Here is a 114,253-nt window from a genome sequence, read left to right on the forward strand (position 1 = left end):
CGCCGCCCGGCGGATCGTCGACGATCGTGTGGCGCGGGGGCCCTACGCCGATATCGCCGACCTGTCCCGCCGGACGGAATTGACTGCGCCGCAGCTGGAATCGCTGGCCACCGCCGGGGCCTTCGCATCGCTGGGCCATGACCGCCGGACCGCGCTGTGGGAGGCCGGAGCGGTGGCCGGTCTGCGCGAGGATCAGTTGCCGGTGGTCAGCCCCCGGGCGGCACCGACCCTGCCGGGGATGTCGGAGATCGAACTGGCCGCGGTGGATGCCGCCGCGACCGGGATCACCCCGCACAGCTATCCGACGCAGTATCTGCGGCCCCGGCTGGCGGCGATGGGGGTGGTTCCGGCCGACCGGTTGCTCTCGGTGCCGGACGGTTCGCGGGTGATGGTCGGCGGTGCGGTGACACACCGGCAACGGCCGGCCACCGCGTCGGGGGTGACCTTCCTGAACCTGGAGGACGAGACCGGGATGGTGAACGTGGTCTGCTCGGTCGGGCTGTGGACGCGGTACCGGAAACTGGCGCAGACCGCCTCGGCGCTGCTGGTCCGCGGTAAGGTGCGCAACGCCGAAGGGGCGGTGACCGTGGTCGCCGACCGCCTGCAGCAACTGGATCTGCGTGTGGGCACCCGCTCACGTGACTGGTGCTGAACCGTCCGGGGCCCGGAATCCGGGGGCAGCCGGCCTCGGCATGGGATCATCGAAGGATGGCCGCAGCTCCGCAGCAGATCGCCGTGACGGTGAAACCGAACAGTAAGAAGGGCCCGCTGGTGCAGACCGGCCCGGATGGCGCCTTGACGGTGTACGTGCGTGAGCCGGCGACCGAAGGCAAGGCCAACAAGGCCGTCGGTGTGCTGCTGGCCGAACACTTCGGTGTTCCCAAGAGTGCCGTTGTCTTGGTCGGCGGCGCCACCTCGCGGCTCAAGCGGTTCCGGATCCGGTGAGTGCGCACCGGTCGGCTACCCGCGAGTTCGTCGCCGCGATAGTGTCACGCCACAATGGTGGGGGGCGATCGCGCGTGGCGGTGGCCGAGAGTCGAAAGAGAGCTGGTGAGACATGGAGGTCGTGATCACTGATCACCCCGAACAGGTGCTGGCGGACATCATCACCGAGGTGGTCCGTGAGGGGGCGACGACCCTGGGTCTGGCGACCGGATCGTCACCGGTGCCCACCTACACCGAACTGATCCGGCGCCACCGCGAAGAAGGGCTGTCGTTCCGCGGGATGCAGGCGGTCCTGCTCGACGAATACGTCGGTCTGCCCCCGAACCATCCGGAAGCCTATGCGCGATTCATCCGCGACAACTTCACCGACCACGTCGACTTCGATGCGGTGCACTCACCGGACGGCATGGCCGCCGACGCCAAAGGGGCCGCTGCCGAATACGACGAGCTGATCGCCCGGCTGGGACCGGTCGACGTCCAGCTGCTCGGTATCGGCAGCAACGGTCACATCGGCTTCAACGAGCCCTCCTCCTCGCTCACCTCGCGCACCCGCATCAAGACGCTCACCGAGAAGACCCGCCGGGACAATGCGCGCTTCTTCGGTGGAGACCTGGAGCAGGTTCCCCTGCACGTGGTGACCCAGGGACTGGGCACCATCTGCGAAGCGACACATCTGGCGCTGGTGGCCACCGGCGAGACCAAGGCCGAGGCGATCGCCGCGGCGGTGGAGGGCCCGCTGTCGGCGTCGTGCCCGGCCTCGATCCTGCAGTGGCATCCGCGCGCCACCGTCGTGCTGGATCCGGCCGCCGCCTCCCGGCTCCGGGACATCGAGTACTACCGCTACGCGTACACCCACAAGCCGTGACCCCGCTGCCGTGACCCCGCTGCGGTGACCCGCGCCGTCCAGCCGCCCGGTCAGACGGCGCCGGGAAAGCCCTGCTGCCGCCAGGCCTCGTAGAGCGCGACGCTGGTCGCATTGGCCAGGTTCATCGAGCGACGATCGGGCAGCATCGGAATGCGCAGCTGATCGGTCACCTGCGGGTCGCGCAGCACATCCTCGGGCAGACCGGTCGGCTCGGGACCGAAGAGCAGGACGTCGCCGCGGCGGTACTCGACCTGCGTGTAGAAACGCCGGGCATGCGCGGTGAAGGCGAAGACCCGCTGCGGCGCCAGTGCCGCCCACGCCGTCGGCAAGTCCGGATGCACGCTCACATGCGCCATCTCGTGGTAGTCCAGTCCGGCCCGGCGCACCTGCTGATCGGTCATGGTGAAACCGAGCGGCTCGATCAGGTGCAACTGAACCCCGGTGTTGGCTGCGATCCGGATGGCATTGCCGGTGTTGGGCGGAATGCAGGGCTGGTAGTAGACGATTTTCAGGTCGAACGATGCGGGCTCGGGCACCCGGTCATTCTCCCAGGCTCAGCCCTCGGCGCGCGCGGGGGTCCACCCCGCCGGGGTCCGGCCGGTGACCAGGAATTCCCCGAGCTGCGCCTTGGCGGCGTCGCTGAGCTCGGGATCCACGTGTGGGTAGATCACCGGCTCCTCTTTGGAGTTGTGTGCCGACAGCAGCTCCAGCAGCTCGTTGCACGCCTGGATCGCTGCGGTCCGCTTGGGTTCGGTGTCGACGTCGTCGTGCTCGAGCAGCGCCTCCAGGGCATCCAGTCGCCGCCACATCTGTCCGTGCTCGTTCTCCATCACCATGATGGGCATGCGCAGCGCGCCCTGTTTGAGGGGCGGGAAGACCAGGTCTTCTTCGAGGTAGATGTGGCGGCGCAGGGCGTGCAGGCCGTCGACCAGCGGACGGGCCCACTCGCCGAGGGACTGCGCCGGCGGAGTCCGGGTGAAACGTTCGATGGCGGCGTCGATCTCGTGGTGTTCGGCGGTCAATGCCGTGGCGAGATCGGTCGGCTGGCTCATCGGTTGCTCCTGACTCTCGACTCAGATGGTGCCTTTCAGGCTACCCCCGCAGGTCAGCGCGTGCAGACCGCATAACGCCCGAGGCCGACCTTCTCCATGATCAGCGAGGCGGGGCACCAGCCGGCGTAGGCGTAGAACGCCAGGTTCAGGGCGATGAAACCGGTCAGGAACAGCCACCATGGGCCGAGGGTGGCCACCAGGATGATGCTGACGAAGAGCATCAGCGAGGCCAGGGCGGGCACCAGGCGGTCGACGGTGAGCTTGTTGTCGGCGTAGCGCGAGAGCGACATGAGGACTCCTCATAGGGGTGAGGCCGGGCCTGTCGGCCGGCCTCGTCGATGAACGGAAGGATGACCGAACTATACCCCAGGGGGTATGCATCGCACTAGATTGTGGCCTCGGTCGCGCGGGGCACGGTGGGGGATCGGCCTCGGTGATGGAACAATGGGGAGCCGTGACGGCGATTCGACTGGACGGCAAGACCACTCGCGACGAGATCTTCGAGGACCTGGCCCAACGCGTGGAGCGGCTGCGCGGCGCGGGCGTGCTGCCCGGCCTGGGCACCATCCTGGTGGGCGACGATCCGGGCTCGCACTCGTACGTCAAAGGCAAGCACGGCGACTGTGCCCGGATCGGTGTCGCCTCGATCCGCAAAGATCTGCCGGCCGATGCCAGCCAGGAAGAGCTGAACGCGGCGATCGACGAGCTCAACGCCGATCCGGCCTGCACCGGCTACATCGTGCAGCTGCCCCTGCCGCGGCATCTGGACGAGAACGCGGCGCTGGAGCGGATCGACCCGGCCAAGGACGCCGACGGTCTGCACCCGATCAACCTCGGCCGGCTGGTGCTCGGTGAAGAGGCCACCCTCCCGTGCACACCGCGCGGCGTGGTGCATCTGCTGCGGCGGTACGACATCCCGATCGACGGGGCGCACGTGGTCGTCGTCGGCCGCGGGATCACCATCGGCCGCCCGATCGGTCTGCTGCTGACCCGGCGCAGCGAGAACGCCACGGTGACCCTGTGCCACACCGGCACCCGGGATCTGGCGCAGGAGGTCCGCCGCGCCGACATCGTGGTGGCCGCGGCCGGCGTGGCGCACCTGATCACCGCGGACATGGTCAAGCCGGGGGCCGCGGTGATCGATGTCGGCGTCAGCCGCGGTGACGAGGGTCTGATGGGCGATGTCGCCCCGGACGTCTGGGAGGTCGCCGGTGCGGTCTCACCCAACCCCGGCGGCGTGGGTCCGCTGACCCGGGCCTTCCTGCTGGTCAACGTCGTCGAACGGGCCGAAGCCGAGTTGGCGGCCCGGGCGCAGTGACCGCTGCCGGGACCGCCGCCGACAAGACGGCCGCCGCTGCGGCGGCCGCGCGGCATCGTGCCGAGCTGCGCCAGCGGATCCTGCGGCAGATCCCGTTCCTGTTCGTGATGTCGATCGTGCTGCTGGCGGCGATCCTGGTGCTGTTCGACCGCTGGCGCCGCGGCAGCGTGGCGTTCGGGGCCGCACTGCTGGTCGGCGCCGTCTTCCGCGCCGTCCTGCCCAACGACCGGGCCGGACTGCTGCAGGTCCGCAGCCGCCCCTTCGATATCGGGGCGCTGACCTCACTGGGGGTGCTGGTGATCTGGCTGGCCGTCTCGATCGACTCGCTGGGCACCGGCGACCAGTTGTAAGACGTGGGCCCGGACCCCGGTCCGGGTATCGCCCGGCGTTGAGCTCAGCGGGCGGCGCGTTGCTGCCGTGCCAGTTCCAGAGTCTCGGCCAGCAGCTCGCCCACGGCCTGGCGCTCGGTGAGGAAGCCGTCGTGGCCGGCGGCCGAATGCACCACCCGCAGTTCTCCGACGCAGTTGCCCAGTTCGGCGGCCAGTTCGGCCTGCTGATACAGCGGATACAGGCGATCGGAGTCGATGCCGACCACCATCGTCGGCACCGGGCAGGAGTTGAGAGCGGCGGTGACTCCACCGCGCCCGCGGCCCACGTCGTGGGAGTTGAGTACCTCGGACAGGACGGCGTAGCTGCCCGGGTCGAAGCGCGATTTGAGTTTTTCGGCCTGGTATTCCAGATAGCTCTGCACCGCATAGCGACCACCGTGCAACGGTTCCTCGTCGCCCTGCGGAGCGTTCTGGAAGCGCTCGTCGAGTTCGACGTCGTACCGGTAGCTCAAGTGGGCCATCCGCCGTGCGATCCCCATCCCGGTCATCGGGGCACGGCCGGTGCCGTAGTAGTCGCCGCCCTGCCAGTCCGGGTCGGCGGTGATGGCGGCGATCTGGGTGGTCTGGGTGCCGATCTGATCGGCCGAGGCGCGCGCTCCGACCGCCAGGACCAGCCCGGTGTCGATCATCTCTGGGTGGGTCACCAGCCACTCCAGGGCTCGGGCACCGCCCATCGAACCGCCGGTCACCGCGGCGAACCGGGTGATCCCCAGATCGGTGAAGGCGCGGTATTCGGCGGCGACCAGATCGCGGACGGTCAACCGCGGGAACCGCGATCCCCACGGCTTGCCGTCGGGGGCCACACAGCACGGTCCGGTGGAGCCGAAGCAGCCGCCGATGGCGTTGGGGGCGATGACGCACCATTCGTCGGTGTCGACGGCGCAGCCGGGCCCCACCAGACCGTCCCACCAGCCGACCATCGAGAAACGCTCATCGGCAGGTCCGGTGACGTGCGAGTTGCCGGTCAGGGCGTGCAACGCGAGGACGATGTTGTCACGGGCCGCGTTGGGGGTGCCCCAGCGCTGGAAGGTGACGGTGGCGTCGTCGAGTTGCTGCCCCGACTCCAGCGGTAGATCTCCGATCGGAACGACGACCTGGACGCCGTCGGGGCCGGTGGCCCAGTCGGCGCCCAGGACCATCGTCGTCCGGTCGGAGGTCACAGACATCGTCGCTCAGGCCTTGGCGGCCGCGAAGCCCTTGTCCAGGTCGGCGAGGATGTCGTCGATGTTCTCGATGCCCGCGGCCAGGCGGATCAGGCCCGGGGTGACACCGGCGGCGGCCTGAGCGTCGGGGCTCAGCTGCGCATGGGTGGTGGATGCGGGGTGGATCACCAGCGAACGCACATCGCCGATGTTGGCGACATGGCTGTGCAGTTCCAGGCCGTCGACGAACTTCTTGCCCGACTCCAGGCCGCCGGAGATCTCGAAGCCGATCACCGCACCGGTGCCCTTCGGGAAGTGCTTGCGGCCCAGTTCGTAGTACGGGGACGACTCCAGGCCGGCGAAGGCGACCGATTCGACCTGTGGGTGGGCTTCCAGGTATTCGGCGACCTTCTGGGCGTTCTCGACATGGCGTTCCATCCGCAGACTCAGGGTCTCGATGCCCTGGGCGATGAGGAAGGCGTTGAACGGGGAGATGGCCGAACCGGTGTCGCGCAGCAGCTGCACGCGCGCCTTGAGGGCGAAGGCCGGGGCACCCAGATCGGCGTAGACCACACCGCCGTAGCTGGGGTCCGGGGTGGTGAAGCCGGGGAACAGGTCCTGGCCGTCACGCTGGACCCGCCAGTCGAAGGTGCCGCCGTCGACGATCACACCGCCGATGGACGTGCCGTGCCCGCCCAGGTACTTGGTGGCAGATTCGACGACGATATCGGCGCCGTGCTCGATCGGGCGGTACAGGTACGGGGTCGCCACGGTGTTGTCGATGATCAGCGGCAGCCCGTTCTCGTGGGCGACCGCGGCCACGGCGTCGACGTCGAGCAGCTGGTTGTGCGGGTTGGCGACGGTCTCGCCGAACAGCGCCCGGGTGTTGGGCTGGATGGCCGCGCGCCAGGACTCCGGATCGTCCGGGTCCTCGACGAAGATCACTTCGATCCCGAACTTGGGCAGGGTGTGGGCGAACAGGTTCTGGGTGCCGCCGTAGATCCGCGGGCTGGCGACCACGCTGCTGCCGGCATCCATCAGGTTCTGGATCGCGTAGGTGGTCGCGGCCTGACCCGAGGCGAGCAGGAGAGCGGCGACGCCGCCTTCCAGCGCGGCGATGCGCTGCTCGACGGTGTCCTGCGTCGGGTTCATGATCCGGGTGTAGATGTTGCCCGGCTCGGCCAGCGCGAACAGATTCGCGGCATGGTCGGTGTCGTTGAACACGTACGAGGTGGTCTGGTAGATCGGCAGAGCCCGGGCGTTGGTGTCGCCGACGGTCTGTCCGGCGTGCACCTGCAGGGTCTCAAAGCTCCAGTTGTTGGCGTCAGACATGGACGAGAGAATCTCTTTCTCTTCTCGACCGGGCGATACCCGGATGGGGGTCCGGCCCTCGGACCCGCGCTTGTCGCCCCGGCGTTATGGCGACCAGGTCATCACCCGGAGCACCCCACCGCGGTTGGAGGGTTGCCGATCAGCGAGCCGGGGCTTGGCGCTGATGCTCATGACCTGTGCTTCAGGATATAGCACCGTGGTCGGCCCGGAGAAACGACTGGGACCACCGTGAGTAAAACTCCCGGACGGGTCCCGGTGCTGTGCTAACACATCCGCCGCCGGTCCGTGTCCCCTATCCTGGGTCTACCGCCGAGCTGTGTTTAGGATCACAATGGCGAGGCTCGGTGTCCGCAGCCCGGCCACCGAACGTCTCGGCTCGGCCGAGAGTGCTGACACCTGGGGATGGATCGATGAAGTCGTTGTTTGCTGGACGGGCTCCACGGCGCTGGGCCGTGTCGGTGGCCGCCGTGGCCGTGGTGGGCGCGCTCGGTGCGGTGCCGGTCGGCAGCGGGGTGGCCCATGCCGATCCCTACGAGTGCGGCGGCGGCGCGGTGATTCTGGTCGCCGGGACCAATGATCCGGGTGCGGGTGCGCTGGTCGGGGTGCAGCAGCGGTATACCGGCCTGGGACCGGACGGAAAGCCCGATGGGAACAGCCCGTACAACGCAGAGCCGTACAAGGTGATCGTCGCCGAGTATCCGACGACGCTGTGGCCGCTGGGCTCGGTCGGGTACAACGACGACGTCGAACGGGGCAAGGCAGCCACCGAGGCGGCGATCGCCGAATACCGTGAGCACTGCGGCGTGGACAACGAGATCGTCGTTGCCGGATACTCCCAGGGCGCGCGGGTGGCCGGGGACGTGCTGTCCGATATCGCCAACGGGCGCACCGATCTGCCGAAAGAGAACCTGCGGGGGGAGCTGTACTCCGATCCGCGCCGCGACGGGCCCGAGAGCGCCCGCGGCATCGAACTGGGCATGATCGGGGTGCTCCCGGGACTGACGATGATGGGCCCGCGCAAGGACGGCTTCGGTGACATCCCGGTCACCAGCTACTGCATCCAGGGTGATGCGGTCTGCGATCTACCCGATCCGCTGCACGATCCGTTCGGGGCCATCGACGGTCTGGTCGGCTACTTCACCAAGCACGGCCTGTATCCGTTCCAGATGTACAAGCCGGTCGACGCGTGGGACTGCGACGAAGTGCAGACCGGTGCCTACATCGACTGCATGGTGAAGATGCCGTCGGCGATCTCGGGGCTCCGGCAGGATCTGGTCGACAAGGTGCGCGAGACCCTCGGTCTGGCACCGCGCCAGGTGGCCGACCTGTGGGGTCTGCTGCCGAACATCAACGGTATCTTCCCGCACGCCAACCTGTCGGATCTGCAGAAGTACATCGCGCCGGTGATGACGCTGCTGCCGCAACTGCCCAAACTCGGCTACGGCGGTTACCTGCCGGATCTGCTGATGCTCACCGACGTGCTCGAGGGCGTCGTCAAATTCGACGTCGACAAGATCAGCGCCGGTCTGAAGGGCCTCGCCGGCAGCGCCCTGTCGATCATCGCGATGCCGGTCAATTTCGCCGACTACTGGGTTCGCCAGGCGCTGGCCGTGGCCCGCCCGTCGACCACCGGACTGGTCCTCGACGACACCTCCGCACAGTCGCTGGGTCAGCGGCTGTCGCTGCTGCCGAGCCTGGACAGCGATGCGTCCGACCAAGACCCGGAAGCGAAGACCTCCGATGTCCGGCAGGAGCGGCTCCGGTCGCTGAAATCTGACCCGAAGGAGAGCCGGCCGGACGTGAAGATCACCGAGACGAAGCGTCCGCAGACTCCGACCGAGGAGGCCGTCCTCGAATCGCCCGGCACCAAGTCGCCCGGCACCAAGTCGCCCGGCACCAAGTCGTCGGCCACCGAATCGTCGACTGTCGAGTCGACCCCGACGACCAGTACTCGCCCGACCTCCACTCCGCCCGAGACGGGGCGGCCGGAGACGAAGCAACCGGAGTCTGGTCAACCGGAGTCTGGGCAACCGGAGTCTGGGCAACCGGAGTCTGGGCAGCCGGAGACCAAGCAGCCAGAACTGACCCAGCGGCAGATCCCGACCGACACCGACGGACTGTCGCAGCTGCCGGCAGCGAGTTGACGACGACCTGTTGTGCGGCGGCGCTCTCGGCGCGGCGTGATTGAGGCTGGCCGTCGCCGGGTACCCCGGGGTGGACCTGCCCGATTCGATCCAGAGGAGCACGCCATGCCGATGATGACCGCCAAGGGCAACCCGCGAAAGTCGGAGTTGCCGGCGCCCGTCGCTCGCTCGGAGGCCAAGGCCCAGCGGACCTTCGCCGAGACCTACGACAACGCGATGGAGGAGTACGACGGTGACTCCTCGCGTGCAGCCCGGGTCGCCTACTCGTCCCTCAAACACAGCTACGAAAAGGTCGGCGATCACTGGGAACGCAAGGATTCGCCGGGGCCCTCGGACAGTCGGGCCCGCAGTGGCGGGCCCAACCCCTCCGGGCGGTCGGCCGGGGGTGTCGATGCCGAGGCCAGCAAGGATCACCTGTACCGCATCGCCCAGCGCCTGGACATCGCCGGACGGTCGACGATGGCCAAGGCGGAGCTGGTCGAGGCCATCGACGAGGCGAACCAGAAGGCGACTGCAGACAGCCGTTCCGGCCGCAGCTGACAGGCCGGCGCCGTACGGACGCGCCAGCCCGCCGGATCAGGGTGAACGCGTGTGGGCCAGTGCGCCGGCGACATAGGTGGCGGCCACGGCGCGATCATCGCCCAGGACGGTCAGCGCGAACAGCACCTCTTCGGTGGTCTGCGCCCGGGACGTGCGGTAGGCCAGGAGCGGAGTGGCCGCCGGATCCAGCACCACCAGGTCGGCTTCCCCGCCCACCGCGATCGAGCCGATCTTGTCGGCCAGCCCCAGTCCCACCGCCGCGCCGCGCGTCGCCAGATAAAAGGACTTGAGCGCACTGAGCGGATGGCTCCGCAGAGCGGCGACCTTGTAGGCCTCGTTCATGGTGGCCAGCAGCGAGAAACTGGTGCCCGCACCGATATCGGTACCCAGGCCCACGTGCAGGGGCCGGGCAGCGTCTTTGGCCTGGTGAAGATCGAACAGCCCCGAACCCAGGAACAGGTTCGAGGTGGGGCAGTGCGCGATCAGGGCGCCGGCCTGGGCGATGCGGTCGCGTTCGGGCGCGGTCAGGTGGATCCCGTGCGCCAGCACGGTTCGCTCGCCGATCAATCCGTAGTGACCGTAGACATCCAGGTAGCCGGTGCGATCGGGGAACAGCTCCTTGACCAGGGCGAGCTCGGTGAGGGTTTCGGAGATGTGCGTGTGCACGAATGCCGTCGGATGTTCCTGCCGGAGCCGGCCGGCCATCGCCAGCTGCGCCGGGGACGAGGTGGGCGCGAAACGCGGGGTGATGGCGTAGTGATTGCGGCCGGTGCCGTCCCACCGCTCCAGCAGTTCCTTGCTCTGTGCGTACGCCGATTCCGGGGTGTCCAGCAACGGTGCGGGGGCATTGCGGTCCATCATGACCTTGCCGCCGATCATGCGGGTGTTCCGGCGGGCCGACTCCTGGAAGAAGGCCTCGGCGGACTGCGGGTACACCGCAGCGAAGGTGACCGCGGTGGTGGTGCCGTTGGCCAGGAGCTGGTCGAAGAACAGTGCGGCGGCCCGCGCGGCGTACTCGGCGCTGGAGAAGCGCTGTTCCTCGACGAACGAATAGTTGTTCAGCCACTCCAGCAGCCGGTCCCCGTAGGCGCCGATGATCCCGGTCTGCACGTAATGGACGTGGGTGTCGATGAAGCCGGCCGAGATCAGCGCGGGCCGGTAGTCGGTGACCGGCACCCCCTCCGGCAGCTGACCGGCGACGTCGTCGTATGCGCCGAAGGCCGTGATGATGCCGTCGGTGACGACGATCAGCGCGTCCGGAACGTCCACAAACGCCCCGGGGTCGATGAACGGGTCACCGGTGAAGGTGACGGCATGGCCACGCAGCACGGTGATCTCAGGCATATCCGGAGTATCCCACCGCCGGGGCCGGGAACGGGAGCACACCGGGCGGGTGGGCGATCGCCGGGAAGGCGCCGCCGATAGGGTGAGTCCACGTGAGCAGCAGAAGCATGTCCGTGGTCAGCCTGAATGTCAACGGGATCCGCGCCGCAGTGAAGCAGCGCAACGACAACAACCTCGGCATGCTGCCGTGGCTAGACGGGGCAGACCCGGATGTGGTGCTGCTGCAGGAGATCCGGGCCACGGAGAAGATCGCCCGCACGGCCCTGGCACCGGCCCTGGACGCCGGCTGGCATCTGGCGATGGCCGAATCGTCGGTGGCCGGTCGCTCCGGGGTCGGTGTGCTGTCCAAAACCGAGCCCACCGAGGTGCGGATCGGGTACGGCGACGACGAATTCGATCCGCTCGGCCGCTATGTGGAGGCCGACTTCACCGCCGGTGACGGTGTGGTGACCGCGGCCAGCGTGTACGTGCCCTCGGGAGCCGCCCTGACCGAGAACCCGAAGGACGCCGAGAAGTACCACGAGAAGCTGCGCTTCCTGAACACTTTCGGGCCGTACCTGGACGGCCTGCTGGCTTCGGGCCGGGACGTCGTGGTCGGCGGGGACTGGAACATCGCCCCCGACGAACGCGACATCAAGAACTGGAAGGGGAATCTGAAGAACTCCGGATTCCTGCCGCACGAGCGCCAGTGGGTGGCCGATCGGCTGGCCGGCGGCTGGGTGGATGTGGCCCGGCAGCATCACGGCGACGTCCCCGGACCCTATGCGTGGTGGTCGTGGCGCGGGAAGGCCTTCGACAACGACGCCGGCTGGCGCATCGACTACCACCTGGCCAGCCCCGGGCTGGCCGGACGCGTGCAGCGCAGCTGGGTCGACCGCGCCGATGCGTACGACCTGCGCTGGTCCGACCACGCGCCGGTGACCGTCGTCTTCTCTTGAGTGAACTTCTCCCACCGAAAGGGACTTTGCGACAATGGCAGCCATGACCAGCCCCACCCCCTCCGTGCGCCGGGTCCTGTCCGGGATCCAGCCGACCAGCGACTCCTTCCATCTGGGCAACTATCTGGGTGCGCTGCGCCAGTGGGTGGCGCTGCAGGACGACTTCGATGAGGCCTACTACTTCATCCCGGACATGCACGCGATCACCGTGCCGCAGGATCCGGAGGTGCTGCGCGAACGCACGCTGCGCAGTGTGGCCCAGCTGCTGGCCATCGGTGTGGATCCGGCCAGGTCGACGATCTACGTGCAGAGCCACATCCCGGAGATCGCACAGCTGACCTGGGTCCTGCAGTGCCTGACCGGTTTCGGTGAGGCCGGCCGGATGACCCAGTTCAAGGACAAGTCGGCCCGATCCGGGCAGGAGTCGGCCAGCGTCGGCCTGTTCACCTACCCGATCCTGCAGGCCGCCGACATCCTGGCCTTCGATGTGCACGAGGTGCCCGTCGGGGAGGATCAGCGCCAGCATCTGGAACTGACCCGCGACCTGGCCCAGCGCTTCAACAGCCGGTACGGGGAGACCTTCGTGGTACCCAAGGCGCGCATCGTCGGCGAGTACGCCAAGATCTACGATCTGCAGAACCCGACGGCCAAGATGAGCAAGTCCGCCGAGAGCGACGCCGGGCTGATCAATCTGCTCGACGATCCCAAGAAGTCGGCCAAGAAGATCCGTTCGGCGGTCACCGACTCGGGGAGCACGATCGTCTTCGACCGCGAGCAGCAGCCCGGAGTGGCCAACCTGCTGACCATCCAGGCCGCCCTGTCGGATCGGACCGTAGACGAGCTGGTGGCCGGCTACGAGGGCAAGCAGTACGGGCACCTGAAGGTGGACACCGCGCAGGTACTCAGCGACTTCGTCACTCCGCTGCGCGGACGGGTCGACGAGCTGCTCGACGACCGCGCCGCCCTGGAAGCGATCCTGGCCGACGGCGCCGACCGGGCGCGTGCGGTCGCAGCCGATACCCTGCGCAAGGTCTACGACAAGACCGGATTCCTGGCCCCGCGGCGGTAACGTGGCCGACATGGGTTCGGTCGTCGCGAAGGCAAAGGAGCTCGTGGAGCGTCTCAAGGCGTTGTGGGAGCAGGCGCAGGAAAAGTGGCCGTGGCTCACCCGACTGCTGGCCACCCTGGAACGCTACAACCAGCAGCGCGGCAACCTGTACGCCTCGTCCATCGCGTTCAGCGGGATCGTGGCGATGGTGCCGATCCTGATGGTCGCCTTCGCCATCGCCGGTTTCGTCCTGGCCAGCCGCCCCGAGCTGGTGACGCAGATCACCGATGCCGTGGTCGACGCGGTTCCCGGCGAGCTCGGTGAGACGCTGAGCGGCGTCATCGACTCGGCGATCGAATCGCGTGCCACCGTCGGAACGATCGGTCTGATCAGCGCGGCGCTGACCGGAATCGGCTGGATGGGGCTTGCCCGCAACGGTCTCACCGAGATGTGGGGTGGCCGGATCAAACGCAATCCGGTCAAGTCCAAAGTCCTGGACCTGGCGCACTTCATCGGTCTCGGCCTGACCTTCGCCCTGGTGATCGGCCTATCGGTGGTGGCCACCGGGCCGGTCGCCGACTGGGTCGTCGAGCACGTGCACGTGCTGCCGGAGAGTCTGGAGAGCACGGTGCTGCGCTGGGGGACGGTGATCGCGGCGGTGCTGGCGATGTGGGCGCTGTTCACCGTCGTGCTGGGCCGCCTGCCGATCCAGCACGTCCCGATCCGGGTCGTGGCGCCGACCGCACTGGTCATCGCCCTGATCTTCGAAGCGCTGTTCACCCTCGGCAGCGCCTATCTGCAGTCGATGTTCACCAGTCCGGCCGGGGCGGCGTTCGGTCCGGTCCTGGGCGTGATGGCCTTCGCCTATCTCGCCTCGCGGATCGTGCTGTACGGGGCGGCCTGGTCGGCGGCCGGTCCGCAGAACCAGGAGTACCGCGTCACCGATCAGATCCTGGCCGCCGACGACGAGCGTGACGGCGAGCGGCCGGTGGTTCTGGCCCCGGTGTACGAGACCTCCCCGGCGCCCAAGGCGGCCGGCCTGCTCACCGCGGCCGGGATCGGCGGGCTGATCGCCGGACTGTGGGCCTGGCTGCGCCGCGGATAGTATCGCCGGCCGTGCGGCCGAACAGCCGGCGCGGCGGGCACGCCGATCGGCCAGGGCAGGTCAGCGGCGCCGGTAGCGGCGACGCCGGCGCAGGAACAGCACCACCAGCGCGGCCATCGTCAGCAGTGTGGCGGCCAGCAGGATCAGCGGCAGCGCGCCCATCGCCAGTGAATCGGCACCGGAGGGCGCCAGGATGCCGGCGCCGGACCGGTCGGCGAGGCGGTTGTTCAGGCTGCCGATCGACGTCGATGCGGGGGCGGCGAAACCGTATTCGAACATGCGGACCGCCTGCTGGTGGTAGGTGTCGTTCTCCACGCCCAGCCCGTCGAGCTGAACGATCACCAGCTTGCGGCCGTCCTTCTCGGCCGCTCCGACGAAGGTCTTGCGTGCATCGTCGGTGTACCCGGTCTTACCGCCGAGCACCGTCATCCCGGGGACGCCGTCGCGCAGCAGCGTGTTCGAGGTGCCCATCAGATAGGCGGGATGGTCCTCATCGCCGGGGACGTCTTTGCGCGGCGGATAGCCGGGGAAGCGATAGTTCGGCAGGGCGATCATCCGCGCGAACTCGTCGTTGGCCATCGCGGCGCGGAAGATGACGGCCAGGTCGTAGGCGGAGGTGGACATGCCGGCCGCGTCCAGCCCGGAGGGTGTGGCCGCCCGGGTGTCCAGGGCCCCGAGCGACTGCGCCTTGTGGTTCATCTGTTCCAGCGTCTGGTCGTAACCGCCGAGCATGCGGGCCAGGGCGTTGGCGCAGTCGTTACCCGAGACCACCAGCAGCCCGGTGATCATGTCTTCGACGGTGTAGGTGCCGTCCGGACCCATCCCGCAGGCGTCGCCTTCCATCGACCAGTCGTTCACCGTCGCCACCACCGGCTCGGTCAGGTCCAGCTTTTCCAGGGCGACCAGTGCCAGCAGCACCTTGATGGTCGACGCCGGGCGGTAGCGGCCGTGCGGATCGCGGGCGGCGATGATGTCCCCGGACTCCAGATCGGCGATCAGCCAGGCCTTCGAGGTCAGGCCGGCCGGGGTGGGGCCGGCGTCGGGTTCGGCGATCACCCCGCAGGCGGCCAGGCGGTCGCCGCCCATCGGCGGTTCGGGTACCGGCAGGGGAGTGGGTGTGGGCCGGCCGGCCGGCACTACTTCGGATTCGTCGATCGGCGGCGGGGTGCCCACGCGCTGCGGACAGTCCGCCGGTGCAGGCGGCGCACTGGAGTGCGTCGGTACGACGGTGGGCTCGGCTGCCGCCTCACCGGCGGTCAGCGGTGCGACGGCGGGCGAAACCGAGGTGGCCAGAATCGCGGCGGCTGCGGCGACGGCCAGGGACCTGAACAGACGTGTAGTGCGCATTTGGCAGACCAGTCTACGTCCGGCAGGAACGACGACGGCGCCCCGGTCCGAAAGGGCCGGGGCGCCGTCTGGGCTGCAGAGAAGGTTCGTTAGCGCGAGAACATCAGCGCGCGCTTGACTTCCTGGATCGCCTGCGTCACCTGGATGCCGCGGGGGCAGGCGTCGGTGCAGTTGAAGGTGGTGCGGCAGCGCCACACCCCGTCGGCGTCGTTCAGGATGTCCAGGCGCTCGATGGTGCCCTTGTCACGGCTGTCGAAGATGAAGCGGTGCGCGTTCACGATCGCCGCCGGACCGTAGTAGGAACCCTCGGTCCAGAACACCGGGCAGCTGGTGGTGCAGCACGCACACAGGATGCACTTGGTGGTGTCGTCGAAGCGGGCCCGGTCGGCCTGCGACTGCAGGTATTCCTTGGACGGAGTATTGCCGTCGGTGATCAGGAACGGCTTGATCGCGCGGTAGGCGTCGAAGAAGGGCTCCATATCGACCACGAGATCCTTCTCCACCGGCAGGCCCTTGATGGGCTCGATGGTGATGGTGATCTCCTTGGACGAATCCTTGGGCAGCAGGTCCTTCATCAGGATCTTGCAGGCCAGCCGGTTGACGCCGTTGATCCGCATCGCGTCGCTGCCGCACACGCCGTGGGCGCAGCTGCGGCGGAACGTCAGGGTGCCGTCGAGGTAGCCCTTCACGTACAGCAGCAGGTTCAGCAGTCGGTCCGACGGGAGCGCCGGGACGCGGAAGCTCTCGAAGCCCTGCGCGTCCGGGTCTTCCGGATTGAAGCGGTAGATCTTCAGCGTGACCATCGTCGCCTCCGGCGGAACCGGGGGCAGGGGCGGCTGGTCGGCGACCGTGGTTTCCAGGGGGGCAGTCATCAGTACTTCCGCTCCATCGGCTCGTAACGGGTCTGGACCACGGGTTTGTAGCCGAGTTCGATGTCGGCGATGAGCCCGTCGCCCATCTTGTACGCCATGGTGTGAACCATGAAGTTCTCGTCGTCGCGATCGGGGTAGTCCTCGCGGGCATGCCCGCCGCGCGACTCCTTGCGGTTGAGGGCACTGACCACGGTGACCTCGGCAAGCTCGAGCAGGAAGCCCAGTTCGACGGCCTCGAGCAGGTCGGAGTTGAAACGCTTGCCCTTATCCTGCACGCGGATGTGGTTGTACCGCTCCTTGAGGGCGTGGATGTCGCCCAGAACCGTGGTCAGCGTCTCCTCGGTGCGGAACACCGCGGCGTTGTTGTCCATGGTCTGCTGCAGCTCGGTGCGGATGTCGGCGACGCGCTCGTTGCCGTGCTCGGAGAGCAGGCCGGCCAGCCACTCGTCGACCATCGCCGTCGGATTCTCCTCCAGCTCGGTGAAGTCGGTGCTGTTGGCGTAGGCGGCGGCGGCCAGCCCGGCGCGACGGCCGAAGACGTTGATGTCCAGCAGCGAGTTGGTGCCCAGTCGGTTGGCGCCGTGCACCGAGACGCAGGCGCATTCGCCGGCGGCATACAGTCCGTGGACCACCTGATCGTTGTTGGCCAGCACCTGTGCGTCGACGTTGGTCGGGATACCGCCCATGATGTAGTGGCAGGTCGGGTACACCGGGACCAGCTCGGTCACCGGATCCACACCCAGGTAGGTGCGGGAGAACTCGGTGATGTCGGGCAGCTTCTCGTTGAGGACGTCCTCGCCCAGGTGACGCACGTCGATGTAGACGTAGTCCTTGTTCGGGCCGGCACCGCGGCCCTCGAGGACCTCCAGGACCATCGACCGGGCCACGATGTCACGGGGCGCCAGGTCTTTGATGGTGGGGGCGTAGCGCTCCATGAAACGCTCGCCGTCGACGTTGCGCAGGATGCCGCCCTCGCCGCGGACCGCCTCGGAGATCAGGATGCCCAGCCCGGCCAGACCGGTCGGGTGGAACTGGTGGAACTCCATGTCCTCCAGCGGCAGCCCCTTGCGGAAGACGATGCCCATACCGTCACCGGTGAGGGTATGGGCGTTGGAGGTGGTCTTGTACATGCGGCCGGACCCGCCGGTGGCGAAGATGATCGCCTTGGCGTGGAAGACGTGGATCTCGCCGGTGGCCAGCTCGTAGGCGACGACACCGTTGGCGACGGGTTCGCCGTTCTCGTCGGTCGTCATGTTGAGGTCGAGGGCGTAGAACTCGTTGAAGAACTCGACGTTGTGCTTGACGCAGTTCTGGTACAGCGTCTGCAGGATCATGTGACCGGTGCGGTCGGCGGCGTAGCAGGCGCGGCGGACCGGGGCCTTACCGTGATCGCGGGTGTGGCCACCGAACCGGCGCTGGTCGATGCGGCCCTCGGGGGTGCGGTTGAAGGGCAGACCCATCTTCTCCAGGTCGAGCACCGCGTCGATGGCTTCCTTGGCCATCAGCTCGGCGGCGTCCTGGTCGACGATGTAGTCGCCGCCCTTGACCGTGTCGAAGGTGTGCCACTCCCAGTTGTCTTCCTCGACGTTGGCCAGCGCGGCGCACATGCCGCCCTGGGCCGCGCCGGTGTGGCTGCGGGTGGGGTAGAGCTTGGTCAGCACCGCGGTGCGAGCGCGCGGGGCGGCCTCGATGGCCGCGCGCATTCCGGCGCCCCCGGCGCCCACGATGACGACGTCATACCGATGTTCCTGCATGAGTTTTCAGTTCTCCTTAGGAGCCGCTGCCGAAGGTGAGGATGGCGTAGGTGCCGAGCACCAGCACGAGGATCATGGAGACCGCGAGCAGGAAGTTCAGCCAGAACCGGGTACGGTCCTTGCGCGAGTAGTCCGAGATCACGGTGCGCAGGCCGTTGGCGCCGTGCAGTTCGGCCAGCCAGAGCATGAGCAGGTCCCAGACCTGCCAGAACGGCTGCGACCAGCGGTCGGCCACGAAGGTGGCGTCGATCCGGTGCACACCGTCGTCCCAGGCCAGCATGATGAAGATGTGCCCGACCGCCAGGATGATCAGGAACATGCCCGAGAAGCGCATGAACAGCCATGCCCACTTCTCGAAGTTGCTGCGGCTCACGGCGCGCGGAGCGCGCGGAGCATCAAGACTGGCCGGACGGTCGTACTCCGTCGCGATGATCTTTGCTTCCGTAGTCATGTCTTACGACGCTCCCTAGAAGTTGACGTGAGTGAACAGGATCTGGAGCAGGCGCACGGCGCCGGCGATGAACAGCACGGCGAAGACGACCAGCACCGTCCAGAGCATCTGGCGCTGGTACTTCGGGCCGTTGCCCCAGAAGTCGATCAGGATGACGCGCAGCCCGTTGATCGCGTGCCAGAGCACGCAGAAGACCAGCCCGATCTCCATCAGGCCGATGTACCAGGTCTGATAGGTGGCGATGATCTCGGTGTAGGTGTTCTCGTTGACCCGGATCACCGCGGTGTCCAGGACGTGCACGAACAGGAAGAAGAAGATGGTGACGCCGGTGATGCGCTGCAGAACCCAGGCCCACATACCCGGATCGCCGCGATACAGGGAGCGTTTGCGCACCGGATCCGGTGCAACCTCGGTGGGGGTGCTCATGCGTTCTACGCCTCCATGATGTCGACTTTTTGCTCGGTTCCCGGGGGCGCGACGGCGGCATCCAAGGACCCAATGACCTTCGACTTTAAACCCATGCTGAGTGTTGTTCTAAATCTCCGTAACAATGTGACCGAGAACAGATCCGGGAATTAGGTTTGCCTTACCTTTTAAATACTCGGGAAAGTGAGAAGACATGTCTAGCGAAATCGACTTCGCGGCGCTGCGCCGTGCCGCGCGAGAGGTCATGGCCAGGGCGTATGCTCCGTACTCGGGCTTTCCGGTGGGCGCGGCGGCGGTCGGTGTGGAGGGTCACATCGTGCGCGGATGCAATGTGGAGAATGTCTCATACGGATTGGGTGTGTGCGCCGAAGTCGCCCTTGTGTCGGCAGCGGTTTCTTCCGGTGTTCGACAGTTACGGGCGATCTCGGTCTGCGATGCGCACGGGCGGATCCTGACTCCGTGCGGCCGCTGCCGGCAGGTGCTGCTCGAGTTCGGCGGGCCCGGCATGATCGTCGACACGGTCCACGGTCCCCGGGCGCTGGCCGAGTTGCTGCCCGATGCGTTCGGGCCGGCGGATCTGGACCGGGTCGGGGAGGCGCGATGACTGCGGCTCTGGACCCCGTCAGCATCATCGGGGTCAAACGTGACGGCGGCCAGCTGACCACGGCGCAGATCCGGGCGGTGGTGGACGGCTTCACCTCCGGTCAGGTGGCGCCCGAGCAGATGTCGGCGCTGGCGATGGCCATCTGCTGGCGCGGAATGGTGCGCCGGGAGATCGCCGACTGGACCGCGGCGATGATCGATTCGGGCGTCCGACTCGATCTGACCGAGCTGCGTCGCCACGGCCGGTCGCTGCCGACGGTCGACAAACATTCCACCGGCGGGGTCGGGGACAAGGTCACCCTGCCGCTGACCCCGCTGATCGCCTCCTACGGTGTCGCCGTCCCGCAGCTGTCGGGCCGCGGTCTGGGCCATACCGGGGGCACGCTGGACAAGCTGGACGCGGTGCCCGGCTTCTCGGCGCAGCTGTCACCGGAACGGATGCGATCGCAACTGGCGCAGGTGGGGGCGGTGATCGCCGCGGCCTCGGACGAACTGGCCCCGGCCGACCGCAAACTCTATGCCCTGCGCGATGTGACCGGCACCGTGGCGTCCATCCCGCTGATCGCCGCCTCGATCATGAGCAAGAAGATCGCCGAGGGCACCGGTGCGCTGGTGCTGGATGTGAAGGTGGGCTCCGGCGCCTTCATGCGTGAGTACGACGACGCGGCCGAGCTGGCGGCCACGATGGTGGAACTGGGGTCCGATGCGGGGGTGGTCACCAGTGCGCTGCTGACCGATATGTCCTCACCGCTGGGCCGCAGCGCCGGCAATGCGCTTGAGGTGGCCGAGGCGCTGGAGGTCCTCGCCGGCGGCGGGCCGGACGACGTGGTCGAGGTGACCCTGGCGCTGGCCCGGGAGATGCTGGCCGCTGTCGGACTCGACGGGGTCGATCCGGCCGCGCATCTGAGCGGCGGCCAGGCGATGGACACCTGGCGGGCGATGATCGCCGCGCAGGGCGGCGACCCGGCGGCCGCGTTGCCGGTCGCAGCCCATCGGGAGGTGATCACGGCCGCCGACTCGGGATGGCTCACCGAACTGGATGCGCTGTCGGTGGGGCTGGCGGCCTGGGAGCTGGGCGCCGGCCGCGCGGTACCGGGTGCAGCGGTCTCCGCCGGAGCCGGAGTGCAATGGCACGCCGCGATCGGTGACCGGATCGTCGCGGGGCAGCCGCTGTTCACCCTGCACGCCGACCAACCGCAGAGATTCGACGCGGCCGGCGCGCACCTGGCCGGGGCGGTGCGGATAGCACCGCAGCGACCTCCCGAGGCCGCCGGACGGATCCTCGGTGCGATCGGCGCGGCGACTTAGGCGGCGACCGGCCGTGCGGTGAGTCCGCGGAAGTAATAGACGGTCAGCAGTGACGCCAGCGGCACGGTGAACAGCAACCCGACCAGCAGGGCCAGCAGCCCGACGATCGCCAGCAGAATCGAGGCCACGAAGACCACCAGGGTGGCACCCAGGCGGGCCACCGCGAGGTTGAGGCCGTCGCTGAGGGCCGCGGCGGGAGACCGCCGCAGATCGGTGGCGAACAACCAGGTCCACATCACCAGCACGCTCAGCAGCAGGCCGGCGATCACCGCACCCCATTCCGTCGACAGCCCGAGGGCGAAGGTCAGGTCCACGGTCGTGGCGGTCACCTCGATGATGATCGCCAGAACCACGACCGACCGCAGGTTGAGCGGGGTGAAGAAGTCACCGACCCCGGGCCGGGCGCCGTCGGCGATCATGAGGGCGCCGTGGAACCAGCAGGCGGTCATCAGCGCGGTGAACAGGGCGACCGGCACGATCATAAGCAGGTCCATCACCACGGTGATCGCGGGACTGGGGGTGAGCCACTCGTCGGCACTGCTGCCGGCCGGTGCGGTCGCGGTCAGCACGATCAGCAGCACGGCGTAGAAGGCGATCGCGAAGGCCACCAGCATCAGTCCCCACAGCAGGGCGGCGCTGGCCAGCGGACCGACGTTCGCCGACAGCCGCCGGCCCGCCCAGCGCAGACCCGGCACGAGCCGCGGTGTCGGCACGACGAACTGCGGCAGGCCGGTGCCCGGTGAGCCGGAACCGAACTCGGGAGGAACCGGCTCCCAACCGTCGTTGAACGTCACGCGGCAATCATGCCCGATGCCCGTCGTACGGCTCGGTGCGGCGTGCGGGGCCCTACCGTGGAGCCATGGGACCTTCCGACACTCTCACCATCGACGATTGCCGACTGGCGCCGAAGGTGCTGTTGCACGATCATCTGGACGGCGGATTGCGACCGGGCACCGTGGCGGAGCTGGCACGCGAGTGCGGCTACCTCGATCTTCCCGCCGCCGGGGCCGGTGAACTGGGGGACTGGTTCGCCCGTGCCGCCGACTCGGGCTCGCTGGAGACCTATCTGCAGACCTTCCGTCACACCGTCGCGGTGATGCAGACCCCCGCGGCGCTCAGCCGTGTGGCCCGCGAAGCCGTGGAGGACCTGGCCGCCGACGGCGTGGTCTACGCCGAGATCCGGTTCGCGCCCGAACTGCACACCGAGCAGGGAATGACCCTCGATGAGGCGGTCGAGGCGGTCTTGACCGGTTTCGCCGACGGGGAGCAGCGCGTCGCCGCCACCGGCCGACCGATCGTGGTGCGGGCGCTGGTGACCGCCATGCGGCACGCGGCGCGTTCGCTGGAGATCGCCGACCTGGCGGTGCGCTTCCGGGACCGCGGCGTCGTGGGCTTCGATATCGCCGGTGCCGAAGCCGGCAACCCGCCGAGTCGCCATCAGGCGGCATTCGATCGGATGCGCGATGCCAATGCACACTTCACGATTCATGCCGGGGAGGCCTTCGGGCTCCCGTCGATCCACGAGGCGATCTCGTTCTGCGGGACCGACCGGCTCGGGCACGGGGTCCGGGTGATCGACGACATCGTGCTGCCACCGGGATCCCGGCCCGACCAGCGCAGCTATCCGGGGGCGATCCTGGGACCGATCGCGAACTATGTGCGCGATAAGCGTATTCCGCTGGAGTTGTGCCCGAGCAGCAACGTACAGACCGGCGCGGTCGACTCCCTCGCCGAGCACCCGTTCAACGTCCTCGCCCGGCTGCGCTTCCGGGTCACCGTGAACACCGACAACCGGTTGATGAGCGGGACCAGCATGAGCCGTGAGTTCTGGGAACTGCACCGGGCCTTCGGCTACGGCTGGGCCGATTTCGAGCGGTTCACCGTCAACGCGATGAAATCGGCGTTCCTGCATTTTCCGCAGCGGCTGGAGTTGATCGACGAGGTGATCAAACCCGGGTATGCGGTGCTGCTGGGCTGATCAGGCGAGGCTCTCGGCCTGCAGCCGGCTGTCTTCGGCCCGCACCCGCACCTGCCGAGACCGGGCACCGGCCAGGAGCGACAGGAACTTGCGCTCGATGTTGCGTTGCAGGTGGCGGGCACCGTAGGCGGGGTCGTAGCCGTCCTCGGCGAGTCGGTGGACGACGGCCTCGTCGTACTCGATCCGCCAGCCCTGGCCGGCGAGCCTGGTGGCAGTCCGCGCCAGTTCCAGTTCGGCGATCTGGCGCACGGCCGCCAGGTCCAGCGGAGCGAAGCAGATGATCTCGGTGAGGCGGCCGGCGAATTCCGGCGGGAACGTCGCGGCGATCGCCGCATGCTGACGTGCGGCCGAAAAGCCTTCGGGCGCACCGAAGCCCGCTGATCTGCGGGCACCCTCCCGCACCCCCAGATTGGTGGTGAGGATGATGATCGTCTCGCTGAACGAGGCGGTCTGCCCCCATCCGTCGGTCAGCCTGCCTTCGTCGAAGACCTGCAGGAACAGCGGCCACAGTTCGGGGGCGGACTTCTCGAACTCGTCGAGCAGGACGACACAGCGGGGCCGGCCGATCACCCGCGTGGTGAGCAGACCGGCCGTGGAACTGTTCCGCCACGAGCGGTGATGGCCGATCAGCTTGGCGCGGGCGTCGGCGGCCTCGGCGTACTCGGACATGTCCAGCCGGATCAGCGCATCGTCGGAGCCGTAGGCGGCCGCGGCCAGGCGGGTCGCCAGCTCGGTCTTCCCGACACCGGTGGGCCCGGCGAACAGCAGGACCGCATGCGGGCGCTCTGGCCGCAGTTTCAGTCCGCTCAGCGCCGGGGCCAGACAGTCGGCGACCGCGGCGACGGCCGGATCCTGCCCGCGCACACTCCGCGACAGTGCGGCGGCCAGGCCGGCGGCACCGGCCCCGCCGGACAACCCGCCGCACGAGAGTCCGAGGTGTTCGAGCAGGACGGCCGGGGCCCGCGTGGCCCGGGCCCGGCCGATCGCCGCGTCGATCCGGGCGATCGCCAGGCCCGGGTGACGGTAGCTCTCGGTCGGTCCGGCCGGACGCAGTGCTGCGGTGATCACCTCGTCGTCCAGGTCCAGACCGTTGCGCCGTACCAGGGCGGTGACGACCGGCCGGACGGCACCGGCGAGTGCGGTGGCCGGGAACTCCCCGAGGGCGACGGTGTGTTGCGTGCGGGCCAGTGCCGGCTCGAGTTCGGCCAGCCGGGAGAGCATCGACTCGTCCAGGACCAGCAGGAAACGCAGCCCGAAGGTCTGATTGCACAGCACCACCTGGGACAGCAGGCCGGTGCCCCTGTCGTCGGCGTGCAGCCGGGCCCGATGCTCGAAGTCGTCGAAGACTAGCACCTCGGCGCCTTCCCGGCCGCTGACGACGAGGTGGTTGGCCACGGCCACCGGATCGGCATCCTTATCGGGCTCGACCAGGCGAAGGACGGGTGCGTCCTCGGCGGCGGCCAGGGCGGCGGCCACCTCGGCGAGGAAGCCGGTCCGCCCGGATCCGGGGCTGCCGGTCACCACGACGATGCCCGCAGACGGCCGCAGGAGCGCGGCGGCCACGTCCCGGCTCTGGTCGAGCCGGTGCACCCTGGCCGCGGGCGCCACCGTGCGGGTGCCGCGCAGGGCCGTCGATTCGGGAGGATCGCAGATCGTCGTCAGGCCCAGGTCTGCGAAGAGTCCGGCGACGTCGGAGAGCTCCTGGCCGTCATCGTTCCGGTCGGTCGGATAGTCGTCTGCAGCGGTCATGGACGCCACGATAAGAACGGGATCGGCACCCGGCAACAGTGCAGAAAACGCAGGTCGACGATCTAAACTCAGGCATTCAAGGATACGGGTCCCCGGGGATGTTCACTTGAGATGCAGCTTTTGAGTTTAGCAGGCCGTGTCAAGCAGTTCCGAAAGTGGCGGAGATCACTTTCAGTGGCTTTCCGGGCGGCTCAGCCGCGACGGACCAGGCGCTCCTCGAAGTCGCTGACCAGTGCCCGCCAGGCCTCGGACTCATTGTCGAACGGCCCCGACGGAGCGAGTCGGTTCGGGTCCGGCTTCACCGCGTAGTCGACGAACCAGCCCAGCGGGGTGGTCGTGCCCAAGGCCTCGTCGACGGTGTCGACGCCGGCGAACTCGGCCGCATCGGAAAGCAGCTCGACGGCCAGATCGAGTTGCCGGCTGTCCACCTGTCGCGGGCCGTCGAGGATGTCCTCATCGATCCCGGGCAGCGCGTAGGTGTTCTCCCGCAGGACCTCGTAGCTCAGCTCGCCTGCGTTGGCCATCGACTGCACCTGGTCGTAGGTCGAGACGCGGGCCAGGGCGTGGTCGTTGTGCTCGGCCAGGAACCGGGTCAGGCTCCGTTCGGAGGCGAACCCGTAGATGGTGCCCTTGCTGCCGAGGAAGACCGGACGGCTGTCGGCGCCGACGTAACAGCGCAGCGACAGGAATTCCCCGGCGTCGGTGTAAATGCGGATCGGATCGATCCCCACCTCGCCCCAGAAACCCTCGTCTTCGTCGTCTTCGTCGTCCTCGTGGTCGTCGTCCTCGGAGGCGGAGTCGTCGAGCGGATCGACCGGATCGAATTCGGGTTCGTCCTCGTCTTCGGCGGAGGCGGCGGCATCGAGTTCGGCGATCGCGATGGCCAGGGTGGCCTCCTTGACCTTCGGGGTGGCCACCACGTCGTCGAGGGCATCGATGACATCGTCCCAGTGCTTGGCGATGAGTCGGCCGATGCGGACCCACAGGTCCACACCATCGCGACCGTGGAAGTTCTCGGTGCCGACGGTGACCGCACCCAGGATCGGGTTCGCGGTGAAGAATTTGGTGATCGGGGTCAGCTCGCAGACCTCGCCGATGATGCGGGTGATCTCGAGGGCGTCTTCGAGTTCGGCGACGACCTCGCCGCGCGGATCTTCGGCGGCCAGCTCGGGTACGCCGATCAGGTCGTAGCTGTGCTTGTCGTCGGGGACCAGTTCGCCGGCCGATAGCGCCTGGATGGTGGGCCACTGGGGGTGGTCGGCGAGATCGTTCTCGTCGTCGTCGCGGACGAACGCGGCCAGTTCGGCGACCGAGTCGAAACCGTAGAGGTCGTCGCCGAGACCCAGGAACGCCTCCCACTCGTCATCGCCCTCGCGCCAGCGAGGAGCCCACAGGGTGAACAGATTGCCATCGGTGAGTCCGAGCTCGATGGGGACGATGTCTCCAGCCATGGGCTAGAGCGTACCGGCACCGGGGCGGCCCTGTGCAGGTCGGGCCGGTGCCGAGAGTGTCTGCGGCGCCGATCCTCTACCGGGGCCGATAGAAACCCTCGAACGTCTGATCCAGATTGGTGGTGCGCACCGGTCCGACCTGGACCGGATCCCCGGCCTCCACCAACTGTCCATTGCCCACGTACATCGCCACGTGACCGCTCCAAACTGCCAGGTCACCGGGCATCAGCTGGGACTGGGACACCTGGAACCCGGCGGTGTCCTGATCCTGGGCCAGCCGCGGCAGTTCCAGTCCGGCCTGCCGGTAGGCCCATTGGGTGAAACCGCTGCAGTCGAACCCGGCCGGGGTGGTGCCGCCCCACACGTAGGGCACCCCGCGCTGACTGAGGGCCGCGCGCACGGCGGTGGCGGCCCGTTCGTTGGGGGCATAGGCGACCGATCCGTCCGGCAGCGTGATCGGGATACGGCCGGGTGTGGTCGAGGCGACCTCGGCCGGTGACGGGTGCCGGCCGAGCCCCTGCGCATCGCCGGCCAGTTCCGACTGGGTCCGGGTCACCACCGCCAGCCCCTGCCCGATGTGCTGGGCGGCCAGCGGGATCAGCACGGCCAGTGCGGCCGGGGACAGCGTCGGCGCGGCGACCGCGGCTGCGGCCACGAAGGAGTCGGCGAGCCGGTTCAGCTCGGTGTTGGCCTGCTTGACCCGGCCGGCGGCGGTCTGCACCAGGGCGCTGATGTCGGTGCCGGCGGCGGCCTCGACGGTGTCGCTGTGGGCGGTCCGGGTCGCCAGTGCCGCGGCCGCTGAACCGCCCGATCCGGTCCACGACGATGCGGCCTCGGCAGCGGCCCGGCCGGTCAGCGTCGCCGATTGGTTCAGCGCCGCCGCCGAGGCGGTCAGGGTGGAGGCCGGACCCGCCGGGGGCAGTTCGCCGGTGCCCAGTGCGGCGATGAGCAGGCGCAACGGGACGATCAGGAACTCGTACATCACGCCGACACCTCCGCCGCGTTGGCGGCCTCGGCGGCCCCGTAGGCGGTGGCCGCAGCGGCGGTGGCGGTCGTCTGCCCCCTGTGGGCAGCGGTCAGACCGTCGAGGCGGGCGGCCCGTGCGGCCATGGATGCGGCCAGGGCGGACAGGAACGGGGCCCCGATCAACCCGAAGGCCGGGGCCAGCAGGGCGGCGTCGAACCGTTCTGCCGCGGCTCGTTCGCCGACGGTTTCGGCGGCCGTCGCGTGCTGACCGGCGATGGTGGACAGGGACGGTGTGGAGACTGTGACGGGCTTCATACCGATTAGACGCACCGGATCCCGATCCGGTTCCCCGACGCGCCGGGCCCGTCGGCAGCTAAGGTCAACCGCCATGGACGACGGTTCGGTACAGGTGCAGGTGCTCAGCCATCCGATGGTCCGGGCTCGGCTGACCAGCCTGCGTGACGCCGAGACCGATACACCGGCGTTCCGCACTCTGCTGGCGCAACTGACCACGATGCTCATGTACGAGGCGCTGGCCGGGATCGACGTCGACGAGACCACGGTGCGCACGCCCATCGGTCCGTGCACCGGAGTCCGGATCGCCCAGCCGCCGCTGCTGGTGCCGGTCCTGCGGGCCGGACTGGGCATGCTCGATGCCGCCATGACGCTGCTGCCCGAAGCGCAGATCGGCTTCGTGGGGGTGGCTCGCGATGAGGCGACCGCTCGACCGAACGAATATCTGGTGTCGCTGCCGCGCGAGCTGGCCGGCCGGACGGTCTTCGTCCTTGATCCGATGCTGGCCACCGCCGGATCGATGTGTCACACCCTCGACGTCCTGGCCCGTCACGGTGCCGACGACGTCACCGCCGTCTGCGTGGTCGGCGCCCCGCAGGGGGTGGCCGCCCTCCAGGCGTCGCCGCACCGGCTGCGGTTGGTGATCGGCGGCATCGACGACGGTTTGAACGAGGACTCCTACATCGTGCCCGGCCTCGGTGATGCGGGCGACCGGCTCTTCGGTCCCCGGAACTTCTAGGACCGTCCGGCCGGGGCTGGTGCGGGTGTGCGGGGAACCCGGCGATGTCGGGGGTGCGCGGTACGGTACGGCGACGGTTCAGGACAGGGAGGTGACGATCATGGCCGCGAAGGGTGGCAACAGCGGGTGTCTGACCGCGATCGGAGTGGTCTTCCTGATCGGGCTGCTCGCCTCGATACCCGGTGAGGTGTGGATCGGGATCCTCGTGGCGGCGAGTGCCGGCGTGCTGATCTGGGGCCTGTCCCGGCTCAATCGGCAGCGCCAGGCCAAACGGCTGGCCGACGAGCAGGCCGCCGAAGCCAAGCGCAAGTGGGAGGCGCACCAGCAGCGACAGGCCTTCGTCAACGAGCTCGGTATCGAGAACGTCCGGCGACTCGATGCGGCTGTGGCGGCGGTGCACCGGGTCTCCGGTTCAGAGGCCGCACGGGAGGGCTGGCTCGGTGACACCGACTTCTCCGCCGACATCACCGGCATCACCGACCGCTACCGGCGGGCCCGTGCCTTGCGGGCCACGGCGATCAGGCTGTCAGGACTGGATGCGCCCAACCAGGACGACCGCCGGATCCTCGCCGAGGCGCAGGCCGCAGCAGAGGCGCTGGAAGAGGCGGCCAATCGCAATGTGGCGTTGATCGAGCAGTGTGCTGTTGAGGCCGCGAGCATCGACGAGTCCCTGCGGAAGGAGCGCGAGGATGCGCGCACCGCCGAGGAGCGGGCCACGCTGCACGGTCAGCTCAACGCCATGCTCTACGGCATCGAGGCGGCCCCGCAGACCGATCACGTCGATTCGGCTGCCGACCGGGTGATCGCACGGGTGCGCGGCTACCAGGAGATCAAGCGGCAGATCCAGCCGTTGCCGTGAGGGCCGCCGCAGCTGCGGAGAGCCCGCGGACTCAGTCGACCCACGCCTGGATCATCGGCTCGGTGCTCAGCGTCCGGCCGTTCTCGGTGATGACCAGCGATGAGGGGGACACCACGTACCGCACCGAACCGTTGACCGCGGTGAACGTCGACCCCGAACGGGACGGATAACCGATTTCGATCGCATTGCCGTTGGCCAGCCCCTTGTAGTAATTGCGGCCCACCTGGCTGCCGACCTGACAGATCACCACCCGCGAACGCGCGGTGTAGCCGATGAACACCAGCGGATCCTCGGGTGCATTGCAGCGCGGACCGGAGGCGAAACCGCGGGCATCGGCGCCGCTGACCGGCGGTGCCGACGGAGACGGGCTGGGTTCGGGGGACTGCGCCACCGATGGGGCGGGTGCCGGGATCTGTCCGGCCGCATCGGGCTCCTGGGGCGCCGGTGCCCCCGGCTCCACGACGGTGACCTCGGTCGGGGGCGGCGATGCCTCGTCGTTCTGCTGGTTGTTGTGGCGGATCACCACGACGCTGACCGCGACCAGGGTGGCGATCACGATGGGCACCAGGATGGCGGCCAGGATCTGTGGGGTCCGGTTCGGCGGCGGTGCGGGCGGATACCCGGGCGGCGGATATCCGGCCGGGGGATACCCGGGCGGGGCACCCCCGAACTGAGCGCTGTCGAACTGGGGAACCCCGAACTGAGTCGGCGCGAATCCGGTCGGTGCGTATTCCGGCGACGTCTGCGGGGCGGTGTCGGCGTGCGAGCCGGACTGCTCGGCGGTCTCGAAACCCGGTGGTCGGGCTTCGTCCGGTCGATGCTGATCGGGCTCGTGCGGCTTCGTCATAGTGCGTCCTCCCCTGCGCGGGCACCGACCGGCAGGGTCAGCGCCGATCCGCGCGGAAGTCAGCCTACCGGGGCCCGCGACCGCGGACCGCAGCGATAGAGTCTGTCCCATGCCGTATCTCTCTTTGACCGACGACGCCGCTGAGGTCTTCCTCGGTACGCAGGGCCTGGAACTCGACGAGACCAACCCGGAGAACAGGTTCGCACTGGACTGGCTCGACGCGGTGAACGTCGTGCTCGATGAGGCCGTCGCCGCGAAGAAGCCGATCGTGCTGACCGCGACCGGTAAATTCTTCTCCAACGGTCTGGACACCGACCACATCGCCGCCTCGTTCGCCGAACTGCCCGGGTACCTCGACCGGGTGCACCAGCTGTACGCGCGGGTGCTCACCCTGCCGGCGCCGACGATCGCCGCGATCAACGGCCACGCCTTCGGTGCCGGCGCGATGCTGGCGCTGTGCGCCGACCACCGCATCATGCGCACCGAACGCGGCTTCTGGTCGCTGCCCGAGGCCGCGCTCAACATGCCTTTCACCCGCGGGATGGCGGCGCTGGTGCGCACCCGGATCCCGGATGCCACCGCCACCGAGGCCATGCTGACCAGCCGGCGCTACAACGCCGATGACGCGCTGCGCGCAGGCATCGTCGACCAGACCGCCGACGAGCCGGAACTGATCGAGGCGGCCCGTGCCGTGGCTCGGGAGCGGACCGGCCTCGTCAACGACAACCAGACCGTCATCAAGCGGGGTCTGCGACTGCCGCTGCTGGAGGATCTGCGCACTCCGACTCCGCCGACGCTGCTCTGATGTCGACGGTCATCGACGACTGGCTCGCCGAGAACCTGGACCAGGTGATCGGCTGGCGTCGCGAGATCCATGCGTGGCCTGAGCTGTCGATGGAGGAGTTCGCCACCACCGCCAAGGTGGTCGAAGTCCTCACCGCGGCCGGTCTGAAGCCGGTGGTGCTGCCCAAAGGCACCGGTGTGGTCTGCGATCTCGGTCCGGTGGACCGGCCGCGTATCGGTTTGCGCGCCGACCTGGACGCGCTGCCGATCCCCGAACAGACCGGACTGCCGTTCACCTCGCGGGTCGAGGGGGTGGCGCACGCGTGCGGACACGATGCGCACACCGCGATCCTGATGGCCGTCGGGTCCCTGCTGGCCGGTGTCGTCGACGACGAGGCACCGGGTCCGCCCACACCGGGCTCGGGGCTTCCCTACGGCGTGCGGCTGATCTTCCAGGCGGCCGAAGAGGTGATGCCAGGCGGCGCCCTGGATGCGATCGAGGCCGGAGTCACCGACGGACTGGCCCGGATCTTCGCGCTGCACTGCGATCCGCACCTGCCGGTGGGTACCGTCGGACTGCGCGCCGGGGCACTGACCTCGGCGGCCGACCGCATCGACGTGCAGTTGCAGGGGCCGGGCGGACACACTTCGCGGCCCCATCTGACCGCCGATCTGATCTACGCGATGGGTGCGCTGATCACCGGCCTGCCCGGCGTCCTGGCCCGCCGGCTGGACCCGCGATCGGGCACGATCATGGGCTGGGGTGCCGCACACTCGGGTGACGCACCCAACGCCATCCCCCAGGAGGGCCGACTGCGCGGCACCGTCCGTACCGGAGATCACCAGGTGTGGGCGGAACTGGAGCCGCTGGTGCGCGGCATCGTCGGCGAACTCGTCTCACCACTGGGGGTGAGCTACCACCTCAACTATGTGCGGGGTGTGCCGCCGGTGATCAACGACGAGGACTCCATCGGCATGCTGCGGCGCAGCGTCTCAGCGATCGATCCGGCGGCCGAAGTGGACACTCCGCAGTCGCCCGGTGGCGAAGATTTCGCGTGGTACCTGGAGCAGGTGCCCGGGGCGATGGCGCGGTTGGGCGTCTGGTCGGGACTGGGACCGCAGTGCGATCTGCATCAGCCCAACTTCGATATCGACGAACGTGCCATCGGTGTGGGTGTGGCGACCCTGGCCGGCGTGGTGCTGCACGGTGAACTCGAGGCCGAACTCCTCTGACCGGATCGCGGCTGTCCGCGGCCGATCACCGAGCTCAGGGCTGGTTGTCCATCGGCTCGTCGGGTCCGGGGCCCACATTGCGGGCCTCGTGCAGCCGCAGTCGTTCGATGTAGTCGGCCGGGGCGCCGGCGACCTCGGCCGCATCGGCGATCACTCCGATGTACCGGGCCGACGGCAGGCCGCCCTCGTAACCGTCGACCACATACAGCCACACCAGTCGCGGCCCGTCGGGGGTATGGACCCGCGCCCGCACCTTCCGGTGCACACCCAGTTCGGTCCCTTCCCAGCGGTCCAGGTTCGCCTCGTCCTCGGTGGGCACGTCGTACAGCACGACGAAGACCTTGGAGTCGGGGTTCTCCCGATCCTCGGTGACGGTGGCCAGCGATCCCTCCCAGCCGATGTCGTCGCCGGCGAAGGTCAAGCGCCACCCGTGCAGCCAGCCGGTGGATTCCATCGGCGAGTGCGGAGCCCGCTCCAGCATCTGGGCGGGATCCATGTTCGACGCATAGGCGGCATAGAGGGGCACGGCGCAAAGCCTATGCGTTTGCCGCGACGGAGGGAACTGCACACGGCGGTCGAGATGCGGATAGGTTGGGGAGGACAACAGCCCTGTGGACGAGGAGTGGCGTGTGGCGCGGATCGTGATCATCGGTGGAGGACCGGCCGGATACGAGGCGGCGCTGGCGGGCGCGGCCTACGGTGCCGACATCACGCTGCTGGACTCCGACGGTATCGGCGGAGCCTGCGTCCTGTGGGACTGCGTGCCCAGCAAAGCCTTCATCGCCACCACCGGTGTGCGCACCGAGGTCGGCAAGGCCGCTGAATTGGGGATCGGTGTCGGCTCGGAGGCGTCGTCGGTCACGGTGACCGATATCAACCAGCGCGTCAAAGATCTGGCGTTCGCTCAGTCCGCCGACATCCGGGCGCGACTGAGCAGCGAAGGGGTGCGGATCGTCAACGCCCGCGGCTGCCTGGCCGGCACCGACGACACCGGTGCCCATGAGGTGACCGCGACCTTCCCCGACGGTGCCACCGAAACCGTGGTCGGCGACGTCGTGCTGATCGCCACCGGGGCCTCCCCGCGGGAGCTGCCCGACGCCACCCCCGACGGCGACCGCATCCTGACCTGGCGCCAGCTCTACGACCTGGAGGTTCTTCCCGACCACCTGGTGGTGGTCGGTTCGGGCGTCACCGGCGCCGAGTTCGTGCATGCCTACACTGAACTGGGTGTCCGGGTGACCCTGGTGTCCAGCCGCGACCGCGTGCTGCCGCACGAGGACGAGGACGCCGCCCGCGTGCTCGAGGAGGCCTTCGCCGAGCGCGGGGTGACCCTGATCAAACATGCCCGGGCCGATCGGGTCTCCCGCACCGACGAGGGAGTCGTGGTGGAACTGGCCGACGGCAAGACCGTCGAAGGCTCCCATGTGCTGATGACCGTGGGTTCGCTGCCCAACACCGGCGATCTGGGCCTGGAGGAGGCCGGGGTGGCCGTCGACCGGAACGGGTACATCACCGTCGACCGGGTGTCGCGGACCTCGGTCTCCGGGATCTACGCCGCCGGCGACTGCACCGGGGTGCTGCTGCTGGCTTCGGTGGCCGCCATGCAGGGCCGCATCGCGATGTACCATTCGCTCGGCGAGGGTGTCAGCCCGATCCGGCTCAAGACCGTCGCCGCGTCCATCTTCACCAGCCCCGAGATCGCCGCCGTCGGTGTCTCGCAGAGCGCGATCGACCGGGGCGAATACCCGGCGCGAACGGTGATGCTGCCGCTGTCGACCAATCCGCGCGCCAAGATGAGCGGGGTGCGCCGCGGTTTCGTCAAGATCTTCTGCCGGCCGGCCACCGGAGTGGTGATCGGCGGGGTCATCGTCTCCCCGAACGCCTCGGAGCTGATCCTGCCGATTGCGCTGGCGGTGGAGAACAAACTGCAGGTGTCGGATCTGGCGAACACCTTCTCGGTGTACCCGTCGCTGAGCGGCTCGATCACCGAAGCCGCCCGGCAGTTGGTGCGCCACGACGATCTCGACTGACCTCGTTGGTGGACTCTTCGGCGCCGGCTGAGCGCGTCGGTACCTGGCGGGAACTGTTCTCTCCCGGACATCGGTCGGCGGTGATCGTCCTGGCCGGTGGTGTCGGACTGTTCGCGACCAACACCTACGTGACCACCTCGCTGATGCCCAGCGCGATCGACGATATCGGTGGAGTTGAGCTGTACGCCTGGACCATGACGGTCTTCGTCGTCGCCGCGGTGGTGTCGTCGATGCTGGTGGCGCGGTCTCTGGCCCTTCTAGGGAGCCGAACCTCCTATGTGGGCGGTTTCGCCGTGTTCGCCGGCGGCACCGCCATCGCGGCGATCGCTCCGACGATGCCGGTGATGCTGGTCGGCCGCGGGATCCAGGGACTGGCCGCCGGGCTGCTGGCCGGGCTCGGGTTCGCGGTGGTGCGGCTGGTGCTGCCGCGCTCCCTGTGGCAGCGGGCGGTGGCCCTGATGTCGGCGATGTGGGGGGTGGGGAACCTCAGCGGTCCGCTGATCGGCGGTGTCTTCGCCCAGGTCGGGCTGTGGCGGGGCGCCTTCGTGATGCTGGCCGGCATCGCCGTACTGCTGGGGTGGTTGTCGGCGCGGGTGCTACCGCCTCGCGCCGGAGCCGCCGAAGCCGTCGAACCGATCCCGTGGACGGCGCTGGCCCTGCTGGCGGTGGCCGCCCTGGCGATCAGCGTGGCGTCGATCGAGACCGACCCGATCATGGTCGCAGTCATGATGGGCGGTGCCGTCGTCGCCGCGGGTGCCTTCGTTCTCCGCGAACGGACGGCGCAGGTCCGGGTCCTGCCGTCGCTGGTGTATCACGGCTCCTCGCCGCTGCGATGGATCTATCTGTCGATCCTGCTGCTGACCCTGGCGGTCACGATCGAGACCTTCATCCCCCTGTTCGGGCAGGAACTCGGCGGCATGTCGCCGTTGATGGCCGGCTTCTACGGAGCGGCGATCTCGTGGGGCTGGACGGTCTCGGCGGTCATCAGCTCGAATGTGGCGTCGGCCCGCGGCAAGCGGATCGTCCGGGTCCTCGGCCCGCTGTTCATCTCCGCCGGTTTCCTCAGTCTGGGTTTGCTGCAGACCGACTCGGCGCCCTGGCCGGTGATTCTGGGCTGGGTGGTGTCGCTGTTCGTGGCCGGTTGCGGGATCGGCATGGCGATGGCGCACTGGCTGACCGCCGGCCTGCAGGTGGCCTCCGGTCCGGGCACCGGCGAAGCGGCGCAGGTGTCGGCGGGGATGAACACCACCCAGCTGATCGCGACCGCGTTCGGCTCGGCGCTGGCGGGATTGCTGGTGGCCGTCGGCGGACCCTCCCTGCTGGGATCGGCCCGGGTACTCAGTTTCAGCTACGTACTGGTCGGCGTTCTCGCGGTCGGTGCCGCACTACGCGAATTCGCCGTGGTCCGCGCGATGGCGCGGGGATCCGGTGGTGCGGCTGGCATCACGCCAGATCGAACGAATGGATGACGGCGCGATTCCAGCCGGCATAGAGACGTTCGCGTTCACCCGATGCCATCGCCGGTGACCAGCGGCCGCCCTCGGCCCAGTTGGCCCGGATGTCGTCGGTGGACTCCCAGAAGCCGACGGCCAGACCGGCGGCGTAGGCGGCCCCCAGCGCGGTGGTCTCGTTGACCACCGGCCGCACCACCGGTACCCCGAGGATGTCGGACTGGAATTGCATCAGCAGATCGTTGACCACCATGCCGCCGTCCACTTTGAGGGTGGTCAGGGCGACACCGGAGTCGGCCTGCATCGCCTCGATCACCTCACGGGTCTGGTAGGCGCTGGCTTCCAGTACCGATCGGGCGAGATGACGCTTATCGGCGAAGCGGGTCAGGCCGACGATCACTCCGCGCGCATCCGGACGCCAGCGCGGGGCGAACAGGCCGGAGAAGGCGGGAACGAAATAGACTCCGCCGTTGTCGTCGGCCTGTGCGGCCAGTGTCTCCACATCCGCGGCGGTCGGGATCAGCCCGAGGTTGTCGCGCAGCCACTGCACCAACGAGCCGGTGACCGCGATCGATCCCTCCAGGGCATAGCGGGCGGGCTGATCACCCAGCCGGTAGCAGACCGTGGTGAGGAGGCCGTGGTCGGAGAAGACCGGTTCGGTACCGGTATTGAGCAGGAGGAAGTTCCCGGTGCCATAGGTGTTCTTCGCATCCCCGGGCTCCAGGCAGGCCTGACCGAAGGTGGCGGCCTGCTGGTCACCCAGGATGCCGGCGAGCGGTACATCAGCGAACGACCCGGCTGCGCGCAACGGACCGATGACCTCGGAGGAGGACCGGATCTGCGGCAGCATCGACATCGGGATGCCCACCTCGGCGCAGATCTGCTCATCCCACGCCAGGGTGCGCAGATCCATCAGCATGGTGCGCGAGGCGTTCGTGACATCGGTGATGTGCTGCCCGCCGTCCACGCCACCGGTCATATTCCAGGCCAGCCAGCTGTCGACGGTGCCGAAGCACAGTTCACCGCGCTGCGCCCGCTCGCGGGCCCCGTCGACGTTGTCCAGAATCCACCGGATCTTCGGACCGGCGAAATAGGAGGCCAGCGGTAGTCCCGTGCGGGATTTGTAGCGGTCCACCCCGGCATCGCCGGCGAAGTATTCGCAGAGCTCGTCGGTCCGGGTGTCCTGCCAGACGATGGCGTTGTACACCGGCAGGCCGGTGGTGCGGTCCCAGACGATGGTGGTCTCGCGCTGATTGGTGATCCCGCAGGCGACGACCTGATGCGGCTGCAATTCGCTGGCCGCCAGGACCGCACCGGCGACCCGGCGGGTGTTGCGCCAGATCTCCATCGGATCGTGTTCCACCCAGCCGGCCCGTGGAAAGATCTGCCGGTGTTCCAGCTGTTCGGAGGCCACCACCTGGCCGCTGTGGTCGAAGATCATCGCGCGGGTGGAGGTGGTGCCCTGGTCGATGGCGGCGACGTAGGTGCGGTCGTGGGTCACAGTGTCGTCGGTCACTCGAGACAGTCTGCCAGAGACGCGGTCGTACTCGGCTAAAGTCTAACTCGTGTCCAGTGTGAATGAGCAAGACCGGCCTGCGGATCTGTCTCCCGCACAGCGGAACGAGGCGTGGGAGCGACTGTCCACCGAGGAGTTCGATCTCGTCGTGATCGGCGGAGGCGTGGTCGGTGTCGGAACCGCGCTGGATGCCGCCACCCGGGGCCTGCGCGTGGCGCTGGTGGAGGCACGCGATATCGCTTCGGGTACCTCGAGTCGCTCGTCCAAGATGTTCCACGGTGGGCTGCGCTACCTGGAACAACTCGAGTTCGGACTGGTCCGCGAGGCGCTGCGGGAGCGAGAGCTGTCCCTGCGGCTGCTGGCGCCGCACCTGGTCCGGCCGCTGCCGTTCCTGTTCCCACTGACCAAGCGCGTGTGGGAGCGTCCCTACATCGCCGCGGGTCTGTTCCTCTACGATCAGATGGGCGGAGCGAAGTCGGTGCCCGGCCAGAAACACGTCTCCCGCCGCAAGGCATTGCGGATCGCACCGAGCCTCAAGCCGGATGCGCTCGTCGGAGGCATCCGGTACCACGACACCGTCGTCGACGACGCTCGGCACAGCCTGACCCTGGCGCGCACCGCGGCCCAATACGGCGCGGTGATCCGCACGTCGACGCAGGCCGTCGGCTTCGACAAGACCGGCGGCCGCATCACCGGAGTGCACCTGCGTGACAGCGAGACCGGGGCCACGACGACGGTGCGAGCGCAGTGCGTGGTCAACGCCGCCGGAGTCTGGACCGACGAGGTGCAGCAGCTCTCCGGCGAACGCGGCGCATTCACCGTGCGAGCCTCCAAGGGTGTGCATATCGTGGTGCCCCGCGACCGGATCGTCAGCGAGGTGGCGATCATCCTGCGGACGCCCAGCTCGGTCCTGTTCGTCATCCCGTGGGAAACGCACTGGATCATCGGCACCACCGACACCGACTGGAACCTGGATCTGGCCCATCCGGCGGCCACCCGCGCCGATATCGACTACATCCTCGAGCGCGTCAACGCCGAACTGGTCACCGAACTGACGCACGACGACATCGAAGGCGTCTACGCCGGACTGCGCCCGCTGCTGGCCGGCGAGGACGAGAGTACCTCGGCGCTTTCGCGCGAGCACGCCGTCGCCACCGTCGCCCCGGGCCTGATCTCCATCGCCGGCGGCAAATACACCACCTACCGGGTGATGGGCGCCGATGCCGTCGACGCGGCCGCCGAGTTCATCCCGGATCGCATCGGTGATTCAGTGACCGAGCGTGTACCGCTGCTGGGTGCGGACGGCTACTTCGCCCTGATCAATCAGTGCGATCACCTCGGTGAGCAGTACGGTCTGCACCCGTACCGGGTCCGCCGCCTGCTCAACCGCTACGGATCACTGCTTGACGAGGTCCTTTCGCCGGCCGCCGCAGATCCGTCGCTGCTGCAGCCACTGGAGGCCGCACCGCAGTATCTGCGGGCCGAAGTCGCCTACGCCGCACGTCGCGAAGGCGCCCTGCACCTGGACGATGTGATGGCGCGACGCACCCGCATCTCCATCGAGTACAGCCACCGCGGTGCGGACTGCGCTCGCGAAGCCGCCGAGCTGATGGCGCCGATCCTCGGCTGGTCCGCCGAAAAGACGGACTGGGAGGTCGAGAACTATCAGGCGCGGGTACGTGCGGAGATCGAATCGCAGCGGCAGCCGGACGACGAGGCCGCTGATGCGCTGCGCGTGGCCGCACCGGAAGCACGCCGGGAGATCCTCGAGCCACTGCCGCCCGCCGAGCCGACCGGCCGGTAGCCCGCGCCGGAGGGGGAGCGGACCGTCCGGTTCAGCTGCCGCCGATCCCCAGGTCCACCAGGAGCTCGGCGGCGATGGCCTCCAGTTCAGTGCGCACCGCCCCCAGATCGGCATCGGCAGGAACCAGGACCTCCATGGTCGCCTCGAACAGAGTGCCCCCGGCCATCGGTGCTTCCCGGGTCGCGGTGGTCATCTTCTCGATCGACACGCCGCTGCGATTCAACGCTGCCGAGATCTCCTGGACGATCCCGGGACGGTCGTTGCCCAGTAGACCGATGGTCAGGGCGGTGGCCGTCGCACGCTCGACGGGGCCGTCGGCCGAATGGACCGCGACTTCCAGGAGGCCGTCGAGGCTGGTGACCGCGTCGATCAACTGCTGGGCACCGTCGGCCGGGACGGCCACGGCCACGATGCCGGCGAACTTTCCCGCAAGGTGCGCCAGCTGACTCTGTTCCCAGTTCCCGCCGTGTCCGGCGACCGCATCGGCCAGCGCCGAGACCAGTCCCGGCCGGTCGTCACCGATCACCGACAGCACGAGATTCCGCATGAGGTCAGAGTATCGGCCAGAGGTCGGCTGCACGGGCGACTCGGCTCAGGTGGGCCGTCTCACCGGAGGACCAAGGTCCCTGGGGCACGATGAACCTGGGTTGGCGGCGCCGGTCGGCATAGGCTGGAAGGACATCGACATCGCAGACCCGGCGCGGTCGAGCATGGAGAGGAATGAGGAGAACATGGAAGCGATCACCGTTCTGGATGCAGACCAATGCTGGAACCTGCTGAGCGAGAGCGTCATGGGGCGGTTGGCGCTCAGTGCTGACGGTGAACCGGAGATCTTCCCGATCAACGCCTACGCGCACAACGGCAAGATCCTCTTCCGGACCGGCGAGGGCACCAAACTGTCCGAGCTCGCGGTGAACAGCCGGGTGGCGTTCGAGACCGACGGCTTCACCAGCAAGATCGGCTGGAGTGTGGTGGCCAAGGGGCATGCCCGGATCCTCACCGGCACCAAGGAGATCCAGGAAGCCGACCAGTTGCCGCTCAAGCCGTGGGTGCCGACGCTGAAGATGAACTACGTCGAGATCGACGTCACCGAGATCTCCGGCCGGCGGTTCGCGTTCGGTCCCGAACCCGACCGCTATCCGGTGTGACTCCACAGGCGCGACACGACACGGCCCCGTGAACCGCATCGCGTGCGGATCGCGGGGCCGTGTCGTCGCTCGGCCGGCGCAGAGCCTGCCGCCTTGCAGCCTGCCGCCTCGCAGTGGCAGACCTACCGGAGGATCTGCAGGTCCAGGCCCTTCATGGCCCGGTCGATCGTCTTGCCGTTGGACGTGGCCGCGTCCTGGCCGAAGTTGACCCAGCTGGTGACGGCGACCGCGTAGATCTTGGTTCTGCCGGTGTCGGCCGGGTCGAACGCCCAGATGACGCCCCCGGAGTCGCCCTGGTCGGTGATCCCGTCGAAGGAGACGTTGGTGCCGTGCTCGAGGTCCTGGAACTGGCCGCAGGTGATGCCGGAACGGTAGCCCAGGCGACACATGTACGGCTTGGCCTGAGCCAGCCATTCGGCGCTCTGCCAGCCCTGGAGGACAACGGACTGCTTCTGGTCGAACAGAGTCATATTCGGTGTGCCGGTCAAGTACTGCTTCATTTCGGGGAGCAGTTCGATCAGGGCGTAGTCGTCGCCGGTGGTGATCTTGGAGTCGCCGTCGTACTTGCTCCAGGCGAACCGGCCGATCTTGACCATGTCGGAGGGGTTCCCGGCGCCCTTCGGGTCGAGGTAGACATCATCGCCCTTGTTGCCGCAGTGGCCGGCGGTGAGGTTGAACAGCCGGTTCGGATCGGACTTCTGGCGCACCGTCCAGCCCAATGAACACGAGCTGGTGAGCTTGCCGTTGCGGGCGACATGGTATTTCGCACCGGGTTCCAGACGCTGCGGTGCAGACAGGTACTGGTAGCTGCTGCTGTCTCGCAGGATCTCCCGCTTCTTGACCTTGTTGCCGTCCTGCTCCACTTGGCCGGGCGCATCGCCGAATGGGGCGGCGTCGGCGACGCCTGCCATGCCGCCGGCCGCCAGCACTGCTGCTGCCAGGCCTGCGCCGAGAATGCCGAAGATTCGCTTGGTAGCCACTGAAGGCTCCTTTCGGTGGGCCGGTTGGTACCGGATGTGGACAACAGGTAGGAGTGCGGCCGCCCCGGGAAAGTTCCCAGGGGATCGGTTCACTGCTGCGCGCTTCGATTCGGCTGCGGCGACCATCCGTGTGCACCGGACTCCCGGCCCGGTGCCGAGGCAGGGCCGGTGGGCGGAACCGGGTACTGCGGGGGCGCCGGGTATTGCTGCGGCGCCGGGTATTGCTGCGGAGCCGGGTACTGCTGCGGAGCCGAGTATTGCTGCGGAGCCGGGTGCGGGGGCATCGCCTGCGCGGGCGTCGCGGCCGACAACTTCTCGTCGAACACGCTCAGACCGCGCATCTCCGCATCGTGAGTCTGTTTGGCGAGTGCGCTCATCGAGGTGGCTTCGCGCCACTCGCGGAAGACGACGGTGGCGAAGAAGAAGCACAGCACCACCGAGGTGACGTGGTAGCGGGCGAAGGCGCTCACCGCGATCTCGGCAGCCTGCATGTACGAGAACCACTTGTCCGAGTCGTCGCCGCCGCCCAGAATGCTGCGGCCGTAGGGTTCGGCGGTGAAAGCGTAGACCACGATGAGCAGGCCCCCGACACCGGACAGGATCACCGCCATCACCGAGGTTTTGAACAGGAATGGTGCCGCCTCGGCCGGAGTGCTCAGGCGGGTGTAGCCGCGCCGGTAGTACAGGTGAACCAACGGTGCCGATGCGAGGACGAAGACGCCGACCAGCAGAAGACCGTCACCCAGCGCAGGCGAGATCACCGCGAACATGGTGAGCATCACGATCGATGCGAACGGGGCGACCACGATGACGAACCACCCCGGAGCGACCGCCGCCGGATAGAGCCCCTTGATTCTTCTCGCACCCCGCAGAACGCCACCGGCCAGACCGATGATGACCGGGAGCAGCATCACGGCCAGGATCACCACGGCGTACATGCTGTACGAGTGGGTGAGGCTTTGGGTCAGCATCTCCATCTCGTTCCGGGTGACGCGAACACCTTCCGCATCGAGCACCGAACCGACGGCGGCCTCGAAGTCGAAGATCCAGGACAGCGGAAGCAAGGAGGTGACCAGGGGAACCGTCGTCGCCACCAGCCAGCTGCCGAACAGCACACGAGTCGACTGCCGGATCTGCGTCCAGCGGGCGATCGCCACGGCGATGCCGATCGGCAAGACCAGGAGCGAGAGCAGCGAAAGCCAGCGCACGAGCAGACCGAATCCGGTGAACTGCTCGGAGTCGGTGACGGTGTCCCGGATCGAGGTCGCCAGGGACAGTGTCAACGTCACCAGCGCCGCGGGCATGACGATGATCAATACGCTGCGGCGCCACACCAGGAGACGTTGCAGGGAGTCCTCGAAGATCCCGGCCTGCTGCAGGGCCAGCCGTTCGCGCGGGCTGGGCGGGTTGTCTCCCCAGCCGATGAGACGACGGACATGGTCGGCCGGAGCCGGCCCGGCTGCCTGCGGTATCGGCGGATTGTCGCCGGGAGTGGGGCTGTGCCCACCGAACCGGTGCGGTTGCGGCCCCTGGACATGTGGTCCCTGCGGATAGGTCATCGTTGCCTTTCGATCGAGGTGGACACCGGCATGTCGAAGCCGCCCGGACGCAGACGTGCGCGAACGAGCTCTGGCAGATGCGGTTACGAGGTAGGAGAGTGCAGAACCACAAAAGGTTCCCGCGCGTCAGAAACTCGGCGAGACAGTCCGTGCCGGCTGACAGGAGGGGCAGTAGAAGATCACTCGATCGGTGGTCACTGGGGGTATCGTGATCGCGCTGCGGCGAACGATGGTGCTACAACGGCGGCAGGGGCGATGCTCGCGCCCGTATACCCAGAGCTCCCGGCCCCGTCGGCGATCGCCGGTGGTCACCCGGACGGTGCGCAGTGCGTTCTGGGTGAGAAGTCGGTGGGCGATGTCGACCAACCGGTCCAGATCGCCGGCCGCGGAGACCGGCGTGGCCGGATGCACACCGGCGATGAAACAGAGTTCGTTGCTGTAGATGTTGCCGATCCCGGCCAGCAGCCGCTGATCCAGCAGCGCCGGCCCCAGCGGACACTCCGGTGCGGCCGCGAGATTCGCGGCGGCGACAGCGGGATCCCACTGCGCGCCGAGGAGATCCGGGCCCAGATGGGCGACGACGCCGGCCGGATCGGCGGTCAGCTGCAGAACCCCCAGATCGAAGCCGACGGCTTCGGTGTCGGCGGTGCGCAGGACCACCCGAGCCCGGTGTCCGGGGCGGCGCCACTTCTGTCCCGGCCGATAGACGTGCCACGCGCCGTCCATCATCAGGTGCGAGTGGATCGACAGAGCCCGGCCGCCGTCGCCGGTCAGGTCGACGAACAGATGCTTACCCGCGGCGCGTACTCGATCGATCCGCCCGCCGGAGAGGTCTTTGGTCGCCAGCGAGGGAATGCGGAAGTCGCTGCGGACCAAAGTCTTGTCCGCCAGTGCTGCGTGCAGTCGGTACGCAGCGCGGAACACGGTGTCACCCTCAGGCACGGCCGGTCCCGGGGGCGTAGTTCATCCGCAGGCCCCGCGGAGTGGAGGAGAAGCCCTGCGCGGTCAGGATCGTCCCCAACTCCGTGCGCAGAACAGGATCGCCGTCGACGAGGTCGATGTGTATTCGCGCTACTCGCCCGCGCTGGACCGCGCCGGCCAGGGCCGCGCCGGCCGACTCCAGGCGGACGGCGTCATCGGTGAAGGTGAGGATCCGTTTGCCGCCGCGTTCGATGAACAGGGTCAGATGCCCGTCCACCAGAACCACCAGGGCACCGGGTTTGCGTCCGGGACGGTGGCCGCCCCGGACGTCGTCGGCGGGCCAGGCCAGGGCGGCGCCGTACGGATTGGCCGGATCGGTGGCGGCCAACACGTGTGCGGTCAACGCCTGCCCGCGCGGCACCGTCGCCGACTCGCGCAGCGTGTCCACCGTGTGTCCGGCAGCGAACTGCGCACCACCCAGACCGTCGATGAAATACCCGCGGCGCGCCTGACCGGAATCCTCGAATACGTTCAGCGCCTTGTAGATCCGAGCGAAGCCGCCGGGCACCTCTTCTGCTGCGACGGCGCCCTTGGTGACCACCCCGTAGCGGTCCAGCAGGATCTCGCAGGTCGCTGCGGCAGCGGACGTGGGCTCCAGAGCGGTCCTCGCGAGCACGGCCCAGCGCCCGCCGACCAGCGGCGGCACCGGCAGACCGTCGGTGCCGGCCAGATACCGGCTCGACAACCGGGCGCTCCGCAGCCGCGGTGCCCGGGCAGGTCCGCCGCGGACGCGGTGCGACGGTGCCGAAGGGGAGCCTACGGATCGGGAACGGCCCGGCGACAGCAGTGCCCGCACGGGGGCGAAGGAGTCGTTGGTGACCGCGCCCGACCACACCAGATCCCACAGTGCGGTGTGGCGCTGGGTGTCGTCGCCGATCGCGCAGCCGGCCGCATCGAGGGCCTGCGCCAGACGCCCGTAGCGGACCGCGCCGCCCCCGAATTCATCGAGTAACAGCCGGTGCACCTGCGTGGTCTGCACCTCGTCGACCGGCCGCAGGGTCAGCGGTGCCGATTCGGCCGGATGCAGACTGATCCAGCCGTCGGAACTGCCGATCCGCCCGTGCCCGGACCAGAGGACGTCGCCGCTCGAGAGCAGTTCGTCGAGCATCGCCGGCCGGTAGTCGGCGACCCGGGACGGCAGCACCAGCGACTCCCAGGCCGAAGCCGGGATCGGCTGTCCGGCGAGTTGCTCGATCACCGACATCAGTCCGTGGACACCGCGCAGCCGCGGATCACGTTCGGCCTCCCCGGGTCCGCCGACGTGGTGCCAGGACATCAGGAACCGTGCGTAGGTTTCGTGGCTGACCGGTTCGACCTCGGCGCGGCCGGCCGCCAGCGAACCACGACGCAATTGGCCCAGCACATCGCTGTGGCACCACTGGGCGCGCTCGGCATCGTCGCGGACCACGAACTCGCCTTCGATCACCGTACGCCGCCCGGCCAGCCGGATCAGGGTGTCGGCGACCACCGCGACACCCATCCCCAGGTCGGCGGCTGCCTCGGCGACGGTGAACGGCCCGTGGGTGCGCGCATAGCGGTGCACCAGATCTCCCACGGGATCGTCCGGGCCGATCAGGTAGGCCGCTGGAACCCCCGGCGGAGGCGGGATCCCCAGGCCGTCGCGCAGTCGCGCGAGGTCGTCGACGGCGGCCAGCCGCTGGGCTCCACCCATCATCACGGTCACGACTCGGCCGGTGCGCTGCGTGTCCGCCAGGACGTCGCCCAGGGGGTCGGGGCCGCCGTATCTTTCGGCGAGTTGCTCGGTGGTCAGCGGGCCCAGCCAGCGCAGCAGATCGATGACGTCCTGACCGTCGCGGGCCCGTCGCTCCGGTGCAGTGCGCTGCAGCCGGGCGATGGTGTCGGCGATGACCACCGGATCCAGGAGTTCACGCAGGTCCACGCGGCCGAGAAGCTGCGCCAGCAGCGCGGTGTCCAGGGCCAGCGCGGTGGCCCGGCGTTCGGCCAGGGGCGCATCGTCGTCGTAGATGAACGAGCCGGTGTAGCCCAGCAGCATGCCGGCGGCGAACGGCGACGGCGAGGCGGTCTCCACCTCCACGGTGCGGATCCGGCGCCGGGCGATCCGGGTCAGGACGTCGGTGAGGGCGGGCAGGTCGTAGACGTCTTCCAGGCATTCGCGCGCCGCTTCCAGGATGATCGGGAAGTCGGGGAACTGCGCGGCCACCGCCAGCAGCTGTGCGGCGCGCTGACGCTGCTGCCACAGCGGTGCACGCCGGCCGGGATCGCGGCGGGGCAGCAGCAGTGCTCGGGCCGCACATTCGCGGAACCGTGCGGCGAACAGCGCCGAATCGGCCAGCGCCCGGGTGGCGAGGTCTTCGATGTGGTCGGGATCGACGTCGAAGACCTCCGCGCCGGGCGGGTCGTCGTCGGTATCGGGGAGCCGGACGATGATGCCGTCGTCGGTGGCCGTGGTGGCGCCGTCCAGACCCAGTCGCTGGCTCAACTGGGCGGCGATGGCGCTGGCCCACGGAGCGTGCACCCGCAACCCGTACGGGGAGTGCAGGATCAACCGCCAGTCGCCGAGCTCGTCGCGGAACCGCTCGATCACCAGGGTGCGATCGGTCGGCAGAACACCGGTGGCCTGGCGCTGGTCGGCGATCAGGGCGGCCAGATTCGCGCGTGCGTTCGGGCTGAGCCCGATCGCGTCGGCGGACTCCTCGAGTCGGGCCGGATCGCCGACCGCGCCGACGAACGCGCCCATCGCCGCACCGAGTTCGGCCGGGCGCCCGACCGCGTCACCGACCCAGAACGGCAGGCGGCCGGGCTGACCGAAAGCCGGGATCACCAGGACACGGTCGTGGGTGATCTCGACGATCCGCCAGCTGCTGGCGCCCAGGGCGAAGACATCGCCGACCCGCGACTCGTAGACCATCTCCTCGTCGAGTTCGCCGACCCGCTTCCCGCCGCTGGCCTCGTCGGCGGCCAGGAAGACGCCGAACAGTCCGCGATCGGGAATGGTGCCGCCGGAGGTGACCGCGATCCGCAGCGTGCCGCGCCGGGCGGTCAGGACCCCGGCGGCCCGGTCGTAGTCGACCCGGGCGGCCAGCCCGGCGAACTCGTCGGACGGGTACCGCCCGGAGATCAGGTCGAGGACGGCGTCGTAGACATCACGGGTCAGATCCCGGTACGGGGCTGCGCGCCGCACCGCGTCGAACCACTCGTCGACAGGCAGGTCCTCGACCGCGGTGGCGGCGACGGTCTGCTGCGCCAAGATGTCGAGCGGATTCCGCGGAACGCTCAACTCCTCGATCTGCCCGTCGAGCATCCGGGCCACGCTCACGGTCGCCCCGATCAGATCGGTGCGGTGTTTCGGAAAGACCACGCCGGTGCTGGTCTGGCCGACCTGATGACCGGCCCGTCCGATGCGCTGCAGCCCCGAGGCGACCGACGGAGGGGTCTCGACCTGGATCACCAGGTCCACCGCGCCCATATCGATCCCCAGTTCCAGGGAACTGGTCGCGACCACACAGCGCAGCAGCCCGGACTTCAGATCGTCCTCGATCTGCGCACGCTGCTCCTTACTGACCGAACCGTGATGTGCGCGGGCCAGCAGTGGAGGTGCACCGGCGGCGACGACCCCGACGTTGAACGAGGAAGGCATACCACCGGGGACGTCGGGGTTGGGCCCGGTCTCCAGGTCTACTCCGGCACGTTCGGCCGCGATCTGATTCAGCCGGGCGGTCAGTCGCTCAGCCAGGCGGCGTGAGTTGGCGAAGACGATCGTCGACCGGTTCTGTTCGATCAGGTCGACGATGGCCTCTTCGATGAACGGCCACAGCGAACCAGCGGTGGGGGAGAAGGCATCGTCGGACTCGGTTTCGGCGACGGTGGTCGGTACCGGAAGGTTGGTCATGTCTTCCACGGGCACGTCCACACGCAGATCGAAATTCTTGTCCGCCGGTGGAGCGACGATGCTGACCGGCGCCGTGCCGGACAGGAAGTGGGCGATCCGCTCGGGCGGGCGGACCGTCGCTGACAGGCCGATCCGTTGAGCCGGCGCCGCGGTGAGACGATCCAGCCGCTCCAGCGACAGAGCCAGATGGCTGCCGCGTTTAGTCGGGGCCAGCGCGTGGATCTCGTCGATGATGACCGTCTGCACGTCTCGCAGCGTCTCGCGCGCCGCCGAGGTCAGCATCAGATACAGCGATTCGGGGGTGGTGATCAAAATGTCGGGAGGGGTGCTGACCAGTGCGCGCCGCGCGGCCGCGGGTGTATCGCCCGAACGCACACCGACGCTGACCGCAGGAGCGGGACGGCCGAGATCGGCGGCGGCATGGCCGATGCCGACCAGCGGTGCCGACAGGTTGCGCTCCACGTCGACGGCCAGGGCTTTGAGTGGCGAGATGTACAGAACCTTCACGCCGGAGGATTCCTCCGGCGGAGATTCGGCCCGAGCAGCGAGCTCGTCGATGGCCCAGAGGAAGGCCGCCAGCGTCTTGCCCGATCCGGTCGGCGCGATCACCAGGGTGTTCGCACCCGCGGCGATCGACTTCCAGGCACCGATCTGAGCGGAAGTCGGTTCGGTGAAGGCACCGGTGAACCAGCGCCGGGTAGCCGGCCCGAACCGCTCGAGGACATCGGTGCCGTCGGCCATGACTCCATTGAACCGCAGGAGGGTGACACTTCAGTCGCTGGCAAGCAGGTGTTCGCGATAAGCTGACCCCAGTCCGACGCGGGGAATCCGGTGAGAATCCGGAACGGTCGCGCCACTGTGAGGCCGCCGTGACGGCGGGCGAGTCAGAGCACCGGTCGGGCTGCCGTTGCGTCGTCCGATGCGGCGGCCACCACGACGGGACGCAGAATCCCAGGAGCAGGTAACTCTGATGACCGCATCGACTCATTCCGCCTCCGGCGCGGCGCCCAAAGACCTGGCCGCCGGCGCCCGCAGCCTGGCGGTGCCGCACCTGGACACCGCCTCGAGCGCGCTGTTTCTGACCGCCACCGTGCTCGTTGCCGCACTGGCCTACTACTTCCTCGGGTACGACCAGGGTGCGGTCTCGGTGTTCGGCTCCGACACCCACATCCACGAGTTCGTGCACGACGCCCGCCACTTCCTCGGCTTCCCCTGCCACTGATCCGAAGCGGAGGACAACAGAATCATGGAACGTAAATTCGTCGGCGCCGGCCTGCTCTCGGGCCTGATCGCCGGACTCGTGGCCTTTCTGTATGCGCGCATCTTCATCGAGCCGCAGGTCGCCAAGGCCATCGACTACGAGGAATACCGCAGCCACGCCGAAGAGGAGATGGAGATCGCCCTCGGCGGCACGGGCGGCCACAGCCACGAGCACGAGCTGTTCAGCCGCAGCGTGCAGGAGAACATCGGCGCCGGTGTGGGCACGGTGATCTTCGCGCTCTGCATCGGGGCCTTCTTCGCCGTGGCCTTCACCTTCCTGTGGGCCTATGTGGGGCGACGCTGGGCAGAAGCCGACCCGCGCGTGGTGGCCTCGGTGCTCGGGCTGATCGGCTTCGTCGCCGTGAGCGGCGTACCGTTCTTCGTCTACCCGCCCAATCCGCCCGCCGTCGGTGAGGAGGACTCCATCGGTGCCCGCTCGAGCGCCTACCTGACGCTCACCGTCGTCTCGGTGGTGGCGATGATCCTCGCGGTCTGGCTGGTCATGGCGCTGTGGGCCCGGCTCGGCGGCCTGGTGTCGACCGTCGCCGCGTCGCTCGCCTACCTGGGCGTGATGGCCGTGACCGCGGCGCTGCTGCCGACCTTCCAGGAGGTACCGGGTCCGCTGGAGGCGAACGGCACCATCTACGGGGCCGGTTTCCCCGGGCAGGTGATCGCCGACTACCGCGTCTACGCGATCGCCAACCAGGTGGTGCTGTGGGCCGTGCTGGTGGCCGTGTTCGCACTGATGCTCGGCATCTTCATGCAGCGCGGCGCCCGTCGCCGGGAGCCGCAGTCCGAGCTGGCCGAGGCCTGATGGCCGCATGCTGCTGATCGTCGCCGGCCGTACCGCCCCCAACCGGGCAGTCGTTTTCGGCGGTGAGCACGACGACCTCGACGACCGCGGTCGCCGCGACGTCGCACTCATACCGGGCCGGCGGCCGGAGCTTTCGCGACTTCCGGGCCGATCCGTACTGCGGGTCGGCCCGGAACCGTCGGTGCGGCAGTCCGCAGAACTGGTCACCGCCCTCCCGGCTGGCCGGCCCGGGTCTGGAGTACCCGCCGGCCTCGCCGTCGACCCGCGGTTGGCGACCCTGGATATAGGTTCCTGGCGCGGCCTGACCCCCGAACAGATTCCCGCGCATGACCTCGGCGCCTGGTTCGCTGACCCGGCGGCGACTCCGCACGGCGGAGAATCGGTGTCGGGGTTCGTCGAACGGATCGTGGCCCATGTCTCGACCCTGGATCCGTCGGTGACTCTGGTGGTCGCCAAGGCCGTGGCGCAGGCTCTTCTGTGTCCGCGGCCCGAGGAATACTTCGCTACCGAGGTGAAGCCTGCCTCGCTGCATCGGCTGTGATCTGCCGGACAGCGGACGGCAGCGCGGCCCGGCTACCGTGACCGGCGACGACAGCTGCCCGGGGACCGTTCCTCCCGTCGAGCTGCCTTATTGGGAAGGAACCCGCGGGGGATGTCTCCTTTGATACCGATGTGGTGGGACGTCGTGTTCGCCACGGTGCCGTTGCTGATTCTGCTGCTCCTCGGATTCTCGATCTACGCGGCGATCCGGAGCTACCGGGTCGCCAAGCAGCGGGGCATCGACCCGCTGACCGCTGACACCGAGTTGAAGACCCGGCTGATTCAGAGTGATCTGCTGGCGGCATCGGGGACATCGGCGGCGAAGTCGGTCGAGCAACGCCTGGCAGAGGTGGACGATCTGCATGTCCGCCAGCTGATCAGCAGCGCCGAAAGGGAGAGTGCGCGCTCCCGGATCCTCGGGGAGTTGTGACCGGGGGGGTCTGTCGTCTCGCGGTGAGTGCGCGCTGCCGCGATGCCGCGGGGAACTCATCTTGTCGTAGGGTCGCGGTACAGTGACGGCGCAACTTGAAAACCTGCGCTGAGCAGCCACGATCGGCTCTTTCTGGAGTCGATAGGTCGGGCACCTGACATCACATACGAGCTTGCGACACGTCTCTGGGGGATAGAGATGAATGCTCTGGAAGCGACTGTTTTCACCGACCGTCCGGCCGACGATCGGATCACCACCGCCGCGATCACCACGGTCGCGAGCACTATGGCCGCGAGGGCTATCGCCGGCGCGGTGCCGCCACCGGACCCCCTACGCTCCGGACCGTGGCGCGCCGGTGCGCGCGCAAGCCCGACCGGTCTGTCGTCGTGCGTTCTCGCCTCGATCCCGCAGCACTTTGATTCCGCAGCACTTTGATCCCGCAGCACCTTGATCCCGCCGCACGGCGGGCAGCCCGAGTGTCGGAGTGGTTCCGGCGCAATGCGTTTTTTGAGAATTTCATATCGGCCGCGGCGGCTACGGCACCGGCGCTCTTACGGTCTGCAGCACCCCGGGGCACGGGTGCGAATCGCCCGCGACCCGGGTGAGAATCGACCGCATGGATGTGGCGTCCGGCGCGGCTATCGCACCCCAGGTCCGGAGTGGCTCTGACGGCATCAGTGCCTTCTCGGGAGGACTGTGCTGATCGTATCGAGCAGGTCGCCGTAGCGGCCGGCCTCGGGGTGAGCGCTGGGTTTTCCGGTGGAGACCACGGCAGCGGCCAGGTCGCGTTGCGGATCGGCCCACATCGCGATCTGGGTCAGGCCGGTGTGCCCGAAGGCGGCGGGGGCATCCCGGCCGAAGGGGCCGAAGCGCTGCGAGCCGAGCATGAAACCGGTGCCCCAGCGCAGCGGTACTCCGCCGGTCGCGACGTCCGGGCGCAGCCGGCGCCGTTGCCGGGTGGCCGCCCGCACCGTGGCGGGCCATAGCACCCGGGTGCCGTCGAGTTCACCGCCCAGGCGCAGCAGTTCGGCGAACCGGGAGAGCTCCTCGGCGGTGGAGACGGCATTGGACGACGGCACCACGCCGGTGAGGAAGGCCGCGGAGTTGGCGCGCTGGACGGTTTTGGCTAGTGTGCCGCCGACGACCCGGGTGAAGAGGGCGTCGCCGATTCCCGACGTCGGCGGTCCGGTGGCGTAGCTCGGCGCCACCCGGGCCACGTCGCGGGGGGAGACCCCGAAGTTGGTCCATTCGAAGCCGAGAGGGGCGAGGATCTCGGCGGCCAGGATGTCCCGGATACTGCGGCCGGTCGCCGCCGCCACGACCTCCCGGATGAGCGGCCCCCAGGTCAGGGCGTGGTAGACGTGCAGGGTTCCGGGCGGGTAGACCGGGCGCAGATTCGACAACATATCGCGGGCGTAGGCGCTGTCCTCGCTGCGACTCAGATCCGGGCGCGGCCCGGTGGGGATCGGTACCCCGGCCCGATGGGTCATCACGTGGTCGAGGGTCGTTCGGGCCTTGCCATGTGCACCGTAACCGGGCAGTAGATCGTCGATCCGATCTGAGAGCCGCAGTTCTCCGCGCTCGATCAGCAAGTGCACCACCGTGGAGGCCATCGCCTTGGCAGTGGAGAAGACGCACACCGGAGTGTCGGTGCGCAGCGGCTCGGTGGCGACCGTCTCGCCCACAGCGCGGCGTGCGACGTCGTCGGGGCCGTTACCGCGTGCGTGACCGATCGCCCGGTTCACGATCACCTCGCCGCGGCGGCGGATACAGACGCTGATGCCCGGCTGGGTTCCGGCCTGATACCAGTGCTGAGCGGCCGACCAGATCTGTTGCGCCGCTTGAGCATCGGCGGCATCGCCGGCCTCCTCACCGATGTCGGTGAGGCCATCGAGCAGGTCCGGAGTCAGACTGTCGGGAGCATGAATCCGCCCGATGGGCGCGGGGTCTGTCGCAGTCACGCAGTTCACGCTACTGTCTGAAAAGAAATGGAACGTGTTCTAGCGCCGGGAGGCCGAGTTGTTCGAATGGTCCGAAGAAGACCTGATGGTGCGCGATGCGGTGCGCGGATTCATCGAGAAGGAGGTGCGCCCCAACATCGACCAGCTCGAGTCCGGTGAACTCCCGCCGTACGACATCACCCGCAAGATGCTGGCCGCCTTCGGGATGGACACCATGGCGCGCGAGTCACTGGAGAAGGAACTCGCCGCCGAAGAGGCGGGCGAGAAGAAGGATCGCGGCGGATCCACTTCGCTGGCGAACTCGATGTTCCTGATCCTGAACATGGAGATGGCCGGGGTGAGTCTGGGCCTGATCGCCTCCCTCGGCGTATCGATGGGTCTGACGGTCTCGACCATTCGCAGCCGTGGCACCCTGGCGCAGAAGCGCCGCTGGCTGCCCGGGCTAGTCACCATGGAGAGCGTCGGTGCGTGGGCGATCACCGAACCCGACAGCGGCTCCGATGCACTCGGCGGCATGAAGACCACCGTCCGGCGTGACGGTGAGGACTACATCCTCAACGGCAACAAGACCTTCATCACCAACGGCCCGTACGCCGACACGATCGTCGTCTTCGCCAAGCTGGACGAGGGTGACGGCACCCCGATGCGCGAACGCAAGGTGCTGACCTTCGTCCTGGACAAGGGGATGGAAGGCCTGACACAGGGTCCTCCGTTCAAGAAGATGGGCATGATGAGCTCGCCGACCGGGGAGCTGTTCTTCGACAACGTGCGAGTGAGCAAGGACAGGCTGCTCGGTGAGACCGAGGACACCGGATCGGATTCGCGCGGCGGCGAAGGTGCCAAGGCCGGCTTCACCGCCGAGCGCATCGGCATCGCGGCTTTGAGCCTGGGCATCATCAACGAATGTCAGCGGCTGAGCATCGACTATGCGAAGACACGGAAGCTGTGGGGCACCGAGATCGCCCAGTTCCAGCTGATCCAGCTCAAGCTCGCCGAGATGGAGATCGCGCGAATCAATGTGCAGAACATGCTGTTCAACGCGATCGAAGCATCGAATGCCGGCAAGCCCCCGAGTCTGGCGGAGGCCTCGGCGATGAAGCTGTACTCCTCGCGTGCGGCGACCGAGGTGGCGATGGAGGCGGTGCAGCTGTTCGGCGGCAACGGCTACATGGCCGAATACCGGGTCGAGCAGCTGGCCCGTGACGCCAAGTCCCTGATGATCTACGCCGGTTCCAACGAGATCCAGGTGACGCACGTGGCCAAGGGCCTGCTGCGCGACTGACCGGTCAGCGGGTCACGGCCGACGCGGAGGATCCGTACCTCTCCCGCAGATCGCGCTTGAGGAGCTTGCCGGTGGCGTTGCGTGGCAGCACGTCCACGAACTCCACCCGGCGCGGGCTCTTGAAGTGCGCGATCCTTTCGCGGCAGTAGGTGATCAGGTCCTCCGCGGTGGTCGAGGCACCCTCGCGCAGGGCGATCACGGCCGTGACCCCCTCGCCCCAGGTCTCATCGGGCAGACCGATGACGGCGGCATCGTCGACATCGGGGTGCGTGTACAGCACCTGTTCCACCTCGATCGGGTAGACGTTCTCGCCGCCGGTGACGATCATGTCCTTCTTGCGGTCCACCAGCGTGATGAATCCGTCCTCGTCCATGCGGGCCAGGTCACCGGTGTGGAACCAACCGCCGCGCTTCTCCTGTGCGGTGACCGCTGGCAGACCCCAGTAGCCGACGAAGACGTTGGGTCCGGAGATCAGCAGTTCGCCGACCTCACCGGCCAGGACCTCCCGATCGTCGCCGTCGACGATCCGAACGTCGCTCAGCGGTACCGCGCGGCCGACCGATCCGGCGTGGCTGCGAACGTACTGGGCTTCCAGGATCGCTGCGGCCGGAGACAGCTCGGTCATGCCGAAGCCCTCCATGAACGTCAGGCCTTTGTCCTGATAGAAGTCGATGACCGGCAGCGGGCACGGTGCACCGCCGCAGAGCAGGCAGCGCAGCGCCGACAGGTCGGCATCGTCGAAGTCGGGCACTTTCGACATCGCGTCCCACATCGCCGGAACCATGAAATGCACCGTGATGCGGTGTTTGGCCAGCAACTGCAGCGTTCCAGCCGGATCGAACGCCGGAGCCACCACCACCGCACCGCCGGTGAAAAGCATCGGCAGGACGTACAGGGCCAGGCCGCCGATGTGGAACAGCGGTGCCACCGCCAGCGTGCTGTCCTTCGGCGTCAGCCCCTCTCCGGCGGTGAGGATGTTGACGGCATTGGCTTCCAGATTGCCGTGAGTGAGCATGGCGCCCTTGGGTTTTCCGGTGGTTCCCGAGGTGTACATGATCAGTGCGACGTCGTCGTCGCGAACCGGTTCCTCGTCGCCGAAGGCGGCTTCTGGTTCGTCGAGAGCATCCAGGTGCACCAGGTCGACATGGTGCGGAGCGGCGTCGGCGGCTCCGGCAGCCAACTCGGCGAACATGTCGTCGTGCAGCAGCAGGGTCGGCGTGGAGTCGGAGATCAGGTAGGCGATCTCATCCGGTGAGAGCCGGAAGTTGACCGGAACGGTGATGGCTCCTAGCCGGGCGGCGGCGAACAGCGTCTCCAGCTGAGCGGTGGAGTTGAGCCCGATGACCATCACCCGGTCGCCGCGACGGACTCCGCGGGTGCGGAGAGCCGCCGCCCGCCGGGCACACGTCGCTGCCATCTGCGCGTAGGTGCTCGAGGCTCCGGTGGTCGCATCGACCAGCGCGAGGGCATCGGGTGTGCGGACGGCACGACGGGTGATCCAACTGCTGAGGCCTGTCACGGCGGGCTCCTGAACGATCGATAGTGGGCGAATGTCTCCAACTTAGGTCCGGCTGTGCCAACGCGCGCGAGGTTCCCCGAAGTAGGCGCGGTCAGGTGTTCAGCGGTACCGGATGCTCGACGCCGCGACGTTCCCCCGCCAGCGCCACGGCGGCGGTGAATTCGGCGTCGATCGCTTCGGCATCACGGCGGCTGGTCAGCAGACTGACCGCGATCGCGACGGCGAAGCTGGCGGTGAAGCCGGGGATGATCTCGTAGAGGGTCTCGTGCAGGGAACTCTGCCCCCAGATGTAGGCGACGGCTGCTCCGGTGAGGATCCCGGCCAGCGCCCCCGCCGTGGTCAGGCGGCGCCACCACAGCGCCAGAATGATCGCCGGTCCGAACGCCGAGCCGAAACCGGCCCAGGCGAAGGCGACGAGCGCCAGAATGCTGTTGGACGGCGACAGTGCCAGCAGGACGGCGATCACCGCGATCGCCAGGACACCGCCCCGGCCGAAGCGCACGTAGGCCGCCGGGGACAGCTCTTGCCAGCCGGTGCGGGCCGCAATCAGCTTGTAGAGATCCTCGACCACCGCCGACGAGCACACGATCAGCTGCGAGGAGATGGTCGACATGATCGCCGCGAGGACCGCAGCCAGCACCAGGCCGGCGACGAACGGGTGGAACAGGACCTTCGACAGCGCCAGGAAGACAGTCTCAGGGTCGCTGAGCTCGGCTGCTGTGCCGTAGTACGCCAGTCCGACCAGGGCGGTACCGACCGCGCCGACGCCGCACAGGAACATCCAGCCGATACCGATCCGCCGGGCGGTCGGCGCATCACTGGGTGCTCGCAGGGCCATGAACCGGACGATGATGTGCGGCTGGCCGAAGTAGCCCAGGCCCCAGGCGGCGGCCGAGACGATCGCCAGGGTGCTGCCGCCGGCAAAGAAGCTCAGCCGCTGCGGGTCCACCGCGCGTACCCCGTCGAGGGTGGCCTCCAGCCCGCCGATCTCGACGATGCCGATGATTGGCACGGCGATCAGCGCCGCGACGACTAGCAGACCCTGCGCCACATCGGTCAGCGAGGCGCCCAGGAAGCCGCCGAACAGGGTGTACAGCATCGTGATCGACGCGACGAGCAGCATGCCGGCGGTGTAGTCGACACCGAAGGACTCGTCGAAGAACTTGCCGGAGGCGACCATCCCACTGGAGACGTAGAAGGTGAAGAACAGCAGGATGATCACACCGCAGACGATGCGCAGCACGTGCGAGTCATCGTGTAGCCGCCGTTCCAGGAAACTGGGGATGGTGATCGCATCGCCGGCCACCTCGGTGTAGGCGCGCAGCCGCGGAGCGCAGACCTTCCAGTTCAGCCACGCGCCGACGATCAGCCCGATGAAGATCCAGGATTCGACCAGACCGGTGGCGTAGACGGCGCCCGGCAGACCCATCAGCAGCCAGCCCGACATGTCCGAGGCGCCCGCCGACAGCGCAGCCACCCACGGTTTGAGGCCGCGGTCGGCGAGCATGTAGCCGTCGAGGTCGTCGCGGGTGCGGCGGAACGCGTAGTAACCGATCCCCAGCATGCACGCGAAGTACAGGACCACTGCGGCCAGTTGCCAGCTCTTGTCGGTCATCCCCTGAACCTAACGAACCGGGCACCCGCAGGTACCCGGTTCGTTCTGCCCGCGTCGATCAGACGGCCGCGGGTTCTCCATCGAGAACCTCGGCGGGAACAGCCTTCTGGTACACCAGGAATTCGTCGTCCACCGGAGCTTTCAGAATGGCCTTGCGGTCGTGGTAGACGCTCATCGACATCTTCCACGGCTCTTCGGTGCCTTGGCGCGGCAGACGGTCCAGGGCGCGCTGAACGTAGCCGGCGCCGAAGTCGAGGAGCGGGCGGGTCTGCATCCCCGGGTCCGGCGTCGCCACGACGCTGGTGTAACCCTTGGCATCCATGTGGCTGAGCAGCCGGGTGAAGTAACTGCAGAGCATGTCGACCTTCAGCGTCCACGACGAGTTCGTGTATCCGATAGCCATGGCGAAGTTGGGCAGTCCCGAGAGCATCATGCCGCGGTAGGAGATGGACTGGGTCAGATCGACGGGCTCGCCGTCGAGGGCCACGTCCATGCCGCCGAGCAGCTGCAGGTTCAGCCCGGTGGCCGTGACGATGATGTCGGCCTCCAGTTCCGTGCCGCTCTCGAGCAGGATGCCGGTCTTGGTGAAGGTCTTGATGCGATCGGTGACGATCGTGGCCTCACCGCGCTTGAGGGCTTTGAACATATCGCCGTCGGGCACCACGCACAGTCGCTGATCCCACGGGTTGTAGGGCGGATTGAAGTTCGGGTCGAGCGGGTAGTTGCGGCCGAGCATCGCTTTGTTGGTGCCGCGGATGACCGCCCGCATCGGAGTGGGGAAGCGCTGGCTGAGCTCGTAGACGACACGCTGCTGCAGCACGTTCTTCTCCCGACTCAGCCGGTAGCCGAGCTTGGGGCCCAGCACCTTCTTCAGCACATTGGCGATCACGTCCTCGCGCGGCAGCGGAATCACGTAGGTGGGCGTGCGCTGGAGCATGGTGACGTGCTCGGCCTCGCCGGTCATCGACGGCACCAGGGTCACGGCGGTGGCGCCCGAGCCGATCACCACGACCTTCTTGCCGGCGTAGTCCAGGTCCTCGGGCCAGTGCTGCGGGTGCACGATCAGTCCCTGGAAATCGTCCCGGCCCGGGAATTCGGGGGAGAAGCCCTCGTCGTAGTTGTAGTAACCGGTGCCGGCGAAGATCCACCGGGCCTTGACGGTCTCGGTCTCCGGGTCGGCGTCGGCCGAATCGGTGTGGGTGAGCGTGGCGACCCACACCTGTTCGGCGCTGTTCCAGTCCACCGCGGTGACCCGGCGGTTGAAGCGGATCTTGTCGCGCAGATCGTCGTCGTCGACGGCCTCGTTCAGGTAGTCGAGGATGCGGGGCGCGTCGGCGATCGCCTGGTTGTCCGTCCAGGGTTTGAAGGCGAACCCGAAGGTGTGTAGATCCGAATCCGAGCGCAGACCCGGGTACTTGAACAGGTCCCAGGTGCCGCCGACCGTGTGCCGGGACTCGATGATCTCGAAGCTCTTGGCCGGGTGCTCGGTCGTCAGGTAGTGGGCCGCGCCGATGCCGGAGATTCCGGCGCCGATGATCAGAACGTCCAGGACGTCGGTCGTGGTGGTCATGGTGGCCTTCCATTCGGTGGGCTGGCGATCATCCGGGAGGATCCGAGACCGCTGTTGATACCAATGATCGTTGTCATCGTCGGCGAGTGCAAGTCCGTTCTGCACCCTATGTAGCCGGTACATGGTGCAGAATGTCCTTGATGGTCGACGACGATGTCTCAGTGGCCGCGACCGCGGCAAGTCCCCCGGTCCGCCCCGAGGTGGCCGAACTCATCCGCACCGGGGTGCAGATGATGCTCGATCCGCCTCCGGAATGGATCGATGCCCTCGACGAAAGCGTGCTGCGTGGCGCCGGAATGGCGGCCATCGCCGATGACCCGGAACTGCTCGAGATGGCACTGCAGACCAATGCCGCCAACATCACGCACTGGGCGGCAGCCCAACTGGAATCTCCCGGTGAGCGGGTTAGCGTTCCGGTGAACGAACAGAGCGTCGGCTTTGTGCGGGAGCTGGTCCGCCGCGGGCTGGATACCGGCGCCCTCGACTCGTTCCGCACGGCGCAGAATGTCGCCTGGCAGTTGAGCATGCAGATCTGCTTCGAATTGACCGATGATGTGGTCCTGTTGCGCGAATTGCTCGCGGTGATCTCGCGGTCGATCGCCACCTACATCGACGACATCGTGAGCATGCTGGCCGAGATGATCGATGTGGCCCGGGCCGAACTGGCCGGGGACACTCACGCCGAACGCCGCGCCGCGGTGGCCCTGATCTTGGAGGGCGCACCGGTCTCCGACGCGCGTGCCCGCGCCCAGCTCGGCTACCGGCTGGAGGGAACGCAACTGGCCGCGGTGATCTCCGGCGGCACCCAGGTCAGCGCCGACCGGCTCGAGGCGGCGTGCGAAGCGCTCATGACCGCATCGGGCATCACCAGCCGCCTGACCGTGCTGGCCGGGATCACGCAGCTGTGGGTGTGGTTTCCGGTCGAAACACTCACGGTGGATCCGGCGCGACTGGACCCGGACATCAGGGTGGCTCTGGGCGCCCCGGGGATCGGGCGGGAAGGATTCCGGCGCAGCCATTTCCAGGCGCTGATGGTGCATCGGCTGCTGGCGCGGATGGGCTGGGTCCGGCGGATCGCCGGTTACGCGCAGGTGCGCTTGCTCGATGTGCTGACCGACGACGATGCGAAGATCGACGACTTCGTCGTCGCGACGCTCGGGGATCTGCTGACCGCCGACCCGGAGATCGCCCAGTGTCTGCACACGTGGTTCGCTCAGCGGTGCAACGCCAGCGCGACAGCCGAACGGTTGTACACCCACCGCAACACCGTGGTGCGACGGCTGGCGCGCGCCGAAGAACTGCTGCCGGTCTCGTTGGCCGACCACGCGGTGGCGGTGGCCGCGGCGCTGGAGATCGTGCACTGGCGCGGCCGGGGGTCTCAGAGCACAGGCTGATAGGGGACCGCGGCGCTGACCGTCTCGTCGTGCGCGATCGGTGCGCCCAGCAGCGGGAACGCGCGCTGGGGACAGGCCGGGCGGGCACAGACCTTGCAGCCGGCACCGATGGGCACCACGGTCCGGTGCTCGCCCAGATCGATACCGGTGGCGTAAACCAGTTCCTCGGCGTGGGCCAGATCGCAGCCCAGTCCAACGGCGAAGTCCGACGGCGTGGCCAGATACCCCTGCTGCGGGGAATCGGTGGTGCGGGCGAGCCAGAAGTAGTTGCGCCCGTCGGGCATCTCGGCGACCTGAGTGTGGATCCTTCCGGGCATCGAGAAGGCGTCGTGCACCACCCACAGCGGGCAGCTGCCGCCCACGCGGGAGAAATGGAAGGCGGTCGCGGACTGCCTTTTGGAGATGTTTCCGGCCTTGTCGACGCGCACGAAGATGAACGGGATACCCCGATCGCCGGGCCGCTGCAATGTCGACAGCCGGTGGCAGGCGGTTTCGAAGCCGACCTCGAAGTCGCGGCTGAGCAGATCGATGTCGTATCGGAGTCGGCGGGCTGCGGCGGCGAACTGGGTGTACGGCAGCAGCAGGGCGCCGGCGAAGTAGTTCGCCAGGCCGGTGCGGGCCACCGGCAGCGACCCCGGGTCGAGTTCGGGGGCATCGGCGATCAGCCGGTCGATCAGCCCCCGCTGGCTGAGCAGGGCCAGCTGCGTGGCCAGCTGGAAGGCGCGCTGGCCGGGGCTGAGCCGCCGGGCCAGAAAGACGGTCGCGGTAGCGGCGTCGAACCTGCGCTTGGGGACGGCACCGGACGGCACGCCGGGCGCGGCGCTGCTGATCTGTACGCCGATGCTGTAATCGTGTTCCAGGACCCGGGCCAGCTGCAGGTCCAGACCGCCGACCCGCAGTCCGGCGCGGTCGAACAGGTCCTCGGCAGCCGCATCCAATTCGGGGATGTGATTGCGGCGATCGTAGAAGTAGTCGCGCACCTGCTCGAACGGGGTCCCGGCGGTGGCGGTCTCGTCGGTCGGGGTGGCGGTGAGACCGTCGCGGTAGCTCTCCAGTTCGCCGGTGGCCGCGGCCAGCCGGCGATGCAGGGCCACCAGAGTGTGCCCGACATCGGGCATCCGGGTCACCAGCTCGGTCACCTCGGATTGAGAGAGTTCGCCCTGGCCGTGTTCGAGGAAGACCTCGGCCAGATCGGCGGTCAGTCGGGCATCCCCGTCGGCGGCGAAGAAGTCCGGGGTGAGCTCGAATTCGCGGGTCAGCCGCAGCAGTACCGGCACCGTGACCGGGCGGGCGTCGTTCTCCAGCTGGTTGACGTAGCTGGTCGACAGCTGCAGGCGGCGGGCGAGTTCGGCCTGAGAGATGCCCCGCACCTCGCGCAGGCGTCGCAAACGTGCACCGACATAGGTCTTCGCCATGGGAGAAGCGTACCCGCATCGTCGTACGCAAAGTTTGCAAGACGACCGGGAGGAATTTGCAGAAATACGCATTTGCCAGGCCTTTCGCAAGGTGCTGGCGTCTGCGTACGGTGCAAACATGATCAATCACGAGGTGTACACACGTCGCAGTTCTGAGACCTTCCCGAAGCAGGGCCATCTGGCCTACAAGATCGCCCAGATGGCGGTCGATCCGGTGGAGGTGCCGACCGAATCGGCCGAGATGATCATCAACCGAATCATCGACAACGCCGCGGTGAGCGCTGCTTCGGTGGCGCGTCGGCCGGTGACCAGTGCCCGGCGCCAGGCGCAGACCCGGCCGCTGACCGGCGGCTCGGGGGTGTTCGGCATCGACGGCACCTATGCGCCCGAGTGGGCCGCCTGGGCCAACGGCGTCGCCGTGCGGGAACTGGACTTCCACGACACCTTCCTGGCCGCGGACTACTCGCACCCCGGCGACAACATTCCGGCGCTGCTGGCCGTGGGGCAGCGCGTCGGTGCCAGCGGTCGCGATCTGATCCGCGGGCTGGCCACCGCCTACGAGGTCCAGGTCGATCTGGTACGCGGCATCTGCCTGCACGAGCACAAGATCGACCATGTCGCCCACCTCGGTCCGTCGGCGGCCGCCGGCCTGGGCACCATGCTCGGGCTGGAGATCGAGACCATCTATCAGGCGATCGGCCAGGCGCTGCACCTGACCACCGCCACCCGCCAGTCCCGCAAGGGCGAGATCTCCAGCTGGAAGGCCTACGCCCCGGCGTACGCCGGCAAGGTCGCGGTCGAGGCCGTCGACCGCGCCATGCGTGGAGAGGGTGCACCGTCGCCGATCTGGGAAGGCGAAGACGGTGTGATCGCCTGGCTGCTGGGCGGACCGAAAGCGCGCTACACCGTACCGCTGCCGGGTCCGGGCGAGGCCAAGCGCGGCATCCTGGACACCTACACCAAGGAGCACTCGGCCGAATACCAGAGTCAGGCGCCGATCGATCTGGCCCGCCGCATGCGCGAGCGCGTCGGGGACACCGCCGAGATCGAGTCGATCGTCCTGCACACCAGCCACCACACCCACTACGTCATCGGCACCGGCTCGGGCGACCCGCAGAAGTTCGACCCGAAGGCCAGCCGCGAGACCCTGGACCATTCGGTGATGTACATCTTCGCCGTGGCACTGCAGGACGGCGACTGGGACCACGAACTGTCGTACGCTCCTGAGCGTGCCGGCCGCGCCGACACCGTCGAACTGTGGCAGAAGATCTCCACCGTCGAGGATCCGGAGTGGACGCGCCGCTACCACTCGGCCGACCCGAAGGAGAAGGCCTTCGGTGCCCGCGCGGTGATCACCCTGAAGAACGGGGACGTGATCGAGGACGAGCTGGCCGTCGCCGATGCCCACCCGCTCGGTGCGCGCCCGTTCGCTCGCGAACAGTACGTCGGCAAGTTCACCCGCATGGCCGACGGCGTCATCGACGGTGCCGAGCAGGAGCGCTTCCTGGCCGCGGTCACCGATCTGGCGACCATTCCGGCCGGCGGTCTGGATGCGCTGAACCTGCGGGTCCTCGACGATGTGCTGGCCTCGGCGCCGGCGACCGGTGAGGGGATTCTGTAGACCATGGCCCTGTTTTCTTCGGGGGTCAGTGACTCCGCTAAACGCCGCGCTTTGCGCGCGGGTCTGAACTCGGGCGCGCTGCAGCGCTGGCCGGGTGCCTTCTCTCCGCTGGTCGCCAAGATCGTCGCCGAGACCGGCTTCGAGGGCGTCTACGTCTCCGGCGCCGCACTCTCGGCCGATCTGGGTCTGCCCGACATCGGGCTGACCACCCTCACCGAGGTCGCCGCCCGTGGCGGGGCGATCGCCCGCGCCACCGATCTGCCGACCCTGATCGATGCCGACACCGGCTTCGGCGAGCCCATGAGTGCGGCCCGCACCGTGGCCACCCTCGAGGACGCCGGCCTGGCCGGCTGCCACCTGGAGGACCAGGTCAACCCCAAGCGGTGCGGCCACCTCGACGGCAAAGAGGTGGTGCCCGTCGAGCAGATGGTCCGCCGGCTCGGCGCCGCCGTCAGCGCCCGGCGCGACGAGGACTTCGTGATCTGTGCGCGCACCGACGCGCGCGGGGTGGAAGGGCTCGACGCGGCCATCGCCCGCACCCGCCAGTATGTGGCCGCCGGTGCCGACCTGATCTTCACCGAGGCCCTGGCCGATCTGGACGAATTCGCCCGGTTCCGCGACGCGGTCGACGCGCCGCTGCTGGCCAATATGACCGAGTTCGGCAAATCGGAGCTGTTCACCGTCGAACAGCTCTCGGCGATCGGCTACAACGCGGTGATCTACCCGGTCACCACGCTGCGGCTGGCGATGGGGGCGGTCGAAGACGGGCTGACGCAGATCGCGGCCGCCGGCACCCAGGCCGGCGTCGTCGACCGGATGCAGCACCGTGCGCGGCTCTACGAGTTCCTGCAGTACGCCGACTACAACGACTTCGATTCGTCCGTCTTCACCTACCGCGCCGACGGCGCCGGAAGCCCGACCGGGGAGTGACACATGTCCGATCAGCAGATTTACAAAGGCCTGGCAGGGGTCGTCGTCGACACCACCGCCGTCTCGAAGGTGGTGCCGGAGACCAACAGCCTGACCTACCGCGGGTATGCGGTGCAGGACCTGGCGACGCAGAAGAGTTTCGAGGAGGTCGCCTACCTGCTGTGGCACGGTGAGCTGCCGACCGTCGCCCAGCTGGCGCTGTTCAGTCAGCGTGAGCGGGCCAACCGGCGGCTCAACCGGTCCGCGCAAGCAGTGCTGGCCCGCATCCCCGAGACCTGCCATCCGATGGATGTGATGCGCACGATGGTCAGCTATCTGGGCAGCGAGGACCCCGACGAGGACGTGCCCACGGTCGAGGCCAACCTCGACAAGTCGCTGCGACTGCTCGCAGTGCTGCCGACCATCGTCGCCGCGGACTTCCGCCGGCGGCGGGGCCTGGAGCCGATCGAACCCCATCACGGCCTCGGCTACGCCGAGAACTTCCTGAACATGTGTTTCGGAACCGTGCCGGATCCGGTGATCGTGGACGCCTTCAACCAGTCGATGGTGCTGTACGCCGAACACAGCTTCAACGCCTCCACCTTCGCAGCCCGGGTGGTCACCTCCACCCAGTCCGACCTCTACAGTGCGGTCACCGCGGCCATCGGGGCACTCAAGGGCTCGCTGCACGGCGGCGCCAACGAGGCCGTCATGCACGACATGATCGAGATCGACGTTCCCGAGCGGGCCGAGTCCTGGCTGAACGCCAAACTCGATGCCAAAGACAAGGTGATGGGCTTCGGGCACCGGGTGTACAAGCAGGGCGATTCGCGGGTCCCCACCATGTACCAGGCACTGGTGCAGGTCTCCGAACACCTGGGGGAGACCCGATGGCTGCAGATCTACCGGGAGTTGGCGACGGCGATGGACCGGCGCACCGGGATCAAGCCGAACCTGGACTTCCCGACGGGCCCGGCCTACTACCTGATGGGTTTCGACATCCCGATGTTCACTCCGCTGTTCGTGATGAGTCGCATCACCGGCTGGACCGCGCACATCATCGAGCAGACCCGCTCCAATGCGCTGATCCGGCCGCTCTCGGCGTACGACGGTCCGCAACAGCGACCGATCCCGGCCTGATCGCGGCGATCTCGCCCCGCGGCCGACCGATAAGAATGAGGATGGATTGATGTTCAACAAAGTTCTGGTGGCCAACCGCGGCGAGATCGCCGTCCGCGCCTTCCGCGCGGCCTTCGAGCTGGGGGCGCAGACCGTTGCGGTGTACCCCTACGAGGACCGCAACTGCGTCCACCGTGGGAAGGCCGACGAGTCGTACCAGATCGGCGAGGTGGGACGGCCGGTGCAGGCCTACCTGTCGGTCAGCGAACTGCTGGCCGCGGCGCAGCTGTCGGGTGCCGACGCCATCTATCCCGGGTACGGCTTCGCTTCGGAGAATCCCGAACTAGCTGCGGCGTGTGAGGCGGCCGGAATCACCTTCGTCGGGCCCAGCGCGCGGGTGCTGGAGCTGACCGGCGATAAGAAACACTCGGTGCAGGCCGCCCGCGAGGCCGGGCTGCCGGTGCTGAGCGGCAGCGACCCCTCGGCCGACCTCGACGAGCTGCTGGCGGCTGCGGCCGAGATGACCTTCCCGCTCTTCGTCAAAGCCGTCGCGGGGGGCGGCGGCCGCGGTATGCGCCGGGTCGACGATCCGGCGGATCTGGCCGAGGCGATCGCGGCGGCCTCCCGCGAGGCGGAGTCGGCGTTCGGCAATGCCACCGTGTTCCTGGAACAGGCGGTGGTCAATCCCCGTCACATCGAGGTCCAGATCCTCGCCGATGCGGCCGGCGAGGTGATCCACCTGTACGAACGGGACTGCTCGCTGCAGCGCCGGCATCAGAAGGTGGTCGAGCTGGCACCGGCCCCGAACCTGGATCCGGCTCTGCGCCAGCGGATGTGTGACGATGCGGTGGCCTTCGCGCGGCACATCGGATACACGTGCGCCGGCACCGTCGAATTCCTGCTCGACGAGAACGGGCGGTACTACTTCATCGAGATGAATCCGCGGATTCAGGTCGAGCACACCGTCACCGAGGAGATCACCGACGTCGACCTGGTCAGCGCGCAGCTGCGGATCGCCGCCGGGGAGACGCTGGCCGAGCTGGGGCTGACCCAGGACGCGATCGCGGTACACGGGGCGGCCCTGCAGTGCCGCATCACCACCGAGAACCCGGCCGACGGGTTCCGTCCGGATACCGGCCGCATCAACGTCTACCGTGCTCCGGGAGGCACCGGCGTGCGCCTGGACGGTGCCGCCGCCCTCGGCAGCGAGATCACCGGGCACTTCGACTCGATGCTGGTCAAACTGACCTGCCGCGGCCGGGATTTCCCTACCGCGGTCAGGCGAGCCCAGCGCGCCCTGGCTGAATTCAAGATCCGGGGCGTGCACACCAACATCGACTACCTCAAGGCAGTCCTGGCCGATCCCGAATTCCAGGCCGGCCGCATCACCACCTCGTTCATCGATGCCCGGCCCGAACTGCTCACCGCGATGCAGTCCTCTGAACGCGGCTCGAAGCTGCTGAACTACCTGGCCGATGTGACGGTTCACCGCCCGCACGGGCTGGTGCCCACGGCGGTACACCCGCACACCAAACTGCCCGACATCGCTCCGGAGCTGCTGGCCGCGCCGCCGGCCGGCTCCAAACAGCGCCTCACCGAGCTCGGCCCCGAGGGTTTCGCCCGGGCATTACGGGAGCAGTCCGCGCTGGCGGTGACCGACACCACCTTCCGGGATGCGCACCAGTCGCTGCTGGCCACCCGGGTGCGCACCTCGGGACTGGTGTCGGTGGCCCCGTACATCGCTGCCCAGACCCCCGAGCTGCTGTCGGTGGAATGCTGGGGCGGAGCGACCTTCGATGTGGCCCTGCGTTTCCTCAAGGAGGATCCGTGGGAGCGGCTGTCCCGGTTACGCGCGGCCATGCCCAACATCTGCCTGCAGATGCTGCTGCGCGGCAAGAACACCGTCGGCTACACGCCCTATCCGACCGAGGTGACCACCGCCTTCGTGGAGGAGGCCGCCCGGACCGGCGTCGACATCTTCCGGATCTTCGACGCGCTCAACAGCGTCGAGGCGATGCGCCCGGCCATCGACGCGGTTCGCACGACCGGCACGACGGTCGCCGAGGTGGCACTGAGCTACACCGGCGATCTGGCCGATCCGGCCGAAGAGCTGTACACGCTGGATTACTACCTGCGGCTGGCCGAACAGATCGTGGATGCCGGTGCCCACATCCTGGCGATCAAGGATATGGCGGGTCTGCTGCGTCCGGCCGCGGCTCGTAAACTCGTCGGCGCGCTGCGCGCGGAGTTCGATCTGCCGATCCACGTGCACACCCACGACACCCCCGGCGGTCAGCTGGCCACCTATCTGGCGGCCTGGGAGGCCGGAGCCGATGCGGTCGACGGGGCCAGCGCGCCGCTGTCGGGTACGACGAGTCAGCCGTCGCTGTCGGCGATCGTGGCCGCGGCCGCGCACACCGAATACGACACCGGCCTGGATCTGGACAAGGTCACCTCGCTGGAGCCGTACTGGGAGACGCTGCGCAAGATGTACGGCACCTTCGAATCGGGGATCCCCGCACCGACCGGGCGGGTGTACGACCACGAGATCCCCGGCGGCCAGCTGTCGAACCTGCGCCAGCAGGCGATCTCCATCGGCGTCGGCGACCGATTCGAAGCGGTCGAGACCGCCTATGCCGGTGCCAACAGGCTGCTGGGGCGGCCGGTCAAGGTGACCCCGTCGTCCAAGGTGGTCGGTGACCTGGCGCTGGCCTTCGTCGCACAGGGCATCACCGCCGAAGAGTTCGCCGCCGACCCCACCGCCTACGACATCCCCGACTCGGTGGTGGGATTCCTGGCCGGTGAACTCGGTGAGCCTGCGGCCGGCTGGCCCGAGCCGCTGCGCGAGCAGATTCTGGCGGGCCGGGCCGCGGATCAGACCGAGGAGCAGCTCTCGGCCGCGGATCTGGCGGCGCTGACGGTGCCGGGTGAGCAGCGGCAGGCGACCCTGAACCGCCTGCTGTTCCCCGGGCCGACCGCCGAGTACCTGGCACACCGCGAAGAGTTCGGTGACACCTCGCGCCTGCCGGCGTATCAGTTCTTCTACGGACTGCAGCAGGGTCTGGAACACAAGGTCCGGCTGCGCGACGGCGTGCAGCTGCTGATCACCTTGGAGGCGATCAGTGAACCCGATGCCGCCGGAATCCGCACGGTGATGTGCACCCTGAACGGGGAGCTGCGACCGGTGCCGGTCCGCGACGCTGGAGCCGAGGTCTCGGTCCAGGTGCGCGAGCGTGCCGAGAAGGACAATCCGCACCAGGTGGCCGCCCCGTTCACCGGTGTCGTCACGGTGTCGGTGGGCGTCGGCGATCGCGTGGAGCCCGGCGGCGTCGTCGGCACCATCGAGGCGATGAAGATGGAGGCGTCGATCACCGCTCCGCGCGGCGGCACGGTCAAACGTGTCGTCGTCGGTCCGGGGACCGAAGTGGGGGCGGGGGACCTGCTGGTCGAACTCGAGTGAGCGATGGGGTAGACCGGTGGGCATGGACCTGGATCGAGCGACCGCGGCGGCGCGGCTGGCAGCCTGGGAACGGCGCAGTGCCCGCGGTACCGGTCTGCGCCCGGCCGCGGTGGCGCTGACGGTGGTGCCCGACCCGGTCGGCCGGCGCGGAATCTGGGTGGCGCGGCGACCGTCGACGTTGCGCAGTCACGCCAACCAGTTCGCCCTGCCCGGCGGCCGGCTCGATCCGGGGGAGACCGCCGTGCAGGCGGCCCTGCGGGAACTCGACGAAGAGTTGGGGATCGACCTGGATGCGAGCACGGTCCTGGGTCTGCTCGACGACTACCCGACACGGTCGGGGTATGTGATCACCCCGGTGGTGTGCTGGTCCGACGAGGTCGTTGTTCCCGATCCGAGTCCCGATGAGGTCGACGAGCTCTACTTCGTCTCGCTCGGCGAGGTCAGTGCCCCGCCGGCGTTCGACACCATCGCTGAATCACCGCGGCCGGTGGTGCGCCTTCCGCTGATGGGGACCTGGGTGCACGCACCCACGGCCGCGGTGATCTATCAGTTCGCCGAGGTGGTCGTGGCCGGTCGTGATACCCGCGTCGATCAGCTGGAGCAGCCGCTGTTCGCCTGGCGCTAGGTCGTCTCCGGCGACGGTTCCGCTCTGCGCGGCGGACCGTCGGGCGGGTGATCTCGCCGCAGTCTCCACGGGGCACCCTGGACACGGGTGCCCGGCACCCTGACTTCGTTCTCGCCCCTTCGGCTGAGGGGGCGAGAACGAAATCGGGGGCAGAACCGAGGCCGGCGCGGCCGCGGTGGTCGTGCTTGTGCACAAGTGGGGACCGGTGCGACGACCCTGTGGACATCGGGGTCGACGGCGCGTGCCCGGTGGATTCTGCTGAAGACCATGAGTATCTGCCTCGCCGACCTCCCGCTGGACCGCCACGGACTGATCCGCCGCACGAAGGCCCTCCGGGCGGGGTTCTCCGACGACCAACTGGCGGCCGAGGTGAAGACCGGCCGGCTGGTACGGCTGGGCCGGGGTGTCCTGATGCCCGCACAGGCACCGGAGGTGGCGCGGTCGGAGGCGGGAAAGGACGCCCGCTACCGTCTGGCCTGTATCGCCGCGGCGACGACTGAACGCGCCGGCGATGCACCCTTGAGCCACGAGTCGGCGGCGGCGCTGCACCGGATTCCACTGCTGGGACCCGACCGCACCCTGGTGCACGTGATCCGCGGAGGCCGGGGAGGCAGTTCGCTGCGCGGGGGCCGCTATCGGCATGCGGGCACCGTGCCGGCGGAGGACATCGTCGAGATCGACGGTATCCGGGTGACGAGTCTGCGCCGGACCGCGATCGACGTCGCCTTGACCGGCAGCTTCGCTCAGGCGTTGACCGTCGTGGACGCGGTGCTGCGGCGCGGGGTGTCCCGCGAAGACCTCGTCGCCGTGCTCGAGGGCCGAAGGCCGGAGGGCATCCGGACGGCCCGCCGGGCGATCGCCCATGGCTCGGGGCTGGCGGAGTCGGTCGGTGAATCGTGGAGCCGGGCCCAGATGATCGATGCGGACCTCCCGCTTCCGGCACTGCAGCGCGCATATGTGCTGGAGGGGCACGAGTACCGGCCGGACTTCGACTGGGACGGGGTCCTGGTCGGGGAGTTCGACGGCCTGGTCAAGTACCAGGGGCTGCTGCGGCCGGGAGAGCCGCCACACGAGGCCGTTATCAGAGAGAAGGAGCGGGAGGACCGGCTGCGGCGGGCCGGTCTGGAGGTGGTCCGCTGGACGTGGCGGATGCTGGTCGCCGGCACAATGATTCCACTGTTGCGCGCGTGGCTGCGGAATGTGGGGGTTCTCGTCGGATGACGACTCCTGCTCAGCCGGAGGACGCCTCGTCGTTCGGCGCCGTCCGTGTTCGACGCCCTTACTCAGGGTGCCCGGCACCCCGACTTCGTTCTCGCCCCCTCGGCAGAAGGGGCGAGAACGAAGTCAAGGGCGTCAGAGGCCGATCAGGCGGAGGCGTGCGGGCGAGGTGATCAGGCGGAGGCCTCGACCTGCGCGCGAGCGGCCTTGGCGGCCTCGACCATCGCGGTCAGGGCCGCGGTGACCTGCTCGGTGGTGCGGGTCTTGAGGCCGCAGTCCGGGTTCACCCACACGCGCTCGGCGGGGACCGCTGCCAGTGCCTCGCGCAGCAGCGTCGTCATCTCCTCGGCGCCGGGAATGCGCGGGGAGTGGATATCGTAGACGCCCGGGCCGACCTCGTTGCTGAAGCCGATCGCGTTGAGGTCGTCGAGCACCTCCATGTGCGAGCGGGCCGCCTCGATGGAGGTGACATCGGCATCCAGGTCGGCGATCGCACCGATCACATCGCCGAACTCCGAGTAGCACAGGTGCGTGTGGATCTGCGTCTCATCGGCGACACCGGAGGTCGACAGCTTGAACGCGCCGACGGCCCAGTCCAGGTAGGCCTGGCGATCGGCCGACCGTAGCGGCAGCAGCTCGCGCAGTGCGGGCTCGTCGACCTGGATGATGCCCACTCCGGCGCGCTCGAGATCGACGGTCTCGTCGCGGATGGCCAGAGCCACCTGGTCGGCGGTCTGTGCCAGCGGCTGATCGTCGCGCACGAAGCTCCACGCCAGGATCGTGACCGGTCCGGTGAGCATCCCCTTGACGATCTTGCCCGTCAGCGACTGGGCGTGGGTGATCCAGCCGACGGTCATCGGGGTGGGACGGGCGACGTCGCCGAACAGGATCGGCGGCCGCACGCAGCGCGAGCCGTACGACTGCACCCAGCCGTTGGCCGTGGCGAAGAACCCGGTGAGCTGCTCGGCGAAGTACTGCACCATGTCGTTGCGCTCGGGTTCACCGTGCACCAGCACATCCAGGCCGATCTGTTCCTGCAGCGCGATGACCTCGGCGATCTCGGTCTCCATCTGCTCGCGGTACTGCTCGGCGGTGATCTGGCCCTGGCGCAGCTGCTGGCGGGCCTTGCGGATGTCGCCGGTCTGCGGGAACGAGCCGATGGTGGTGGTCGGCAGCGGCGGCAGTGCTAGCGCCTCGTGCTGGGCGGCGCGGCGAGCCGTGGCCTCACCGCGGGCCCGGTCGGCGGCGGTAAGGGCGCCGAGGCGGTCGCGGACCGCGGCCACGTGCAGGCGCGGATCGGTGGCCCGGCTGGCCAGGGCATCGCGGGCCGCATCGAAAGCGGTGGCCTGCGACTCGCGCCCGGCGGCCAGGGCGCCGGCCAGCGCGGCGACCTCGTCGAACTTCTCGGCGGCGAAGGCCAGCCAACCGCGCAGCGCCGGATCCAGGTCGTCCTCGGCGGCCAGGGTGTACGGCACGTGCAGGGTGGAGCAGGAGGTGCCCACCGCCAGCTCGCCGACGTGCTCGCGCAGGTCGGTCAGCGTCGCCAGAGCCGCATCCAGGTCGGTGCGCCAGACGTTGTGGCCGTCGACCACACCGGCGACGACGAGCTTGTCGCCGAGTCCGGCGGCCTTGATCGTTTCGACTGAACCCTCGACCAGGTCGGCACCGATGCCCTCGACCCCGGTGCGGCCCAGGGCGGCCAGTGCCGCACCGGCGTCTCCGAAGTAGGTCTGTACCAGGATCTTCGGGCGGTCGGTGGCGCCGGCGATCCGGGTGTAGACGCGTTCGGCCAGCTCGGGCAGGCCGTCGTGCGCATCGGTGACCAGGATCGGCTCGTCGAGCTGAACCCACTGCGCACCGGTGGTGGCCAGTTCGGTCAGCAGCTGCTCGTACAGGGGGAGCAGTTCGTCGATCCGGCTCAGCGGCTGCGCGCCGCCGTCGACGGCCTTCGACAGGCCCAGGAAGGTGACCGGACCGATCACGACGGGCCGGGCCGCAGCGCCGGCATCCGTCGCCTCGGCCAGTTCGGCCAGTACCTTGCTGGTATCGAGGGCGAACGACGTCGCCGGCCCGATCTCTGGCACCAGGTAGTGGTAGTTGGTGTCGAACCACTTGGTCATCTCCAGCGGGGTGACGCCCTCGGCGCCGCGGGCGGCGGCGAAGTAGCGATCCAGCGGATCGGCGATGCCGGCCACCCGGGGCGGGAGCGCGCCCAGCATGACGGCGGCGTCGAGCATCTGGTCGTAGTAGCTGAAGGTGTTGACCGGGATCGAGTCCAGTCCGGCGGCGATGAGCTGCTCACGGTCGGTGCGGCGCAGCTGCTCGGCGACGGCCTCCAGTTCGGTGGCGTCGAGGAGGCCGGCCCAGTAGCCCTCGACGGCGCGCTTGAGTTCGCGGTCCGCGCCGATACGCGCGGTCCCCGGGACAGTGGTGGTGAAACCCATTTGTTCGTGTTCTCCGAAAATCGATTTGGCAACGGCAGACGCCGTACTCGAAGCGAAGACGAAGAGCCCACGGATAGAACTGCTCCGACTCCGCCGCGATCCACGCGGCGTACGCCACCGGCTGCGGCGCACCCGGCACAACAGGCAGGTCTTCGGGCTCACCGGCGTGCCGAAAAGATCGTCGTCTGCGATCCGTCGTGCCCCTACTGGCCGTCGCTTCCCAGCCGCTGCGAAGGCAGCCAGTGCATGGTGACGGCGGTCGTTCCGGTATACCGCTGCGGGTCAGCTCCGGAGTCTCACCGGATTCCCTCTTCACGAAATCCCTTGCGTCAGCGAAGGTTTCGCTCGGCGTCCGCGCGGTCGCAGGGGCTCCTGAATGACGACGCAGCGGACGAACCAATTGCGAGGCCCAGTGTAAGCAGCGCACCGGTCGGCTGTCACGGCCGCAGCGCGGCGTGATTTTAATTGGGGCCGGTGTACGCGCCGGAGAGTAGTCGGCACTGGTCGGCTGCCGGTTGGCCGGGCCACGCGTAGACTGAGGTCATCATGGCGTCTCGGGGTGAATTCGATACCGGCGACCGGATCTCCCGGATTGCCGGAATCCTGCTCGTCGCACGCGGTGATGAGCGCGAGGAGCCGCACGACGTCCCGCAACTGGAACGGCTGCGGATTCTTCTGGCCAGTTTCGGCGCCGGTGGGTGCGACGACCTCTACGTCGCACTGGGCAGCCGGGTGGTGGCCGCGCCGACGGATTCCTCGACCACCTTCTATCTGCCCGAGTGGTACAACGGCCTCGACGCGACGGTCAGCGCTGCGCTGGCGCACGCGGCCGGTCTGCACGACATCGCCGGCGTGGTCCTGCAGACGGTCGACAGTCCGGATGTGGGCGATGTCGGGGTCGCGCGACTGCTGGAGACCGCCGCGGGACGCAGCGATGTGGTGGTTCGTGTCACCAATTGCGAGCACTGGGCTCAGCCGGTCTACATCGGTGCGGATCTGCTCGGCGACGCCGATGCGCTGCTGACCGCGTCCGGGGGTGCGATCCGCTATCTCGGGGATCACGCCGGCGACGTGGTCACCGTCGACTGCAGCGATCTGGCCGGTCCGGCCACCGAAGCCCTCCTGTAAGGCTGCGCCCCGGGCCTCCGCGGCCCAGCGGTTGCGGCGACTGCACTGCCAGATCCCTGTCGTGAGCACACTGGTCGTCGTGTGCGGCCGAGTTCTGCCGAATCTTCCGCGGGTACACCCTGAGTAAGGGTGCCGGGCACCCTGAGTTCGTTCTGGCGCCCTCAGGTGAGGGGGCCAGAACGAACTCAGGGGCGCACAGTCGGGCCGGGTGCGGCGACCGGCTCAGCGTTTAGCGGCGATCACCTCGATGATCCGCGGACGCAGTTCACCGGCGGTGATGATCGCATCGGCCGAGCCGACCTGGACGGCGCGCTCGATACTGTGCACCGCATCGAATTCGGCGGCCACCTCGGCCAGCTTCTCCGAACGCACGGTGGCCCGTACCTCTTCGAGCTCGGCGGCGATGGTGGCGTGGTCGGAGTCCGAGGCGTTTTCCAGCCGTGTGTGCAGCGCCTGCACCCGCGGATCGGTTTCGGTCCGGGTCCGGACCTCACCGGCGAAGACCACCGCCGCAGCCGGAGCACCGCCGAGTACCGAGGCGAACGAGCCTTCGATGGCCAGCACCGTCATATTCGGGTTCAGCGCCTTGGAGAAGACCACGAACGCACCCCCGTGGTACCGGGAGATGACGCAGAAGACGATCGGACCGTCGAAGTTGATGATCGCGCGGCCGATTTCGGCGCCGTACTCCAGCTGCAGCTTGCGCAGCGATTCGGGTGAACCATCGAAGCCCGACAGGTTCGCCAGCACGACCACCGGGCGGTTGCCGCTGGCCGCGTTGATCGCGCGGGCCGCCTTCTTCGACGACTGCGGGAACAGCGTGCCGGCGCTGAACGTATCGGGACCGTCGGTCGGCAGGAAGCCGCGGCGGGCGATCGGGGTGGATTCGATACCGATCAGGGTCACCGGATGACCGCCCAGGTGGGTGTCCCAGGAGACGACGGTTTCGGCGTCGTGCATACCCGCCCAGCGTTCGAGCGCGGGCAGGTCCTGGTCGGCCACCGCCCGCATCACCGACCGGATGTCGAACGGCTTCTTGCGGTCCGGATTGGCCTTGGCGGAGAAGATCTCACCGACCGTGGCGAATTCGCTGCCGTCGAGCTGGTGCGGGTAATCGGAGATGTCACGGTCGGCGGGGTCAGCGGTCTCGGCCAGCCGCGGACCGTCCTCGCCGGGTACCACGTAGGTGTGATCGTAGTGGCTCATCACCACACCGATGGCCGCGGTCAGGTTCGGCGCCCAGTACTGCGCCTCGCCGTTGGGGCCCATCACCCGGTCGTAGCCGCCGATCCCGAAGTTGTCCTCGGCCGAGACGCCGCCGGAGAAGTCCAGGGCCTGTTTGCCGGTGAGCACCATCGACGAGTCCGGGGTCATCACCAGGATGCCCTTGGTGTGCATCAGCATGGTGGCCTCGGCGTTCCAGTAGGCCTGGCCGCCGACGTTGATGCCGGAGACGACGATGTTGATTTCGCCGCCGTCCTGGGTGAATTCGACGATCCGCTTCAGTGCGGCGGCCACCCAGTCCAGGTTCTCGGTGCCCGAATCCATCTTGACCGCGGCACCGGAGGACAGTGCGTACCACTCGACGGGCAGCGACTGCTGCTCGGCCAGGTCCAGTGCGGCGATGTAGCGCCGGCATTCCGGTTCGGTCAGCGCACCCAGGGACTTGGTCGGGTCGCCCAGCATCACCACGCGGCGGACGCCTTCGGGGTACTTGAGGGTCGGGGTGCTGACCACACCGACCACCACCGCGGCGGTATTGCGGCCCTTGGGGCGCTCGACCGGCACCAGTACACCGTTCTCGTCCAGGTCGTACTCGGTGAAATCGCCGAGCAGGTCGGTGAGCTCATAGGGGTAGACGGTGTTGCGGCGCGCGGCCCGCAGGACCTTCTGGCGGTATTCGTCGACCGGCTCGATCGGCGACTCGTCGGGCTCACCGACCGTGATCTTGGTTTCGCCGGCGGCATCGAAGGTGACGCGCACCGAGACCTTGGTCAGCTCGCCGGTCTCCTGATCGCGGTGCCGGGCGATCAGCTCGATCTCCTCCAGGCCGGCGCCGTCGACCGAGGCGGCGGTGCCCAGCGTGTGGCGCACCACCGCGGCGACCTGCTTCTCGGTCACATCCAGCGGCGGCCAGATGTACATGACGATGCGGTTGGTGTTGAAGCGTTTGGACGACGGCCGCTTGGCCTGGGCGCGGCGGATCGAGTCCACGCTCGCCTCGAAGGCCCGCTCGGCGGTCGGCAGAGTCAGCAGACTGCCGTCCTGGGCCACCGCGGTCAGGTCTCGGACCTGGGTGAAGGCGATCAGCCGGTCGTCGGCCGGATTCGCCTTGGCTACGGCGCGGTAGAGGTAGACCTCTTCGTCGTCGGACGAGCGCAGCCGGGTGACGTCGAATTTACGCAGCCGTTCCATCTGCATGCGCTGGGCGATGTAGGGATGCAGTCCGCGGATCAGCCGGTCCTCGGCCATTCCGGTCGCCGAGGGCCGGAAGGTGAAGTGATGATGCATCACCTCGTCATCGAGGCCGGCGACGGTGATGGTGACGCGGTGAACCTGGTTGGGCAGGGCCCGGGCGCTGACCACCTCGTGCAGCTGCGCGGCCATCTCGTCGAGGTCCTCGGGCTGGTCGTCCCAACGCACATAGACATCGGCGTCGATGGACGCGGCACCGTCGGACAGCTCGGCCAGTCCCAGCATGGCGGTGTCCAGGCCGGGGAAGGCGGTGGCGGCCGAGACCAGCACCGAGACGCCGCGCTGGGCCATCACGAAGGTGACGCCGCCCGCGCGGTGGGCGGACACCGCGCTCAGTCCCTTGTTCCCATAGTAGCGGCGGGTCAGCACCTCGAGCATGACGGCGTTGTCGAGGGAGTCGTCGGCCAGTCGCCGGCTGAGCACCCGCACCAGCGGTTCGGTGCTCTTGACCATCTCGGCGATCCGCTCGGCCCGGTCGGAGGCCTCGGGATGTTCGTCCAGATAGGTCAGGTCGCTGTCGATGGCGGCGTAGACGCGCTCGCGGGTGCGGCGCAGGCGGGGCTGTCCGTACCAGGCGTACAGCACCCCGCGGGCCAGGTCGGCGATCGGCGGGAACCGCAGCTGGGTGGAGCCGACCAGATGCTCGAGCATCTGACCGACGTGCTCGCGCAGTTCCGGCGGGGGCGGGGGCTCCTTCATCCAGCGGCGCAGCAGCGCGGCGATTCCGGCGACCACCTCGTCGAGCCGCTGGACCGCCAGGAAGATCCGGAAGACGCCGGCCTCCAGTTCAGCGGTGCGCTCCTCGAGGTCCTCGACTCCGTAGTGGGCCAGCGCTGCGGCGAGCTTGGCGCGGAACTGTTCGGGCGAGCCGGCCAACTCCAGGTCGAGGCTCTGCAGGTAGGTGTGCAGGTGCTCGCGGGCGCTGTGCACCCGCTCGTGGACGTCGTCGTCGGAGGGACGACGGCGGGCCAGTTCTGCCAGGTCGGCGAACACGCCGATCACTTCGGTTTCGGCGGCCAGCGGGCGCGTGCCGGCGTCGATCTCGGCGCGCCGGCGCTCGAGGTAATCCTCCAGCAGCGCGGCGCTGTTCTCGGGTTCGACATCGAAACCCAGCAGCAGACTGCGCAGATCTCTGCGGTCGCGATCGGCGATCACCGACGGATCGTTCTCGGCCGGGGCCGTCGGCAGATCCAGGATCGCCTCCTCGGTCTCGGCGACGGCCTCTTCGCCCTCCTCGTCGTCGATCGGCTCCAACCGCAGGAGCGGGGCGCCGGTCTCGACCTGGGCGCCGACCGAGACGACGCATTCCTTGAGCCGGGCGGCGAACGGGGCACGCAGCACCGTCTCCATCTTCATGCTCTCCAGAACCAGCACCGGATCACCGGCCGCCACTTCGGCGCCGACCTCCAGCGGGGTGGCGATCACCAGCGCGGGGGCCGGGGAGCGGACCACACCGCCCTCGTCCCGGCTGACCCGGTGGGTCACGCCGTCGACGTCGACCAGGTGGATCGGCCCGTGAGTGTCGGTGAGCACCCGGAAGCGCTGTCCGTTGACGGTGATGCGGCCGGTGTGCTCGTCGAACCGTTCGATCGTCACATCCGCGGTCTGGGAGGCGCTGCCCGATTCGATGACCACCCGGAACCGATCGGCGTCGACGCGGGCCACCCGGACCCGGTATCCGATGCCGCGCAGTTTGAAGTCGACGGGGCGTCCGCTCTCGTGCATCACCTGCGGGCGTCCGCCGCGAGCGGTGGCGAACAGCCGGTTGCGTTCGGCCGCCTCCTCCTCCTCGTAGGCATCGATGGCGGCGGTGGCCAGCGCGATCGACGAATGCCGGTGGCTGACCAGGCGGCCCTGCGCCCGGACCCGGTCGATCCAGCCGGTGTCGGCGCTGCCGTCGATCACCTCGGGCTGATCGAGCAGATCGATGATGAAGCTGGAGTTGGTGGCGCCGCCCTCGATCACCACGCGGGTCCGGCTCATGGCCCGTCGCAGCCGGGCCAGGGCCTGGTCGCGATCGCTGCCGTAGGCGATGATCTTGGCGATCATCGAGTCGAAGTCGGCCGGGATGGTGTCGCCCTCGCTGACGCCGGTGTCCACGCGCACGCCCGGGCCGCTGGGCAGCTCCAGTCGGGCGATATATCCCGGCGACGGCGCGAAGTCGCGGTCGGGGTCCTCGGCGTTCAGGCGTGCTTCGACGGCGTGCCCGCGTTCGGTCGGGCGCTCGCCGGTGAGCTTGCCGCCGTCGGCGACGTGCAGCTGGGCGCGCACCAGGTCGAAGTCGGTGGTGACCTCGGTGATGGGATGCTCCACCTGCAGGCGGGTGTTCACTTCCAGGAAGGCGAACAGCTTCTCTCCGGGGTGATACAGGAACTCCACGGTCGCCGCACCGCGGTAACCCACGCGCACGGCCAGCCGTTCGGCGGCGGCCTTGACCTCGGCGACCTGCTCGGGACCCAGCACCGGGGAGGCCGACTCCTCGATGACCTTCTGGTTGCGGCGCTGGACCGAGCAGTCGCGCACGCCCAACGCCCAGGCGGTCTCACCGTCGGAGATCACCTGGACCTCCACGTGCCGGGCACCGGTCACCAGTCGTTCGAGGAAGACCACGCCGGAACCGAAGGCGCGCTCGGCCTCGTCGCGGGTGCGCTGATAGGCGTCGACCAGATCGGCCTCGTCGTCGACCCGGCGGATGCCGCGGCCGCCGCCGCCGGCGGTGGCCTTGAGCATCAACGGATAGCCGATGCGTTTGGCCGCGTCGACGGCCTCAGCCTGGGTGCGGACCTCGCCGCCGCTCCACGGGGCGACCGGGACGCCGACCTCTTCGGCGATGAGCTTGGCGCCGATCTTGTCACCGAGCTGGCGCATCGCCTCGGGGGAGGGACCGATGAAATTGACCCCGATCCGGCCGCACAGTTCGGCGAAGGCCGGGTCTTCGGCGACGAATCCCCAGCCCACCCAGGCGGCGTCGGCTTCGGTCTCGACCAGGGCGCGTTCGAGGACCGCCAGGTCGATGTAGGGGCGGGCCGAGGCCGGCCCGAGGTCGTAGGCGACATCCGCTTCGCGGACGAACGTGGCGCCGGCGTCGACGTCGGTGTGCAATGCGATGGTCTGCACATCGTCGCCGGTCTCGGCGTTCAGGTCCCGGACGGCGTTGATGAGCCGCATCGCAGCTTCTCCACGGTTGACAATCGCGATACGACGGAACATACGCCCTTCTCTGTCTTCTTACGTCCTGCGTCGGCAGCGGTTCTGCGTCGGCAGTGGTTCGGCGGGTGCCGATGTACGGGTGGCCGCCGCGGTCCCCGGGCTGCGGGCGGGCGGCGCTCGGCTCGTTTCGAGCTCGTTGGTCCACGGTAAGGGGCGGACCCGGCTCTCGGTAGTACCTACTCTCACGTAACTACCCTGGAAGCGACGAAGGACACACCTACTGGCCAGTCGGGTGCCGTTCGGGCCGCGACGGACCGGTGACTACGGCGGCGCCGACTGCAGGCTCCCCGGCGTCAGCCCCAGCGCCTGCTGCGCATACCGCAGCACCGCGGGCGCCGATTCGGCCAGCGCCGCGCCCATTCCGGGGCGGTGCAGACCGCGCAGTTCGCTCCGCTCGGGGGTGCCGCGCACGCCGATCACCGCGGCCAGTTCGCCGGTGGTCGGAATGCACACCGCCCACACGCACCGCACCGGTAGCCGGGCTGGATCGTCGGCCGCCTCCGGGACGTCGGCCAGATCCGCATCGTCGGCGGCCAGAACCTGCGCCAGATATCCGGCGGAGTCGGCCAGCGACAGATCGGTCAGTGCCGGCAGATCCGAGAGCCGGTCGTCGGCGCGCAGTGCCCGCAGGTACCAGGCGCCGGCGTTGATCTCGACGGGAGTCACGCCGCGCGGACGGTCTACTTGAGTTCCAGCAGGACGGTGCCCTGGGTGACGGCGGCACCCGGCTCCACAGACAGACCGGTGACGACGCCGTCCTTGTGGGCGGTGACCGGGTTCTCCATCTTCATCGCCTCCAGGACGACGACCAGATCGCCGGCGGCCACGGTGTCGCCCTCGGCGACGGCCACCTTGACCACGGTGCCCTGCATGGGTGCGGCCACGGCGTCACCGGAGACCGCCTTGCCGCCGCCCTTGTTGCGGGTGCGCGGCTTGGGCTTGCGCCGCAGGGCGCCGCCTCCGTTGCCGCCACCGCCCAGGTTCAGATCGCCCGGCAGCGACACCTCGACGCGGCGACCGCCGACCTCGACGACGACACTCTGCCGGGGCAGGGACTCCTCCTCGTCGGTCTGCGCACCGATGCCGCTGTAGGGCTCGATCGGGTTGTCCCAGTCGGTCTCGATCCATTTGGTGTAGACCTCGAAGGACTCGCCGTCACCGATGAATGCGGGATTCTCGACGATGTGACGGTGGAACGGGAGCACGGTCGCCAGACCGTCGATCTCGAACTCGGCGAGTGCGCGGGCGCTGCGCTGCAGCGCCTGCTCGCGGGTCTCACCGGTGACGATCAGCTTGGCCAGCATCGAGTCGAACTGTCCGCTGATCACATCGCCCTGCCGGACGCCCGAGTCCACGCGCACGCCCGGACCGGCCGGCTCGCGGTAGACGACGATCGGGCCGGGGGCGGGCAGGAAGCCGCGGCCGGCGTCCTCGCCGTTGATCCGGAACTCGAAGGAGTGACCGCGCGGAGTGGGATCCTCGGTGATCTCCAGTTCCTTGCCCTCGGCGATGCGGAACTGCTGGCGCACCAGGTCCAGCCCGGCGGTCTCCTCGGTGACCGGATGCTCCACCTGCAGGCGGGTGTTCACCTCGAGGAACGAGACGGTCTCGCCCTGCACCAGGTACTCCACAGTGCCGGCGCCGTAGTAGCCGGCCTCCCGGCAGATCTGCTTGGCGGAGGAATGGATCATCTCGCGCTGGGCCTCGGTGAGGAACGGTGCCGGTGCCTCCTCCACGAGCTTCTGGAAACGGCGCTGCAGCGAGCAGTCGCGGGTGCCGGCGACCACGACGTTGCCGTGCTGGTCGGCGATCACCTGGGCCTCCACGTGCCGGGCCTTGTCCAGGTACTGCTCGACGAAGCACTCACCGCGACCGAAGGCGGCGACGGCCTCGCGGGTGGCCGAGTCGAACAGCTCGGGGATCTCTTCGATGGTGTGGGCGACCTTCATTCCGCGGCCGCCGCCGCCGAAGGCGGCCTTGATCGCGACCGGGACGCCGTGCTCCTTGGCGAAGGCGAGGACCTCGTCGGCGTCGGCGACGGGATCCTTGGTGCCTGCGGCCATCGGGGCCTGGGCGCGCTCGGCGATGTGCCGGGCGGTCACCTTGTCACCGAGGGCGCGGATCGATTCGGGGGAGGGGCCGATCCAGGTCAGCCCGGCGTCGATGACAGCCTGGGCGAAGTCGGCGTTCTCGGACAGGAAGCCGTAGCCGGGGTGGATGGCATCGGCGCCGGAGCGGGCCGCAGCGTCGAGGATCTTGTCGAACACCAGGTAGCTTTCGGCCGACGTGGTGCCGCCCAGGGCGAAGGCCTCGTCGGCCAGCTGTACGAACATCGCGTCGGCGTCGGGCTCGGCGTAGACGGCGACGCTGGTGATGCCGGCGTCGCGGGCCGCCCGGATCACGCGGACGGCGATCTCACCGCGGTTGGCGATGAGGACCTTAGCGATGGTCTTCTGGGGGATCTCGGTGTTGGACACTGGCTCTCCTGACTGGGCCCGCGGTCGGCGGGAAGTTGTCACCGGACAACGGCTTGCTGGGTAACGCCACCGTTGACTTTAGGCGTCGTGATCATCGGCACTCACACTAACCCACCGGACGGGCGGTTCCGGGTCAGCGGTGGTGTGCCGCTATAGAGGTTTACCCACCAGCGGCGATACTCGCGAGTAGCCGGGTGAAGTCGGCGAAAAACGCCTGGAGAACGGTGGCGGTCGGGTGGCCGGGGGTATCGGCCGGGAACCGGGCGTGGATCCGCAGACCGCCGGGGGTGCGGGTGAACCAGACATACACCTCATCGTCGGAATAGGTGTGGCTGCGCAGGGCGTGGGCTCCGCCGGCATCTGCCAGTTCCGCGTGCGGCAGCGCCCGGGTGTCCATGAACGAGACGACGAATTTGGGGTCCGGCGGGAACGACAGCAGTTCGGCCACCCGGCGGATCGGGAGCGAGGCGCCCTCGCGGGCCCGGTCCAGGGAGATCATCACCCGTTCCAGGGCCTGGACGAAGTCGGGATCGTCGCCGATGTCGAGGAAGACCGGTGCCAGCGCCACGAACCAGCCCAGGGAGCCGTGGTAGTCGGCCTGGGTGCGGGTGTGCCGTGGCATCACGGTGGCGAACCGGGTGGCGCCGCTGTGCCGCCGGTAGGTCAGCGCGGTCACGGCGAGCAGACCGCCGATGAGGGAACCGCCGAGGTCGGCGCAACGTTGTTCCAGGCGCCGGGTCGCGTCGTCGTCCAGTAGCAGATCGTTGTACGACGGTTGCGCCGGGGGCTGGGGGCCCCCGGGTGCCGCCGAGGCGGGCGGCTCGGGGACGAGGGCGAAACCGGGCAGAGTGGGTCGGCCGTCGAGGAATTCGCGCCATTCGGCGGCCGCGGTGTGCCGATCGTCGGCGGCGTCGGCGGCCAGCCGTTCGCTCCCGGAGAAGTCGACGTAGCTGCCGGTCGGTGGGAGCCGCGGGGCGCGACCGGCCGCCGCGGCCCGGTAGAGCTCGCGCAGCTCGCCGTGCGCATTGACCAGCGAATAGCCGTCGACCAGGGAGTGGTCGGCGGCGAAGAGCAGGGTGAAGCTGTGGGCGCGGGCCACGGTGGCGAAACGGTAGGCGGGCCAGTGCAGCGGGGCGGTGGCCCGGTCGAAGGAACCGGCGATCTGTTCGATCAGCAGGGTCGGATCGGAGTACCAGCCGACGCGGGCATCGCGCAGATGCACCGCGCCCGGTTCGGTGGTGTAGCGGTCGGTGCCCTGCTCGGTGAGTGCCACGTGGGTGCGCAGCACCTCGTGCCGGTCGATCCAGGCCAGGATCGCTTTGCGCACGGCCGGCAGCGAGATCTGCTCGTCGAAGTCCACCGACACGCCGAGCCACGCCTCCCGGCCGCCTTCGCGCTGCGTGCGCAGCCGGTAGTCCAGCGCCGACCGGAGATGCTGCTCGTGATTGTGGGAGGTCTGGCGGGGATCGCGCCGCCAGGCGCCCATACCGCCGGCAGCGGCGGGTATCCACTCGACCAGCGCGCCGGGTTCGACGTGGGCGTCGAGGATCTGCAGGAACTCCATCAGGCAGTCTGCTGTGCCACCTGGCGCTTGATGCGGGTGAGCATGCCTGTCATTCCGCGCAGCCGCAGCGGGGAGACCACCGAATCCAGACGCAGGTCGTCGACGAAGTCCAACGGAACCGCGGCGATCTGTTCGGCGCTGGCGCCGTCGAGTCCCTGGTGCAGGATCGCGGCGAATCCCCTGGTGGTCGGGGCTTCCCGAGGAGCGCTGAAGTAGAGGCGGACGGCGGCCGGGTCGCTGGCATCGACCTGGAGGAAGATCGGCGACTGGCATTCGGGCACCGGTTCCATCGCCGCGGCTTCCAGGTGCGCGGGCAGCTCCGGCAGCTCGTCGGCCAGCTCCAGTAGCAGGATGGTCCGGTCCGTATCGCCGAGGGACTGGAAGTCGTCGACGAGTTCGGCCAGAGCGGAGGTCATCTCCATCGGTCAGGCGCTGCCCGGTTCGTCGCCGACGACGATCGGTGCGCGCACCGCATTGCCCCATTCGGTCCAGGACCCGTCGTAGTTACGGACCGCATCGAAACCGAGCAGGTGGGTCAGCACGAACCAGGTGTGGCTGGAGCGCTCGCCGATGCGGCAGTAGGCGATTGTCGGGGTCGCCGGGTCCAGTCCGGCGTAGATCTCGTCAAGTTCGGCGCGGGTGCGGAACCGGCCGTCACCGGCGGCGGCCCGTGCCCACGGGATCGACACCGCGGTGGGGATGTGGCCGCCGCGCAGCGCACCCTCCTCCGGATAGTCGGGCATGTGGGTGCGGGCGCCGGTGTACTCCTCGGGTGAGCGCACATCGACCAGCGGCTGCTGCCCGATCGCGTCGCGGACCTCCTCGGCGAAGGCGCGGATCACCGTGTCGTCACGCTCGATGACCGGATAGTCGCTGCGCGGGTATTCCGGAACGCTGAACGAGGTCTCGCGCTGCTCGTCCATCCAGGCCGTGCGCCCGCCGTCGAGCAGACGCACATCCGGGTGACCGAACAGGGTGAAGACCCACATCGCGTAGGCCGCCCACCAGTTGTTCTTGTCGCCGTAGACGACGATGGTGTCGTCGCGTTCGATGCCCTTGCTGCGCATCAGTTCGGCGAATGCCTCGCCGTCGATGTAGTCGCGGGTCACCGGATCGTTCAGGTGCAGATGCCAGTCGATCTTCTGGGCCGTCGGGATGTGCCCGACATCGTAGAGCAGCACGTCCTCGTCGGACTCGATGATCTTGAGTCCGGGGGCACCCAGGTGAGCCGACAGCCATTCGGTGCTGACCAGCCGCTCCGGGTGGGCATAGGAAGCGAAGGCCGGGTTCGGATCGAATTCGACAGTCACTGGGGTCTCCTGATCACGAAACGGATGTTCGGGAAAATGCGCGCCGCCGCCGCCGGCGGTTTCGATCGCACTTAAGCATACGGGGCCGGTCCCGGCCCCGCCGGGCCGCGGGGGCAGCGGCCTGGTTCGGCGGCGCCGCTAGGGCGATCCGGGCAGCGTCTGGACGAGCATCGTCGCCGCGGTGCGATCGCCGACCGTCAGCCAGGCCGACAGCACGTCGCCGTCGCGATGGGCCAGCAGCCGGGGCGCATCGGCGAGCTGCAACGGTGAATCGTGCTCGATGACGGCCCGCAGCGGCGCCCGGTGCGCGAGGTCGGACTGGGTGGCCAGCACCTCCTCCAGCGCGGCCCAGTACACGGCGTTGTTGACGTGCTCGTTGAGGTCGAGATCACAGACCCGCAGCAGAAAGGGGACCGCTTCGGAGGTGGCCGGCGGTACCGGATCGAGCCACTTCTTCCAGCGCAGCCGCCCCGGGATCGCCTCGCCGCCGACCCGCTGCAGGAAGCCCTCGCTCAACGCGGAGGGCGTCAGCGTGTCGACGTTGAAGTTGATCCAGAACCCCTCGGTCGCGATCCGTGTGCCGTACCGGCCGTCGATGTCGACCCGGGCGGTGAACCAGCGCGAACCGGTCCGGCCGGCCCACCGCTCGACCGTGAGCCGATCGGGCTGCTCGCCGACCGCATGAACCTCGATCACGGTGCGGCGCAGCACCCAGTGCGGGTGGATCATCGAGTGGCCGATGTGCTCCAGGTGATCCTGACCGACGTCCTGCAGACAGCGGGCCACCCCGTCGAGTTTGAGCCGGCGATCGTGGCTGATGTCGTCGCCGCGGACCGGCCATTCGCTGGTGAAGATCGCGCCCTCGGCCAGCAGGCGGGACCTCAGGTCCAGGTCGCTCGGACGCGGGGACAGGGTTTCGCCGATCATGGGCGGAGTGTGCCACATCCCGGCGGCGCCCCCGCCGAGCGGCGTCACGGTCTAGCGGCGCCATAGGTCGGTGACCGACACCCCGACCTCGCCGAGCAGTTCGCGTGTCAACGGCAGGCTGATCCCGATCACGCTCGACGGATCGCCGTCGATGCCGTCGAGCAGCCAGCCGCCCAGACCGTCGAGGGTGAAGGCCCCGGCGACCTGCAGCGGCTCGCCGGTGGCGACGTAGGCGTCGATCACCTCGTCGGAGACGTCGGAGAATGAGATACGCGTGCCGCGGGTGCCCGCGGACACCTGTGCGACGGCGCCGTCGCGCATCCGGGTGACGGTGTGCCCGGTCAGCAGTTCCCCGGTGTGCCCGCGCATCCGCCGCCACCGCTCGCGGGCGACCGCCGGTGTCTTCGGCTTGCCGGCGAGCTCTCCGTCCAGCAGCAGCATCGAATCACAGGTGAGGACGACACCGTCGGCGGCGACCTGCGCGAGCTCCGGGTCGGCCGAGGCCAGCACCTGGGCGACGATCGCCGCACCCTTCGCTTTCGCCAGCTCGGTCACCACCTCGGCGGCCGGTCGATCGGCCAGCCCGGCCGCCAGGGCGTCTTCGTCGAGGTCGGACACCAGCACCAGCGGGTCGATGCCGGCGGCCCGCAGCACACCGCGGCGAGCCGGAGACGCCGAGCCCAGCAGGACCCGGGTCACGTCAGTGGCGGTGCGGATAGCTGGTGGGCATGCCCCAGTCCGACCGCAGCCGGTCCTGGGGCGCGCCCCAGCGGTCGGCCGGCTTGCTCACCGCCGGCCCGCCACCGCCGCGTGCGGCCTGCAGCACCACCACCAGTGCGGCCAGCTCCTGATCGGTCGGCGCGCCCTTGACCACCGTGACGAACGGTTCGGCCGGTTGCTGTGCGTCGGCGGTGCTCATAGCGGAATGTTCCCGTGCTTCTTGGGCGGCAGCTGAACGAACTTGCGCTCGAGCAGCCGCAGCGCGTTGGCGATCTGCCCGCGGGTATGGCTTGGCGGAATCACCGCGTCGACGTAACCGCGTTCGGCGGCCACGTACGGGTTGACCAGGGTGGTCTCGTATTCCTGCTGCAGCTCCAGCCGCAGCGCGTCCACATCCTCGCCGTTGGCCTCGGCCTCCTTGAGGCGGCCGCGGTAGACGAAGCCGACCGCACCGGAGGCACCCATGACGGCGATCTGCGCAGTGGGCCAGGCCAGGTTCACATCGGCGCCCATGTGCTTGGAACCCATCACGTCGTAGGCGCCGCCGTAGGCCTTGCGGGTGATCACGGTGATCTTGCCGACGGTGGCCTCACCGTAGGCGTACAGTAGTTTGGCGCCGCGGCGGATGATGCCGTTGTACTCCTGGTCGGTGCCCGGCAGGAAGCCGGGAACGTCGACCAGGGTGATGATCGGGACGTTGAAGGCGTCGCAGGTGCGGACGAAACGGGCGGCCTTCTCCGAGGCGTCGATGTCCAGGCAGCCGGCGAACTGGGTGGGCTGGTTGGCGACGATGCCGACGCTGCGGCCGTCGACGCGTCCGAAGCCGACGATCACGTTCATCGCCCGCTCGGCCTGGACCTCGAGGAATTCATCGTCGTCGAGCAGACGGACGATCACCTCGTGCATGTCGTAGGGCTGGTTGGGCGAATCCGGGATCAGCGTGTCCAGATCCAGGTCGGTGTCGGTGAGGTTGTCTTCGATCGATCCCGAGCGCTCGGGCACCGGCAGCCGGGGGGCGTCGGCCCGGTTGTTGCTCGGCAGGTAGCTGAGCAGATCCCGGACATACTCCAGCGCATCCTGCTCGTCGCTGGCGACGTAGTGGGCTACACCGGACTTGGTCATATGCGTGTTGGCGCCGCCCAGGTCCTCCATGGTGACGTCCTCGCCGGTGACGGTTTTGATCACGTCGGGACCGGTGACGAACATCTGGCTCGTCTGGTCGACCATCACCACGAAGTCGGTCAGCGCCGGGGAGTAGACGTGGCCGCCGGCGGCCGGGCCCATGATCAGGGAGATCTGCGGGATGACACCGGAAGCGCGGACGTTGCGGTGGAAGATCTCGCCGTACAGGCCGAGGGAGACGACGCCCTCCTGGATACGAGCTCCGGCCCCCTCGTTGATACCGATCAGCGGGCGGCCGGTCTTGAGCGCCAGGTCCATCACCTTGACGATCTTCTCGCCGTAGACCTCGCCGAGGCTGCCGCCGAAGACGGTGACGTCCTGGCTGAAGACGCAGACCTCGCGGTCGTCGATGGTGCCGTAGCCGACGACGACGCCGTCGCCGACCGGGCGCTTGTCAGCCAGACCGAAGTTGGTGCTGCGATGCCGAGCCAGCGCGTCGAGCTCGACGAAGGACCCTTCGTCGAGCAGGCCGAGGATGCGCTCACGAGCGGTCAGCTTGCCTTTGGCGTGGGTCTTTTCGACCGCGGCCGCTCCGACCGGGTGCTCGGCATCGGCGAGCCGGTTCTTCAGATCGGCCAGTTTGCCGACCGTCGTATGGATGTCGGGAGTCGTCATGAGAGTTCATGCTATCCACCGCCGCGAGCGGTGGACGCACTGACACGGGTACTGGCCGGTAGCCTGCGGCGGTTCCGGCACCGTTCCCTAGGCTGGCGGATGTGACCGATGTAGCGCTGCCCGAGCCAGATGTGTTGATCCGCGAGCTCCGGCCGAGCCGGTGGCGGGAGGTGTCGGTGGTGGAGGCCACCGGCTCGACCAACGCCGACCTGGTGGCCCGGGCCGCTGAGGAACCCGGCGGGCACCTGGACGGGGTGGTGCTGATCGCCGGACATCAGCGGTCGGGCCGGGGCCGCCATGCGCGGGTCTGGCAGACGCCGCCGGGACAGTTGGCGGTGTCGGCGGCGCTGGCGGTCGACACCGGTCAGGCATCCGCGATCGGCTGGCTGTCGCTGCTGACCGGGCTGGCGGTGCGCTCGGCGGTCGCGCGGGTCACCGGGATCGAGGTCGACCTGAAATGGCCCAATGATGTTCTGGTGCCCGACGGTCTGCCGGGCGCCGGACGCAAACTGTCGGGGATCCTGTGCGAGTTCGCGCCGGCTCGCCGCGGCGGCGGTACTGCGGTGATCGGGACGGGGCTGAACCTGGACCTGACCGCGGCTGAGCCGCCCATCGAGACGGCCGCCTGCCTGCGGTCGATGACCGGCGCACCGGTGGATCCCACGGCGGTGGTGGTCGCTTATCTGCGTGAGCTCTCGGCGCTCCTGGACCGCTGGCCGGACGGACTGCAGGAGTTGTCGGCCGACTACCGCCGGGCCTGCGCGACACTGGGTCGGCAGGTGCGGCTGATCCTGCCCGGCGACACCGAAGTGATCGGCGAGGCGGTCGATGTCGACGCGCAGGGACGCATCGTCGTGGCCGGACCCGACGGTCCGGTCGCCGCGTCCGCGGGCGACGTCACTCATCTGCGCCTGCGTTGAGGCGCCCGATCAGCTCCGGTTCTTGCTGCGGTTGCCCATGGTGGGGATCAGCGACAGAACCGGGATGCCGATGCACACGTGGATCACCCCGGAGGTGAGTCCACGCCAGATGTCGGCGTCGGCGGCCAGCGGTACCACGAAGGCGGCGATGATCAGCAGGCCGACGATCCACCGATAGAAGCTGTCGGGGGTCGGGGTGATCAGTTGCAGTACGTACCACAGCGCACCGCCGACCAGGGCGGCCAGGAACCCGGCCAGCGCGAACCAGTACTCACCGCCGGGGTCGAGTGGACTCCAGGTGCCCAGGTTCCCGGTGGCATTGGCCGCCCGGGAGATCAGGCCGATGATCCAGGACACCAGCCAGGCGGCCAGCCCGGTGACCACACCGGTCATGACCACGCCGCCGGCGAACATCACCGGATCCAGGTCGGGGCCGCGGCGCGGGGCGCGTGCGGCCGGAGCCGCCGCGTAGCCGCCGCCCTGGGCACTTCCCTGCCCCTGCGGGTAGGCGCCGGACGCAGGGTACGACGACGGAGGACCCGAATCGGCCGGGTAGGAGGCGGACTGGGAGTACGCGCCGCTACCGGACCGATCGGTGAACTCGGGATTGTTGGTGTACGCCCGCGTCTGCGGCGTCTGCCGACGGGGATCTCGCGGATCGGAGTAGGTCATCTCGCCCCTGGCTTCTGGCCGGCCCGCTCAGAGGGGCCCGGTCTGGTCGGCCGGTGCGGGTCGGCACCGGCGCATGGTCGGGTGTGGCTCGCTGTCGATTCTTCAGTGTACTGGCGCATGCCCGCGATGGTGGCGCGGTGAGCCTGTCTGGCCGGGGTCGCTACCCGTACTCTTGGACCATGGCGTATCCGCGGGAAAATCTGGCGCCCGGTGAGACGGTGGTGGTGCACCGCCATCCGCACTGGAAGAGCCTGACCGCGCCCATCATGATGTTCTGGGTGGTCACCGCGGCGGCGGGACTGGTCCTGGGACTGATCTGGGGGACCGAGTCACTGGAGCAGGCCCGCGGCTGGGCGTTCGGCGTGGTCGCGGCCCTGTGGCTGCTCGCCGCGGTGTGGTGGCTGGTGCGGCCGCTGCTGAGCTGGGGGTCGACGCACTTCGTGGTGACCGATCGCCGCCTGATCCACCGCCGTGGGCTGATCAGACGGACCGGAATCGACATCCCGATCAGTCGGATCAACACCGTCGAGTTCCAGCACGGGCTTGTCGACCGGATCCTGCGGACCGGCTCACTGGAGGTGCAGTCGGCGTCCGAGGAGCCGCTCACCTTCGCCGATATCCCGCGGGTGGAGTCGGTGCATGCGCTGCTGTATCGGCAGGTACTCGATCGCTACGAGGCGATCGGCTACGAGATGTCGGCCCCGATGTGGAGTGGACACCCGCGCGCAGGACACAGCACCGATCGGGGCCGTCGATGATCGGCAGCCGCGCGGTTCTGCTGGCAGAGGACGATCCGGCCATCGCCGAGCCTTTGGCGCGTTCATTGACCCGCGAGGGCAACGAGTGCGTGGTGGTGGACACCGGGCCCGCCGCACTGGAGGCTGCACTCACCGGCGTCTACGCACTGGTGATCCTGGATCTGGGTCTGCCCGGCATGGACGGGCTCGAAGTGTGCCGGCGGATCCGCCGGGAGCGGCCACAACTGGCGGTCCTGATGCTGACCGCCCGGACCGATGAGGTGGACTTCGTCGTCGGCCTCGATGCCGGGGCCGACGACTATGTGGGAAAGCCGTTCCGGCTGGCCGAACTGCTGGCCCGGGTCCGCGCCCTGCTGCGCCGCAGCTCCGGATCCGACGAGGTGGTCCTCGACAGCGGCGACATCCAGTTGGATGCGCGGGCCCGGCGGGTCGTGGTCGACGGCGCCGAACTGACGCTGGCCAACCGCGAGTTCGATCTGCTGCGCTGTCTGATGGAGACCCCCGGGCAGGTGCGCACCCGTGACGAGATCATGACCGAGGTGTGGGGCTCGACCGATCTGCGCTCGTCCAAGACCCTCGATATGCATATCTCCTGGGTGCGCCGGAAACTCGGCGAGGATCAGCCGGGGCGCCGCAAGCACATCGCGACGGTGCGCGGTGTCGGCTTCCGGTTCGACCCCTAAGCCCATGCGACAGCGCATCCTGCGGACCATGATCGCGGTCCTGGTGGCCATGGCGATCCTGCTCGGGCTGCCGCTGACGGTGATCACCTGGCGATGGATCGACCGCAGCGCCCACGAGGACTTGGCCGGCCGGCTCAAGACGATGTCGGAATATGTGCTGGCAGAGGAGGCGGCCGGCCGCCTGCCCGGACCGCAGGCCCTGGAACTGGACCAGTTGCGGCTGTTGCTGCCGTCCGGGGGCACGCTGATCCTGCAGAAACCCGACGGTGTGCAGCAGCTGGGACCGCCGGTGGCCGATGACCTGCTCGCCGAATCGGTCACCCTGGGGCCGGGATACACGCTCACCCTGTCGGTGCCGAGCCGGGAGATGCGGACCTCGCAGTGGGTGGCAGTGGGTGTTCTCGGCGTGGTGATCGGCGCGTCGGTGGCGGCCGGTGCGCTGGTGGCGCTGCTGACCGCGCGTCGGCTGACCGAACCGCTGATCCGGGTGGCTCACCGGGCCGCGGCGATGGCCCGCGGCGATCTGCGCAGCCCGTGGCCGTACCAGGACATCGACGAGCTGGACCGGGTCACCGCGGCGCTGTCGGAGGCCAACGCCGAGATCGCCCGCCGACTGGAACGGGAGGGCCAGATCATCGGCGACGTCTCCCATCAGCTGCGGAGCCGGCTGACCGCGATCGGACTGCGCCTGGACGAGTTGACGCTGCATCCGGATCCGGCGGTGGTCACCGAAGCGCAGGCCGGCGTGGCACAGGTGGAGCGGCTGGCGACCGAACTCGACGAGCTGGTCTCGGCTTCGCGGGCCGAGGGCGGCGAGCTGACGGCGATCGCCGTCGCCGAGCTGATCGACTCGCTCACCGACGACTTCGCGGTCGCCTTCGCCGCCCACGGACGCACGCTGCGGGTCCACTCACCGCCGCAGATCCGTGCCGTGCACGGGCGCCCGGGCCGACTGCGGGAGACCCTCAGCGCACTGCTGGACAATGCCCTGCATCACGGGGCGGGGGAGACGACGGTGGGCGTCGAGGATCTCGGTTCGGCCGATGTGCTGCGCTTCACGGTGGCAGATCGTGGACGCGGGGTGCCTGACCGCCTGGCCGACCAGATCTTCCGGCGGGGCTTCTCCGCCGGGCACAGCAGCGGAATCGGGCTGAGTATGGCGCGGGCGCTGATCGAGTCCGATGGCGGGCGCCTGGATCTGGTGTCGCGGCGTCCGGCGGTGTTCGCCGTCGTCGTTCCCGTGGCGCGCGACGACGGTTCAGCCGGTCCGCAGCTCAGGCGTGACCGAGTTCCTCATCGGTGAGCTCGTCGCCGGTGGCATCCAGATCGGTGGAGCCGCCGTGCCCGCCGGGCGGTTGCTCGTGCGGAAACGCGAAGCGGCGCAGGGCCCAGAACCGGAACGCCATCTGCAGCAGATTGCCCAGGACGAAGGCGAGCAGGAAGTCCACCACGACCAGTTCCACACCGGCCAGGTTGTGCCGCATATCGAAGACGTTGTTGCCCAGCCACAACGGCGCGGCCGCCAGCAGCACCCCGATGCCGCTGATCCCGAAGAACAACAGGGCTTCGTGGTGGGTTTCGCGTCCGCCCCGGTTCTTGAACGCCCATTCGCGGTTGAGGATGTAGCTCAGAATCGTGGCGATCACGCCGGAGATGATGCGGGCCACCACCGGTTTCTCGTGCAGAACGGTGAAAACCAGGCCGTAGTAGATGAACGTGTCGACCACGAAGGTGGTGCCGCCCACGGCGGCGAACTTGAGGAATTCGCTGTGCTTGAGTGCCAGGCGATGCAGCGGGCCGGGCAGCAGCGAGACGAGCCCGTCGAGGAATGGCACAAGCGCACATCTTACCCGGGTGCATGCCGCGCCCCACAGTGCAACAGTGCGCATTGTGAGCGAGTCGGTGCCACGTGTCAGGATTGTTTTCATGTCAGGATCTGCTTCGGTCACCCCGACGCCCGCCCCGCCCAGTACCGGAATGCCGACGGTGACGATGATCGGCGGGGGCCAGCTGGCCCGGATGACCCACCAGTCGGCGATCGCGCTGGGCCAGTGTCTGCGGGTGCTCGCGGCCTCGCCGTCCGAGCCGGCGGCGCAGGTCAGCGCCGATATCGTGCTGGGTTCCCATGACGATCTGGACGATCTGCTCGCCGCCGCCGACGGGGCGGTCACGGTGACCTTCGATCACGAGGGGGTGCCGCTGGAGTTGCTGACGGCGATGGAGCAGCGCGGCGTGGTGGTCCGGCCACCGTCCACGGCTTTGCAGTATGCGCAGGACAAGCTTCTGATGCGGCACCGGCTGGCCGAGCTCGGGCTGCCGGTGCCCGAGTTCGTCGATCTGTCCGGTGACGTGGCCGCCGCGCGCGAGGCGCTGATCGCTTTCGGTCGGGAGCAGGACTGGCAGATCGTGCTCAAGGCGGTGCGTGGCGGTTACGATGGCCGCGGCGTCTGGCTGATCGACGGCGACGAACAGCAGGCGCTGGCGGTCTTCGATGAGCAGCGCCGCGGCGACACGGTACTCATGGCGGAACAGAAGGTGCCGATGGCCCGCGAACTCTCGGCGCTGATCGCCCGGTCCCCGCACGGACAGGGTGCGGCCTGGCCGGTGGTGGAGAGCATTCAGCGCAACGGGCAATGCGCCGTGGTGCTGGCTCCGGCTCCGGATCTGGACGAGCAGACCGCCCAGCGCGCACAGCAGATGGCGCTGCGGCTGGCCGACGAACTGGGCGTCGTGGGCAATATGGCGATGGAACTGTTCGAGACCGCCGACGGCGGCCTGATGGTCAACGAGTTGGCGATGCGGCCGCACAATACCGGCCACTGGACCATGGACGGTGCCGTCACCTCCCAGTTCGAGCAGCATCTGCGTGCGGTGCTGGACTATCCACTCGGGGACACCACCGCCCGGACCGGCGCGGCGGTGATGGCGAACATCCTGGGGGCACCGCAGGCGCCGGCGATGAGCATGGATGAGCGGCTGCATCATCTGATGGCCCGAATGCCCGAAGCCAAGGTGCACCTGTACGGCAAGAGTGAGCGACCGGACCGCAAGGTGGGGCACATCAACATCATCGGACTGCCCGGGCAGTCGATGGACCATGTCCGTGAACGCGCCGAGCGCGCGGCACACTGGATGAGCCACGGTGTCTGGACCGACGGCTGGGATCCGCACGAGAAAGAGACGAACTGATGACCGCACCTGCGCCGCGCGTCGGCCTGATCATGGGCAGCGATTCGGATTGGCCGGTGATGAAACCGGCGGCCGAGGCGCTCGCCGAATTCGGTGTGCCCTTCGAGGTGGGGGTGGTCTCGGCGCACCGGACCCCGCAACGCATGCTCGACTACGCTCGCGGGGCGGCCGAACGCGGCATCGGCGTGATCATCGCCGGTGCCGGCGGGGCCGCGCACCTGCCGGGGATGGTGGCCGCAGCGACCCCGCTGCCGGTGATCGGTGTTCCGGTGCCACTGAAGTACCTCGACGGCATGGATTCGCTGCTGTCGATCGTGCAGATGCCCGCGGGGGTCCCGGTCGCCACGGTCTCCATCGGCGGGGGCCGCAACGCCGGTCTGTTGGCGATCCGGATGCTCGGTGTCAGCGATGCGCACCTGCGCGGGGAGATGGCAGAGTTCCAGGCCGATCTGGAAGCACTGGTCCTGGAGAAGGACGAGAAGCTGCGCCGCAGCCTCTTCGAGGACTGAGCGATGCCTGCCGATCCCGCACGGCCCGCCGAGGCGCCGATGCCGGCGGACCCGGCGGCTGCTCGAGAGGCGTGGCAGCGCGCCTGCCTGGAGGTGGCGGCCGAAACCCTGGACACGATCACCGCGGTCCTCGACGATTGCGATGACCGCACGGTCAACGCCACTCCACTGCCCGGGACGGTCAACTCGGTGTTCGCCCTCGTGACGCACCTGGACGGGGTGATCGCCGACTGGGGCGGAAACCTGGTCGCCGGTGAGGACATCGCCCGGGACCGGGCGGCGGAGTTCACCGCCGCCGGCACGCTCGCGCAGGCCCGCGAACTGGTCGACCGAATGCGGGACCGGCTGCCACGGTATGTGCACCTGGCGCTGACCGAGGGGATCGCCGATCGCCGAGCGATCTCCTCGACCCGGAGCGGCGCCGCCTCGTCGACACCCGAATTCGTGGTCGCGCATCTGCTGCGGGAGTTGACCCAGCACACCGGGCAATTGCAGGTCTGCCGGGATCTGGTGGCCGCGCGCTGATCCGGTCCGCGAGACCGGCTGGGGCTCAGCCCGGCGGAGTCAGTGCGGCGACGACCTGCGCGGCGGGCGCGGCCTGGGCGCCGCGCCAGCCGGTTCCCGCCCAGAGATTGATCACCTGCGGATCGTCGGCGGCGGCCTGGCGCAACGGTCCGGTGAGCCCGTTGATCTGCGGGTAGACCGGGGGAGCGGTGCGGCTGTACCTGCGCACGTAGTCGTTGACCAGCGCCCGGGCCGGGCGCCCGGAGTAGGCGCGCGTGGTGCGGGTCTCGGTGAACCGCGGATCGGCCAGCGCGGCGCGGTGGGCGGCGCGGGTACCGGCCTCCGGGGTGCGCAGGAACAGGGTGCCGACCTGGGCGGCCACGGCGCCGGCGTCGAGCATGGCCTGCACATCGGTGACCGATCCGATGCCACCGGCCCCGATCACCGGGACGCCGAGTCCGGCGGTGCGGCCGAGCAGTTCCAGGACCGGGGTCTCGCGGTCGTCGTCGAGGATGTGGAAGGTCGACCGGTGCCCGCCGGCCTCCACCCCTTGCGCGCACAACACAGCGGTGCCGGCCGCGACCGCGATCTCGGCCTCCAGCCGGTCGGTGACGGTCGTGATGGTGGCGATCCCGCGAGCGGTGCAGGCGGCGAAGACCTCCGGTGCCGGCACCCCGAAGGTGAAAGAGACCGCGTGCACGCCTTCGTCCAGGAGGACCTGAGTCTTGGCCTCGAAGGCGTCGTCGGAATAGCAGATGTTCTGCGGCAGTGTTGCGCCGAAGCGTGCGGCCAGCGGCAGCAGCTCGTCCCGGAAGCGGAGGAAGGATTCGGCGTCGAACGGGATCTCTTCGGGGACGAAGAGGTTGACGCCGAACGGCGCTCCGGTGCGTGACCGGACTGCGGCGATCTGCTCGCGCAACTGTGCCGGTGACAGATAGGCGCCAGCCAGGATTCCGAAACCGCCGGCGTCGCTGATCGCTGCGGTGAGTTCGGGTGTGGAGGGCCCGCCGGCCATCGGTGCACCCACGATCGGGGCGAGCAGGGATGCCGGATCGAACAAGACTCCTCCAGAAGTGTCGGGCCGAACGGAGCGGTACGGGTCTTTCTATGCATACCCGGTGCCCGGCTCCGAGGTGGTCTGGGCACGGAGGTGTGTCGGGTGCGGGCGGCTGCTAGTGGCCGGGCACCTGCACGATCTCCAAGGGGACGGTGGACCGATGGGCAAAGCCCATCGACTCGTACAATGCTCGCGCCGGATTATCGGTGGTCGTGTGCAGGAACGGAGCATCTCCGCGGGCGCCGATACCCGCGGTCACCGCGGCGATCAGCCGTCGTGCCAGCCCCCGGCCGCGGGCCTGCGGACGGGTGCACACGGCACTGATCTCGGTCCAGCCGTCGGGTTGGGCGCGTTCGCCGGCCATCGCCAGCAGCCGCCCGGTCGCGGGATCGCGATACCCCAGGTAGGTGCCCAGTTCGATGGTGCGCGGGCCGAACGGGCCGGGGCGGGTCAGTTCGATCAACTCGGTCATCTCGGGGACGTCGGCGGGCCCGAGGACGGTCAACTGCGGATCGGCGAGCCCCGCGACGGACTCTCCGGTGTATTGCACCAGGCCGAGGGTCTGCAGGATCTGCCAGTCCGGCGGCAGATCCGTGGTGCGCTCACGCAACCCGATGGTGCCACCGGGTCCGGCCAGCGCGGCCAGATCGGCGTAGGCCTGGGCGGTGAGCTCAGGCGGATGCGCGTAGAAGACGGAGACGTCCGGGTGGTAGGCGATCGCGGTGCCGTGACGGCGCGCGAAGCGGCGGTGGCGTCCGCGCAGCGCCGAACCGAAAGGATCGTCCAGGACGGCCGGATCGGCGGTGACGACCGGGCGTGCGGGCGCCGGAGTCACCCGGCGACGTCCAGCTTGGTCCGGAAGAAGTCGATCACCTGGTCGAGGGTGTCGCGGGTGGGTTCGCCCGGGCGGTCGATCAGATGCTCGGTCAGGACCGAATGCGGCGGGATCAGAGCATCGGGATTGGCCGAGGAATCGGGCAGTTCCACACTGATGAAGGCGTCTCCGAGCTGTTCGCGCAGGAACTCGAAGCGGGTGCCGGGCACCAGCCGGTCACCGTCGAAACGGGCACCGAGCACCTGCAGGCCGTTGGCGCAGCGCACCTTGACCGTCTCCAGTTCCTGCGGGCTGATGTCGATGGTCCGCCGGCGTCGCGCGGTGAACGCGAACGGCAGCGACGGCTGCGACAACACCGGAGCGAGCATGCGGTCGTCGACGGCCATCGCCAGGGCGAAGCCGCCGGTGACGCACATGCCGACCGCACCGACTCCCGGGCCGCCGCACTCACCGTGCGCCTTGGCGGCCAGCGCCCGCAGCCAGCCGACCACCGGTGAGCTCTTCCCGGTGGCGAAGATGGTGAACTCGCGGGAGACGCAGACCTTGCCCAGGGATTTGGTCATGGTGGCGGCCAGCCGCGGGTAGTCGGTGACCCCGGCGGGCGTGGGAGCCGCACCGTCCTCGCCGAACAGGGAGGCCAGGTAGACGGTCAGGCCGGCGCGGGAGACCCGGTGGGCGAAGTCGATCACCTTCGGGGTGATGCCGGGGATCTCGGGCATCACGATCACCGCCGGGCCGGTCCCGCGCCGGTAGTAGCGGTGCGTCATTCCGTCGTGGCTGAACTCGTGGACCGAGAAGCCGTCGCGCTGGCCGATCACGAGTGGGTACCGGCGACCCGGCCGAAGAGCACGCCCTCGAAGGGCCGTCCGACGAACCGGGCCGCGCCGACGATGTCCGGGGAGTCCGGCGGCACGATGCGCGGTCCGGCGATCTGATAGCGCTGACCGCCGCGGATCAGAGTGAATTCACCGGCGGCCAGCACATTGCGGACCCAGTCGCTGTCGGTGCCGTAGACCAGGGGGATCGCGATCCGATCGTCTTCCATCCAGCCCAGCACCGGTGTGGAGTAGGCGGTACCGGAGGTGCGGCCGACGTGTTCGACGACGGCCCACGGAGCCAGGCGTGGTGCCCAGAGGCCCTGGATCGGGTTGGTGATGTACTTGTTGGCGCGGGCGACGAAACGTGGAACTCTCACCCCTCCATAGTGGACCATCGACGCCGGCGGCGGGACAGGCACGGGCACAGCCGCTCGCCGGTTCAGCCCAGGCGGTCCGGCGACGAGACGATGCGCTGTGCGGCGCCGCGCACCAGGAGTGCCTGGTCGTCGTCGAGGAAGGTGAGCCGGTACCGATCCTGGTAACGGCGGCGAACAGTGTCGATCAGTGCGGGCGGATAGCCGGGGATCCGCCCGTCGGCGTGCGGGATCGGGACGGTGTCGATCAGCCCGAGTCCGCGATGATCGGTCAGTCCGGGAGCCAGGGCGGCGTCGTCCATCAGGCTGACCGGTTCGGCGCTGGGGCCGGCGATCACCGCCCCGGCCGACAGCCCCACGTAGGGCAGGCCGGCGCGGACCTTCTGTGCCAGAACCCGGCGCAGGCCGTGCTGGTCCAACGACTCCAGCAGGACAAAGGTCTCTCCGGCGCAGACGTAGACCGCGTCCAGCCGGTCGAGGGCGGCAGCGAACTGCGCGGCGTCGGTGAAATCGCGGGCCCGCAGCGTGCGCACGCGATAGCCGAAACCGGTCAGACGTTCGCGCTCGTAGACCACGAAGCCCCGATCGCCGAACGGGATCGAGGCGTCGTCGAGCACCCCCACGACCGTCTCGGCGGGCTCCTTGCCGACCTGCCGGCTGAGGAATTCCGGCAGCGCATCCGCACCCCACGACAGCAGCAGCAGATCCACGCCACCGATGGTAGGGCGGTCCGGTCCCGGCGCGCCGGCGGTGGCCCGATAGGCAATACTTGCTCACATGCCCATGACCGAATTGCCGCACGACGATCCGGAGCAGTTCCGGCAGCGCGTCGTCGCCGAATCGATCCGGCTGTTCGCCGAGCAGGGATACGAGGCGACCACCGTCGACGACGTCGCCGCTGCGACCGGTAGCTCGCGCCGCACCCTGTACCGGCAGTTCGGTTCCAAAGAAGGCTTGATCTTCGGTGATCACGAGACGCTGCTGACGACCGTGGCAGCGCAGTTGACTGCGGCCGACGGCGACCCGTGGTGGGCGGTCTGCCAGGGAGCCCAGCTCGTCTTCGCGCACTTCGCCGCCAACGTCGATGTGGCGGCCCGCCGCTACGAGGTGGTCTCGCAGGTGCCGGCCCTGCGCGATCGTGAACTGGTGATGGCCTCGCGCTATCAGCGGCTGTTCGAGGACTACCTGCGGGCGCGCCGGCCGGATGTGCCGCGCACCCGGATCGTCGCTTATGCCGCCGCGGTGACCGGGCTGCACAACTACCTGCTGCGGCGGATGAGCCGCGGTGATACCGCGGCCACCGCGCAGGTCCTGGACGAGGAGCTGCAGCGGCTGCACCGGACCCTGACTCAGGAGTGACCGGACCGGTGAACCGTCCCGGAGCGGTTGACCAGCCACCGGCGACGTGGTGCACTGGATTGCGAACAATGGTGGCACGCAGTGCCAGGAGGAGATGACATGGCTTTCGGCAACCCCGACTTCGATCTGTTCCAGCTTCCCGAGGAGCATGAGGCTCTGCGCGAGGCGATCCGCGATCTCTCCGAAAAGGCGATCGCTCCCTACGCCAAGGAGGTCGACGAGAAGGCGCGCTTCCCGGAGGAGGCCCGGGAGGCGCTGGTCGCCAGCGGCTTCAACGCCATCCACGTGCCCGAGCAGTTCGACGGGCAGGGTGCCGACTCGGTCGCGGCCTGCATCGTGATCGAGGAGGTCGCGCGCGTCGACGTCTCGGCCTCGCTGATCCCGGCGGTCAACAAGCTCGGCACGATGGGCCTGATCCTGGCCGGTTCCGACGAGCTCAAGGCACAGGTGCTGCCGTCGATCGCCTCCGGCGAGGCCATGGCCTCCTACGCCCTCTCCGAGCGGGAGGCCGGCAGTGACGCCGCGGCGATGAAGACCCGTGCCCGCAAGGAGGGCGACAGCTGGGTGCTCAACGGCTCCAAGTGCTGGATCACCAACGGCGGCCAGTCCACCTGGTACACCGTGATGGCCGTCACCGATCCGGATAAGGGCGCCAACGGCATCTCGGCGTTCATGGTCCACAAGGACGACGAGGGCTTCGTCGTCGGACCGCTGGAGCACAAGCTCGGCATCAAGGGCAGCCCCACTGCCGAGCTGTACTTCGAGAACTGCACCATCCCGGCCGATCGCATCATCGGCGAGGAGGGCACCGGCTTCAAGACCGCATTGGCCACCCTCGACCACACCCGTCCCACCATCGGTGCGCAGGCCGTCGGCGTCGCCCAGGGTGCGCTCGACCAGGCCATCGCCTACGTCAAGGATCGCAAGCAGTTCGGTAAGACGATCAGCCAGTTCCAGGGCGTGGAGTTCATGATCGCCGATATGGCGATGAAGGTCGAAGCCGCCCGGCTGATGGTCTATACCGCCGCCGCCCGCGCCGAACGCGGCGAGAAGAACCTGGGCTTCATCAGCTCGGCGTCCAAGTGCCTGGCCTCGGATGTGGCGATGGAGGTCACCACCGATGCCGTCCAGCTGTTCGGTGGCGCCGGCTACACCACCGACTTCCCGGTGGAACGCATGATGCGCGATGCCAAGATCACGCAGATCTACGAGGGCACCAACCAGATCCAGCGGATGGTGATGGCGCGCGCGCTGCTGCGCTGACCTCCCCGGAACACCGGCGGGTCCGCGATACGGGACGAGCAGTCCCCGATCGCGGACCCGTTTGTGTTCACCCGTCTGTTGTCTGCCGGTGACCGATCGCAGCGGACCGGCAGCCGAGGAGCAGGTCTCAGTCCAGGATCAGATCGGTGTTCTCGGTGGCGGCGACGGCCGACAGGTCGGCTCCGGTGGCCGGATCGACCCACACCAGTGCGGCTCCGCTCAGCAGCGGGCCGAGCAGGTGGGCGACGATCTCGTCGGCGGTGCGCCAGGGCCGGGTGGACAGCACCCGCATCCCGGCGGTCACTCCGTCGGCGGTCGCCGCGGCCCGGGCCCGTTCCCGGACCGCCTCGACGGTGTGTCCGGGCAGTGCCTCCCCGGCGCCACCGGACGGGAAGAAGCGATCCCCGTGCGGGCGGACGGTGTCGCCGAAGTCGCCGGCGAACGCCGGCAGATCGGGAACCCGCCCGCCGAACGGATCCAGGGGGACGACGATGAGTTCTTCGGCGCCGGGGTGCTCCTCGAGGCGGTCCCGAGTGGTGAAGACGACCCGGGCATCGTCGTCGTGCCCGGCGACGCCCAGTCCCGCCCACCACAGGCCCAGCAGCACGGCGGCGCTCTGCCAGTGTTCGGGCAGATCCACCGTCACCGTGTCTCCGGGCAGCAGACCGGCTTCGTCGCGCAGGTAGTTCGCGATCTTGGCCGCCCAGTTCTCCAGGGTCGCCCCGGACAGGCCCACGCGCTGATCGGGGCCGTAGTAGGTCAGCAAGGGGCGTGCCGTGTCGTCGACTGCTGCCAGGACCGCTGCGGTGAGAGTGCTCATCAGTTCACACACACCGGCCCGTCGGTGTCGGCCTTGATGGCCGGGGCCGCCGGAGTGCGGCTCTGGCTGCTGCCCGCTGCGGCGCTGCTGTCGTTGGCGTTCTCGCCCTGCGGGCCGGTGTTCCAGATGGCGCCCAGGCCGGTATAGGTATTGGTCAGCACGGCCCGCAGTTTATCGTCGGGCAGGGAGGCGTCCGCCCGGATCTCGATGTTCCCGCCGAGGTCGGTGACGAGCTGTTTGGCGGCGGCGCTGTCGGCGGACCGGGCGAAGACGATCGAATGGAACTCGTTGATCGGCTTGGTCGCGGTCTCGCCCTCGCGGTAGCCCTTGGCGGTCAGCAGCCCGGACACATTGGAGGCCAGGCCGTCGACCGTTCCAGCGTTGATCACCTCGACCGAGTAGCCCGCGCGGCCGCCGGAGGCGTTCTTGTCGGCGGACGGGCCGAGCTGCCGGTCGACGAAGGTCTTGACCTGATCGGGGTCGATCTCGACGACGCTTTGCATACCGTCGTCGCTCCAGCCGTCCTCGGCCACCACCGGGATGGTGGTGAATTTGACGCTGCCGCCGGTGAGATCCTTCATCTGCTCGGCCAGCTTCACCACGTCCCAGCCGTCGTCGATCACGACCGAACGGGAGACCGCGTTCTCCAGTTCCTGCAGTTTGGTGGGATTGGTCAGCGTCTGGGTGGACAGGATCTTGCCGGCCAGCGACGCCATGTAGACCTGCTGCCGGGTGATCCGGTCCAGGTCGCCGCGGGGAAGACCGTGGCGCTGCCGCACAAAGCTCAGGGCCTGCGGACCGTTCAGTGTCTGGCGCCCCTTGCGGAACCGCGCCCCCGACATGGGTTCGCGTACCCGGTTCTTCAGGCATACGTCCACCCCGTCGACGGCGTCGGTGAGCAGAGCGAAACCCAGGAGGCCGACCTCGGCGTAGTGGTCGACGGTGACTCCGGTGAGATTGGACACCGATTCGATCAGTGCTTTGCGTCCGGCCTTGGTGCCCTCGGCCTCGGCGGTCGCCTCGTCGGTACCGGCTTCCACGGCGCGGCGCCGCACGCCCTCGCGTGTGGCGCCGTAGGCGGCGTTGATCTTGCTCTTGCCTAGACCGGGCACGTCCACGTAGGCATCGCGGGGAATGGAGATGGCCGTGGCGGCGGCGCCGTCGTTGGGGATGCGGATCAGCAGGATGGTGTCGGTGGAGGTGGTGACCTCGTCGCCGACGCGCAGCCAGGTGAGCTCGTCCTCGCTGAGCGGTTGCCCCTTGGCGTCCTGGCGGGAGTCGGTGCCCACCAGCAGGATGTCCAGGGCGCCGTCGGCGGCGCCGCCCAGCCCCAGGCCGCCGAGCATGGTGACCGACGAGTTCAGGCTGGTGACCCGGTTCCAGCTGTAGCCGGTGATCAGCAGGACGACGACGGTCAGCAGCGCGGTCAGTCCGCGCCCGAACGGCAGCAGCGCAGCCGGACCGCGGCCGGCCACGGCACGCAGCAGGGCGGCCGGCCTGCGCGCAGGGCCGGACGACGGTGCGGGCCGCCGGGACGGTGCGGGTCGACGGGACGGTGCGGGTCGACTGGACGGTGAGGTGCGGGACGGCGGGTTCGGCCGGGCGCTGGTCTGTGCGGTCCGCTTGCGAGTGTGGATCTCTGAGGAGCTGGTGCGGGCGGCCGGTCCCTGGCCGGTGGTGACCGGCCGGGTGCGACGCGGCCGAGGCTGTGCGCTCGACCGGTCCTGCCGCGGGCCCGGCTGTTCCTGCCGGCTGGTTCGGCTCCGCCGCTGCTCGGCCTCTTCCATCGGGGAGACGCGACGAACCCTGCGCCCGGGATCACCGGACCTCGGTGCGGAGGCGTCGGGCCGGCGAGCGCGCCCCTGGCGAGGTGAATCCACCCTCGTGCGTCCCCTCGGTGTCGTCCGGCTGATGTGCCGGTGGTGCAGATGTGACAAGTGTGGTTTCCACCGTACTGGTAATTCCGGGCGCAGCCCGGCTCCACCGGCGGCGCGTCGCATCTGTGTGATGCCGCTCGCCCGGCTGCGGGGACCGCGCGTGCGGCACCATGGAGTCATGTCCGCACCCAGCGTCCATCTCATCGGTGCCGGCGGTCAGCTCGGCCGCGTGCTGAGCGCCCGCAGCTTCGCCGGCGGCGCCCCGATCGGCTACACCTCGACCGACGTGGACCTCGCCGACGGCGACTCGGTGCGCCGGGTGCTGGCCGCGCTGCAGCCCGGTGACGTGGTGCTCAACACCGCGGCCTACACCGACGTCGACGGCGCCGAAACAGACCGTGCCGGGGCCTACGCGGTCAACGCCGGTGGTCCGGCGCACCTGGCGGAGGTGACCGCGGCGGCCGGCGCACGGCTGATTCACGTGTCCACCGACTACGTGTTCACCGGCGACCCCGGTCGCACCGCACCCTTCGAACCGGCCGACTTAGATCCCCGACAGGCGCCGGCCACCGTGTACGGGGCGAGCAAATTGGCCGGTGAACGCGCCGCGCAGGCCGCCGACCCCGCGGCAACGATCGTGCGCACCTCGTGGCTGTACACCGGCGCCGCCGAGTCGCCGGATTTCGTCGGGACCATGCGCCGGCTGGAGGCCAGCCGACCACAGGTCATGGTGGTCGACGATCAGCGCGGATCGCCGACCTACGTCGCCGATCTGGCAGACGGACTCGTCGAGCTGGTCGAGCAGGTCTGGGCGGACCCGTCGATCACCGCCGGAGCCGTTCTGCACGCAGCGGGCGCAGGGGAGGCCACCTGGTACCGGTTGGCGCGTGCGGTTTTCGCCGGGATAGGGGCCGACCCCGATCGGGTGCACCCCTGCACCACCGCGGACTTCCCGCGACCGGCCCCGCGGCCGCCGTTCTCGGTGCTGGGCGGGCGGTCCTGGACCGCGGCGGGACTCACGCCGCTGCGCCCGTGGCCGGCGGCGCTGACAGCCGCCCTGACGCATCGACCATGACGTGCAGGCGATGCCCTAGTCTGGGTCGGTGACTTCTCTGCCCGAGGAACCCGGTTCCCGCCAGAACCCGCCGACCGTCGGCGTGGTCACCGTGACGTACTCGTCCGGCGACTACCTGCATAATTTCCTGCGCACCCTGGCCGCGGCCACCACCGCACCGGTGCAGGTGGTGATCGCCGACAACGGTTCGGTCGACGGCGCCCCGGAACAGGCGGCAGCCGACCACGACAACGTGACGCTGGTGCACACCGGCGGCAACCTCGGTTACGGCGGCGGGATGAATCGCGGGGTCGCCGAGCTGGATCCGAACATCGAATTCGTCGTCATCGCCAACCCGGACATCGAGTGGGCGCCGGGCAGCCTCGACGAACTGCTCGCGGCAGCCGCCCGGTGGCCGCGCGCCGGTGCGCTGGGGCCGCTGATCACCGAACCCGACGGCAGCGTCTATCCCTCAGCCCGTCGCGTCCCCGACCTGGTCTCCGGGACCGGTCACGCCGTTCTGGGCGCGGTGTGGAAGTCCAATCCGTGGACTGCTGCCTACCGCAACGACGCCGCCGAGCTGGTCGAACGCCCCGTGGGCTGGTTGTCCGGCTCCTGCCTGCTGGTACGGCGCGCCGCCTTCGACGGCATCGACGGTTTCGATTCGCGCTACTTCATGTTCATGGAGGACGTGGATCTGGGCGATCGCCTGGCGCGGGCGGGGTGGCTGAACGTCTATGTGCCCACGGCCCGGGCCATGCACGCCAAGAGCCACTCGGTCTCCAAGTTCCCGGAGCGGATGATCACCGCTCACCACGACAGCGCCTACCGGTTCCTGGCCGATCGCCACCGCGGACCCGGGTGGGCGCCGGTGCGCTGGGGACTGCGCGCCGGTCTGGCCGCCCGGCGCCGGATCGCGATCTCGGCAGCCCTGCGCGCGCAGCAGGGCACCTCCGCCCCGACGCCACCGACCTCCCCAACGCCACCGACCCCCGAAGCGAGAAGGTGACCGCAGTGACCACGACCGAGACGGCTGCCCCCGATGTACAAGCCCTGATCCTGGTGGGCGGCAAGGGAACCCGCCTGCGGCCCCTGACGCTGTCGGCGCCCAAACCGATGCTGCCCACCGCCGGGGTACCTTTCCTGACGCACTTGATCTCGCGGATCCGCGACGCCGGGATCACCGACATCGTGCTGGGCACCTCGTTCAAGGCCGAGGTCTTCAACGAGCACTACGGCGACGGTTCCGACCTGGGCGTCACACTGACCTATGTCACCGAGGAGGAAGCACTCGGTACCGGCGGCGGCATCCGGAACGTCTACGACAGCCTGGTCGCCGACACCGTCCTGGTCTTCAACGGTGATGTCCTGGGCGGCACCGACATCCGGGAGGTCCTGGACACCCACCGTGACTCCGGAGCCGAGGTCACCCTGCACCTGGTGCGGGTCGGTGATCCGCGCGCCTTCGGCTGTGTGCCCACCGACGACGACGGCCGGGTCACCGCCTTCCTGGAGAAGACCCAGGATCCGCCGACCAACCAGATCAACGCCGGCACCTACGTGTTCAACCGCGACGTGATCGCCGAGATCCCCGCCGGACGCGCGGTCTCGGTGGAGCGGGAAGTGTTCCCGAAACTCCTCGCCGAGGGACGGCACCTGCAGGGACACGTGGACAGCGCGTACTGGCGCGATATGGGCACCCCCGAGGACTTCGTCCGGGGTTCGGCCGATCTGGTGCGCGGTATCGCACCGTCGCCGGCGCTGGCCGGAGCCAAGGGGGAGTCGCTGGTGAAGGCCGGCGCCCATGTGGCCGCCGGTGCGGTTCTGATCGGCGGCACCGTCGTCGGTGCCGACGCGATGATCGGCCCGACGGCCAGGCTCGACGGTGCGGTGATCTTCGACGGCGCCATCGTCGAGGCCGGTGCGGTGATCGAACGCAGCATCATCGGTTTCGGGGCGCGCATCGGCCGCGGCGCCCTGATCCGGGACACGGTGGTCGGCGACGGCGCACATGTGGGCGCCCGCTGTGAACTGCTGCGCGGTGCCCGGGTCTGGCCGGGTGTGCAGTTGCCGGAGAACGGGATCCGCTTCTCCACCGACGTCTGAGTCACGGCCTCGCACCGGCCCGGAGTGCGCCGGTCTCATGGAGGGCGCGACGGGGGAACGCGCGGTCAGCGCGCTTTCGCCGCGGCCAGCAGGCCCGAGCCGACCGGGACCACCGCAGGCAGAAGCCGATCGTCCTCGGCGATCAGGGTCGCGGCCTCCCGGGCCGCCAGGGTTCGCGGATCGTCGGCATCCCGGTCGGCGATCGTGCCCCCGGCCGACGCATTGTTCAAGATCACCACGCCGCCGGGGCGCAGGATGCGCACCGACTCGGTGACGAACACCGGGTAGCTCAGGAGCGGCCCGTCGACGAAGACCACGTCGTAGGAGTCGTCGGCCAGCCGGGTCAGCACATCGGTCGGGGCGCCGGTGATCAGCCGGGTCCGCCCCGGTGCGATCCCCGCATCGCGAAACGCCAGCCGGGCGGCGCTGTGATGTTCGGGCTCGGGATCGATCGTGGTCAGCACACCGCTTTCGGGCATACCGGCCAGCAGCCACAGACCGCTGACTCCGACGCCGGTCCCGATCTCCACCACGTGCTGGGCGTCGGCGATCCGCGTGAAGAGGGAGAGCAGGGCTCCGGCGGCCGGGCTGATGGTCGCGGCACCCAGCTCCTCGGCCCGCATCCGGGCCGACCGCAGGGTCTCGTCTTCCAGGATCGCGGCATCGGCGTAGGCGGCCAGGTCGGCCGCCGGTGACCGGGGCGTGCGGTCGGCGGGCGTGTCACTCATGACCGCAAGCGTGCCACGCCGATCATCCGGGCGCGCCGGTGGCGCGCCGGGGCGGAGGCAGATCACCGGCCGGGATCCTCAGTAAACCCTCAGGGCGGTAACAGCGACTGCACACGGGCATAGGACAGGCTCAGTAGGCGAGCGGACAGAACATGGCAGCCAACCGAAGGGATCGGCGAACGCAGTGACGGCACCTCAGAGCAACGACGGGCAGACGTCGTCGACGGGCACGGCTGGCTTCGATGCCACCGGCAACGTGGCGATGATGCCCTCCTGGGAGGAGTTGGTGGCCGAACACGCCGACCGCGTCTACCGCCTCGCCTATCGGCTCAGCGGTAACCAGCACGATGCCGAAGACCTCACCCAGGAGACCTTCATCCGGGTCTTCCGTTCGCTGACCAGCTACAAGCCCGGCACCTTCGAAGGCTGGCTGCACCGCATCACCACGAATCTGTTCCTAGACATGGTGCGGCGCCGCAGCAAGATCCGGATGGAAGCACTCGACACCGGGTATGAGCGGATCCGCGCCGACACCCCCGATCCCCAGCAGGCCTATGCCGAGGCGAGTCTGGACCCGGATCTACAGCAGGCGCTCGATTCGCTGGCGCCGGATTTTCGCGCCGCCGTCGTCTTGTGCGATATCGAGGGTCTGTCCTACGAGGAAGTGGCGGCCACGCTGGGAGTCAAGATGGGCACCGTGCGCAGCCGCATTCACCGTGGGAGGCAGGGGATCCGAGAGTTTCTCGCCGCCCGCGGGCACACCGACAGCCGGTCGGTGGCCGTCGGCGGTGCCGGCTGAGCCGCCCTGGCCCCGGGGTTCGGCTACGCTTGGACTCATCGCACCGCACGGGCGGCGGTGTCGGTCGGCACGCTGAGGAAGGGGTGAAGCGCGTGACTCACCAGGGTTCACCGCGCCCTCGGCGCTGGGCGCCGATCGGTGCGATGTTCGCGCCGAATCCCGAATATAGGGCCGGCCGCGACTTCGCCTCGACCGATCATCTGGCTGCCGATGCCGTCGTCGCCTACGTCGACGGTGTTCTGCGTCCGGACGCATGCGCCCGGGTCGAAGACCACCTGCGCTTGTGCGCCGCGTGTGCCGCCGATATCGATGCCCAGGCCACCGCGGCGGCCCTGCTGCGCGGTAGTTGCGATGTGAGTGCGCCGTCCGATCTGGTCGGCGAACTCAGCCAGATTCCGACGCGCGAATACCATGTGCGCGACCTCGACCGGCGGAGCCGCTGACCCGTGACCGACACCCCCGACTGGTCGGACCGTGACGGTGCCGACGCCCCTCGCCCTGCCCTGCCCGTTCGCCGCGGCGGTGCGCCGGTCTCCCCGCAGACCGCCGCCGTCTTCGGCAGGCCGACCGGGGTGGACGGGTCGTTCGGCACCAGACCCGAGGCCGCGCCGCAACCGCAGATCGCCGCGCCCGATCCGGTGCTCGCCGAGGCCTTCGGCCGCCCGGCCGGCGGATCCGGGGGACTGCAGCGCGATCCGTACGCCCAATACGGTCGGGACCGTCAGGAGCCGGCACCGGCCGACCCGTGGCGCGATCCTGCCTCGGCTGCCCACCTGGACGGTCCGGCACTGACCGAAGAAGCTCCGGAGCAGCCGACCGAGGCGGGACCGAAACTGGGCGTGCGTGAGCTGCTCTTCGGCGGCCGCGTGCACTGGTGGGCGCTGGTCTCCCTGGGCATCGTCGCACTGCTGGTCGGTGTCGGCGGCGGTCTGATCGGCCGCTGGACTGCCGAGGCGATTCCACCGCTGAACTCCCATTCGGTCTCCCTGAACGTCGACGACTCGGCAGCGGCGAGCAGCGATATCGCCAAGGTCGCCAAAGCGGTGGCCCCGACCGTGGTGGTGATCGAAGTACGCACCGCTGGCGGCGGCGGTTCGGGCTCGGGTTTCGTGGTGGACAAACTGGGTTACATCGTCACCAACAACCACGTGATCTCGCTGGCGGCCAACGATAAGAACGCCAAACTCGAAGTGGTCTTCGACGATCACAAGCGGGTGCCGGCCCGCATCGCCGGCCGGGACGTCAAGACAGATCTGGCCGTCCTCAAGGTCGACGGTGTAGAGAACCTGACGGTCAGCACCCTCGGCGACTCCTCGAAGCTGGAGATCGGCCAGCCGGTCATCGCTTTCGGTGCGCCGCTGGGCCTGGATCGCACCGTCACCACCGGCATCGTCAGCGCCGTCGACCGGCCGGTGCCGCTGCGTCCGGATGCAGTCTCCGACACCGACGCGGTGATCAACGCGATTCAGACGGACGCGGCCATCAACCCGGGCAACTCTGGCGGGCCGCTGGTCGACGCCGCCGGCCGCGTCGTCGGCGTCAATACCGCGATCGCCGCCACCGGCGGAGGATCGATCGGCCTGGGTTTCGCGATTCCCATCGACGAGGCCAAACCGATCACCGAACGGCTGATCGCCGACGGCAAGGTGACCCACCCGCAGATCGGAGTCTCCGCGGCAACGGTCCGCAACGACAAGGTCTTCGGTGCGCGCGTCAAAGACATCGCCTCGGGAAGCCCGGCCGCGCGCGCCGGCCTCAAAGAGAACGACGTCATCACCTCTTTCGACGGCAGACCCATCGAGGGGGCCGACGAGTTGACCGTGGCCGTGCGGATGTCGAAGATCGATGAAGAGGTGAAGTACACCTACTGGCGTGACGGCCGGACCTTCGACGGCAAGATCACTCCGGTGAGCGACTAGGAAGCGGCCTGATGTTCAGCAGTGTGGGATGGGGCGAGATCTTGGTGCTGATCGTCCTGGCGCTGATCATTCTGGGACCTGAGCGGCTGCCGGATGCGATCACCTGGGTGATGCAGTCGCTGCGCAAGGTCCGCGACTACGCGACCGGTGCCTCGAAGGATCTGCAGGAGCAGATGGGGACCGACTTCGATTCACTTCGCGAACCCCTGCAGCAGCTCAACGAGCTGCGCCAGATGTCGCCGCGGGCCATGGTGACCAAGCATCTGTTCGACGGAGACTCCTCGACCCTGGACGAGATCGAGACCTCGGTGCGCGATTCGCTGAGCATCTCCGGCCCCGCCCCGTCGAACCCGCACCCGCCCGGCGGTGCCACTCCGGGAAGTCAGCCGCCGATCGGGCCCGGGACCCAGGTGGATCTGACCCGCTTGGCCGGCACCGACCAGGAGACAGCGGCGCCGCCGGCGGAGCCGACGCCCAAGCCCCGGCGACTGGACGCTGCCGACTGGGACGCCACCTGACCGACGTCACCTGAGCGGCCGGTGGCCCGGGGCTCGGTGAGCGTGCCGAGGGTCAGCGGCGGACGGTATCGATCCCCAGGCTCATGCCGGCCAGACCGCGTTTGCGGACCGCCAGCTTGTCGGCGATCTCCCGCAGTGCCCGCCCGGAGACCGAATCGGGAGCCGACAGGACGACCGGCTCGCCGGTGTCCCCGCCCTCGCGGAGCTGCTGCTCCAGCGGGACCTGACCGAGCAGTTCCACCTTGGCGCCGACCAGACGGGTCAGGCTTTCGGCGACCTGCGCGCCACCACCGGAACCGAAGGGCTCCATTCGGCTGCCGTCGGGCAGCTCCATCCACGACATGTTCTCCACCACGCCCAGGATCTTCTGTTTGGTCTGCAGCGCGATCGACCCGGCGCGTTCTGCGACCTCGGCGGCGGCCTGCTGGGGAGTGGTGACCACCAGGATCTCCGCACCCGGGATCAGCTGAGCGATAGAGATCGCCACATCGCCGGTGCCCGGCGGCAGATCGAGCAGCAGCACGTCCAGATCGCCCCAGTAGACGTCGGCCAGGAACTGCTGGAGCGCACGGTGCAGCATCGGACCACGCCAGGTGACCGGTGTGTTGCCGTCAGTGAACTGGCCGATGGAGATGAATTTCACGTCGTGGCTCATCGGCGGCATGATCATCGACTCGACCTGCGTCGGCTTGGCATCGCTGCCGAGCATGCGCGGAACGCTGTGCCCGTAGATGTCAGCGTCCAGGACACCGACCGAGAGCCCGCGTGCGGCCAGGGCTGCGGCCAGATTCACCGTCACACTGGACTTGCCGACACCGCCCTTACCCGAGGCGATCGCGTACACGCGGGTCAGATTGCCGGGCTTAGCGAACGGGATCTCCGGCTCGGCACGATCGCCGCGCAGCTGCTTGCGCAGTGCGGTCCGCTGCTCGTCGTTCATCACATCGAGTTCGACGCGGACCTCACCGACTCCGGGAACGTCGGCGACGGCGCTCTTGACACTGCTGCTGATCTTGTCCTTGAGCGGACAGCCCGCGGTGGTCAAGAAGATGCCCACGTCCACGGTGCCGTTGGCGGCGATCTCGACCGACTTGACCATGTTCAAGTCGGTGATCGGTTTGCCGATCTCGGGGTCGTGGACCTTGCTGAGCGCGGAGCGAACGGCGGATTCAGTAGGGGCTGCTGCGGTGTTCACATCTCCCAGCCTAGGACTAAGCGCAAGTGCGGCGCTCAGCGGCTAGGGGCGGCAGGCTTGTTCGTGGTGGCCTTGGGAGCGCCGGACTTGGGGGCAGCCTTCTTCGGTTCCGGCGCAGGCGCCGGGGCCGGCCCCACCCCCGGGGGTAGACAGATCGCACCCAGGCAGTTCTGGTGCAGCGTCGGTTTGGCCTTCCTGGTCGACGGCGCCGAGCTCTCCGGGCCCTCCTGGCCGGGTGCGTCTTTCTTGTCTTTCTTGTCCTTCTTGCCCTTGTCCTTGTTGTCCTTATCCTTCTGGTCCTTCTTGACCGGATCGGCGGGCGCGGAGTGCATTTCGGGGATGCCACCGGTGGGGATCACGCCGGTGGCGTAGGCCGCGGCCCAACCCAGGACGTTGTTGGCGTAGGCGACCGAGCGGTTGTAACGCAGGATGTTGTTCACCTTGTGGGCGTCGGCCATGATGTTGGTGACCCCGGCGCACAGGTACCGGCCCGCCGAATAGGCGGCGTCGAAGATGTTGTCCGGATCGGCCTTTCCGTCGCCGTTGGCGTCGGCGCCCCAGGCCTTCCAGGTGCTCGGGATGAACTGCATGGGGCCCATGGCGCGGTCGTGGCGGGGGTCGCCGTCCAAGACGCCGCCGTCGGTGTCGGTGATGACCTCGTTGCCTGCCAGCGAACCGTCGAGCACCGGCCCACGGATCTTGGTGCGGGTGTTCCCGTATTCATCGACGTTGCCGCCGCCGGCGTGTCCGGACTCGATCCGGCCGATCCCGGCCAGCAGGAACCAGGGCAGCTGGCACTGGGGACTCTCGGCGGCGACGCGGGTGGCACCGAGTTTGTACGCCTGCAGGACCACCCCGGGGATTCCGAGCGGACCGTTGGGCAGGTTGGCGGCGATACGGAACTGCGGATTGGCCGAGGCGGCCGTGTTCTCGGCGGGCGGTGCGAAACCGTAAAGGGTGGGGGAGGACGCGGGGACGGCGGCGGCCACGGCCGTCTCGCCGTCGCCGGACACCACGGTGACGCTGGCGACCCCGGTCGGTGCGGCCGTCCCGGCGGAAGTGCTGGCGGTGGCTCCGACGAGCATCGCGGCGCCCACGGCGGCGACTCCGGTGGTCACGACGGCCCCGCGCAGCGCGGACCGGCCGGCGGACCGAGCCGCCGGGCTGCGGCGCGATTTGATACCCATCAGAAACTCATCCCCATCAGTTCTGATCACGTTCACGTGTCATTCCACGTGCTGGACAGCGTTCGCCACCGGTGAGCCGAGCGGCTCCGTAGTGCAAACTGTGAGCCAGCATACCCTGCGGTAAGGCGGGCCGAGCAGGCTACGTCCGATCCCGGTGCAACGAGGTCAGCTCCGGGGGGACAGCGCTGCTGGCGCCCCGTTCGGCAGGACCGGCGGCGAGGCGGTCGAGCAGTTCGTCGAGCAGGCCGTCGAGCTCGCGGCGCAGATAGTCGCGGGTCACCGTCTCGCCGACGGCCAGCCGGACCGCAGCCAGCTCGCGGGCCAGGAATTCGGTATCGGATTTTGTTTGAGCGGCCCGCCGGCGGTCTTCGTCCAGGGAGACCTTGTCGCGGTTCTCCTGCCGGTTCTGGGCCAGCAGGATCAGCGGGGCGGCGTAGGCGGCCTGGGTGGAGAAGGCCAGATTGAGCAGGATGAACGGATAGGGATCCCATTCGAAGGCGAAGACGCCGATGTTCAGGAAGATCCACACCACCACCACGATGGACTGGATGGCCAGGTACGAGCCGGTGCCCAGAAAGCGGGCGACCCGTTCGGCGTACACGCCGACCACATCGGCGTCGAACCGGTCGGAGACCCGGCGCCGGCCGTCGCTGGGGGTGTCGAGGCGGCGTGGAGTCATCGCGGAAGACCCTCCGGTTCCTGTTCGCGCCAGTCTCGGGGCAGCACCGCATCCAGGAGGTCGTCGACGGCCACCGCCCCCAGCAGATGTGCCGACTCGTCCACCACCGGCGCCAGCGACAGGTTATAGGTCGCAAAGAAGCGTGTCATGGCCTCCAGCGAATCCTCCGGCCGGAGCCGGGGGATGTCATCGTCGAGGATCCCGGCGACCAGGTTGGCCGGTGGTTCGCGCAGCAGCGCCTGGGTATGTACGACGCCGAGGAAAGTGCCGGTCGGGGTGCTGGTCGGAGGTCGCACCACCATGACCATGGTGGCTGTGGCCGGACCGACATCGGGGTTGGCCACCCGGGCCAGGGCCTCCGAGACCGTGGTCCCGGCCGAGACGATGATCGGTTCGGGCGTCATCACACCGCCGGCGGTGTCGGGGGAGTGCAGCAGCAGCCGGCGCACCGGCGCCGAATCCTC

At 68.8% G+C, this 114,253-nt stretch carries 104 protein-coding genes and 3 riboswitches (2 of these 107 cut by a window edge); of the genes, 50 read left to right on the top strand and 54 right to left on the bottom strand.

Translation table 11 applies throughout. The features are described from left to right. The 3 genes from GOHSU_RS04210 to nagB form a co-directional block, all read left to right on the top strand. Positions 1–652, top strand: partial view of an error-prone DNA polymerase gene (locus tag GOHSU_RS04210; protein WP_024332780.1) — the 3' end only. Its footprint begins 2,594 nt before the window's first position; only the last 652 of its 3,246 coding nucleotides appear in the window; its start codon lies beyond the left edge, outside the window; it ends in the stop codon at positions 650–652. Between the two features lie 56 nt (positions 653–708). Next, positions 709–945, top strand: coding sequence for a DUF167 domain-containing protein (locus GOHSU_RS04215; RefSeq protein WP_005937310.1), 237 nt, complete (start codon positions 709–711; stop codon positions 943–945). A 112-nt stretch (positions 946–1,057) separates the two neighbouring features. After that, the gene (gene nagB / locus GOHSU_RS04220) at positions 1,058–1,810 is read left to right on the top strand and encodes a glucosamine-6-phosphate deaminase (protein WP_005937319.1); all 753 of its coding nucleotides are present in this window, start codon (positions 1,058–1,060) and stop codon (positions 1,808–1,810) included. A 50-nt stretch (positions 1,811–1,860) separates the two neighbouring features. On the opposite strand, the gene GOHSU_RS04225 is transcribed toward nagB, so the two are convergent. From GOHSU_RS04225 to GOHSU_RS04235, 3 genes are read right to left on the bottom strand one after another with little or no spacing between them, the layout of a single operon-like run. Continuing rightward, the gene (locus GOHSU_RS04225) at positions 1,861–2,346 is read right to left on the bottom strand and encodes a tRNA (cytidine(34)-2'-O)-methyltransferase (RefSeq protein ID WP_005937323.1); all 486 of its coding nucleotides are present in this window, start codon (positions 2,344–2,346) and stop codon (positions 1,861–1,863) included. 18 nt (positions 2,347–2,364) lie between these two features. Further along, positions 2,365–2,862, bottom strand: coding sequence for a hemerythrin domain-containing protein (locus GOHSU_RS04230; protein ID WP_005937326.1), 498 nt, complete (start codon positions 2,860–2,862; stop codon positions 2,365–2,367). A gap of 53 nt (positions 2,863–2,915) precedes the next feature. Further along, on the bottom strand, positions 2,916–3,152 hold the full coding sequence (locus tag GOHSU_RS04235; RefSeq protein ID WP_005937331.1) for a YgaP family membrane protein: 237 nt from the start codon (positions 3,150–3,152) through the stop codon (positions 2,916–2,918). A 164-nt stretch (positions 3,153–3,316) separates the two neighbouring features. Between GOHSU_RS04235 and GOHSU_RS04240 the strand changes: the two genes are divergently transcribed. Beyond that, complete coding sequence (locus GOHSU_RS04240; RefSeq protein WP_024332781.1) at positions 3,317–4,180, top strand: bifunctional methylenetetrahydrofolate dehydrogenase/methenyltetrahydrofolate cyclohydrolase; 864 nt, start codon at positions 3,317–3,319, stop codon at positions 4,178–4,180. Beyond that, the gene (locus GOHSU_RS04245; RefSeq protein WP_005937341.1) at positions 4,177–4,530 is read left to right on the top strand and encodes a DUF3017 domain-containing protein; all 354 of its coding nucleotides are present in this window, start codon (positions 4,177–4,179) and stop codon (positions 4,528–4,530) included. Before GOHSU_RS04240 ends, GOHSU_RS04245 begins: the two co-directional genes overlap by 4 nt. Positions 4,531–4,574: 44 nt before the next feature. Here the strand turns inward: GOHSU_RS04245 and metX are convergent, their stop codons facing one another. Both metX and GOHSU_RS04255 read right to left on the bottom strand, forming a co-directional pair. Then, complete coding sequence (gene metX / locus GOHSU_RS04250) at positions 4,575–5,735, bottom strand: homoserine O-acetyltransferase MetX (RefSeq protein WP_024332782.1); 1,161 nt, start codon at positions 5,733–5,735, stop codon at positions 4,575–4,577. 6 nt (positions 5,736–5,741) lie between these two features. Beyond that, the gene (locus GOHSU_RS04255; protein WP_005937346.1) at positions 5,742–7,043 is read right to left on the bottom strand and encodes a bifunctional o-acetylhomoserine/o-acetylserine sulfhydrylase; all 1,302 of its coding nucleotides are present in this window, start codon (positions 7,041–7,043) and stop codon (positions 5,742–5,744) included. Positions 7,044–7,104: 61 nt separating this feature from the next. Further along, positions 7,105–7,218: riboswitch (SAM riboswitch) on the bottom strand. A 235-nt stretch (positions 7,219–7,453) separates the two neighbouring features. Here GOHSU_RS04255 and GOHSU_RS04260 point away from each other — a divergent pair. Together GOHSU_RS04260 and GOHSU_RS04265 are read left to right on the top strand one after the other, a co-directional pair. Further along, positions 7,454–9,187: a PE-PPE domain-containing protein gene (locus tag GOHSU_RS04260; protein WP_024332783.1), complete on the top strand. Its 1,734-nt coding sequence runs from the start codon at positions 7,454–7,456 to the stop codon at positions 9,185–9,187. 105 nt (positions 9,188–9,292) lie between these two features. Next, positions 9,293–9,727 carry a ChaB family protein gene (locus tag GOHSU_RS04265; RefSeq protein ID WP_005937351.1) on the top strand — a complete coding sequence of 145 codons (435 nt, stop codon included), beginning with the start codon at positions 9,293–9,295 and terminating at the stop codon, positions 9,725–9,727. A 36-nt stretch (positions 9,728–9,763) separates the two neighbouring features. Here the strand turns inward: GOHSU_RS04265 and guaD are convergent, their stop codons facing one another. Continuing rightward, positions 9,764–11,071 carry a guanine deaminase gene (guaD, locus tag GOHSU_RS04270; RefSeq protein WP_005937356.1) on the bottom strand — a complete coding sequence of 436 codons (1,308 nt, stop codon included), beginning with the start codon at positions 11,069–11,071 and terminating at the stop codon, positions 9,764–9,766. A 107-nt stretch (positions 11,072–11,178) separates the two neighbouring features. Here guaD and GOHSU_RS04275 point away from each other — a divergent pair, with 107 nt between their 5' ends. From GOHSU_RS04275 to GOHSU_RS04285, 3 genes are read left to right on the top strand one after another with little or no spacing between them, the layout of a single operon-like run. Further along, positions 11,179–12,009 carry an exodeoxyribonuclease III gene (locus tag GOHSU_RS04275; protein ID WP_005937361.1) on the top strand — a complete coding sequence of 277 codons (831 nt, stop codon included), beginning with the start codon at positions 11,179–11,181 and terminating at the stop codon, positions 12,007–12,009. A gap of 43 nt (positions 12,010–12,052) precedes the next feature. Then, on the top strand, positions 12,053–13,078 hold the full coding sequence (trpS, locus tag GOHSU_RS04280) for a tryptophan--tRNA ligase (RefSeq protein ID WP_155820933.1): 1,026 nt from the start codon (positions 12,053–12,055) through the stop codon (positions 13,076–13,078). Positions 13,079–13,088: 10 nt separating this feature from the next. Then, positions 13,089–14,162 (top strand): YhjD/YihY/BrkB family envelope integrity protein, encoded by a 1,074-nt coding sequence (locus GOHSU_RS04285; RefSeq protein WP_005937366.1) that lies wholly within the window; start codon positions 13,089–13,091, stop codon positions 14,160–14,162. 60 nt (positions 14,163–14,222) lie between these two features. Here GOHSU_RS04285 and GOHSU_RS04290 read toward each other — a convergent pair whose 3' ends face one another. The 5 genes from GOHSU_RS04290 to sdhC all read right to left on the bottom strand — a co-directional run bounded on the left by GOHSU_RS04290 (position 14,223) and on the right by sdhC (position 19,012). Continuing rightward, on the bottom strand, positions 14,223–15,509 hold the full coding sequence (locus tag GOHSU_RS04290) for a D-alanyl-D-alanine carboxypeptidase family protein (RefSeq protein WP_005937369.1): 1,287 nt from the start codon (positions 15,507–15,509) through the stop codon (positions 14,223–14,225). A gap of 89 nt (positions 15,510–15,598) precedes the next feature. Then, a complete protein-coding gene (locus GOHSU_RS04295; RefSeq protein ID WP_005937371.1) occupies positions 15,599–16,381 on the bottom strand; it encodes a succinate dehydrogenase iron-sulfur subunit in 783 nt (260 codons plus the stop codon). Next, a complete protein-coding gene (gene sdhA / locus GOHSU_RS04300) occupies positions 16,381–18,135 on the bottom strand; it encodes a succinate dehydrogenase flavoprotein subunit (protein ID WP_005937373.1) in 1,755 nt (584 codons plus the stop codon). Before sdhA ends, GOHSU_RS04295 begins: the two co-directional genes overlap by 1 nt. A gap of 16 nt (positions 18,136–18,151) precedes the next feature. Then, on the bottom strand, positions 18,152–18,586 hold the full coding sequence (locus GOHSU_RS04305; protein ID WP_005937375.1) for a succinate dehydrogenase hydrophobic membrane anchor subunit: 435 nt from the start codon (positions 18,584–18,586) through the stop codon (positions 18,152–18,154). A gap of 15 nt (positions 18,587–18,601) precedes the next feature. After that, entirely contained in the window at positions 18,602–19,012 is a 411-nt protein-coding gene (sdhC, locus tag GOHSU_RS04310; protein ID WP_005937377.1) for a succinate dehydrogenase, cytochrome b556 subunit, read from the bottom strand. Positions 19,013–19,205: 193 nt separating this feature from the next. Here sdhC and GOHSU_RS04315 point away from each other — a divergent pair, with 193 nt between their 5' ends. Together GOHSU_RS04315 and GOHSU_RS04320 are read left to right on the top strand one after the other, a co-directional pair. After that, positions 19,206–19,616 carry a cytidine deaminase gene (locus GOHSU_RS04315; RefSeq protein WP_005937380.1) on the top strand — a complete coding sequence of 137 codons (411 nt, stop codon included), beginning with the start codon at positions 19,206–19,208 and terminating at the stop codon, positions 19,614–19,616. Beyond that, positions 19,613–20,923 (top strand): thymidine phosphorylase, encoded by a 1,311-nt coding sequence (locus GOHSU_RS04320; protein WP_005937383.1) that lies wholly within the window; start codon positions 19,613–19,615, stop codon positions 20,921–20,923. Before GOHSU_RS04315 ends, GOHSU_RS04320 begins: the two co-directional genes overlap by 4 nt. Here the strand turns inward: GOHSU_RS04320 and GOHSU_RS04325 are convergent. Beyond that, the gene (locus GOHSU_RS04325) at positions 20,920–21,717 is read right to left on the bottom strand and encodes a hypothetical protein (RefSeq protein ID WP_005937385.1); all 798 of its coding nucleotides are present in this window, start codon (positions 21,715–21,717) and stop codon (positions 20,920–20,922) included. The two genes, GOHSU_RS04320 and GOHSU_RS04325, sit on opposite strands and share 4 nt — an antisense overlap. 65 nt (positions 21,718–21,782) lie before the next feature. On the opposite strand from GOHSU_RS04325, the gene GOHSU_RS04330 reads away from it, so the two are divergent. Continuing rightward, on the top strand, positions 21,783–22,901 hold the full coding sequence (locus GOHSU_RS04330; protein WP_005937388.1) for an adenosine deaminase: 1,119 nt from the start codon (positions 21,783–21,785) through the stop codon (positions 22,899–22,901). On the opposite strand, the gene GOHSU_RS16215 is transcribed toward GOHSU_RS04330, so the two are convergent. The 4 genes from GOHSU_RS16215 to GOHSU_RS04350 form a co-directional block, all read right to left on the bottom strand. Next, entirely contained in the window at positions 22,902–24,650 is a 1,749-nt protein-coding gene (locus GOHSU_RS16215; protein WP_005937391.1) for an AAA family ATPase, read from the bottom strand. Between the two features lie 191 nt (positions 24,651–24,841). Beyond that, positions 24,842–26,101 (bottom strand): SatS C-terminal domain-containing protein, encoded by a 1,260-nt coding sequence (locus tag GOHSU_RS04340; protein WP_005937396.1) that lies wholly within the window; start codon positions 26,099–26,101, stop codon positions 24,842–24,844. Between the two features lie 76 nt (positions 26,102–26,177). Further along, complete coding sequence (locus GOHSU_RS04345) at positions 26,178–27,083, bottom strand: C40 family peptidase (protein ID WP_005937398.1); 906 nt, start codon at positions 27,081–27,083, stop codon at positions 26,178–26,180. Then, positions 27,083–27,382 carry a type VII secretion target gene (locus GOHSU_RS04350; RefSeq protein WP_024332786.1) on the bottom strand — a complete coding sequence of 100 codons (300 nt, stop codon included), beginning with the start codon at positions 27,380–27,382 and terminating at the stop codon, positions 27,083–27,085. Before GOHSU_RS04350 ends, GOHSU_RS04345 begins: the two co-directional genes overlap by 1 nt. Positions 27,383–27,455: 73 nt before the next feature. Here GOHSU_RS04350 and upp point away from each other — a divergent pair, with 73 nt between their 5' ends. Next, on the top strand, positions 27,456–28,100 hold the full coding sequence (gene upp, locus GOHSU_RS04355) for a uracil phosphoribosyltransferase (protein ID WP_005937403.1): 645 nt from the start codon (positions 27,456–27,458) through the stop codon (positions 28,098–28,100). Positions 28,101–28,200: 100 nt separating this feature from the next. After that, complete coding sequence (locus GOHSU_RS04360; protein ID WP_024332787.1) at positions 28,201–28,959, top strand: hypothetical protein; 759 nt, start codon at positions 28,201–28,203, stop codon at positions 28,957–28,959. A gap of 31 nt (positions 28,960–28,990) precedes the next feature. Here the strand turns inward: GOHSU_RS04360 and GOHSU_RS04365 are convergent, their stop codons facing one another. Then, positions 28,991–29,806, bottom strand: coding sequence for a hypothetical protein (locus GOHSU_RS04365; RefSeq protein WP_005937408.1), 816 nt, complete (start codon positions 29,804–29,806; stop codon positions 28,991–28,993). A 109-nt stretch (positions 29,807–29,915) separates the two neighbouring features. Here GOHSU_RS04365 and GOHSU_RS04370 point away from each other — a divergent pair, with 109 nt between their 5' ends. Together GOHSU_RS04370 and GOHSU_RS04375 are read left to right on the top strand one after the other, a co-directional pair. Then, positions 29,916–30,611: an enoyl-CoA hydratase/isomerase family protein gene (locus tag GOHSU_RS04370; RefSeq protein ID WP_005937411.1), complete on the top strand. Its 696-nt coding sequence runs from the start codon at positions 29,916–29,918 to the stop codon at positions 30,609–30,611. Further along, positions 30,611–31,822 carry an amidohydrolase gene (locus GOHSU_RS04375; protein WP_005937414.1) on the top strand — a complete coding sequence of 404 codons (1,212 nt, stop codon included), beginning with the start codon at positions 30,611–30,613 and terminating at the stop codon, positions 31,820–31,822. Before GOHSU_RS04370 ends, GOHSU_RS04375 begins: the two co-directional genes overlap by 1 nt. Positions 31,823–31,856: 34 nt before the next feature. Here GOHSU_RS04375 and GOHSU_RS04380 read toward each other — a convergent pair whose 3' ends face one another. Continuing rightward, positions 31,857–32,348, bottom strand: coding sequence for a gamma-glutamylcyclotransferase family protein (locus GOHSU_RS04380; RefSeq protein ID WP_005937416.1), 492 nt, complete (start codon positions 32,346–32,348; stop codon positions 31,857–31,859). A 103-nt stretch (positions 32,349–32,451) separates the two neighbouring features. Between GOHSU_RS04380 and GOHSU_RS04385 the strand changes: the two genes are divergently transcribed. Both GOHSU_RS04385 and GOHSU_RS04390 read left to right on the top strand, forming a co-directional pair. Continuing rightward, the gene (locus GOHSU_RS04385; RefSeq protein WP_024332788.1) at positions 32,452–33,852 is read left to right on the top strand and encodes an NAD(P)H-quinone dehydrogenase; all 1,401 of its coding nucleotides are present in this window, start codon (positions 32,452–32,454) and stop codon (positions 33,850–33,852) included. 8 nt (positions 33,853–33,860) lie between these two features. Further along, positions 33,861–35,321: an MFS transporter gene (locus GOHSU_RS04390; protein WP_155820943.1), complete on the top strand. Its 1,461-nt coding sequence runs from the start codon at positions 33,861–33,863 to the stop codon at positions 35,319–35,321. Here GOHSU_RS04390 and glpK read toward each other — a convergent pair. Further along, entirely contained in the window at positions 35,296–36,819 is a 1,524-nt protein-coding gene (gene glpK, locus GOHSU_RS04395; protein WP_005937422.1) for a glycerol kinase GlpK, read from the bottom strand. The two genes, GOHSU_RS04390 and glpK, sit on opposite strands and share 26 nt — an antisense overlap. 49 nt (positions 36,820–36,868) lie before the next feature. On the opposite strand from glpK, the gene glpD reads away from it, so the two are divergent. Next, positions 36,869–38,623: a glycerol-3-phosphate dehydrogenase gene (glpD, locus tag GOHSU_RS04400; RefSeq protein WP_005937425.1), complete on the top strand. Its 1,755-nt coding sequence runs from the start codon at positions 36,869–36,871 to the stop codon at positions 38,621–38,623. Positions 38,624–38,654: 31 nt separating this feature from the next. On the opposite strand, the gene GOHSU_RS04405 is transcribed toward glpD, so the two are convergent. After that, positions 38,655–39,170, bottom strand: coding sequence for a glycine cleavage system transcriptional repressor (locus GOHSU_RS04405; protein WP_005937427.1), 516 nt, complete (start codon positions 39,168–39,170; stop codon positions 38,655–38,657). A 184-nt stretch (positions 39,171–39,354) separates the two neighbouring features. Here GOHSU_RS04405 and GOHSU_RS04410 point away from each other — a divergent pair, with 184 nt between their 5' ends. Next, positions 39,355–39,771 carry a pyridoxamine 5'-phosphate oxidase family protein gene (locus tag GOHSU_RS04410; protein ID WP_005937429.1) on the top strand — a complete coding sequence of 139 codons (417 nt, stop codon included), beginning with the start codon at positions 39,355–39,357 and terminating at the stop codon, positions 39,769–39,771. A gap of 122 nt (positions 39,772–39,893) precedes the next feature. Here the strand turns inward: GOHSU_RS04410 and GOHSU_RS04415 are convergent, their stop codons facing one another. The 4 genes from GOHSU_RS04415 to GOHSU_RS04430 all read right to left on the bottom strand — a co-directional run bounded on the left by GOHSU_RS04415 (position 39,894) and on the right by GOHSU_RS04430 (position 47,903). Continuing rightward, positions 39,894–40,751 carry a chymotrypsin family serine protease gene (locus GOHSU_RS04415; protein ID WP_005937431.1) on the bottom strand — a complete coding sequence of 286 codons (858 nt, stop codon included), beginning with the start codon at positions 40,749–40,751 and terminating at the stop codon, positions 39,894–39,896. 89 nt (positions 40,752–40,840) lie between these two features. After that, positions 40,841–42,310: a hypothetical protein gene (locus GOHSU_RS04420; protein ID WP_005937433.1), complete on the bottom strand. Its 1,470-nt coding sequence runs from the start codon at positions 42,308–42,310 to the stop codon at positions 40,841–40,843. Between the two features lie 126 nt (positions 42,311–42,436). After that, on the bottom strand, positions 42,437–43,252 hold the full coding sequence (locus GOHSU_RS04425; protein WP_005937436.1) for a DNA-formamidopyrimidine glycosylase family protein: 816 nt from the start codon (positions 43,250–43,252) through the stop codon (positions 42,437–42,439). Continuing rightward, positions 43,245–47,903, bottom strand: a complete 4,659-nt coding sequence (locus tag GOHSU_RS04430) for an ATP-dependent helicase (protein WP_005937438.1) — start codon at positions 47,901–47,903, stop codon at positions 43,245–43,247. The genes GOHSU_RS04425 and GOHSU_RS04430 overlap by 8 nt, the downstream gene beginning before the upstream one ends. Before the next feature lie 57 nt (positions 47,904–47,960). After that, positions 47,961–48,077: riboswitch (cobalamin riboswitch) on the top strand. A 55-nt stretch (positions 48,078–48,132) separates the two neighbouring features. On the opposite strand from GOHSU_RS04430, the gene GOHSU_RS04435 reads away from it, so the two are divergent. The 4 genes from GOHSU_RS04435 to GOHSU_RS04450 all read left to right on the top strand — a co-directional run bounded on the left by GOHSU_RS04435 (position 48,133) and on the right by GOHSU_RS04450 (position 50,206). Then, the gene (locus GOHSU_RS04435) at positions 48,133–48,384 is read left to right on the top strand and encodes a CbtB domain-containing protein (protein WP_005937440.1); all 252 of its coding nucleotides are present in this window, start codon (positions 48,133–48,135) and stop codon (positions 48,382–48,384) included. A 24-nt stretch (positions 48,385–48,408) separates the two neighbouring features. Beyond that, positions 48,409–49,236: a CbtA family protein gene (locus GOHSU_RS04440; protein WP_005937442.1), complete on the top strand. Its 828-nt coding sequence runs from the start codon at positions 48,409–48,411 to the stop codon at positions 49,234–49,236. 7 nt (positions 49,237–49,243) lie between these two features. Next, positions 49,244–49,777, top strand: a complete 534-nt coding sequence (locus GOHSU_RS04445; protein ID WP_005937444.1) for a histidine phosphatase family protein — start codon at positions 49,244–49,246, stop codon at positions 49,775–49,777. A 111-nt stretch (positions 49,778–49,888) separates the two neighbouring features. After that, positions 49,889–50,206, top strand: a complete 318-nt coding sequence (locus GOHSU_RS04450; protein WP_005937446.1) for a hypothetical protein — start codon at positions 49,889–49,891, stop codon at positions 50,204–50,206. Positions 50,207–50,880: 674 nt separating this feature from the next. Here the strand turns inward: GOHSU_RS04450 and GOHSU_RS04455 are convergent. Beyond that, positions 50,881–52,167 carry a serine hydrolase domain-containing protein gene (locus tag GOHSU_RS04455; protein WP_005937451.1) on the bottom strand — a complete coding sequence of 429 codons (1,287 nt, stop codon included), beginning with the start codon at positions 52,165–52,167 and terminating at the stop codon, positions 50,881–50,883. A gap of 58 nt (positions 52,168–52,225) precedes the next feature. On the opposite strand from GOHSU_RS04455, the gene GOHSU_RS04460 reads away from it, so the two are divergent. Continuing rightward, the gene (locus GOHSU_RS04460) at positions 52,226–53,449 is read left to right on the top strand and encodes an acyl-CoA dehydrogenase family protein (protein WP_024332791.1); all 1,224 of its coding nucleotides are present in this window, start codon (positions 52,226–52,228) and stop codon (positions 53,447–53,449) included. A 4-nt stretch (positions 53,450–53,453) separates the two neighbouring features. Here GOHSU_RS04460 and GOHSU_RS04465 read toward each other — a convergent pair whose 3' ends face one another. The 3 genes from GOHSU_RS04465 to GOHSU_RS04475 all read right to left on the bottom strand — a co-directional run bounded on the left by GOHSU_RS04465 (position 53,454) and on the right by GOHSU_RS04475 (position 58,153). Beyond that, positions 53,454–54,968 carry an acyl-CoA synthetase gene (locus GOHSU_RS04465; RefSeq protein ID WP_005937458.1) on the bottom strand — a complete coding sequence of 505 codons (1,515 nt, stop codon included), beginning with the start codon at positions 54,966–54,968 and terminating at the stop codon, positions 53,454–53,456. 91 nt (positions 54,969–55,059) lie between these two features. After that, on the bottom strand, positions 55,060–56,583 hold the full coding sequence (gene putP / locus GOHSU_RS04470; protein ID WP_005937461.1) for a sodium/proline symporter PutP: 1,524 nt from the start codon (positions 56,581–56,583) through the stop codon (positions 55,060–55,062). A gap of 58 nt (positions 56,584–56,641) precedes the next feature. Next, positions 56,642–58,153: a flavin-containing monooxygenase gene (locus GOHSU_RS04475; RefSeq protein WP_005937464.1), complete on the bottom strand. Its 1,512-nt coding sequence runs from the start codon at positions 58,151–58,153 to the stop codon at positions 56,642–56,644. Positions 58,154–58,293: 140 nt separating this feature from the next. On the opposite strand from GOHSU_RS04475, the gene GOHSU_RS04480 reads away from it, so the two are divergent. Beyond that, positions 58,294–59,547 carry a PucR family transcriptional regulator gene (locus tag GOHSU_RS04480; protein WP_005937466.1) on the top strand — a complete coding sequence of 418 codons (1,254 nt, stop codon included), beginning with the start codon at positions 58,294–58,296 and terminating at the stop codon, positions 59,545–59,547. Here the strand turns inward: GOHSU_RS04480 and GOHSU_RS04485 are convergent. Further along, positions 59,532–60,962 (bottom strand): short-chain fatty acyl-CoA regulator family protein, encoded by a 1,431-nt coding sequence (locus GOHSU_RS04485; RefSeq protein WP_005937469.1) that lies wholly within the window; start codon positions 60,960–60,962, stop codon positions 59,532–59,534. The two genes, GOHSU_RS04480 and GOHSU_RS04485, sit on opposite strands and share 16 nt — an antisense overlap. Before the next feature lie 118 nt (positions 60,963–61,080). Between GOHSU_RS04485 and prpD the strand changes: the two genes are divergently transcribed. The 6 genes from prpD to GOHSU_RS04515 all read left to right on the top strand — a co-directional run bounded on the left by prpD (position 61,081) and on the right by GOHSU_RS04515 (position 69,917). After that, on the top strand, positions 61,081–62,583 hold the full coding sequence (gene prpD / locus GOHSU_RS04490; protein ID WP_005937472.1) for a 2-methylcitrate dehydratase PrpD: 1,503 nt from the start codon (positions 61,081–61,083) through the stop codon (positions 62,581–62,583). 3 nt (positions 62,584–62,586) lie between these two features. Next, positions 62,587–63,513 (top strand): methylisocitrate lyase, encoded by a 927-nt coding sequence (gene prpB / locus GOHSU_RS04495; protein WP_005937475.1) that lies wholly within the window; start codon positions 62,587–62,589, stop codon positions 63,511–63,513. A gap of 3 nt (positions 63,514–63,516) precedes the next feature. Next, a complete protein-coding gene (locus GOHSU_RS04500; RefSeq protein WP_005937477.1) occupies positions 63,517–64,632 on the top strand; it encodes a bifunctional 2-methylcitrate synthase/citrate synthase in 1,116 nt (371 codons plus the stop codon). A gap of 49 nt (positions 64,633–64,681) precedes the next feature. Continuing rightward, complete coding sequence (locus tag GOHSU_RS04505) at positions 64,682–68,071, top strand: pyruvate carboxylase (RefSeq protein WP_005937479.1); 3,390 nt, start codon at positions 64,682–64,684, stop codon at positions 68,069–68,071. Between the two features lie 22 nt (positions 68,072–68,093). Further along, on the top strand, positions 68,094–68,696 hold the full coding sequence (locus tag GOHSU_RS04510) for an NUDIX hydrolase (protein ID WP_005937481.1): 603 nt from the start codon (positions 68,094–68,096) through the stop codon (positions 68,694–68,696). 267 nt (positions 68,697–68,963) lie between these two features. Continuing rightward, positions 68,964–69,917: a type IV toxin-antitoxin system AbiEi family antitoxin domain-containing protein gene (locus GOHSU_RS04515; protein ID WP_005937483.1), complete on the top strand. Its 954-nt coding sequence runs from the start codon at positions 68,964–68,966 to the stop codon at positions 69,915–69,917. A gap of 170 nt (positions 69,918–70,087) precedes the next feature. Here the strand turns inward: GOHSU_RS04515 and metE are convergent, their stop codons facing one another. Continuing rightward, a complete protein-coding gene (gene metE, locus GOHSU_RS04520; RefSeq protein ID WP_005937485.1) occupies positions 70,088–72,358 on the bottom strand; it encodes a 5-methyltetrahydropteroyltriglutamate--homocysteine S-methyltransferase in 2,271 nt (756 codons plus the stop codon). Between the two features lie 126 nt (positions 72,359–72,484). Continuing rightward, positions 72,485–72,698, bottom strand: a riboswitch (cobalamin riboswitch). 206 nt (positions 72,699–72,904) lie between these two features. On the opposite strand from metE, the gene GOHSU_RS04525 reads away from it, so the two are divergent. Beyond that, positions 72,905–73,486 carry an NTP transferase domain-containing protein gene (locus GOHSU_RS04525; protein ID WP_005937487.1) on the top strand — a complete coding sequence of 194 codons (582 nt, stop codon included), beginning with the start codon at positions 72,905–72,907 and terminating at the stop codon, positions 73,484–73,486. Between the two features lie 222 nt (positions 73,487–73,708). Here GOHSU_RS04525 and GOHSU_RS04530 read toward each other — a convergent pair whose 3' ends face one another. From GOHSU_RS04530 to GOHSU_RS04575, 10 genes are all read right to left on the bottom strand, one after another. Beyond that, on the bottom strand, positions 73,709–79,171 hold the full coding sequence (locus tag GOHSU_RS04530; protein ID WP_005937490.1) for an ATP-binding protein: 5,463 nt from the start codon (positions 79,169–79,171) through the stop codon (positions 73,709–73,711). Positions 79,172–79,432: 261 nt separating this feature from the next. Beyond that, on the bottom strand, positions 79,433–79,837 hold the full coding sequence (locus tag GOHSU_RS04535) for a hypothetical protein (RefSeq protein WP_005937494.1): 405 nt from the start codon (positions 79,835–79,837) through the stop codon (positions 79,433–79,435). Positions 79,838–79,851: 14 nt separating this feature from the next. Further along, positions 79,852–81,648 (bottom strand): acetyl/propionyl/methylcrotonyl-CoA carboxylase subunit alpha, encoded by a 1,797-nt coding sequence (locus GOHSU_RS04540; protein WP_005937498.1) that lies wholly within the window; start codon positions 81,646–81,648, stop codon positions 79,852–79,854. Positions 81,649–81,808: 160 nt separating this feature from the next. Beyond that, positions 81,809–83,212 carry a condensation domain-containing protein gene (locus GOHSU_RS04545; RefSeq protein ID WP_005937501.1) on the bottom strand — a complete coding sequence of 468 codons (1,404 nt, stop codon included), beginning with the start codon at positions 83,210–83,212 and terminating at the stop codon, positions 81,809–81,811. Further along, positions 83,212–83,634, bottom strand: coding sequence for a SufE family protein (locus GOHSU_RS04550; protein ID WP_005937504.1), 423 nt, complete (start codon positions 83,632–83,634; stop codon positions 83,212–83,214). The genes GOHSU_RS04545 and GOHSU_RS04550 overlap by 1 nt, the downstream gene beginning before the upstream one ends. Before the next feature lie 3 nt (positions 83,635–83,637). Further along, positions 83,638–84,522, bottom strand: a complete 885-nt coding sequence (locus GOHSU_RS04555) for a sulfurtransferase (RefSeq protein WP_005937507.1) — start codon at positions 84,520–84,522, stop codon at positions 83,638–83,640. Positions 84,523–84,660: 138 nt separating this feature from the next. After that, positions 84,661–85,449 (bottom strand): acyl-[acyl-carrier-protein] thioesterase, encoded by a 789-nt coding sequence (locus GOHSU_RS04560; RefSeq protein ID WP_245551677.1) that lies wholly within the window; start codon positions 85,447–85,449, stop codon positions 84,661–84,663. Between the two features lie 51 nt (positions 85,450–85,500). Next, on the bottom strand, positions 85,501–86,148 hold the full coding sequence (locus tag GOHSU_RS04565) for a Maf family protein (protein WP_005937512.1): 648 nt from the start codon (positions 86,146–86,148) through the stop codon (positions 85,501–85,503). 1 nt (position 86,149) lies between these two features. Further along, the gene (locus GOHSU_RS04570; protein WP_005937514.1) at positions 86,150–86,368 is read right to left on the bottom strand and encodes an acyl-CoA carboxylase subunit epsilon; all 219 of its coding nucleotides are present in this window, start codon (positions 86,366–86,368) and stop codon (positions 86,150–86,152) included. After that, the gene (locus tag GOHSU_RS04575) at positions 86,365–87,966 is read right to left on the bottom strand and encodes an acyl-CoA carboxylase subunit beta (RefSeq protein WP_005937516.1); all 1,602 of its coding nucleotides are present in this window, start codon (positions 87,964–87,966) and stop codon (positions 86,365–86,367) included. Before GOHSU_RS04575 ends, GOHSU_RS04570 begins: the two co-directional genes overlap by 4 nt. Before the next feature lie 101 nt (positions 87,967–88,067). Between GOHSU_RS04575 and GOHSU_RS04580 the strand changes: the two genes are divergently transcribed. Further along, positions 88,068–88,886: a biotin--[acetyl-CoA-carboxylase] ligase gene (locus tag GOHSU_RS04580; RefSeq protein WP_005937518.1), complete on the top strand. Its 819-nt coding sequence runs from the start codon at positions 88,068–88,070 to the stop codon at positions 88,884–88,886. A gap of 9 nt (positions 88,887–88,895) precedes the next feature. Here GOHSU_RS04580 and GOHSU_RS04585 read toward each other — a convergent pair whose 3' ends face one another. Beyond that, entirely contained in the window at positions 88,896–89,558 is a 663-nt protein-coding gene (locus tag GOHSU_RS04585) for a DUF6069 family protein (RefSeq protein WP_005937520.1), read from the bottom strand. Between the two features lie 179 nt (positions 89,559–89,737). Here GOHSU_RS04585 and GOHSU_RS04590 point away from each other — a divergent pair, with 179 nt between their 5' ends. From GOHSU_RS04590 to GOHSU_RS04600, 3 genes are read left to right on the top strand one after another with little or no spacing between them, the layout of a single operon-like run. Continuing rightward, complete coding sequence (locus tag GOHSU_RS04590; protein ID WP_005937522.1) at positions 89,738–90,316, top strand: PH domain-containing protein; 579 nt, start codon at positions 89,738–89,740, stop codon at positions 90,314–90,316. Continuing rightward, the gene (locus GOHSU_RS04595) at positions 90,313–90,999 is read left to right on the top strand and encodes a response regulator transcription factor (protein ID WP_005937525.1); all 687 of its coding nucleotides are present in this window, start codon (positions 90,313–90,315) and stop codon (positions 90,997–90,999) included. Before GOHSU_RS04590 ends, GOHSU_RS04595 begins: the two co-directional genes overlap by 4 nt. A gap of 4 nt (positions 91,000–91,003) precedes the next feature. Next, positions 91,004–92,302, top strand: coding sequence for a sensor histidine kinase (locus GOHSU_RS04600; protein WP_005937528.1), 1,299 nt, complete (start codon positions 91,004–91,006; stop codon positions 92,300–92,302). On the opposite strand, the gene GOHSU_RS04605 is transcribed toward GOHSU_RS04600, so the two are convergent. Continuing rightward, entirely contained in the window at positions 92,274–92,834 is a 561-nt protein-coding gene (locus GOHSU_RS04605; protein WP_005937530.1) for a GtrA family protein, read from the bottom strand. The two genes, GOHSU_RS04600 and GOHSU_RS04605, sit on opposite strands and share 29 nt — an antisense overlap. A gap of 142 nt (positions 92,835–92,976) precedes the next feature. On the opposite strand from GOHSU_RS04605, the gene GOHSU_RS04610 reads away from it, so the two are divergent. From GOHSU_RS04610 to GOHSU_RS04620, 3 genes are read left to right on the top strand one after another with little or no spacing between them, the layout of a single operon-like run. Next, positions 92,977–94,188, top strand: coding sequence for a 5-(carboxyamino)imidazole ribonucleotide synthase (locus GOHSU_RS04610; RefSeq protein ID WP_281169717.1), 1,212 nt, complete (start codon positions 92,977–92,979; stop codon positions 94,186–94,188). Continuing rightward, entirely contained in the window at positions 94,188–94,697 is a 510-nt protein-coding gene (purE, locus tag GOHSU_RS04615) for a 5-(carboxyamino)imidazole ribonucleotide mutase (protein ID WP_005937534.1), read from the top strand. The genes GOHSU_RS04610 and purE overlap by 1 nt, the downstream gene beginning before the upstream one ends. A gap of 3 nt (positions 94,698–94,700) precedes the next feature. Further along, the gene (locus GOHSU_RS04620; protein ID WP_005937536.1) at positions 94,701–95,222 is read left to right on the top strand and encodes a mycothiol transferase; all 522 of its coding nucleotides are present in this window, start codon (positions 94,701–94,703) and stop codon (positions 95,220–95,222) included. A gap of 25 nt (positions 95,223–95,247) precedes the next feature. On the opposite strand, the gene GOHSU_RS04625 is transcribed toward GOHSU_RS04620, so the two are convergent. The 5 genes from GOHSU_RS04625 to GOHSU_RS04645 all read right to left on the bottom strand — a co-directional run bounded on the left by GOHSU_RS04625 (position 95,248) and on the right by GOHSU_RS04645 (position 98,995). Further along, positions 95,248–96,261, bottom strand: coding sequence for an NAD(P)H-dependent flavin oxidoreductase (locus GOHSU_RS04625; protein ID WP_005937538.1), 1,014 nt, complete (start codon positions 96,259–96,261; stop codon positions 95,248–95,250). Positions 96,262–96,373: 112 nt separating this feature from the next. Then, complete coding sequence (locus tag GOHSU_RS04630) at positions 96,374–97,093, bottom strand: GNAT family N-acetyltransferase (RefSeq protein WP_005937540.1); 720 nt, start codon at positions 97,091–97,093, stop codon at positions 96,374–96,376. Further along, positions 97,090–97,911: a dienelactone hydrolase family protein gene (locus GOHSU_RS04635; protein WP_005937542.1), complete on the bottom strand. Its 822-nt coding sequence runs from the start codon at positions 97,909–97,911 to the stop codon at positions 97,090–97,092. Before GOHSU_RS04635 ends, GOHSU_RS04630 begins: the two co-directional genes overlap by 4 nt. Further along, entirely contained in the window at positions 97,908–98,288 is a 381-nt protein-coding gene (locus tag GOHSU_RS04640) for a nitroreductase family deazaflavin-dependent oxidoreductase (RefSeq protein WP_005937544.1), read from the bottom strand. Before GOHSU_RS04640 ends, GOHSU_RS04635 begins: the two co-directional genes overlap by 4 nt. A gap of 62 nt (positions 98,289–98,350) precedes the next feature. Next, complete coding sequence (locus GOHSU_RS04645; RefSeq protein WP_005937547.1) at positions 98,351–98,995, bottom strand: Type 1 glutamine amidotransferase-like domain-containing protein; 645 nt, start codon at positions 98,993–98,995, stop codon at positions 98,351–98,353. Between the two features lie 67 nt (positions 98,996–99,062). Between GOHSU_RS04645 and GOHSU_RS04650 the strand changes: the two genes are divergently transcribed. Together GOHSU_RS04650 and GOHSU_RS04655 are read left to right on the top strand one after the other, a co-directional pair. Beyond that, complete coding sequence (locus GOHSU_RS04650; protein WP_005937549.1) at positions 99,063–99,644, top strand: TetR/AcrR family transcriptional regulator; 582 nt, start codon at positions 99,063–99,065, stop codon at positions 99,642–99,644. A gap of 99 nt (positions 99,645–99,743) precedes the next feature. Then, positions 99,744–100,907, top strand: a complete 1,164-nt coding sequence (locus GOHSU_RS04655) for an acyl-CoA dehydrogenase (protein WP_005937551.1) — start codon at positions 99,744–99,746, stop codon at positions 100,905–100,907. A gap of 127 nt (positions 100,908–101,034) precedes the next feature. Here GOHSU_RS04655 and GOHSU_RS04660 read toward each other — a convergent pair whose 3' ends face one another. Beyond that, the gene (locus GOHSU_RS04660) at positions 101,035–101,727 is read right to left on the bottom strand and encodes a TIGR03089 family protein (RefSeq protein WP_005937553.1); all 693 of its coding nucleotides are present in this window, start codon (positions 101,725–101,727) and stop codon (positions 101,035–101,037) included. After that, entirely contained in the window at positions 101,727–103,202 is a 1,476-nt protein-coding gene (locus tag GOHSU_RS04665) for an LCP family protein (protein ID WP_245551678.1), read from the bottom strand. Before GOHSU_RS04665 ends, GOHSU_RS04660 begins: the two co-directional genes overlap by 1 nt. A 580-nt stretch (positions 103,203–103,782) precedes the next feature. Here GOHSU_RS04665 and rfbD point away from each other — a divergent pair. Genes rfbD through manB form a run of 3 tightly spaced genes read left to right on the top strand, consistent with a single transcriptional unit; the run spans position 103,783 to position 106,764 of the window. After that, positions 103,783–104,679 carry a dTDP-4-dehydrorhamnose reductase gene (gene rfbD, locus GOHSU_RS04670; RefSeq protein ID WP_005937557.1) on the top strand — a complete coding sequence of 299 codons (897 nt, stop codon included), beginning with the start codon at positions 103,783–103,785 and terminating at the stop codon, positions 104,677–104,679. A gap of 28 nt (positions 104,680–104,707) precedes the next feature. Continuing rightward, on the top strand, positions 104,708–105,667 hold the full coding sequence (locus GOHSU_RS04675; protein ID WP_005937560.1) for a glycosyltransferase family 2 protein: 960 nt from the start codon (positions 104,708–104,710) through the stop codon (positions 105,665–105,667). A 5-nt stretch (positions 105,668–105,672) separates the two neighbouring features. Then, the gene (gene manB / locus GOHSU_RS04680; RefSeq protein ID WP_005937562.1) at positions 105,673–106,764 is read left to right on the top strand and encodes a mannose-1-phosphate guanylyltransferase; all 1,092 of its coding nucleotides are present in this window, start codon (positions 105,673–105,675) and stop codon (positions 106,762–106,764) included. 65 nt (positions 106,765–106,829) lie between these two features. Here manB and GOHSU_RS04685 read toward each other — a convergent pair whose 3' ends face one another. Continuing rightward, positions 106,830–107,492: an O-methyltransferase gene (locus tag GOHSU_RS04685; RefSeq protein WP_005937565.1), complete on the bottom strand. Its 663-nt coding sequence runs from the start codon at positions 107,490–107,492 to the stop codon at positions 106,830–106,832. A gap of 184 nt (positions 107,493–107,676) precedes the next feature. On the opposite strand from GOHSU_RS04685, the gene sigE reads away from it, so the two are divergent. The 4 genes from sigE to tatB all read left to right on the top strand — a co-directional run bounded on the left by sigE (position 107,677) and on the right by tatB (position 110,728). Then, positions 107,677–108,291, top strand: coding sequence for an RNA polymerase sigma factor SigE (gene sigE, locus GOHSU_RS04690; protein ID WP_005937568.1), 615 nt, complete (start codon positions 107,677–107,679; stop codon positions 108,289–108,291). 92 nt (positions 108,292–108,383) lie between these two features. Then, positions 108,384–108,734 (top strand): zf-HC2 domain-containing protein, encoded by a 351-nt coding sequence (locus tag GOHSU_RS04695; RefSeq protein ID WP_035739985.1) that lies wholly within the window; start codon positions 108,384–108,386, stop codon positions 108,732–108,734. A gap of 3 nt (positions 108,735–108,737) precedes the next feature. Then, positions 108,738–110,210, top strand: a complete 1,473-nt coding sequence (locus GOHSU_RS04700) for a S1C family serine protease (protein WP_005937584.1) — start codon at positions 108,738–108,740, stop codon at positions 110,208–110,210. Between the two features lie 11 nt (positions 110,211–110,221). Further along, entirely contained in the window at positions 110,222–110,728 is a 507-nt protein-coding gene (gene tatB / locus GOHSU_RS04705; protein ID WP_005937587.1) for a Sec-independent protein translocase protein TatB, read from the top strand. 52 nt (positions 110,729–110,780) lie between these two features. Here tatB and GOHSU_RS04710 read toward each other — a convergent pair whose 3' ends face one another. The 4 genes from GOHSU_RS04710 to GOHSU_RS04725 all read right to left on the bottom strand — a co-directional run. Beyond that, on the bottom strand, positions 110,781–111,923 hold the full coding sequence (locus tag GOHSU_RS04710) for an Mrp/NBP35 family ATP-binding protein (RefSeq protein WP_005937590.1): 1,143 nt from the start codon (positions 111,921–111,923) through the stop codon (positions 110,781–110,783). A 35-nt stretch (positions 111,924–111,958) separates the two neighbouring features. Beyond that, positions 111,959–113,110 (bottom strand): lytic transglycosylase domain-containing protein, encoded by a 1,152-nt coding sequence (locus GOHSU_RS04715; RefSeq protein WP_005937592.1) that lies wholly within the window; start codon positions 113,108–113,110, stop codon positions 111,959–111,961. 139 nt (positions 113,111–113,249) lie between these two features. Then, positions 113,250–113,789 (bottom strand): DUF1003 domain-containing protein, encoded by a 540-nt coding sequence (locus GOHSU_RS04720; protein ID WP_005937594.1) that lies wholly within the window; start codon positions 113,787–113,789, stop codon positions 113,250–113,252. After that, on the bottom strand, positions 113,786–114,253 hold the end of the coding sequence (locus GOHSU_RS04725) for a magnesium transporter MgtE N-terminal domain-containing protein (protein ID WP_005937596.1). It continues 816 nt past the right edge of the window; only the last 468 of its 1,284 coding nucleotides appear in the window; its start codon lies off the right edge, out of view — the gene reads right to left on this strand; it ends in the stop codon at positions 113,786–113,788. The genes GOHSU_RS04720 and GOHSU_RS04725 overlap by 4 nt, the downstream gene beginning before the upstream one ends.

This window comes from Gordonia hirsuta DSM 44140 = NBRC 16056 (assembly GCF_000333015.1).
GTDB lineage: Bacteria > Actinomycetota > Actinomycetes > Mycobacteriales > Mycobacteriaceae > Gordonia > Gordonia hirsuta.

Bases quoted from the DNA above. Each gene is read 5' to 3' on its own strand.
- GOHSU_RS04215 (WP_005937310.1), top strand. From the start codon at position 709: ATGGCCGCAGCTCCGCAGCAGATCGCCGTGACGGTGAAACCGAACAGT.
- nagB (WP_005937319.1), top strand. From the start codon at position 1,058: ATGGAGGTCGTGATCACTGATCACCCCGAACAGGTGCTGGCGGACATC.
- GOHSU_RS04230 (WP_005937326.1), bottom strand. From the start codon at position 2,862: ATGAGCCAGCCGACCGATCTCGCCACGGCATTGACCGCCGAACACCAC.
- GOHSU_RS04235 (WP_005937331.1), bottom strand. From the start codon at position 3,152: ATGTCGCTCTCGCGCTACGCCGACAACAAGCTCACCGTCGACCGCCTG.
- metX (WP_024332782.1), bottom strand. From the start codon at position 5,735: ATGTCTGTGACCTCCGACCGGACGACGATGGTCCTGGGCGCCGACTGG.
- GOHSU_RS04255 (WP_005937346.1), bottom strand. From the start codon at position 7,043: ATGTCTGACGCCAACAACTGGAGCTTTGAGACCCTGCAGGTGCACGCC.
- GOHSU_RS04260 (WP_024332783.1), top strand. From the start codon at position 7,454: ATGAAGTCGTTGTTTGCTGGACGGGCTCCACGGCGCTGGGCCGTGTCG.
- GOHSU_RS04265 (WP_005937351.1), top strand. From the start codon at position 9,293: ATGCCGATGATGACCGCCAAGGGCAACCCGCGAAAGTCGGAGTTGCCG.
- guaD (WP_005937356.1), bottom strand. From the start codon at position 11,071: ATGCCTGAGATCACCGTGCTGCGTGGCCATGCCGTCACCTTCACCGGT.
- GOHSU_RS04275 (WP_005937361.1), top strand. From the start codon at position 11,179: ATGTCCGTGGTCAGCCTGAATGTCAACGGGATCCGCGCCGCAGTGAAG.
- trpS (WP_155820933.1), top strand. From the start codon at position 12,053: ATGACCAGCCCCACCCCCTCCGTGCGCCGGGTCCTGTCCGGGATCCAG.
- GOHSU_RS04285 (WP_005937366.1), top strand. From the start codon at position 13,089: ATGGGTTCGGTCGTCGCGAAGGCAAAGGAGCTCGTGGAGCGTCTCAAG.
- GOHSU_RS04290 (WP_005937369.1), bottom strand. From the start codon at position 15,509: ATGCGCACTACACGTCTGTTCAGGTCCCTGGCCGTCGCCGCAGCCGCC.
- GOHSU_RS04295 (WP_005937371.1), bottom strand. From the start codon at position 16,381: ATGACTGCCCCCCTGGAAACCACGGTCGCCGACCAGCCGCCCCTGCCC.
- sdhA (WP_005937373.1), bottom strand. From the start codon at position 18,135: ATGCAGGAACATCGGTATGACGTCGTCATCGTGGGCGCCGGGGGCGCC.
- GOHSU_RS04305 (WP_005937375.1), bottom strand. From the start codon at position 18,586: ATGACTACGGAAGCAAAGATCATCGCGACGGAGTACGACCGTCCGGCC.
- sdhC (WP_005937377.1), bottom strand. From the start codon at position 19,012: ATGAGCACCCCCACCGAGGTTGCACCGGATCCGGTGCGCAAACGCTCC.
- GOHSU_RS04315 (WP_005937380.1), top strand. From the start codon at position 19,206: ATGTCTAGCGAAATCGACTTCGCGGCGCTGCGCCGTGCCGCGCGAGAG.
- GOHSU_RS04320 (WP_005937383.1), top strand. From the start codon at position 19,613: ATGACTGCGGCTCTGGACCCCGTCAGCATCATCGGGGTCAAACGTGAC.
- GOHSU_RS04330 (WP_005937388.1), top strand. From the start codon at position 21,783: ATGGGACCTTCCGACACTCTCACCATCGACGATTGCCGACTGGCGCCG.
- GOHSU_RS16215 (WP_005937391.1), bottom strand. From the start codon at position 24,650: ATGACCGCTGCAGACGACTATCCGACCGACCGGAACGATGACGGCCAG.
- GOHSU_RS04340 (WP_005937396.1), bottom strand. From the start codon at position 26,101: ATGGCTGGAGACATCGTCCCCATCGAGCTCGGACTCACCGATGGCAAT.
- GOHSU_RS04345 (WP_005937398.1), bottom strand. From the start codon at position 27,083: ATGTACGAGTTCCTGATCGTCCCGTTGCGCCTGCTCATCGCCGCACTG.
- GOHSU_RS04350 (WP_024332786.1), bottom strand. From the start codon at position 27,382: ATGAAGCCCGTCACAGTCTCCACACCGTCCCTGTCCACCATCGCCGGT.
- upp (WP_005937403.1), top strand. From the start codon at position 27,456: ATGGACGACGGTTCGGTACAGGTGCAGGTGCTCAGCCATCCGATGGTC.
- GOHSU_RS04360 (WP_024332787.1), top strand. From the start codon at position 28,201: ATGGCCGCGAAGGGTGGCAACAGCGGGTGTCTGACCGCGATCGGAGTG.
- GOHSU_RS04365 (WP_005937408.1), bottom strand. From the start codon at position 29,806: ATGACGAAGCCGCACGAGCCCGATCAGCATCGACCGGACGAAGCCCGA.
- GOHSU_RS04370 (WP_005937411.1), top strand. From the start codon at position 29,916: ATGCCGTATCTCTCTTTGACCGACGACGCCGCTGAGGTCTTCCTCGGT.
- GOHSU_RS04375 (WP_005937414.1), top strand. From the start codon at position 30,611: ATGTCGACGGTCATCGACGACTGGCTCGCCGAGAACCTGGACCAGGTG.
- GOHSU_RS04405 (WP_005937427.1), bottom strand. From the start codon at position 39,170: ATGCGGAATCTCGTGCTGTCGGTGATCGGTGACGACCGGCCGGGACTG.
- GOHSU_RS04410 (WP_005937429.1), top strand. From the start codon at position 39,355: ATGGAAGCGATCACCGTTCTGGATGCAGACCAATGCTGGAACCTGCTG.
- GOHSU_RS04420 (WP_005937433.1), bottom strand. From the start codon at position 42,310: ATGACCTATCCGCAGGGACCACATGTCCAGGGGCCGCAACCGCACCGG.
- GOHSU_RS04430 (WP_005937438.1), bottom strand. From the start codon at position 47,903: ATGGCCGACGGCACCGATGTCCTCGAGCGGTTCGGGCCGGCTACCCGG.
- GOHSU_RS04435 (WP_005937440.1), top strand. From the start codon at position 48,133: ATGACCGCATCGACTCATTCCGCCTCCGGCGCGGCGCCCAAAGACCTG.
- GOHSU_RS04440 (WP_005937442.1), top strand. From the start codon at position 48,409: ATGGAACGTAAATTCGTCGGCGCCGGCCTGCTCTCGGGCCTGATCGCC.
- GOHSU_RS04445 (WP_005937444.1), top strand. From the start codon at position 49,244: ATGCTGCTGATCGTCGCCGGCCGTACCGCCCCCAACCGGGCAGTCGTT.
- GOHSU_RS04450 (WP_005937446.1), top strand. From the start codon at position 49,889: ATGTCTCCTTTGATACCGATGTGGTGGGACGTCGTGTTCGCCACGGTG.
- putP (WP_005937461.1), bottom strand. From the start codon at position 56,583: ATGACCGACAAGAGCTGGCAACTGGCCGCAGTGGTCCTGTACTTCGCG.
- GOHSU_RS04475 (WP_005937464.1), bottom strand. From the start codon at position 58,153: ATGACCACCACGACCGACGTCCTGGACGTTCTGATCATCGGCGCCGGA.
- GOHSU_RS04480 (WP_005937466.1), top strand. From the start codon at position 58,294: ATGGTCGACGACGATGTCTCAGTGGCCGCGACCGCGGCAAGTCCCCCG.
- GOHSU_RS04485 (WP_005937469.1), bottom strand. From the start codon at position 60,962: ATGGCGAAGACCTATGTCGGTGCACGTTTGCGACGCCTGCGCGAGGTG.
- prpD (WP_005937472.1), top strand. From the start codon at position 61,081: ATGATCAATCACGAGGTGTACACACGTCGCAGTTCTGAGACCTTCCCG.
- prpB (WP_005937475.1), top strand. From the start codon at position 62,587: ATGGCCCTGTTTTCTTCGGGGGTCAGTGACTCCGCTAAACGCCGCGCT.
- GOHSU_RS04500 (WP_005937477.1), top strand. From the start codon at position 63,517: ATGTCCGATCAGCAGATTTACAAAGGCCTGGCAGGGGTCGTCGTCGAC.
- GOHSU_RS04505 (WP_005937479.1), top strand. From the start codon at position 64,682: ATGTTCAACAAAGTTCTGGTGGCCAACCGCGGCGAGATCGCCGTCCGC.
- GOHSU_RS04510 (WP_005937481.1), top strand. From the start codon at position 68,094: ATGGACCTGGATCGAGCGACCGCGGCGGCGCGGCTGGCAGCCTGGGAA.
- GOHSU_RS04515 (WP_005937483.1), top strand. From the start codon at position 68,964: ATGAGTATCTGCCTCGCCGACCTCCCGCTGGACCGCCACGGACTGATC.
- metE (WP_005937485.1), bottom strand. From the start codon at position 72,358: ATGGGTTTCACCACCACTGTCCCGGGGACCGCGCGTATCGGCGCGGAC.
- GOHSU_RS04525 (WP_005937487.1), top strand. From the start codon at position 72,905: ATGGCGTCTCGGGGTGAATTCGATACCGGCGACCGGATCTCCCGGATT.
- GOHSU_RS04530 (WP_005937490.1), bottom strand. From the start codon at position 79,171: ATGTTCCGTCGTATCGCGATTGTCAACCGTGGAGAAGCTGCGATGCGG.
- GOHSU_RS04545 (WP_005937501.1), bottom strand. From the start codon at position 83,212: ATGGAGTTCCTGCAGATCCTCGACGCCCACGTCGAACCCGGCGCGCTG.
- GOHSU_RS04550 (WP_005937504.1), bottom strand. From the start codon at position 83,634: ATGGAGATGACCTCCGCTCTGGCCGAACTCGTCGACGACTTCCAGTCC.
- GOHSU_RS04560 (WP_245551677.1), bottom strand. From the start codon at position 85,449: ATGATCGGCGAAACCCTGTCCCCGCGTCCGAGCGACCTGGACCTGAGG.
- GOHSU_RS04570 (WP_005937514.1), bottom strand. From the start codon at position 86,368: ATGAGCACCGCCGACGCACAGCAACCGGCCGAACCGTTCGTCACGGTG.
- GOHSU_RS04575 (WP_005937516.1), bottom strand. From the start codon at position 87,966: ATGACGACTCCCGACATCCATACGACGGTCGGCAAACTGGCCGATCTG.
- GOHSU_RS04585 (WP_005937520.1), bottom strand. From the start codon at position 89,558: ATGACCTACTCCGATCCGCGAGATCCCCGTCGGCAGACGCCGCAGACG.
- GOHSU_RS04590 (WP_005937522.1), top strand. From the start codon at position 89,738: ATGGCGTATCCGCGGGAAAATCTGGCGCCCGGTGAGACGGTGGTGGTG.
- GOHSU_RS04595 (WP_005937525.1), top strand. From the start codon at position 90,313: ATGATCGGCAGCCGCGCGGTTCTGCTGGCAGAGGACGATCCGGCCATC.
- GOHSU_RS04600 (WP_005937528.1), top strand. From the start codon at position 91,004: ATGCGACAGCGCATCCTGCGGACCATGATCGCGGTCCTGGTGGCCATG.
- GOHSU_RS04610 (WP_281169717.1), top strand. From the start codon at position 92,977: ATGCCGACGGTGACGATGATCGGCGGGGGCCAGCTGGCCCGGATGACC.
- purE (WP_005937534.1), top strand. From the start codon at position 94,188: ATGACCGCACCTGCGCCGCGCGTCGGCCTGATCATGGGCAGCGATTCG.
- GOHSU_RS04620 (WP_005937536.1), top strand. From the start codon at position 94,701: ATGCCTGCCGATCCCGCACGGCCCGCCGAGGCGCCGATGCCGGCGGAC.
- GOHSU_RS04650 (WP_005937549.1), top strand. From the start codon at position 99,063: ATGCCCATGACCGAATTGCCGCACGACGATCCGGAGCAGTTCCGGCAG.
- GOHSU_RS04655 (WP_005937551.1), top strand. From the start codon at position 99,744: ATGGCTTTCGGCAACCCCGACTTCGATCTGTTCCAGCTTCCCGAGGAG.
- GOHSU_RS04660 (WP_005937553.1), bottom strand. From the start codon at position 101,727: ATGAGCACTCTCACCGCAGCGGTCCTGGCAGCAGTCGACGACACGGCA.
- rfbD (WP_005937557.1), top strand. From the start codon at position 103,783: ATGTCCGCACCCAGCGTCCATCTCATCGGTGCCGGCGGTCAGCTCGGC.
- GOHSU_RS04685 (WP_005937565.1), bottom strand. From the start codon at position 107,492: ATGAGTGACACGCCCGCCGACCGCACGCCCCGGTCACCGGCGGCCGAC.
- tatB (WP_005937587.1), top strand. From the start codon at position 110,222: ATGTTCAGCAGTGTGGGATGGGGCGAGATCTTGGTGCTGATCGTCCTG.
- GOHSU_RS04715 (WP_005937592.1), bottom strand. From the start codon at position 113,110: ATGGGTATCAAATCGCGCCGCAGCCCGGCGGCTCGGTCCGCCGGCCGG.
- GOHSU_RS04720 (WP_005937594.1), bottom strand. From the start codon at position 113,789: ATGACTCCACGCCGCCTCGACACCCCCAGCGACGGCCGGCGCCGGGTC.